The 115,343-nt window shown below is 73.1% G+C and carries 61 protein-coding genes and 2 pseudogenes (1 of these 63 running past the window's edge); 28 read left to right on the top strand and 35 right to left on the bottom strand.

All coding sequences use genetic code 11. From position 1 onward, the window contains the following. Positions 1 to 906, top strand: the 3' portion of a protein-coding gene (locus MRBLMG1_RS00325; RefSeq protein WP_367819527.1) for an ArsR/SmtB family transcription factor. Its footprint begins 81 nt before the window's first position; the window shows 906 of its 987 coding nt (coding positions 82-987); the start codon falls outside the window, past its left edge; its stop codon occupies positions 904 to 906. A gap of 111 nt (positions 907 to 1,017) precedes the next feature. On the opposite strand, the gene gcl is transcribed toward MRBLMG1_RS00325, so the two are convergent. Beyond that, entirely contained in the window at positions 1,018 to 2,796 is a 1,779-nt protein-coding gene (gene gcl, locus MRBLMG1_RS00320; RefSeq protein ID WP_367820271.1) for a glyoxylate carboligase, read from the bottom strand. Positions 2,797 to 3,996: 1,200 nt separating this feature from the next. On the opposite strand from gcl, the gene MRBLMG1_RS00310 reads away from it, so the two are divergent. From MRBLMG1_RS00310 to MRBLMG1_RS00300, 3 genes are all read left to right on the top strand, one after another. Further along, positions 3,997 to 4,359 (top strand): hypothetical protein, encoded by a 363-nt coding sequence (locus tag MRBLMG1_RS00310; RefSeq protein ID WP_414721448.1) that lies wholly within the window; start codon positions 3,997 to 3,999, stop codon positions 4,357 to 4,359. Positions 4,360 to 4,576: 217 nt separating this feature from the next. After that, on the top strand, positions 4,577 to 5,407 hold the full coding sequence (locus MRBLMG1_RS00305) for a TIGR04222 domain-containing membrane protein (protein WP_367819526.1): 831 nt from the start codon (positions 4,577 to 4,579) through the stop codon (positions 5,405 to 5,407). Positions 5,408 to 5,426: 19 nt separating this feature from the next. After that, a complete protein-coding gene (locus tag MRBLMG1_RS00300) occupies positions 5,427 to 5,942 on the top strand; it encodes a GNAT family N-acetyltransferase (protein ID WP_367819525.1) in 516 nt (171 codons plus the stop codon). A 16-nt stretch (positions 5,943 to 5,958) separates the two neighbouring features. On the opposite strand, the gene MRBLMG1_RS00295 is transcribed toward MRBLMG1_RS00300, so the two are convergent. Together MRBLMG1_RS00295 and MRBLMG1_RS00290 are read right to left on the bottom strand one after the other, a co-directional pair. Beyond that, positions 5,959 to 7,572, bottom strand: coding sequence for an AMP-binding protein (locus MRBLMG1_RS00295; protein WP_367819524.1), 1,614 nt, complete (start codon positions 7,570 to 7,572; stop codon positions 5,959 to 5,961). Continuing rightward, the gene (locus MRBLMG1_RS00290; protein ID WP_367819523.1) at positions 7,569 to 9,254 is read right to left on the bottom strand and encodes an AMP-binding protein; all 1,686 of its coding nucleotides are present in this window, start codon (positions 9,252 to 9,254) and stop codon (positions 7,569 to 7,571) included. The genes MRBLMG1_RS00295 and MRBLMG1_RS00290 overlap by 4 nt, the downstream gene beginning before the upstream one ends. Before the next feature lie 78 nt (positions 9,255 to 9,332). Here MRBLMG1_RS00290 and MRBLMG1_RS00285 point away from each other — a divergent pair, with 78 nt between their 5' ends. Continuing rightward, complete coding sequence (locus MRBLMG1_RS00285; RefSeq protein WP_414721478.1) at positions 9,333 to 10,178, top strand: helix-turn-helix transcriptional regulator; 846 nt, start codon at positions 9,333 to 9,335, stop codon at positions 10,176 to 10,178. 125 nt (positions 10,179 to 10,303) lie between these two features. Here the strand turns inward: MRBLMG1_RS00285 and MRBLMG1_RS00280 are convergent, their stop codons facing one another. Then, positions 10,304 to 11,416: a winged helix DNA-binding domain-containing protein gene (locus tag MRBLMG1_RS00280; protein WP_367819522.1), complete on the bottom strand. Its 1,113-nt coding sequence runs from the start codon at positions 11,414 to 11,416 to the stop codon at positions 10,304 to 10,306. Between the two features lie 178 nt (positions 11,417 to 11,594). On the opposite strand from MRBLMG1_RS00280, the gene MRBLMG1_RS00275 reads away from it, so the two are divergent. Beyond that, the gene (locus MRBLMG1_RS00275) at positions 11,595 to 12,701 is read left to right on the top strand and encodes a magnesium and cobalt transport protein CorA (protein ID WP_367819521.1); all 1,107 of its coding nucleotides are present in this window, start codon (positions 11,595 to 11,597) and stop codon (positions 12,699 to 12,701) included. An 85-nt stretch (positions 12,702 to 12,786) separates the two neighbouring features. Here the strand turns inward: MRBLMG1_RS00275 and MRBLMG1_RS00270 are convergent, their stop codons facing one another. The 4 genes from MRBLMG1_RS00270 to MRBLMG1_RS00255 form a co-directional block, all read right to left on the bottom strand. Further along, positions 12,787 to 13,743 carry a sigma-70 family RNA polymerase sigma factor gene (locus MRBLMG1_RS00270; protein ID WP_367819520.1) on the bottom strand — a complete coding sequence of 319 codons (957 nt, stop codon included), beginning with the start codon at positions 13,741 to 13,743 and terminating at the stop codon, positions 12,787 to 12,789. Between the two features lie 74 nt (positions 13,744 to 13,817). Next, positions 13,818 to 14,858: an ABC transporter permease gene (locus MRBLMG1_RS00265; RefSeq protein WP_367819519.1), complete on the bottom strand. Its 1,041-nt coding sequence runs from the start codon at positions 14,856 to 14,858 to the stop codon at positions 13,818 to 13,820. Between the two features lie 113 nt (positions 14,859 to 14,971). Beyond that, entirely contained in the window at positions 14,972 to 16,171 is a 1,200-nt protein-coding gene (locus MRBLMG1_RS00260) for an NAD(P)/FAD-dependent oxidoreductase (RefSeq protein WP_367819518.1), read from the bottom strand. Between the two features lie 85 nt (positions 16,172 to 16,256). Continuing rightward, positions 16,257 to 16,451: a hypothetical protein gene (locus MRBLMG1_RS00255; RefSeq protein WP_367819517.1), complete on the bottom strand. Its 195-nt coding sequence runs from the start codon at positions 16,449 to 16,451 to the stop codon at positions 16,257 to 16,259. A gap of 128 nt (positions 16,452 to 16,579) precedes the next feature. Here MRBLMG1_RS00255 and MRBLMG1_RS00250 point away from each other — a divergent pair, with 128 nt between their 5' ends. From MRBLMG1_RS00250 to MRBLMG1_RS00215, 8 genes are all read left to right on the top strand, one after another. Then, positions 16,580 to 17,599 (top strand): DUF389 domain-containing protein, encoded by a 1,020-nt coding sequence (locus MRBLMG1_RS00250; protein WP_367819516.1) that lies wholly within the window; start codon positions 16,580 to 16,582, stop codon positions 17,597 to 17,599. A 133-nt stretch (positions 17,600 to 17,732) separates the two neighbouring features. Then, positions 17,733 to 20,324 carry a S8 family serine peptidase gene (locus MRBLMG1_RS00245; protein ID WP_367819515.1) on the top strand — a complete coding sequence of 864 codons (2,592 nt, stop codon included), beginning with the start codon at positions 17,733 to 17,735 and terminating at the stop codon, positions 20,322 to 20,324. Next, positions 20,324 to 23,227 carry an FG-GAP repeat domain-containing protein gene (locus tag MRBLMG1_RS00240; protein ID WP_367819514.1) on the top strand — a complete coding sequence of 968 codons (2,904 nt, stop codon included), beginning with the start codon at positions 20,324 to 20,326 and terminating at the stop codon, positions 23,225 to 23,227. The genes MRBLMG1_RS00245 and MRBLMG1_RS00240 overlap by 1 nt, the downstream gene beginning before the upstream one ends. 145 nt (positions 23,228 to 23,372) lie before the next feature. After that, complete coding sequence (locus tag MRBLMG1_RS00235) at positions 23,373 to 26,849, top strand: AAA family ATPase (RefSeq protein WP_367819513.1); 3,477 nt, start codon at positions 23,373 to 23,375, stop codon at positions 26,847 to 26,849. A gap of 588 nt (positions 26,850 to 27,437) precedes the next feature. Beyond that, complete coding sequence (locus MRBLMG1_RS00230) at positions 27,438 to 30,188, top strand: AAA family ATPase (protein ID WP_367819512.1); 2,751 nt, start codon at positions 27,438 to 27,440, stop codon at positions 30,186 to 30,188. 34 nt (positions 30,189 to 30,222) lie between these two features. Then, a complete protein-coding gene (locus tag MRBLMG1_RS00225; RefSeq protein WP_367819511.1) occupies positions 30,223 to 31,071 on the top strand; it encodes a metallophosphoesterase family protein in 849 nt (282 codons plus the stop codon). Beyond that, a complete protein-coding gene (locus MRBLMG1_RS00220; RefSeq protein ID WP_367819510.1) occupies positions 31,068 to 31,742 on the top strand; it encodes a 4'-phosphopantetheinyl transferase family protein in 675 nt (224 codons plus the stop codon). Before MRBLMG1_RS00225 ends, MRBLMG1_RS00220 begins: the two co-directional genes overlap by 4 nt. 48 nt (positions 31,743 to 31,790) lie before the next feature. Next, on the top strand, positions 31,791 to 32,132 hold the full coding sequence (locus MRBLMG1_RS00215) for a type II toxin-antitoxin system PemK/MazF family toxin (RefSeq protein WP_367819509.1): 342 nt from the start codon (positions 31,791 to 31,793) through the stop codon (positions 32,130 to 32,132). A 110-nt stretch (positions 32,133 to 32,242) separates the two neighbouring features. On the opposite strand, the gene MRBLMG1_RS00210 is transcribed toward MRBLMG1_RS00215, so the two are convergent. The 16 genes from MRBLMG1_RS00210 to MRBLMG1_RS00135 form a co-directional block, all read right to left on the bottom strand. Continuing rightward, on the bottom strand, positions 32,243 to 33,349 hold the full coding sequence (locus tag MRBLMG1_RS00210) for a 3-deoxy-7-phosphoheptulonate synthase (protein WP_367819508.1): 1,107 nt from the start codon (positions 33,347 to 33,349) through the stop codon (positions 32,243 to 32,245). Positions 33,350 to 33,371: 22 nt separating this feature from the next. Next, positions 33,372 to 34,139: a thioesterase II family protein gene (locus MRBLMG1_RS00205; RefSeq protein WP_367819507.1), complete on the bottom strand. Its 768-nt coding sequence runs from the start codon at positions 34,137 to 34,139 to the stop codon at positions 33,372 to 33,374. A gap of 46 nt (positions 34,140 to 34,185) precedes the next feature. Continuing rightward, positions 34,186 to 35,061 carry a 3-hydroxybutyryl-CoA dehydrogenase gene (locus MRBLMG1_RS00200; RefSeq protein WP_367819506.1) on the bottom strand — a complete coding sequence of 292 codons (876 nt, stop codon included), beginning with the start codon at positions 35,059 to 35,061 and terminating at the stop codon, positions 34,186 to 34,188. After that, positions 35,058 to 36,101 carry a 3-oxoacyl-ACP synthase III family protein gene (locus MRBLMG1_RS00195; protein ID WP_367819505.1) on the bottom strand — a complete coding sequence of 348 codons (1,044 nt, stop codon included), beginning with the start codon at positions 36,099 to 36,101 and terminating at the stop codon, positions 35,058 to 35,060. The genes MRBLMG1_RS00200 and MRBLMG1_RS00195 overlap by 4 nt, the downstream gene beginning before the upstream one ends. Positions 36,102 to 36,108: 7 nt before the next feature. Next, positions 36,109 to 37,461: a crotonyl-CoA carboxylase/reductase gene (gene ccrA / locus MRBLMG1_RS00190; RefSeq protein WP_367819504.1), complete on the bottom strand. Its 1,353-nt coding sequence runs from the start codon at positions 37,459 to 37,461 to the stop codon at positions 36,109 to 36,111. 14 nt (positions 37,462 to 37,475) lie between these two features. Beyond that, positions 37,476 to 38,231, bottom strand: a complete 756-nt coding sequence (locus tag MRBLMG1_RS00185; RefSeq protein ID WP_367819503.1) for an arylamine N-acetyltransferase family protein — start codon at positions 38,229 to 38,231, stop codon at positions 37,476 to 37,478. 54 nt (positions 38,232 to 38,285) lie between these two features. Continuing rightward, entirely contained in the window at positions 38,286 to 43,571 is a 5,286-nt protein-coding gene (locus tag MRBLMG1_RS00180; RefSeq protein ID WP_414721447.1) for a type I polyketide synthase, read from the bottom strand. After that, positions 43,568 to 49,192, bottom strand: coding sequence for a type I polyketide synthase (locus MRBLMG1_RS00175; RefSeq protein ID WP_367819502.1), 5,625 nt, complete (start codon positions 49,190 to 49,192; stop codon positions 43,568 to 43,570). Before MRBLMG1_RS00175 ends, MRBLMG1_RS00180 begins: the two co-directional genes overlap by 4 nt. Positions 49,193 to 49,196: 4 nt before the next feature. Continuing rightward, positions 49,197 to 52,586 (bottom strand): type I polyketide synthase, encoded by a 3,390-nt coding sequence (locus MRBLMG1_RS00170; RefSeq protein WP_414721477.1) that lies wholly within the window; start codon positions 52,584 to 52,586, stop codon positions 49,197 to 49,199. A gap of 26 nt (positions 52,587 to 52,612) precedes the next feature. Then, entirely contained in the window at positions 52,613 to 59,260 is a 6,648-nt protein-coding gene (locus MRBLMG1_RS00165; RefSeq protein ID WP_414721446.1) for a type I polyketide synthase, read from the bottom strand. A 2-nt stretch (positions 59,261 to 59,262) separates the two neighbouring features. After that, positions 59,263 to 65,736: a type I polyketide synthase gene (locus tag MRBLMG1_RS00160; RefSeq protein ID WP_414721476.1), complete on the bottom strand. Its 6,474-nt coding sequence runs from the start codon at positions 65,734 to 65,736 to the stop codon at positions 59,263 to 59,265. A 50-nt stretch (positions 65,737 to 65,786) separates the two neighbouring features. Further along, a complete protein-coding gene (locus MRBLMG1_RS00155; protein WP_367819498.1) occupies positions 65,787 to 83,171 on the bottom strand; it encodes a type I polyketide synthase in 17,385 nt (5,794 codons plus the stop codon). Between the two features lie 117 nt (positions 83,172 to 83,288). Continuing rightward, positions 83,289 to 84,335 (bottom strand): 3-dehydroquinate synthase family protein, encoded by a 1,047-nt coding sequence (locus tag MRBLMG1_RS00150; RefSeq protein WP_367819497.1) that lies wholly within the window; start codon positions 84,333 to 84,335, stop codon positions 83,289 to 83,291. Next, positions 84,332 to 85,039 carry an HAD-IA family hydrolase gene (locus MRBLMG1_RS00145; RefSeq protein WP_414721445.1) on the bottom strand — a complete coding sequence of 236 codons (708 nt, stop codon included), beginning with the start codon at positions 85,037 to 85,039 and terminating at the stop codon, positions 84,332 to 84,334. Before MRBLMG1_RS00145 ends, MRBLMG1_RS00150 begins: the two co-directional genes overlap by 4 nt. Next, positions 85,036 to 86,151 (bottom strand): Gfo/Idh/MocA family protein, encoded by a 1,116-nt coding sequence (locus MRBLMG1_RS00140; protein WP_367819496.1) that lies wholly within the window; start codon positions 86,149 to 86,151, stop codon positions 85,036 to 85,038. The genes MRBLMG1_RS00145 and MRBLMG1_RS00140 overlap by 4 nt, the downstream gene beginning before the upstream one ends. After that, a complete protein-coding gene (locus MRBLMG1_RS00135; RefSeq protein WP_367819495.1) occupies positions 86,148 to 87,314 on the bottom strand; it encodes a DegT/DnrJ/EryC1/StrS family aminotransferase in 1,167 nt (388 codons plus the stop codon). The genes MRBLMG1_RS00140 and MRBLMG1_RS00135 overlap by 4 nt, the downstream gene beginning before the upstream one ends. Positions 87,315 to 87,665: 351 nt before the next feature. Here MRBLMG1_RS00135 and MRBLMG1_RS00130 point away from each other — a divergent pair, with 351 nt between their 5' ends. From MRBLMG1_RS00130 to MRBLMG1_RS00120, 3 genes are read left to right on the top strand one after another with little or no spacing between them, the layout of a single operon-like run. After that, positions 87,666 to 88,103 carry a type II 3-dehydroquinate dehydratase gene (locus MRBLMG1_RS00130; RefSeq protein WP_367819494.1) on the top strand — a complete coding sequence of 146 codons (438 nt, stop codon included), beginning with the start codon at positions 87,666 to 87,668 and terminating at the stop codon, positions 88,101 to 88,103. After that, positions 88,100 to 89,737 (top strand): bifunctional 3-(3-hydroxy-phenyl)propionate/3-hydroxycinnamic acid hydroxylase, encoded by a 1,638-nt coding sequence (locus MRBLMG1_RS00125; protein ID WP_367819493.1) that lies wholly within the window; start codon positions 88,100 to 88,102, stop codon positions 89,735 to 89,737. Before MRBLMG1_RS00130 ends, MRBLMG1_RS00125 begins: the two co-directional genes overlap by 4 nt. Beyond that, complete coding sequence (locus tag MRBLMG1_RS00120) at positions 89,721 to 90,620, top strand: ROK family protein (protein WP_367820263.1); 900 nt, start codon at positions 89,721 to 89,723, stop codon at positions 90,618 to 90,620. The genes MRBLMG1_RS00125 and MRBLMG1_RS00120 overlap by 17 nt, the downstream gene beginning before the upstream one ends. Before the next feature lie 70 nt (positions 90,621 to 90,690). Here MRBLMG1_RS00120 and MRBLMG1_RS00115 read toward each other — a convergent pair whose 3' ends face one another. Both MRBLMG1_RS00115 and MRBLMG1_RS00110 read right to left on the bottom strand, forming a co-directional pair. After that, a complete protein-coding gene (locus MRBLMG1_RS00115) occupies positions 90,691 to 91,320 on the bottom strand; it encodes a malonic semialdehyde reductase (protein ID WP_414721444.1) in 630 nt (209 codons plus the stop codon). Positions 91,321 to 91,367: 47 nt separating this feature from the next. Continuing rightward, a complete protein-coding gene (locus MRBLMG1_RS00110) occupies positions 91,368 to 92,219 on the bottom strand; it encodes a shikimate dehydrogenase family protein (protein WP_367819492.1) in 852 nt (283 codons plus the stop codon). 287 nt (positions 92,220 to 92,506) lie between these two features. Between MRBLMG1_RS00110 and MRBLMG1_RS00105 the strand changes: the two genes are divergently transcribed. From MRBLMG1_RS00105 to MRBLMG1_RS00080, 6 genes are all read left to right on the top strand, one after another. Continuing rightward, positions 92,507 to 93,184, top strand: a complete 678-nt coding sequence (locus tag MRBLMG1_RS00105; protein ID WP_367819491.1) for a 4'-phosphopantetheinyl transferase family protein — start codon at positions 92,507 to 92,509, stop codon at positions 93,182 to 93,184. Between the two features lie 227 nt (positions 93,185 to 93,411). After that, complete coding sequence (locus MRBLMG1_RS00100; protein ID WP_367819490.1) at positions 93,412 to 94,179, top strand: endonuclease/exonuclease/phosphatase family protein; 768 nt, start codon at positions 93,412 to 93,414, stop codon at positions 94,177 to 94,179. Positions 94,180 to 94,327: 148 nt separating this feature from the next. Next, complete coding sequence (locus tag MRBLMG1_RS00095; protein WP_367819489.1) at positions 94,328 to 94,576, top strand: acyl carrier protein; 249 nt, start codon at positions 94,328 to 94,330, stop codon at positions 94,574 to 94,576. Then, the gene (locus tag MRBLMG1_RS00090) at positions 94,573 to 95,871 is read left to right on the top strand and encodes a condensation domain-containing protein (RefSeq protein ID WP_367819488.1); all 1,299 of its coding nucleotides are present in this window, start codon (positions 94,573 to 94,575) and stop codon (positions 95,869 to 95,871) included. Before MRBLMG1_RS00095 ends, MRBLMG1_RS00090 begins: the two co-directional genes overlap by 4 nt. An 83-nt stretch (positions 95,872 to 95,954) precedes the next feature. Then, entirely contained in the window at positions 95,955 to 96,173 is a 219-nt protein-coding gene (locus tag MRBLMG1_RS00085) for an MbtH family protein (protein WP_367819487.1), read from the top strand. A 154-nt stretch (positions 96,174 to 96,327) separates the two neighbouring features. Further along, positions 96,328 to 97,662: an FAD-binding oxidoreductase gene (locus tag MRBLMG1_RS00080; protein WP_367819486.1), complete on the top strand. Its 1,335-nt coding sequence runs from the start codon at positions 96,328 to 96,330 to the stop codon at positions 97,660 to 97,662. A 75-nt stretch (positions 97,663 to 97,737) separates the two neighbouring features. Here MRBLMG1_RS00080 and MRBLMG1_RS00075 read toward each other — a convergent pair whose 3' ends face one another. The 6 genes and pseudogenes from MRBLMG1_RS00075 to MRBLMG1_RS00045 all read right to left on the bottom strand — a co-directional run bounded on the left by MRBLMG1_RS00075 (position 97,738) and on the right by MRBLMG1_RS00045 (position 104,460). Continuing rightward, entirely contained in the window at positions 97,738 to 98,100 is a 363-nt protein-coding gene (locus MRBLMG1_RS00075; RefSeq protein ID WP_367819485.1) for a hypothetical protein, read from the bottom strand. A 131-nt stretch (positions 98,101 to 98,231) separates the two neighbouring features. Beyond that, entirely contained in the window at positions 98,232 to 98,447 is a 216-nt protein-coding gene (locus tag MRBLMG1_RS00070; RefSeq protein ID WP_217171192.1) for a hypothetical protein, read from the bottom strand. A gap of 233 nt (positions 98,448 to 98,680) precedes the next feature. Beyond that, a pseudogene (locus tag MRBLMG1_RS37430) lies at positions 98,681 to 99,626 on the bottom strand (winged helix-turn-helix domain-containing protein). A gap of 141 nt (positions 99,627 to 99,767) precedes the next feature. Then, positions 99,768 to 102,374 carry a non-ribosomal peptide synthetase gene (locus tag MRBLMG1_RS00055; protein ID WP_367819483.1) on the bottom strand — a complete coding sequence of 869 codons (2,607 nt, stop codon included), beginning with the start codon at positions 102,372 to 102,374 and terminating at the stop codon, positions 99,768 to 99,770. Positions 102,375 to 102,415: 41 nt separating this feature from the next. Beyond that, positions 102,416 to 102,781: a hypothetical protein gene (locus tag MRBLMG1_RS00050; protein WP_367819482.1), complete on the bottom strand. Its 366-nt coding sequence runs from the start codon at positions 102,779 to 102,781 to the stop codon at positions 102,416 to 102,418. Further along, positions 102,781 to 104,460, bottom strand: a complete 1,680-nt coding sequence (locus MRBLMG1_RS00045) for a condensation domain-containing protein (protein WP_367819481.1) — start codon at positions 104,458 to 104,460, stop codon at positions 102,781 to 102,783. Before MRBLMG1_RS00045 ends, MRBLMG1_RS00050 begins: the two co-directional genes overlap by 1 nt. Before the next feature lie 264 nt (positions 104,461 to 104,724). Between MRBLMG1_RS00045 and MRBLMG1_RS00040 the strand changes: the two genes are divergently transcribed. From MRBLMG1_RS00040 to MRBLMG1_RS00020, 5 genes are read left to right on the top strand one after another with little or no spacing between them, the layout of a single operon-like run. Continuing rightward, on the top strand, positions 104,725 to 107,220 hold the full coding sequence (locus MRBLMG1_RS00040) for an amino acid adenylation domain-containing protein (protein WP_367819480.1): 2,496 nt from the start codon (positions 104,725 to 104,727) through the stop codon (positions 107,218 to 107,220). After that, positions 107,217 to 108,776 (top strand): argininosuccinate lyase, encoded by a 1,560-nt coding sequence (locus MRBLMG1_RS00035; protein ID WP_367819479.1) that lies wholly within the window; start codon positions 107,217 to 107,219, stop codon positions 108,774 to 108,776. Before MRBLMG1_RS00040 ends, MRBLMG1_RS00035 begins: the two co-directional genes overlap by 4 nt. Next, complete coding sequence (locus tag MRBLMG1_RS00030; RefSeq protein WP_367819478.1) at positions 108,773 to 109,696, top strand: kinase; 924 nt, start codon at positions 108,773 to 108,775, stop codon at positions 109,694 to 109,696. The genes MRBLMG1_RS00035 and MRBLMG1_RS00030 overlap by 4 nt, the downstream gene beginning before the upstream one ends. A gap of 18 nt (positions 109,697 to 109,714) precedes the next feature. Continuing rightward, a complete protein-coding gene (locus MRBLMG1_RS00025) occupies positions 109,715 to 111,979 on the top strand; it encodes a pyridoxal-phosphate dependent enzyme (RefSeq protein WP_367819477.1) in 2,265 nt (754 codons plus the stop codon). 16 nt (positions 111,980 to 111,995) lie between these two features. After that, positions 111,996 to 113,039, top strand: coding sequence for a GntG family PLP-dependent aldolase (locus MRBLMG1_RS00020; protein WP_367819476.1), 1,044 nt, complete (start codon positions 111,996 to 111,998; stop codon positions 113,037 to 113,039). A 320-nt stretch (positions 113,040 to 113,359) separates the two neighbouring features. Here MRBLMG1_RS00020 and MRBLMG1_RS00015 read toward each other — a convergent pair whose 3' ends face one another. The 3 genes and pseudogenes from MRBLMG1_RS00015 to MRBLMG1_RS00005 all read right to left on the bottom strand — a co-directional run. Then, positions 113,360 to 114,202, bottom strand: a complete 843-nt coding sequence (locus tag MRBLMG1_RS00015; protein WP_367819475.1) for a phenylalanine 4-monooxygenase — start codon at positions 114,200 to 114,202, stop codon at positions 113,360 to 113,362. 131 nt (positions 114,203 to 114,333) lie between these two features. Next, positions 114,334 to 114,747 (bottom strand): hypothetical protein, encoded by a 414-nt coding sequence (locus tag MRBLMG1_RS00010; RefSeq protein WP_367819474.1) that lies wholly within the window; start codon positions 114,745 to 114,747, stop codon positions 114,334 to 114,336. A 78-nt stretch (positions 114,748 to 114,825) separates the two neighbouring features. Continuing rightward, positions 114,826 to 115,343: pseudogene (locus tag MRBLMG1_RS00005) on the bottom strand (AMP-dependent synthetase); the annotation flags it as partial.

The following is a 115,343-nucleotide window of genomic DNA, read 5'->3' as shown; positions in this document are numbered from 1 at the left end:
CTCAAGACCCTGCACGCGGCCGTGGGCGCCCACCCGGGCGAGCGGGCCTGGCTGGCCGCCCACCTGCCCGCGTACCGCGGCCGCCTGGCCGCCGAGCCCCTCGACGCGCTGCTCGTACGGGCCGCGCTCGGGCCCACCTGGAACGCCGACTTCCTGACGCCGACGCCCACCGGCGAGCACGAGCGGTCCTTCGAGGAGGAGGTCGCGGCGGTCCGTGACGCCGAACCGGGTGACGCCTCGGCCCAGTTGGAGGTGGCGGTCGGTGGTCCCGTTCCGGAGCCGCTGAGGTCGGCGGGGGATCTTCCGCGCCGGATGGCGGAGGTCCTGACCTGGGTGTGGCGGGAGACGGTGCTGCCCGACTGGCCGCGCCGCCGCAGGATCCTGGAGGCCGACGTGGTGGCGCGGACCGCCCGGCTGGGCCGGGGCGGCTGGGCGGCTGCCCTCGACGAACTCCACCCGGGGAGGCTGCGGTGGCTCGGTGACGGCCGTCTGCAGGTCAACACCCGCGCCTATCCCCCGCGTTCGGTCGACGGCGGCCGGCTGTTCTTCGTGCCGGTGACCCCGGACACCGGCTGGGTGTCGTGGGAGGGCACAGAACGGTTCGCGGTCGTGTACGCGTGCGCGGGCGTACTGGCGGACAGCGCGGGCCCGGTCGTACCGGAGGCGCTCGGCGCACTGCTCGGGACGGCGCGGGCCGGGGTGCTCGTACGACTCGAAACCCCCCTGTCCACCAGCCAGTTGGTGGCGCTGACCGGGCAGGGCCTCGGATCGGTGGGCCGGCACCTGAAGGTGCTGCGGGACGCCGGGCTCGTACGGCGGGGGCGGGCCGGACGGTCGGTGCTGTACGCGTGGACGGAGGCGGGCGCGGTGCTCGTCCGGGCGGCGGACCCGGCGGGCCGGCGGTGAACGCGAAACCGTGGCGAACGCGGGCGGTCGGTGAACGCGGGCCGGCCGTGCACGCGGGCGGCCCCCGCCCCGGTGCTCATCGGGGCGGGGGCCGTGTCACGGCTCCGGGGATCAGACCTGGAGGGCCTTGATCGCGGTCGGCGCGTGGCCGGGCTCGGTCGCGAGCTCCTCGAACTCGGTGACGTCGCTCATGTCGACCGTCTTGCTCATCGCGATGTTGGTGATGCGCTCCAGGATGGCCTCGACGACGACCGGGACCTGGTGCTCGACGGCCAGCTTCTTGGCCTCCTCCAGGGCCTCGCCCAGCTTGTCCGGGTCGGTGACGCGGATGGCCTTGACGCCCAGGCCCTCGGCGACCTTGACGTGGTCGACGCCGTAGACGCCGATCTCCGGGGTGTTGATGTTCTCGAACTCGAGGTTGACCTCGAAGTTGATGCCGAGGCCGCCCTGCGCCTGGCGGATCAGGCCGAGGTAGGCGTTGTTCACGAGGACGTGGACGTAGGGGACCTTGTGCTGGGCGGCGACCGCCAGCTCCTCGATCATGAACTGGAAGTCGTAGTCGCCGGAGAGCGCGACGACCGGGGTCTCCGGGTCGGCGGTGGCGGCACCGATCGCGGCCGGGATGGTCCAGCCGAGCGGGCCGGCCTGGCCGCAGTTGATCCAGTGGCGCGGCTTGTAGACGTGCAGGAACTGCGCGGCCGCGATCTGGGAGAGGCCGATGGTGGTGACGTACCGGGTCTCCGGGCCGAAGGCCTTGTTCATCTCCTCGTAGACGCGCTGCGGCTTCAGGGGGATGTTGTCGAAGTGCGTGCGGCGCTGGAGGGTGGCCTTGCGCTCCTGCGCGGAGGCGGCCCAGGCCGAGAAGTCGGGCAGCTTGCCCTCGGCCTTCAGCTCCTTGGCGATCTCGATGAAGAGTTCGAGCGCGGCCTTGGCGTCGGAGGCGATGCCGTAGTCCGGGGCGAAGATCTTGCCGAGCTGGGTGGGCTCGACGTCGACGTGGACGAACTTGCGGCCCTTGGTGTACGCGTCCAGGTTGTAGCCCGTGTGGCGGTTGGCCCAGCGGTTGCCGATGCCGAGGACGAAGTCCGACTCCAGGAAGGTCGCGTTGCCGTAGCGGTGCGCGGTCTGGACGCCGACCATGCCGGCGGCGAGCTCGTGGTCGTCCGGGATGGTGCCCCAGCCCATCAGCGTGGAGATCACCGGGATGCCGGTCAGCTCGGCGAACTCGACGAGCAGGTCGGTGGCGTCGGCGTTGATGATGCCGCCGCCGGCGACGATCAGCGGGCGCTCGGACTCCAGCAGGAAACTCAGCGCCTTCGCGGCCTGCGCGCGGGTGGCCCGCGGCTTGTAGACCGGCAGCGGCTCGTAGGTCTCCGGGTCGAACTCGATCTCGGTCAGCTGGACGTCGATCGGGAGGTCGATGAGGACCGGGCCGGGACGGCCGGAGCGCATCAGGTGGAAGGCCTGCTGGAAGACGCCGGGGACCTGCGCGGCCTCCAGGACGGTCGTGGCGGCCTTGGTCACCGGCTTGGCGATGGTGGCGATGTCGACGGCCTGGAAGTCCTCCTTGTGGAGCTTCGAGACCGGAGCCTGGCCGGTGATGCAGAGGATCGGGATCGAGTCCGCGATGGCCGAGTACAGGCCGGTGATCATGTCGGTGCCGGCGGGGCCGGACGTCCCGATGCAGACGCCGATGTTGCCGGCCTTGGCCCGGGTGTAGCCCTCGGCCATGTGGGACGCGCCCTCGACGTGGCGGGCGAGCGTGTGGCCGACGCCGCCCACGTTCTTGAGCTCGCGGTAGAAGGGGTTGATCGCCGCGCCGGGGACGCCGAACGCCTGGGTGACGCCTTCGCGCTTGAGGATCTCAACGGCCGCTGCGGCGGCGGTCATACGAGGCATGGGAGTGCTCCTGCTTCGGCCGGTCGGATGCGGGCACGCGCTGCGACTCGGGGCGCTTCGCGGGCCGGTTTCCGTAATGCGGAAATACTGTTCTGCTATACGGAAGCAATGTAGGTGGGGTCACGGAGGGCCGTCAAGAGAAGTCCGCCCCGCGGGATCACCGAAGTGGCCGAACACCCTCCCCCGAGGTGGCGGATGGGTGGACGATGGGGCGGAACGACAGGGGGTTGGGTTGTGGGCGATTCCGTACCGGTGCGCTGCCCGGAGTGCCAGCGCACGCAGGCGTACGCGGCGCCGGTCTTCCCCTGCGCGTGCGGCAGCCCCGTGGCGCCGCCGGTGACGGCCGGCGCGACCGCGGAGCCCATCACGCACCGGAACTGGACCGACGAATGGGTCACCGTCCGCTGCGGTGCCTGCGGCCGCGAGGACGACTGGCCCCACCCCGAGCTCGGCTGTTCCTGCGGCACGGTCCTCCGCGTCCCCGTACGCCCGGTGACCGACCCCGCCCCGCCGACGCCCTCCGGCACCGGCGCCCCCGCCCCCGCGACCTCCCCGTCCCACCCCGGCCCCGCGCCGGGACCTGACCACACCGGGCCTTCCCTCACCGCCCCGGGCGCCTCCCCGCGGTACGGCGACGCGGCGCCCGGCGCCCCCGGCGGCCGGCCCCCCTCCGCCCCCGGACCCGCCGACGGACCCTCCGTGCCCTGGCCGGAAACGGCACACGGGCGGGGAGGCGCCGACGCGGGCGGTGGCGGGACCGCCCGGTCACGTGCCGCCGGGCCCGGCTCCGACTGGTTCGGCAGGGGGCCCGCGGCGCGGGCCGACGGCGCACGCACGGACGGGCAGCGGGGCGAAGGACCCCGGGGCGAAGGGCCCGGCGCCGACGGTCCGCGTCCCGATGGTTCTCGTACCGACGGATCACGTACCGACGGTTCACGTGCCGACGATTCCGGTGCCGACGATCCCCATGCTGACGATTCCCGTGCCGACGGTCCGCGTTCCGACGGTCCGCGCTCCGGCGGGCACGACCGGGGGCATGCGGCCGCCGGACCCGGGGCGGCCGCGCAGAGCGCGGCGGGGGTGCCGCCGCGGGTGGGTGCGCACCGTTCGTTCGCGGAGCGGTATCCGGCGCACATTCCGCTGCCGCCGACGGCTCCGCGGCCGGCTCCCGTACGCGGGGCCTTCCGGCCGGTGACCATCAGGACGGCGCGGGACGCGGTGGCCGCGGCGGCGGGGTATCTGCGGTGGCTCGGGTTCAGGGATGTCGTCCAGCCCGAGGAGCGGCCGGTCTCCGGGGTGGACCTGCGGGCGCCCGGGCTGGTCGCCCAGGTCGACCCGAGCACCCGGCAGACCGGGCTGCGGGCGGTCGAGTGCCTCTGGCTGAACGGGCTGAGCGCCTCCGCGGTGAGCGTCTTCTTCTCGCTCGCCGGCTACACCCCGGAGGCCCGTTCGCGCGCCGCCGAGATCGGTCTCCCGCTGTTCGTGCTCGACCTGACCGGCACCCCGCAGCCGGTGAACCACGCGGCGGACGAACTGGCGGCCGGCGGAGCCTGAGGGACGGGACCCCATCCCTCAGGCTCCGCGGAGCATGCGGGGCGGGACCCCAGCGCGGTCGGCGGAGCATGCGGGGCGGGACCCCGTCGTCGGCGCCGCGCTCGCGCCCCCGCACGTCCCTTCCCGTCCCGTCCACGACACCTCGGCATCCGAAACCGGCCATTCACGCGTGACGATCATGTTCCGCCGGGCACAACACCCTCTGGGGGTGGGTGTCATGACGACGGGGATGTGGTGGTTCATCGGTGCCGCGTGGGGGGAACTCCTTCTCGCCGCCGCGCTGTTGCGAACCCGCAGCCGGGAAAGCGGTGCGCCGTGCGGGGACGAGGTGCCGCCGCCGCAGGTGCTCGCGCTGCTGCGGGGCGGACGGCGGGCGGCGGTGACCGTCGCGCTCGTGGCCCTGCACCAGCGCGGGGCGGTCGCGGCGGGCCGCAAACATACGATTCGGGCCAACGGCGGTCCGGGGCGCACCAGCGACCCCGTCCAGCTCGGCGTGCACGGGGCGCTCCACCGGGCGTTCGGGCTGCGGGCCCTCGCCTCGCGGCCCGAGGCGCGGCGGGCCGTGGACGCGCTGCGGGCCGAACTCCGCGGGTCCGGCCTGCTGCGGCCGCTCGCGCGGTTGTGGGCGGCCCGGGTGCTCCTGGGCTGTGTGCCGCTGACGGTGGTGGCGGGCGCGGCGGCGGGGCTGTTCACACCGGAAGCCTCCGGCACCCACATCGCCGCGGCGGTCGCCGCCGGTGTGCCGCCGGTCCTGGCGGCGGTCGTGCTGCTGCGGCTGCCGCCCACCACGCGGGCGGCGGGGCGGCTGCTCGACGGCCTGCGGGAGCGGTATCCGCTGCCGGCCCACCGGAGCGAGGTCACCGACGGGCGGCTCGTCCAGCTGTACGTCGCCCTCTACGGCGATCCGGCGCTCGCGCTGTTCCTGCCGCGCTTCTCCCGGGAGGGCGGTCTCCTCGACCGGCCCGACGACGACGGGCCGATCGGCGGCGGGTACGGAAACAGGCCGCCTCCGGAGCCGGGTCCGAGCGCGGGCGGCCCTTCCCGGTGACGCCGCGCCATACTGTGCTATGCGCATCAGAGCGGCCGCTCCGGCCGAACTCCCGCTGCTCCAGGACATCGAACGGGCGGCGGGCGAGCCGTTCCGTTCCCTCGGCATGGCGGCGATCGCCGATGACGACCCGTTGCCCCTGGACGTCCTGGAGGCTTACCGCCGCGCGGGCCGGGCCTGGGTGGCGGTGGACGCCGCCGACCGCCCGGTCGCGTATCTGCTCGCCGACACGGTCGACGGCTCCGCCCACATCGAGCAGGTGTCGGTGCACCCGGACGCCGCCCGCCGTGGCGTCGGCCGGGCGCTGATCGAGCACCTGGCGGCGGCCGCCAGGGAGCAGGGCCTGGCAGCGCTGACCCTGACCACGTTCACCGAGGTCCCGTGGAACGCCCCGTACTACGCACGGCTCGGCTTCCGGCCGCTCGCCGAGTCCGACCCGGCCCTCACCGAGGGCCTGCTCGCCATCAGCCGCGCGGAGGCGGCCCACGGCCTGTCCGCCTGGCCCCGGATCTGCATGCGCAGGGAGGTCTGCTGACGCGGACCGGCCGGTCTCAGGCGGGGCCGTAGCGCTGCCGCAGTTCCACCTTCCTGACCTTGCCGCTGACCGTCATGGGGAACTCGGTGAGGATCTCCACCCGGCGCGGGATCTTGTAGTGGGCGAGCCGGTCGCGGCAGAAGCCCGTGACGTCCTCCAGGGTCGGGGGGTCGGCGGGGTCGCGCGGGATGACGCAGGCCAGGATCTCCTCGCCGTACCGCTCGTCGGGGACGCCGACGACCTGGACGTCGGCGATCTTGGGGTGCCCGTAGAGGAACTCCTCGATCTCGCGCGGGTACACGTTCTCGCCGCCGCGGATGATCATGTCCTTGATGCGGCCGACGATCTGGACGTAGCCGTCGGCGCGCATCACGGCCAGGTCGCCGGTGTGCATCCAGCGCCCGGCGTCGACGGCCTCGGCGGTCTTCCCCGGCTCGTCCCAGTAGCCGAGCATCACGCTGTAGCCGCGGGTGCACAGCTCCCCGGCCGTGCCCCGCTCGACGGTGAGGCCGGTGGCCGGGTCGACGACCTTCACCTCGACGTGGGGCATGACCCGGCCGACGGTGCCGGTGCGGCGCTCCAGGTCGTCGTCGCGGCGGGTCTGGGTGGAGACGGGCGAGGTCTCGGTCATGCCGTAGCAGATCGACACCTCGGCCATGTTCATCTCGGCGACGACCCGCTTCATCACCTCCACCGGGCACGGCGAGCCCGCCATGATCCCGGTGCGGAGGGTGGAGAGGTCGTACGCCGCGAAGTCCGGCAGGTTGAGCTCGGCGATGAACATCGTCGGTACCCCGTAGAGGGAGGTGCAGCGCTCCTCCTGCACCGCCCGGAGGGTGGCGGCGGGGTCGAAGGAGGGGGCCGGGATGACCATGCACGCGCCGTGCGAGGTGGCCGCCAGGTTCCCCATCACCATGCCGAAGCAGTGGTAGAAGGGCACCGGGATGCAGATCCGGTCCTGCTCGGTGTAGGCGATCATCTCGCCGACGAAGTAGCCGTTGTTGAGGATGTTGTGGTGGGAGAGCGTGGCGCCCTTGGGGAAGCCCGTGGTCCCCGAGGTGTACTGGATGTTGACGGGTTCGTCGCAGGAGAGCGGCTCCGGGCGCAGCTCGCCGGCCGTGCGGCCGAGGAGTTCGTCCCAGCTCGCGTCCCCGAAGTAGACGGCCTCGCGCAACCGCGGGCACTGCGGGCGCACCTGCTCGACCATGGCCCGGTAGTCGCTGGTCTTGTGGGCGAGCGAGGCGAACAGCAGGGTGATCCCGGCCTGGTCGAGGACGTACGCCAACTCGTGTGCGCGGTAAGCCGGGTTGATGTTGACCATCACGGCGCCGATGCGGGCGGTGGCGTACTGGACGAGGACCCATTCGGCGCAGTTCACCGCCCAGATGCCGACCCGGTCGCCCTTCCGCACCCCGCTGCCGAGCAGCGCCCCGGCCAACCGGTCGACGTCCGCGCCGAATTCGGCGTACGTCCAGCGCCGTCCGGTGGGCACGTCGACGAGTGCCTCCCGGTCCGGCCAGGCGGCGACGGCCCGGTCGAGGTTGGCGCCGATGGTGTCGCCGAGGAGCGCGGTGGTGGACACCCCGTGTGCGTACGAGAGTTCCGAGGTGCCGTCCGTCGTGCCGGTCATCCGAGGTCCCCTTCCACGTACTCCCTGCCGCCGCCCTCTGCGGTGAGGCGGCGCAGTTCCACCCGGCGGATCTTGCCGGAGACGGTCTTGGGGAGCTCGGCGAACTCGATGCGGCGGACGCGCTTGTACGGGGCGAGGACCGCGCGCGAGTGGGCGAAGAGCGCCTTCGCGGTCTCCTCGTCCGGCTGCCAGCCGGCGGCGAGGACGACGTACGCCTTCGGCACGGCGAGCCGCACCGGGTCGGGGGCGGGGACGACGGCCGCCTCCGCGACGGCCTCGTGCTCCAGGAGTGCGCTCTCCAGCTCGAAGGGGCTGATCTTGTAGTCGGAGGCCTTGAAGACGTCGTCCGAGCGGCCGACGTAGAAGACGTAGCCGTCCGCGTCGCGGGAGCCGATGTCACCGGTGCGGTAGTAGCCGTCCGCCATCGCCTCGGCCGTACGCTCCGGGTCTCCGTGGTAGCCGGTCATCAGGCCCACCGGGTGGGCGGACAGGTCGAGGCAGATCTCGCCCTCCTCGACGCCGGGCCGACCGGTCACCGGGTCGACGAGGGTGACGCGGAATCCGGGGCTCGGGCGGCCCATGGAGCCCTCCTTGAGCCGCTGACCGGGGCTGTTGGAGACCTGTACGGCCGTCTCGGTCTGGCCGAAGCCGTCCCGGATGGTGACCCCCCAGGCGCGCCGGACGGACTCGATGACCTCGGGGTTGAGAGGTTCGCCGGCGGCGACGACCTCGCGGGGCGGGGTCTTCAGCTGGCCGAGGTCGGCCTGGATGAGCATCCGCCAGACGGTCGGCGGGGCGCAGAAGCTGGTGACGCCGTTGCGGTCCATCTCGCTCATCAGCCGCGCCGGGTCGAAGCGCGTGTAGTTGTGGATGAAGACGGTCGCCTCCGCGTTCCACGGGGCGAACAGGTTGGACCAGGCGTGCTTGGCCCAGCCCGGCGAGGAGATGTTGAGGTGCACGTCGCCGGGCTTGAGGCCGATCCAGTACATCGTCGAGAGGTGCCCGACCGGGTACGAGGTGTGGGTGTGCTCGACGAGCTTGGGGCGGGCGGTGGTGCCGGAGGTGAAGTACAGCATGAGCGGGTCGCCGGCGAGGGTGGCGCCGTCGGGCTCGAAGTCGGCGGACTCGCGGGCCGCGTCCTCGTAACCGAGCCAGCTCACCCCGTCGCCGCCGACCGCGATCCGGGTGTAGTCGCCGGGCACCTCGTCGAACTTGGCCGTGTCCTCGGCGCGCACGATCACATGCCGGGCGCGGCCCCGGTCGACGCGGTCGCGCAGGTCGGCGGGGCCGAGGAGCGGGGTCGCGGGGATGACGACGGCGCGCAGCTTCATCGCGGCGAGCACGGTCTCCCACAGCTCGGCCTGGTTGCCGAGCATCACGATGATCCGGTCGCCGGCGCGCACGCCCTGGGCGCGCAGCCAGTTCGCGACCCGGTTCGAGCGGGCGGACATCCCGGCGAAGGACACCTTCGTCTCGGAGCCGTCCTCCTCGACGATGTGCAGGGCGGTCCGGTCGTTGCCCTCGGCGATGACGTCGAACCATTCGAGCGCCCAGTTGAAACGGTCGGGCCGGGGCCAGGCGAAGCCCTCGTAGGCCGTCTCGTAGTCGTCGCGATGCCGGAGCAGGAAGTCCCGGGCCGTCCGGAACGCCTCCGTCGCACTGGTCGCGCTCGCTGCCGTCATGTGTCCTCCTCGTTGCGGGACCGGTCCCGGACATCGTGTAATCAGTGACCCAGGTCTCACTACCCCCGTTCGGGGGTGATCCAGACCGACGACGACGGGGAGGGAACGGTGCGCGAGCACGTCGAATCGGTGGAGCTGCGCGGCGCGCTGCTGCGCCTGCGCCGCACCACCGGCCTTCCGGTGGTCTTCGGCGGGCTGCTCCACGAGACCCGCGGCATGCGGATCGCCGAGCTGAACGGGGCGGTGACCCCGGCGCTGCACGGGCTCGCCATCTCGGCCGGCTCCGGTCTCGGCGGGAAGTGCCTGGCCCTCTCCCGCCCCTGCGCCGTCACGGACTACCCCTCGGCCCAGCACATCACGCACGAGTACGACGGCCCCGTCTCCGCGGAAGGCCTCCGCTCGGTGATCGCGGTGCCCGTCGTCGTACGCCGCAAGGTGCGCGGCGTGCTGTACGGGGCGCTGCGCGACGCCCTCCCGATCGGCGAACGCGTCTTCGACGCGGCGGTCGCGGCGGCCCGTGACGTGGAGCAGGCCCTCGCCGTACGCGACGAGGTCCACCGGCTCCTCGCGCCGCCGTCCCCCGGGCCGTCCTGGGAGGAGGTGCGGCAGGCCTACGGCGAACTGCGCGAACTGGCACCCCGCGTGACCGACCCCGAGCTGCGGGACCGCCTCCTCGCCGTCTGCGGCCGCCTCCGGTCCGCCGCCGGCACCTCGGCCCCCGTCCCCGGCCTCACCCTCACCCCCCGCGAGACCGACGTCCTCGCCGCCGTCGCGTCCGGTGCCACGAACGCCACGGCCGCCCGCCGGCTCGGCCTCCGCCCGGAGACGGTCAAGGGCTACCTCCGCTCGGCCATGCGCAAGCTCGGCGCCCACACCCGGACGGAGGCGGTGGTGGCGGCCCGCAGGGCGGGGGCACTGCCGTGACGGGCCGGGGCGGGCCGCTGTCGTGACGGGCGCCGGGGTCGGGTCGCTGTCGCGGCGCCGGGGCCGGGCGGGCCCGGCGCCATGGCGGGCCTACCCCGATCGCGGGCCAGGCGGGCCTGCCCCGATCACGGGCCCTCGTGGACGATGTCGTACGGGGTGCCGGGCGGCGTCAGGAGCAGGAGGGTCCGCTCGGCCTCGGCGGTGAGGGCGGTGCGCGTGGCGCGCGTCAGGGGCGCGAAGGGTTCGATGGTGAGGGTCGTGCGGTCCTTCGCCTCGTCGAGGCGCCAGATGCCGGCGAGGAAGCCGTCGACGAGGAACGTGCGGTGCGCCTGGTTGCCGGTCCAGGTCCGGCCGTGGTGCTCGGCGGGGACGACGCGGGTGCGGTCGGCGTGCGAGAGGAGCAGGTTGTCGAACTCGGGGAGGAGGCGGGGCGGGGCAGGCGTGTCCTCGTCGGGGCGGGGCGCGTCGGGGAGGTCGAAGAGCTCCGTGCCGCGCTCGTCCCGGAACACGAGGAGCTCGGGCCGCAGCCGCTCGAAGGCGGGACGGAGGCGGGTGAGACCGCACCAGGTCTGCATGTCCTGCACGGAGGCGGGGCCGAAGGCGCCGAGGTAGCGCCGTACGGTCTCGTCGATCTCGGCGGCCTCGCCGTCGGGGTCGCCGAACCACACACGGGTGGTGGTGAGCGCGACCTGTCCGCTCCGCCTCCACAGGCCGCGCGGCGTGACCTGCACCATCAGGAGGAGGCAGCGGGCGGCGATGGTCAGCGCCAGCGGGTCGGCCTCCGGCCATTCCACGAGCAGCCGCTCCCGCAGGTCCTTGGGGGTGCGGGGCCGCTCCTCGACGTACTCGGTCGCCACGGCGGCGAGCCGGTCGAGGTCGGTGCCGTCGAGCCCCTTGCGGAACATCTTCAGCTCCCGGTCGATCGCCCCGGCCTGCACGAGCCGGCGCAGGCCGACGGCGTCGCGCGCGGTGTGCGTGTGGACGGTCGACCGGAGCGAGACGATGCGGGCGACCCGCCGCGACTCCATCAGGGCCGACAGGTCCTCGGGCCGGAACCCGTCCAGGCGTGCGGCGAGCGCGTAGTACGGGGGCTTGGTGTTCTGGGCCTGGAGGCCGACGAGGTGCGCCACGGCCTCCTCCGCCCCGAGCGCGGCGGGGCGCAGGAGCAGTTGCCGGTCGAGGGTGGCACGGTTCAGGGCGCGGGTGCCGAGCACGGGGTGCGACGTCTTGAGGGCCATGATCGGCACACTACCGAGGCTTGCGGACAGCTTCCGTCCTGAATGCCGACCCGACCGAGATCCGGACGGGAGTGATTCACCCCATATATCCTGCTCTCGGCCCCTAGGGCCCGCTCCAGTCCCGGAGAGTTCCGGCCTCCGGGCTCCCGCCCCGCAGACCGAGGAGGAGTGCGCGACGATGTCCGAACGCCGCCCCCGCGCGGCCTGGCGCCGCCACCCCGAACCACCGGCCGCGACCTCGTCGGCACAGCCGCCCCCGGCGGAGCCGAGCGTCGTGCAGTCGACGCTCTACCGCGACGGCCGCCGGGTCTCCTCCCCCGCCACCCTCGCGGACACCTTCCGCCAGCTGCGCGAGCACCCCGACGGCATGGCCTGGATCGGGCTCCAGCGCCCCACCGAGGAGGAACTCCACTCCCTGGCCGCGGAGTTCGACCTGCACGAACTGGCCGTCGAAGACGCCCTCGAAGCCCACCAGCGCCCCAAGCTGGAGCGGTACGGCGACACGCTCTTCGTCGTCCTGCGCGCCGCCCGCTACCTCGACGCCCCCGAAGAGGTCGACTTCGGCGAACTCCACCTCTTCGTCGGCCCCGACTTCCTCATCACCGTCCGCCACGGCGACGCCCCGGACCTCTCGGCCGTCCGCCTCCGCATGGAGCAGAACCCGGACCTCCTCGCCCTCGGCCCCGAAGCCGTTCTCTACGCCATCCTCGACGCGGTCGTCGACGGCTACGTCCCCGTCGTCGCCGGCGTCCAGAACGACATCGACGAGATCGAGACCGAAGTCTTCGGCGGCGACCCCGCCGTCTCCCGCCGCATCTACGAACTCTCCCGCGAAATGGTCGAGTTCCAACGCGCCACCCGCCCCCTCGTCGGCATGCTCCACGCCCTCATGGCCGGCTTCGCCAAATACGGCACCGACGACGAACTCCAGCGCTACCTCCGCGACGTCGCCGACCACGTCACCCACACCAGCGAACGCGTCGACGGCTTCCGCCAAGCCCTCGCCGACATCCTCACCGTCAACGCCACCCTCGTCACCCAGCAACAGAACGCCGAAATGCGCGCCCTCGCCGAAGCCGGCTTCCAACAGAACGAAGAGATCAAGAAGATCTCCGCCTGGGCCGCCATCCTCTTCGCGCCCACCCTCGTCGGAACGATCTACGGCATGAACTTCGACTCCATGCCGGAGCTGCACTGGGCGGGCGGATACCCGTTCGCGATCCTGCTGATGGCGGTCGTCTGCACGAGCCTGTACGTCATCTTCAAGAAGCGGGACTGGCTGTAGGAGGCGGACGGCGTCTCCGCGACCTGATGCTCGACGGCCTCGTCGCGGGGCGGACGGTGGCGGACCGTCAGCGGATGGTGGCGGGTCACCAATGGGCGATGAGGGGGGTGTCCGGGCCGTGGTGTCGCCAGGCTGCGGTGAGGCGGGCGAGGCGGGTGGGGGCGGAGATGCCGCGGACGGTGGCGATCCTGGTGCCGGCGACGTCGAAGGTCACGGCGCCGATGACCTGGTCGCCGAGGACGAAGAGGAGGGCGGGGGCGCCGTTGACGGTCGCGTAGTGGAGGGCGGGCGTGCCTCCGGCCAGGCGGCGCTTCGCGGGGGTGGGCTTGAAGCCGGCCCGTACGACGGCGGCGATGCGGTGCGGGGAGTCGTAGCGCAGCAGCTTGTCGGCGAGGCCGCCGGCGCCGTCGGAGATCGCGGTCGCGTCGTCGGTGAGCAGCGCGACGAGGCGTTCGGTGCGTCCCGAGGAGGCGGCGGCGAGGAATTCCTCGACGATCCTCCGGGCCGATGCCGGGTCGACTTCGCCGCCGCCTCGGCGGGCGGCGGTGACGCGGCGCCGGGCGCGGTGGAGGTGCTGCTGGCTCGCGGACTCGGTGATGTCGAGGATCTCGGCGATCTCGGCGTGGCTGTAGGAGAAGGCCTCGCGCAGGACGTAGACGGCCCGTTCGAGGGGTGACAGGCGCTCCATGAGCGTCAGTACGGCCAGGGAGACCGATTCGCGCTGCTCGAAGGTGTCGGCCGGGCCGAGCAACGCGTCGCCGTCGAGGAGCGGTTCGGGCAGCCAGGCGCCCGCGGTGCGTTCGCGGCGGGCCTGTGCCGAGCGGAGCCGGTCCAGGCACAGGTTGGTGACGACCTTGGTCAGCCATGCCTCCGGCACCTTGATCCGCTGCCGGTCCGCGGCCTGCCAGTGCAGGAACGCGTCCTGGACGGCGTCTTCGGCGTCGGTGGCGGAGCCGAGCAGCCGGTACGCCAACGAGGCGAGTCGGCTCCGGCCGGCCTCGAACCGGTCGGTGTCGAAGCGATCGGCTGTGGTGCTGTCCATGCGGGCCACCCTAGACGGTTCTGTTGAAGGCTCTTCTCGGGCCAAGTGGCCCGTACGAGGGGGCAATCGGCCTGTCATCGCCGGCCTGTGGCCACGGGGGCTCGTTGTGCGGCCGTGTCCGCGTCGGTGGCGGTAGGCCGGTGGCGCAGGTTGCCGGCCAGGCACAGCAGCGCGCCGAGCGTGAGCCACGCCGCCAGGACGGTGGCGGAGGGTGCGGCACCGCGGCCGTCGAAGAAGGCGGTGGAGCGCAGCAGTCGGCCGCCGGCCCCGGGCGGTAGCAGTCGGCCGAGGGCGCCGGACCGGCCGGGCAGCATCTCGGGGGCGGTCGCGGTGCCCGACAGGGGGTTGCCGATGAGCATCATGGTGGCAGCGCCGAGGCCGAAGCCCGCGTGTCCGAGCAGGGATTCGAGACCGAGGACGGTCAGGGAGGTGGCCGCGACGGTCAGGGCGACGGCGCCGCTGTTGGCCCCGTAGGAGCCGTCGAGGGAGCCGAACCAGAACTGCAGGATCGCCGCGACGGCGAGTCCGCCGGTGACGGCGAAGGCGAGCGCTCCGGTGACGCGACGGGCGTCGCCGCGGACGAGCCTGGTCAGGAGCAGGGAGGAGAGCAGCCCGCCCATGACCAGCGGCAGGGCCCCGGCGGCCAGTCCGGCGCCGCGCGGGTCGTCGGACGGCAGCGGGACGAGGTCGCGGGCCGCGGCCGCGGTGCCGGTGCCCGGTGCCTGGCCGAGGCCGGTCGCGATGCCGTTCAGGGTCTGTGCGACGGCGGTGCTTCCGGCGGACGCGGTGATGACCCGCGGGGTGCCGGAGCCGAGGTCGATGGCCCCGTACACCTCGCGGTCGCGGATCAGCCGCTCGGCGGCGGTGGTGTCGGCGACCTCGGTGACGTCGAAGCCGCCGGGAAACCGCTGGTCGAGTACGGCCGTGATCCGCTCGACGGCGGGGGCGGGCCCGGCGACGGCGATCGGCACGCCATGCACCGACGAGCGTACGGACGGCCAGGCGAACGCGATGAGCAGCAGGCTGACGGTCACCGTGAGCAAGGCGACCGCCCCGGCCACGGTCGGCCAGGGTGAGGGCGCCGTGGGGGCTTCGGGCGCGGGCGGAGTGGACATGCCTTCTCCTTGGGAGGACGTCTTCGCCGGGTGAGCGGGGCCCCGGACTCGACGCCGGTCGGCTGTGACCACGGCGTCGAGTGGTTCACGATCGGGGAACACGGGCCGGGCGGCTACGCGACCGCCTTCTCGGCGGGCGCGTTGCGCGTGGCCGTCAGGCGGTGCTTGCGCTTGGGCAGGCCGAAGGTCGGGTGCGAGGTGGCCCACAGCGACATCCTCACGATGCCGGACTTGATCCGTGCGGCCTTCCGGCCGCCGAGGTACTTCGGCTTAGCCCGTCCTTCGCCGTCGACCATCTGCAGGATTCCGTCCCGCCGGCCGAGGCTGATGTGGTTGCCCACGTACTCCAGCTTGGTGTTCGCGATCTCGCGGCCGGTCAGGTGTCCCACGATCGACTCGACGGCCCGGCGGCCGGTGTAGCCGGCCGAGGCGCAGGACATCGGCAGCGGACGGCCGTTGTCGCCGGTGGTGTAGGCGCTGTCGCCGACGGCGTAGACGTCCGGGTGCGAGACCGACCGCATCATGCCGTCGACGACGATCCGGCCGTGTTCGGTGACCTCCAGCCCGGCGGCGGCCGCGAGGGGGCCGACCGCGAATCCGGCCGTCCACACCGTCGCGTCGGCCGCCAGGACGGTGCCGTCGGCGCACAGCACCCGCGTCGCCTCGACGGCTTCGACGCTGGTGTGCTCCAGGACGGTGACGCCCAGCCGGTCGCAGGCCTGGCGCAGGTGGCCGCGGGCCACGGCGGAGAGCGGGGCGCCCAGCTCGCCGCGGGCAACCAGCGTCACGGACAGGCCGGGCCGGGACTCGGCGATCTCGGTGGCGGTCTCGATGCCGGTCAGCCCGTCGCCGACGACCAGCACGCTCCCGCCTTCGTCCCCCTTGCCGAGGTCGTCCAGGCGGTCGCGCAGGCGCAGTGCGGAGGGCCGGGCCGCGACGTCGAAGGCGTGCTCGGCCACGCCGGGGACGCCGTGGTCGTCGCCGTGGCTGCCGAGGGCGTAGAGCAGCGTGTCGTAGGCGAGCTCGCCGCCGCCGTCGGAATCGGCCACGGCGACGACCCGGCGCTCGGGGTCCACGGCGGTGACACGGCCCAGGCGCAGCCGAATCGCCGTGCCGGCGAAGACGTCGGCGAGCCGTGGTGCATCGATCTCCTGGCCGGCCGCGAGCTGGTGCAGTCGCAGCCGCTGGACGAAGTCGGGCTCGGCGTTGACCACGGTGATCTCGGCGTCCGCCGGGGACAGTCGGCGCGCCAGGGTCCCGGCCACGTGGGCCCCGGCGTAGCCGGCGCCGAGAACGACGATGCGGTGCTTCATGAGGTGCTCCCGTCGGTTCGCTTGCTTCCGGTGACTTGAGCGGGACAGCGAACCGATTCCTGACAGGAGCCGTGTGTGACGTGGGTCACAGCGAGAGGGGCGCTTGGTGGAGCCCCGCCGGGGACGGGCCCGCTGCCGCCGCGTCCTCGCCGAGCCGGCCGTCGTCCCTCGCCCACGTGACGTGGGGACGCTCCGGGGTCGGTGCGCGTCGCTGCGCGGGTGCCGGGCGGATCTGGGCCACGGTGACGGATATGACCATCTCGGCAGATATCTGGAGCATGCGGAGGAATCCGGCCCGGGGCGCGACGCGGGCAACGGGAGCGGCGGTGACTCGCGAGCGGTCCGAAGGGACGGGGTACGGGGACCGCCCGGTAGCCGTGAGCGCGGGGCGGGGGAAGGGTGTCGGACGTGGGTGACGTCGATGCGGCCGCCGCGCGGCGGATGGCCGACTCCCTGTTCATCGAGCGGGCGTGGCGGAGTCGGAGTGCCTCGCGTTTCTGGGTGCTGCTGGTCCTGGCCTCGGTGATCGCGAGCGCCGGTGTGGTGGGCGACTCCACGGCCACGGTGATCGGCGCGATGATCGTGGCGCCGCTGATGACGCCGATCCTCGGCAGCGCTCTGGCGCTCGTACTGGCCGACCGGACGCACGTGGTGCGCAGTGCGCTGCTCGTGCTGGGCGGGGCGGTGGCGGTGGTGTGCATCGGCATGCTGCTGGGCTGGATCGTCTCGCCGCCGGACGCCTTCGCGAACAACAGTCAGGTGTCGTCCCGGATCAGCCCGCGTCTGATCGATCTGTTCGCCGCCCTGGCCACCGGAACCGTCGGCGCGTTCGCCCTGGTCCGCACGGACATCTCGGACACGCTGCCCGGCGTCGCCATCGCGATCTCGCTCGTACCGCCGCTGGCCGTCACGGGGCTGCTGATCACGGTCCGGCGCTACCACGACGCCGGTGAGTCGGCGCTCCTCTTCACCACGAACGTCGCCGCGATCGTCGCCACGGGCACCCTCGTCTTCCTCCTGTACCGCGTCCGCGACGCCGCGCGATCGGCCGGACTCACCGTCGGGGAGTTCCACGGCCGGACCCTCGCCGCGGTCGCGGCCGTCGTCCTCCTCGTCGCCGTCCCTCTCACCACCGGCACGATCTCCGTCGCCCGCGACCGCTCCCTCGCCGCCGACGCCCGCCCCGTCGCCGACCGCTGGGCGTCGGCCGGCGCCTGGCAGATCGCCTCGGTCGAGGCCCGCAACGGCGTCATCCTCGTCGACGTCCTCGGCCTGCCTCCCCAGCCCGCCCCCACCGCGCTGCGCGCCGCCCTCGACCGGGCAGGCATGGGCGACGCCGACCTCCAGCTCCGCCTCGTCGGAGGCCGCTCCCACTGGTGCCCGGCCGGCGGGACCGGCTGCACGGTGGAGCACGCCCGGCAGACCTGACGCCCGGCCGGTGGGGCTGGGTCGCCGGCAGTTGCGACCGGGGTGCCGCACGCTTTCCGGTCGCAGTAATTGCTCGGTAACGGCGGCTTTCTAGGGTGCGGGCATTCCATAGCTTCCCCGCAAGGAGTGCCCCATGCCCCTGCCCCGACCGTCCAGGCGCAGATGTGCCGTCTGGGCGGCGGCTTCGCTGTCCGCGGCCGCCGCACTGATGACCAGTCCCCTCCCCGCGCTCGCCGATTCCGCGGGGCCGGCCGCGACGTCCGCGCAGGTCGACGCCGCGCTCGCGGAGGCCGTGGGGGACGGCGGCGACGCCTCCTTCTTCGTCGTCCTCAAGGAGCAGGCCGACCTGACCAGCGCCAGGAAGCAGACGTCGCACGCGAAGGCCACCGCGGCCGCGTACCAGGCGCTGAAGGCCACCGCGAGGGACGGCCAGCGGGCGCTCGGCTCCTTCCTCGACAAGGAGAAGGTCGGGCACCGGGACTACTGGATCGCCAACGCCGTCCAGGTCACGGGCGGCCGGGACCTCGTCGACGCGCTCGCCCGGCGCGCCGACGTGAAGCAGCTCGTCATGGCGCGGAAGTACCGGCTCGACGACGGCGAGACGGCCGGCAGCGCGATCACCACGTCGCGTACGGCCGCCTCCGGCACCGACTCCTCCCGCACCGACTCCTCCGCCACCGGCGACGACACCCCCGAGTGGGGCGTCAAGGACATCAAGGCCGACCAGGTCTGGTCGCAGTACGAGAACCGCGGCGAGGGCATCGTCATCGCCAACGTCGACTCGGGCGTGCAGTACGACCACCCCGACCTCGTCGCCGGCTACCGCGGCAACAACGGTGACGGCACCTTCACCCACGACTACAACTTCTACGACCCGTCCGGGACGTGCGCGACGAGCACCACCCCGTGCGACAACAACGGCCACGGCACCCACACCATGGGCACGATGGTCGGCAGGAACGGCATCGGTGTCGCGCCGAACGCGAAGTGGATCGCCGCCAAGGGCTGCGAGTCGTCGCAGTGCTCGGACGAGAACCTGCTCGCGGCCGGCCAGTGGATCCTCGCCCCGACCGACCGCAACGGGCAGAACCCGCGTCCGGACCTCGCCCCGAACATCGTCAACAACTCCTGGGGCGGCGGCGACACGACGTTCTACCAGGACATCGTCGAGGCCTGGAACGCGGCGGGCATCTTCGAGGCGTTCGCGGCGGGCAACGAAGGTGACGGCACGACCTGCTCCACGACGGCCGCGCCCGGCGCGCAAGCGCCCACCTACGGCGTCGGCGCGTACGACGCCAACGGCAGGATCGCCTCGTTCTCCGGCTTCGGTCCGTCGCCGGTCGACGGCTCGGCGAAGCCCAACATCTCGGCGCCGGGCGTCAACGTCACGTCCACGTGGCCGGGTTCGGCGTACAAGGTCAGCTCCGGTACGTCGATGGCGACGCCGCACGTCGCCGGCGCGGTCGCCCTCCTGTGGTCGGCCGCCCCGTCGCTGATCGGCGACATCGACGGGACGCGGGCGCTCCTCGACGGGGGTGCCGTCGACGTCGACGACACGCACTGCGGCGGCACCGCCGGCCGGAACAACGTGTGGGGCGAGGGCAAGCTCGACATCCTCGCGTCCGTCGACAAGGCCCCGCACACCGCGGTCACCGTCACCGGCAAGGTGACCGACCGGGCCACGGGCGCCCCGCTGCAGGGCATCGCCGTCAAGGCCGCCCATGCCGTCACCGGCGAGCGCATCGTCCACACCGGATCCGACGGCGGCTACCGCCTGTCGTTCGCCCCGGGCACGTACGACTTCACGCTCAGCGGCTACGGCTACGAGACGAAGACCCTCGGTGGCGTCGAGCTGACCGACGGCCTGCCCCTGACCCAGGACGTCGCGCTCGCCCCGCTGCCGGCCCACGCCGTCACCGGCACCGTCCTCGACGTCACCGGCAAGCCCCTCGCCGGTGCGACCGTCCAGGTCACCGGTACCCCGGTCGCCAAGGTCACCTCCGGCTCCGACGGCACGTTCACCCTGCCGCGGGTCGCCGAGGGCACGTACCCGCTGACGGTGACGCCCGCCGCGCCCGTCCTGTGCAACGGCGAGTCCACCACGAGCCTGACCGTCGACGGCGCCGAGACCCGCACCGTCCGCCTCCCTGCCCGCACCGACGCCTCCGGCAACAGCTGCGCCCCGGCCGCGTACTCCTGGATCCCCGGGTCCGGCAAGGTCGCGCTCAGCGGCGACGAGGACACGAAGACGATCGCCCTGCCGTTCCCGGTGAAGCTGTACGGCGTCTCGTACTCCAGCGCCGCCGTCACCACCAACGGCCTGGTCGACTTCCTCGAACCGCGCGTCGGCGACTACACCAACACCGCGCTGCCCGAGGCGGCCAAGCCGAACGGCATCGTCGCCCCGCTGTGGGACGACCTGGCGCTCGACAGGAAGTCGAGCGTGCAGACGGCCACCACCGGCACCACCGGCAGCCGCAGGTTCGCGGTGGTCTGGAACAACGTCCTGTTCGCGGACGGCAGCGGTGCCCGCACCACCTTCGAGGCGGTCTTCGACGAGGCCACCGGCGCGATCACCTTCCAGTACCAGTCCGTCCCGGGCAGCGGTTCCTCCGCCACCGTCGGCATCGAGAACCAGGCCGGCACCGACGCCCTCCAACACTCCTACGACCAGGCCGTCCTGAAGGCCGGGTCGGCGATCCGCTTCACGCAGGGAGCCAAGTGATGAGCGCCCACACCTCCCGGCGGGCCCTGGCGCTCGCCTCCGCCCTGATCGCGGCGGGACTCGCCCTGACCTCCGCGCCGCACGCGCTGGCGGCCGGCGACGCGGGCACCGCGGCGATCACCCTGACCGGCGAAGAGGCCCAGCAGCTCGCCGAGCACGTGAACGTCGACGTGTACGGGGACGCCGCCCCCGCCACGGAGGACACCGCGTCCGCCGACGGTCCGTCGACCGACCCGAGCTCGGGCACGTCCGCCGCCACCGGGCCCGTCACCTTCACCGGGAAGTCCACGCTGGAAGGCGTGCGCGGCATCGCCGCCACCGTCCCCGCCGGCTCCGACGGCGGCTACTTCACCGTGCACAGCCTGGGCAACGTCCAGCTGCACAGGGCCGACGGCTCCACCGGCTGGGCGCGCACCAACGCGTCGCTGTACGCGGACTGGCAGGTCAAGCCCCTCCGGGTGTACCAAACCGAGCCGTATCCGGCGCGCGTCCTGATGGGCTACAACGCCGTCTCCCCGTTCACGCCCACCTCCGACCAGGGCTACGACACCGCCGACCTGACCGGCGACGGCACACCCGACCTCGTCCTCTCGGCGAGCGTCGGCTCCAGCCCGTACCGGCCGTTCACCTCGCCCGGCTCGTCGCTGTCCACCGGCACCTTCGTGACGGTCCTCGACGGCAGGACCGGTCGGACGGTGTGGTCGAAGCTGTACTCGTACGCCTCGATGGTCAAGGTCGTCGACGGCACGCTGCTGATCGCCGACTCGCCGCGCCTGAACCAGAACGCGGCGAAGACCCAGACGGCCACGCTCACCGGTATCCGCTTCTCGTACGCCGACGGCGTGCTGACCCCGGCCACGACCTGGACGTACGACACCGGCACGACGGCCGCCGCCACCTGGGGCGCCCTGGAGGCCGTCGGCGACGGCAGGGTCGCGGCGGTCTGGGACCTGCGCAAGACCGCCACGACCGCCGCGCGCGGACGCACCCTCGTCCTGGACACCGCCGACGGGTCGGTCGCCTGGCAGACGGACAGCGCCCTGTACGGACGTCAGCTCCGCCTGGACGCCTCCCGCGGCCGGATCGTCGCCGTGGAGCAGGCGGACGGCAGTGACGCGGTGGCGTACGAGATCGCCGCCTACGACCTGGGCAGCGGCGAACGCACCACGCTCGACACCCGGGTCAACGTGCTGCCCACCGCCCTGACCGTGGGCGACGCGGCCACCGGCGGCGGTGCCGAGTACGTGGTCGGCGAGTCGGCGTTCACGCCCACGTTCGCGGTGAGCGCCAGTACGATCCGCGTCCTGGACGGCTCGGACGGTGCCACGACCCGGTGGACCCACACCACCAAGCGGAACGCCGACAACACCGGGGACGGCCCCAGCACCTGGAGCCTCGCCGCCAAGGGCGGTTCGCTGATCGCCGCGGCCCAGGACGACACGGGCCTGGGCACCGCGGACAACCCGGGCGGCCTGCGCTACGGCTCGCTGACGGCGTTCACCGGCAACGGCAAGGTCAAGTGGCGGCGCGACGGCGTGGACGCCTCGCCGATGTACCAGCAGGTGTACTCCACCGGCGGCGCCGACTACGTCCGCGTCGTCGACCAGCAGCAGAACATCCGCGACTACAGCCTGGGCAACGGCGGCCGGAAGCGCCTCACGCCGCTCCAGGGCGACCTGAACCACGGCCAGGCCGCGGACTTCGACGGCGACGGCAAGAAGGACGTCGTCGTCGGCGGCAGCTCGAACGGCGTGTGGGCGTACTCCGGCACCTCGCTGGTCAACGGCGAGCCGAAGAAGCTGTGGCAGGCCACCGTCCCCGGCGAGGTGCACGGCATCGCCACCGGAGACGTGAACGGCGACGGCACGCCCGATGTCGCCGTCGCCGCGGACGAGGCCACCGCCGTCCTCGACGGCCGCGACGGCAGGACGCTCGCGACCGTCGACGGCGCCGGCGCGTTCGTCCGCTCGGTCACCGTCGCCGACGTGAACGGCGACGGAAAGGCCGAGATCCTCGTCCCGACCGACGCCCTGCGCGTGTACGACGCGACCGGTGCGCAGCTGTGGTCGTACTCCCCGCCGGCCGGCACGGGCGACGCCGTCTTCTCCGACACGGTGGTCTCCGACGGCCGGGTGTACACGCAGTACAGCACCCTCGGCGCGTTCCAGGACCCCGACGCGGTCGTCAACGGCGTCGCCCTCGACGGCAGGGGCACCGTGCAGTGGACCGCCGATCCCCAGGCCCCGGCCCGCGCGGCCGACGGCAAGCTCCACGGCGCGGTCCTGGACCACGGCGTCTTCGCCTCGCCCGACATCCCGTACGCGGACGGGCACGCGGTCGTCCACACCTGGATCATCAAGGCCGACCCCACCACGGCCGGTGACGTCTCCACCGCCACGCCGCGCGTCGTGACGGAGATCCGGGACGGGCGCACCGGAGAGGTGCTGCACCAGTTCATCGGCGGCAGCCCGTTCTCGCACGGCAACTACTTCATCGACGGCGCGAACGACCCGCTGTACCAGCTCAGCTTCGGCGTCTTCAACGGCTTCGCCGCCGACGGCACCGAGACCCGCAGCTCGGTGTCCGCGCCCCTGCGGTCCGCGCAGTTCGTCAACGGCCCCGGCGGGCGCAGGCTGGTGGCCGGCGGGACCGAGGCCGGCCTGGCCGTGTACGACCCGTCGGTGCTGACCACCGGCTGGTCCTTCCAGTCCAGCATCGGCGGCGCCACCGTCATGGGCGGCCGCGGCTACATCGCCGCCGACCTCGACGGCGACGGCACGGACGAGATGGTCTCGCTGAACTTCGACCACTTCGGCGTCAACCGGGCGGCCGCTCAGCTCGGTGGCGGGGTGCTGTCCCCGGACAACGCCATCCACCAGATGACGGTGTTCACGCTGTCCTGACCCGCACCACACGTCGGTCGGACCCCCCGAGCCTCGGCCGGGGGGTCCTCGTGGTGCGCGCCGCCGCAGGGCCCGAGGGCCGCGGGTTTCCGCCTCGGAGGGGCCTCGGGAGTCCACAGACGGCCCGGCTAGAGTGGCGCCCCTCATGAACGTGGCACGACAGGACGACGACGTCCTGAAGAACGAGGACGGCACGCCCCCGCTGCTGCGCCTGCACCTCCTCGGAGGCTTCCGCGCGGAGCGGGACGGCGGCCCCGCGCTGCCCGGACGCTGGCCCCGCCCCAGTGCCCGGACCATCGTGAAACTGCTCGCCGTCGTGCCCGGCCACAGCCTCCACCGCGGGCAGGTGCAGGAGATCTGCTGGCCGGACGCGACACCGGAGGCCGCCGTCGGCAGCCTGCGGGTCGCCCTGCACGCCGCCCGGCGCGCCCTCGAACCGGAACTCGCGCCGCGCGCCGCGTCCTCCTACCTCGTATCCGACGGAACGATGCTCCGTCTGGACCCGCGGCGCGTGTGGATCGACGCCGACGAGGCCGAGGCACTCTCCGTCGAGGCCCTGTCGGAGAACGGCCCCGGCCCGCAGGCCCCGGACTCCGCGCCGGCCCGCGACGCGCTGACGTCGGCCCTCGCCGCGTACGGCGGCGAACTACTCCCCGAGGACCGCTACGCCCCCTGGGCCGAGCAGCGCCGCGCCGAACTCGCCACGCTGCGGCTGCGCCTCCTGCTCGCCCTCGCCGAGCGGAGACTGGCCGACGGGTCGTACGAGGAGGCCTCCGGCGCGGCCCGCCAGGTCCTCGCCGTCGCGCCGGCCGACGAACGCGCCCACCGCCTGCTCATGACGGTCTGCCTGGAGCAGGGGCTCCGCGACCGGGCGGTGCGCCAGTACGAGCTCTGCCGTGACGCCCTCGCCGAGGAACTCGGCATCGCCCCCGGCCCGGAGACCGAGCGCCTGCGCGGCCTCGCCGTCCGGACCTCTCCCGGCACCCTCGCCCTCCCGAAGGCGACCTCCGCGGGGACGGCCCTGCCCTCCGCCGTACGGGCCGCCGCGGGCGGCCCTCTGCACGGGCGCGAGGAGCTGCTGCACACGGTCGTCACCGCCGCGGACGGCCCGGTGGTCCTGCTCAGCGGGGAGGCCGGGATCGGCAAGACCCGGCTCGCGGCGCAGGCCGCCGCGCGCCTGGCCGAGTCGGGCGCGGCCGTGCTGTGGGGTGCGGCGCACGACGCCGAGGGGCACATGCCGTACGGCCCGTTCGTCGAGGCACTGGACGGCTGGCTGACCCGTCGTCCGCGGGCCGACCGGACGCGGATCGCGCACCTCTGCCCCGAGCTCGTCCCCCTCCTGCCCTCGCTCCACCAGATCGCGGCGGGCCCGTCCCCGACGCTCACCGGTGCGCCCGGCGCCGAGGCCTCCGACGAGCGGGCCCGCCTCTTCCACGGGGTGGAGCGGCTGCTCAGGGAGATCGGCGGGACCGGCGGCGTGGTCGTCGTCCTGGACGACCTGCACGCCGCCGACGTCGGTACGCACCACCTCCTCGCCCGGCTGGCGCGACGGTTCTCGGAGGCGGGCGACGGGTTCCGCTGCCGGTTCCTCGTGACCTTCCGCGACGACGAACCCCTTCCCGATGCGGACCTGTTGCGGGTGGACGAGCTGGTCCGGGCGGGTCTCGCGAGCCGCGTCGCCGTACCCCGCCTGAGCAGGCAGGACGCCCTCGCCCTGGTCCGTGAGGTGCGGGCACCCCAGGGGCCGGAGGTCGACGAGCGGGAACTCGACCGGGTGTGGCGGCTCTCGCTGGGCAACCCCCTCTTCACCGTCGAACTGGCCCGCGCGGGCACCGCGGACCGGGGCCGTGACCAGGACCGGGACACCGCTCAGGGCGGCGCTCCCGAAGGCGTCCGCCAGCTGGTCGCCCGGCGGCTGCTGCGACTCGACCCCCGGGCCCGGCGCATGGCCGAGGTCGTCGCCGCCGCCGGAGGGACCGCCCCGCTCGCCGAGGTCCTCGACATCGCCCGCGACGGGCTCCACCCGCCGATGGCGACGGCGGAGGCCGTCGCCGCCCTCGAAGAGGCCGTGTCCGCCTCCCTGCTCACCGAGCAGCAGGTCGGCGTCGGCGGCCGCAGCGTCGCCGGACTGGCCTTCCGGCACCCCCTGCTCCGGCTCACCTGCTACGGACTCCTCACCCGGCTGCGCTCCCTCAGCCTGCACGCGGCCTGGAGCGAGACCCTCCTGCGCCACCGGCCCGACGACGTGGACGCGCTGGCCTGGCACCTGCTGCGGGCCGAGGACCACCGGGCGGCGGACCACCTGCGCAGGGCGGCGGAACGCGCGGCGGGCCTCTACGCCAACGAGGAGGCGGACGAGTACTACCGCCGGCTGACGCCGCTGGTCGCGGCCGACCCGGCCCGGGCGGCCGGCGTGGGCATGGACCACGGCGCCCTGCTGCACCGGATGTCCCGCTACGGGGACGCCGTCGACGTCCTGCGTGCGGCCCTCGCCTCCGCGGACCGGGCGGGGGACGCGCACACCGCCATCGCGGTCACGGCCCGGCTCGCCGAGGCCCTGATCCGGACGGGCCGGCCGGAGAGGGCCCGGCGGGCCCTCGACGCCCGGCGTCCCGGACCGACGACGCCCCCGGAGGCGGTGGCCGCGCACCGGCTGGCCTCGTCCATCATCGCGTTCGTCGAGGGCCGGCACACCGAGGCCGTGGAATCGGCCACCGCGTCCGCGGCCGCCGCCGCGGACCTGCCCGGCCGCGCGGGCGCGCGGGCACTCGCCCGTGCGCTGGCCCAGCGGGCCGTCTCGCTGGGACTGGCGGAGCGCCTGGGCGAGGCCCAGGCCGCCGCCGAGGAGGCCCTGCCGCACGCCGTCGCGGCCGGGGACGCCTCGGTGGAGGCGCTGGTGCTGTCGATCCTGCGCGAGAACGCCCGCCGGACGGGCCGGCTGACCGAAGCGGTCGCGTACGGGGAGCGCGCCGCCGCCCTCGCCGACCGGGTCGGCAGCCCGGAGGCGAGCTCCTTCGAGCGCACCAACCTGGCGGAGCTGCAGCTGCTCCTCGGCCGGGACGCCGAGGCGGAGAGACTGGCCGTGGCGGCGGAGCGGACCGCCCGCACACAGGCGCCGCGGACCCTCCCGTACGCCCTCACCGCCCTGGCCCGGACCCGGATGACCTGGAACGCGCCGATGGCGCGGGCGCTCCTCTCCCGTGCGGAGAACTGTGCCGAGCAGTCCGCCGAGTGGCAGGCCCTCGCCGAGGTGCGGCTCGCGACCGCCGAACTCGTGCTGCGCACCGGCCGCCCGGAGGAGGCACTCGCCCTGCTCGGCGACGACGCGAGCACTCCCCGCGCCGCGTGCCTGCGCGGCTGGGCCCTGGTCCGTACGGGCCGCCTCGCGGAGGCCGTCACCCTCCTGGAACGGGAGGCCGGGCGCGCCGAGCGGACGGGGCAGCACCTCCTCGTCGTGGAGACGACCACGGTGCTCGCGCTCGCCCTCGGCCTCTCCGGCAGGAGCGAGCGGGCCGACTCGCTCCTCGCCGAGGCCCGGGGGCGGGCGGAGTCCCTCCCGTACCCCGCGGGCCTCGCCCGGGTCCGGACGGCCGAGGCGGACCTGCTCGCCGTACGTCCCTGAACGCGCGGGCGGCGGGCGCCGCCGAGGGTCCCACCAGGCCTCTTCACAAGCCGGTCCTCGATCGTGCGGCGTACGCCGGCCCTCGGTCCGGGTGGGGGGCGTGACACGGACATCCAGGACGCCAGCCACCCGAACACGTCCATCCCCGACGCCGTTCCCGACTCGGTAAAGATCAGCAATATCCGACGTGTTGGGGTATCACCGCCGACGCGGAGCCCGTCCCTCGGGAGCTCCCCGATCAGGTCCGCGACACGCACCGCCCGTGCCCCCGAACGACGTTGACAGTCACGGGCAGACTCGAAATGATCCCGAACATCGAGCAGTTCCCCCGTGCCCGGCACGGGGCCTGGACCGGCACAGGGGGATACAGCGTGGACACCGTCGTGCGTCGCCCTCCGGTCGTCGGAGCCCTCCGGAACGAGGGGAACACGGCGGCCCTGCCGCGGCCTTGGGACACCCTCCGCATCGCACCCTCGCGAAGACCGGGACGGCCAACTCCGTCCCGTTCGGCTGTCATCGGTTCCGGAACCCCAGAGGCATGCAATGCGCGCAGCACCGGAGAACCCCGCATCCCACACATCCGATCTGGTGGAGCGTGACGAGGCCCTCGCGGACCTCGACCTCCTGTTCGACAAGTCCGCCTCCGGCAGGGGGCGCATCGCCCTCGTCCACGCCCCGCTGGGCGGCGGCAAGAGCAAGCTCCTGCACGACTTCCTCGAGACCGTCGACCCCGCCCGGGCCCTCGTGCTCAGCGCGACCGCGTCGGGACCCGAGCGCGCGCTCCCCTTCGGGGTCCTGTCGCAGCTCTTCCAGACCTCCCAGGTTCCGCAGCGCGTACGCGACGAGATGGACGCCCTGTTCACCGCGCTGCCGACCCGCGAGGAGACCGCCGGCCCCGTGACCACCGGCCTGCCCGCCGCGACCATGGCCGACCTCCGCAAGATCGTCCTGGCCCTGGTCGACCTCGCCGAGAACCGCCGGCTCGTGATCGGGATCGACAACCTCCACGAAGTCGACGCCCCCTCGCTGCGCTACCTGGCCTCGATCCTCCCCCGCCTCCGGAACGTGAGTTCGCTGGTCGTCATGACCGACGACACCGGACGGCGCGCCACCGACGACCGGCTGCGGGTCGACCTGCTCCGGCAGCCCAACCTCCACCGGATCGACCTGAGCCTCCTGACGCGGGCGGGCGTCCGCCGGCTGCTCGCCCAGCACCTCGGCGCGGAGGAGGCGGCCCGGCTCGCCCCCGGATTCGCCGACGTCAGCGGCGGCAACCCGCTCGTCCTCCAGAACCTCCTGAGCGACCACCGCGCCGGGCTCGGAGACGATCCGCGCGCCTACGGCCGCGCCCTGCTGAACTGCCTCTACCACGGCGAACCCGCCCTGCTCGTCGTGCTGCGCGCCCTCGCGGTCCTCGGGGACGGCGCTCCGTCGCAGCGGCTCGCCCTGCTCACCGGACTCGACGCGGCCGAGGTCGAAGGCGCTCTGCACGCCCTGAACAGTGCCGGGTTGCTGCACGCGACCGCGTTCCGACATCCCACGGCGGCCGCCGACGTGCTGGACGACATGCCCGCCGCCGACCACGCCGCGCTGCGTCGGCGCGCCGCCGAACTCCTGCACACCGAGAGCGCGCCGGCCGTCGCGGTCGCCGAACAGCTCGTGGCCGTCGGACACACCGGCCCGTCCTGGGCCGGGGACGTCCTCCTGGAGGCGGCCCGCGATTCCCTCGCCGCCCACCGGCCCCAGAGGGCGGCCGACTATCTGGAGCTCGCCGAACGCACCCGCGGCGACGACCCGTCCCGAGCGGCCGTACGGGCCCGAATCGGCCGCCTCAAGTGGCAGCTCCAACCGCCGACCGCCGTGCACTCCCTGGCCCCCCTGGTCGAGGACGTCTCGGCCGGACACACCGACACACACGATCTGCTCGACCTGCTGTGGACCCTGTCCTGGCACGGCGAACTCGACACGGTCCAGGGCCTGCTGCAGCAGGCCGAGGCCGGACGGCACCGGCTCGACCCCGGGGACTCGGCCGCCCTGCACAACGTGCGCACCTGGCTGACCTGCGCGTACCCCGCGTACCCGGGCGGTGGACCCCGGCCGCTGGTTCCCCCCGTCCCGCACGAGGCGCCGGGCCGGCAGCTCGACCCCTGGTCGACGGCGGCGGCCCTCGCCGAGGACCTCATCCGCGGCGACGCGACCCGGCTAGCCGCCCGGGCCGACGCCGTCCTGCACACGGCGCGGCCCGATCACCACTCGCTGTGGAGCGGCGAGGTCGCCCTGCTCGCCCTCCTGTGCCTGGTGTACACCGACAGCTTCGAGACCGCGACCGGATGGTGCGACCATCTGATGGCCGAGGCCAGTACCCGCAACACCCCCACGTGGTCGGCGCTGTTCACCGCCGTACGGGCCGAAACGGCGCTGCGGGCAGGCGACTTGAACGCCGCTTCGGCTTCCGCGCGCCAAGCCCTCGACCTGCTCCCGGCCGACGCGTGGGGCGTGGCGCTCGGCCTGCCGCTGGGCACGCTCGTGCTGTCCGAGGTCCGCATGGGCAAGCTCGACCGGGCCGCGGCCCTGCTCGCCGAGCCGTTCCCGGAGGCGATGCTCCAGAGCCGCTACGGACTGCACTACCTGTACGCCCGTGGCCACTACCGCCTCGCCACCGGGCAGGCGCGGTCCGCGCTCGCCGACTTCCTGCAGTGCGGCAAGCTCACCCGGAGATGGGCCGTGCGCGGCACCGGGCCCGTACCCTGGCGCACCAGCGCGGCCGAGGCCTGGCTCATGCTCGGCAAGCAGGACCAGGCCGGGGTGCTCGCGCGGGACGAACTGAGCAGGCTCGCGCCCGACAGCCACCGGGCCCGCGGCCTCGCGCTGCGGGTCCTCGCCGCGGCGGCGGGCACCGCGGACCGGCCGCGGCTGCTCGAAGAGGCCGTCGACGTCATCAAGGAGTGCGACGACAAGTTCGAGCTGGCCCGCACCCTCAGCGACCTGTCCCGGGCCCACAAGGCGGCCGGTGACCACGGCAGTGCCCGGCGCGCGGCGCGCAGGGCCTGGCCGATAGCGCGGGCCTCCGGCGCGGAGACCCTCTGCCGCGAAGTCGCGCCCGGCGCTCCGGCCCCCGCCGAGCCCGTCGAACGGGCGGTCAGGAAGGCCCCGAAGGGCGGCGCCCTCGGCACCGCCGCCCTGACCACCCGCGAGAGGCACGTCGCCACGCTCGCCGGCCGCGGCTACACCAACCAGGAGATCGCGGCCCAGCTGCTGATCACCCACAGCACCGTGGAGCAGCACCTCACCCGGGTGTTCCGCAAGCTCAACGTGAAACGCCGTCAGGATCTGCCGTGACGGCCCCAGTTCGCCCCGCCGGAAGGACATCCGCGTGACCCACGGAAAGCTGTTCGCGCTCAGCGACCAGCACGTCACCCATCAGGAGAACCGGCGGATCACGGAGTCGCTGCGGCCGGAGTCCGACGACGACTGGCTGATCGTCGCCGGGGACGTGGGCGAGAAGTTCGAGGACATCGCCTGGGCCCTGCAGCTCCTCGCCGGCCGCTTCTCCCGGGTCGTCTGGGCGCCCGGGAACCACGAGCTGTGGACCCATCCCGCCGACCCGGTCACGCTGCGCGGTGTCGCCCGCTACGAGGCCCTGGTCGAGCTGTGCCGCGCCCTGGGCGTACTGACCCCCGAAGACCCGTACGCGGTCTGGCAGGGCGAGGACTCTCCGGTGACGATCGCCCCGCTGTTCGTCCTGTACGACTACTCGTTCCTGGCGCCCGGGGCGCGCACCAAGGAGGAATCCCTGCGCGTGGCCCACGAGTCGGGGGTGGTGTGCACGGACGAGTACCTGCTGCACCCCGACCCGTATCCCTCGCGGGACGCCTGGTGCCGGGCCCGGGTCGCCCTCACCGAGGAGCGGCTCGCGGCCGTCGACCCCGGGCACGGCACCGTCCTCGTCAACCACTATCCGCTGGTGCGGGAACCCACCCGCGTTCTGCGCCATCCCGAGTTCGCGCAGTGGTGCGGCACGGAGCTGACCGCCGACTGGCACCTGCGCTTCCGGGCCGTCGCCGCCGTCTACGGGCACCTCCACATCCCCCGGGTCACCTGGCACGACGGGGTGCGCTTCGAGGAGGTGTCGATCGGGTACCCGCGGGAGTGGCGGCAGCGGCCGCCCCGCTCACCGCTGCGCCGGATCCTGCCCCGTCCGGCGGCGGAGCGCACGGCGTGATCGCGGCGGTCCTGCCCGAGGGGGTGGTCGGCGTCACCTCGTTCGAGGAACTGGCGCCCGCGACGAGCGGACCCGACCGGCTCTTTCCCGACGAGTCGGCGGCGATCGTCCACGCCTCGGCGGGCCGGCGGGCGGAGTTCACCACCGTGCGCCTGTGCGCACGGCGCGCCCTGGCCGCGCTCGGCCTGCCGCCGGCCCCCCTGGTGCCCGGGAAGCGGGGCCTGGTCACCTGGCCGGGCGGGGTCAGCGGCAGCATGACCCACTGCGCCGGCTTCCGTGCGGCGGCCGTCGCGCGCACCGAGGTCACGGCGTCCCTGGGGATCGACGCCGAACCGAACCTGCCGTTGCCCCCGGGGGTCCTGGCGTCCGTCTCCCGGCCGCGCGAGGCGGTCGCGCTCTCCGGGCTGGCCCGGCGCCGTCCCGACGTGCACGGGGACCGGCTGCTGTTCAGCGCCAAGGAGTCGGTGTTCAAGGCCTGGTATCCGCTGACCGGGCGCGAGCTCGAATTCGAGGAGGCGGAGGTCGAGTTCGATCCGGCGGGGACCTTCTCGGCGCGGCTGCTCGTGCCCGGGCCCGAGGTGGCCGGCCGGCGCCACGACACGTTCTCCGGTCGCTGGACGGTGGGGCGTGGTTTCGTACTGACCTCGGTCACCCTGCCGGGAGTAAGGTGATGATCGGTCCGCCTCGGAGCGGGCCTCTCGTCCTGTCTGGAGGTACCGGTGCGGCGTGGTGAGGTCTGGTGGGCCGATTTCGGCGAGCGGCGGGCCGTGGTGCTGCTGTCGGAGGGGGCGAACGCCCAGTTCGTCGGGATGCAGATCGTCGAGCCGGTCACCGTCGACATCACGGGACTCGGCCTCGAAGTGCCGGTGGGCGCCGCCGACGGCCTGTCGCTCCACGGCGTGGTGCGCGTCGCCTTCCCCCAGCCGGGCATGACCCCCTGCACCTGGCTCGCGACGCTGACGGAGCGGGACGTGATCGAGCGGGCCGGGGTGCTGTCCGAGGCCAAACTCGCCGAGATCGAAGAGGCGCTCCGGCTCGGCGGCATCACCACGCAGGCCTGATCGGAGCCGAGGGGCCCGGGCCCTGACCGACCGGACGCGAGGAGGCCCCGGCCCCGGCCGACCGGACGCGAGGAGGCCCGGCCCCGGCCGACCGGACGGCCCCTACGCTCCTACGTCCCGCCGAAGGCCTCGGCGAAGTGGAAGGCCGCGTCGAGGGCCGGCCCGCGGTCAGGGCCGCCGTCGGCCGCGGTGGCCGGATCCACGTGGATGCCGCCCGGATGGCTCCCCAGGGACCGGTGGACCTCGACGAAACCCCGCACCTCGTCGCGTACCCCTTCGCGCGTGGTGTTGGCGTGCACCGGGTCGCTCACCCAGCAGACCGAGGCGCCCTCCGCCCGTACCTTCTCGACCAATTCGGGCAGCAGGTCGCGGACGCGGTCCGCGCCCATCGCCGCCACGAGCGTCAGCCGTCCCGGCGCGCGGTGCGGATCGAGCCGGTCCACGTGGGCGAGCACCGTGTCCGGGCGGGTACCGGGCCCGAGCCTGACGGCTACGGCGTTGTGGACCGAGGCGAGGTGGCGGGCGTGGTCCGCGCCCGGCTCGTGGGACTCCCCCAGCCACAGCAGGTGCCCGGTCGTGGCGTACGGGACGTCGTGGGCCGCTTCCGGGTGCGGCCCGGTGACGGTGAGGGCGCGCTCGTAGGCGGGCAGCAGGCTCTCGTGCCCGACGAAGAACTCCGGCGGGGCGCCGGCGCCGCTGCGGTCGAGGCCGTAGGACCGCAGGAGGGCGAGACTCCGGCCGATCGCGGCCAGCAGCCCTTCGTGCGGAGCCCTGGTGTCCGGGCCGGTGGCGTGCTCCTCGTTCCAGGCGTGGAGCCGGTGCAGATCGGGGGCGGGAGCGGCGGTGAGGGCCCTCAGCAGGTTGAGGACCGTGACGGAGCTCTCGTACTCCCGGCGCAGCGCCTCGGCGCCCGGGCCCGGGGGCGGCGGGCACGATCCCACGGTCCAGCCGACCTTGACGACCGGCAGTGCCGTCGCGTGCGCGAGGACCAGCTCCATCTGGAGCAGGGTCCGCCGCCGCTGCCGCATCCCGTCCTCGGTGAGGGCGTGCAGCGGCTCGGCGCGGCTGCCGCCGTGCAGCAGGACGGCCTCGCTCCGGGCGACCGCGGCCGTGCGGCGGCGCAGTCGCGCGCACCCGGCCGCGAGGACCGGCGGTGGCATCGTCGCCAGTCGCCGTGCCTCGGAGCCGACGGGGTCACTGCCGGTGGTGTGGGTCACGGGAGGTCCTCGCCGCCGCGGGTCAACGGAGCGTGGGGGCCAGTGCCGCCAGCCGGTCCGCGATCAGGTCCGTCACCTTCTCGTGCTGGTCCACGAGGTAGAAGTGGCCACCGGGCAGCGTGACCACCTCGAACGCGCCGGAGGTGTGGGCCCGCCAGGCGGCCGCGTCCGCCGCCGAGACCTTCGGGTCGTCCCCGCCGGTCAGCACGGTCACGGGGCAGTCGAGCCGCGGCCCGGCCTCGTAACGGTAGGTCTCCACGGCCCGGTAGTCGGCGCGGATCACGGGCAGTGCCATGCGCATCAGTTCCTCGTCCGCGAGGACGCGCGGATCGGTGCCGCCGAGCTCCCCCATCGCGCGCAACAGGCCCTGGTCGTCCAGCCGGTAGTCGAACTCGGCGCGCTGGATGTCCGGTGCGCGGCGGCCGGAGGCGAAGAGCCGGACGGGCGGGTGGCCCTGCTCGGTCAGCAGGCGGGCCACCTCGAAGCCGAGCAGGGAGCCGAGGCTGTGTCCGAACAGCGCGAGCGGTCGGTCCGTCCACGGGGCCAGTTCGTCCACGACGCGTGCGGCGAGTTCGGTGAGGGATTCGATCAGGGGCTCGTTCCGGCGTTCCAGGCGTCCCGGGTACTGCACGGCGAGCACGTCGACGTCCGGGCTGAGGGCCTTGGCCACCGGCACGAAGAAGGGGGCCGAACCGCCCGCGTGCGGCAGGCAGACGAGCCGGACGCGGGCGTCGGGCGCCGGACGGTACCGGTATATCCAGGGCGAGTTGCGGTCGTCGGCGGTGGTCATGCTGCTCCTCGAAGGTCGTGCGGGTCTGGTGCGGACGGCATCGGGGTCACGATGCCGTCCCGTCGTAGCGGAAGAAGCCCCGGCCCGCCTTCCGGCCGAGGTGGCCGTCCTCGACCATCCGGCTCAGCAACGGCGGCACCTCATCGATCAGGTCGTCGGAGTTCTCCCGCATGCTCCGCGCCACGGCGGTGATGGTGTCGATGCCGATCATGTCGAGGAGCGCCAGCGGTCCCATCGGGTGGCCGCAGCCGAGGGTCATGCCGCGGTCGATGTCCTCGGCGCTGGCCACGCCCCGCTCGTACATGCGGACGGCCGCCATCAGGTAGGGCACCAGCAGCGCGTTGACGACGAAGCCGCAGCGGTCCTGGGTCCGGACGACCTCCTTGCCGAGCAGGTCGACCACGTACGACTCGGCCCGGTCGACGGTCGCGTCGCCGGTGCGGTCGGATCTGACCACCTCCACCAGCGGCATGACGGGGACCGGGTTGAAGAAGTGCATGCCGACCACGGCCTCGGGGCGGCCCGTCACCTCGGCGAGGTCCGCCACGAGCAGGCTGGACGTCGTGGAGGCCAGGACGGCGTCCGGGTCGGTCACGACCGCGTCGAGCGTCTTGAACACCCGGCGCTTGGACTCCAGGTCCTCGGCCACGGCCTCCACCACGAGCTGCCTGTCCGCCAGTTCGGCGGGATCCACCGTGATCCGCAGGCGGTCGGCGGCCGCGTCGCGCTCCTCGGGAGTCATCCGCCCCTTGGCGACGGCCCGGTCGAGCGCGCGGAGGAGCCGGTCCGAGGCGGACGCGACCCGGCCCGGCGACGAGACCACGACGCGTACGTCGAGTCCGGCCCGCAGGGACACCTCGGCGATCCCGGCGCCCATGGCGCCGCAGCCGACGACGCCCACTCTGCGCAGTGCGTCCGTCATCGGTTTCCTCCTTGTACGGCCGACCAGCGCAGCAGGCCGGCGCCGACCGCCATGCCCGCGCCGAAGCCGGCGAGCAGGACGAGATCTCCGTCGCGCAGCGCGCCCGAGCGGTTCGCCTCGTCCAGGGCCACGGGGACCGAGGCCGAGCCGATGTTGCCCGAGTGGCGCAGCGGCAGGTGGGTGTGGGCGCCGTCGAGGCCACTGGCCGCGGCGAGTTCCGTCACCAGCCTGCCGTTGGCCTGGTGCGGCACGAAGTGGTGTACGTCGGTGGCTTCGTGACCGCAGCGCTTGAGGAGGTCAGCGAGGATGCCGGGCACGTTGTCGAGGACGAAGTCCTTCACCCCGCGGCCCTGCATGCGCAGCAGATGTCCGCCGTCGGCGACGGTCTCGGCGGAGGCCGGCCGGCGACTACCGCCCGCCTCCATGCCGATCAGCTCGTGGGCGTCGCCCCGGCCGACCAGCTCGATGTCGAGGAAGCCGCGCTCCGCGCCGGTCCGCGCGCCGGGCAGCGCGCCGACGACGGCGGCGCCCGCGCCGTCGCCGAAGAGGACGCTGGTGGCCCGGTCCTCGAAGTCCACGAACCGGGTGTACACGTCGGTGCCGATCACCAGTGCCTTCGTCTCCGGCCTGAGCGCGACGAAGGCGCGCGCGACGGCCAGGGCGGTGACGAACCCGGTGCAGGCGATGTTGATGTCGAAGCAGGCGGCCCGGTGGGCGCCGAGCGCCCGCTGCACCAGGGAGGACGTCGCCGGGATCGGGGCGTCGCCGGTGGTGGTGGAGACGATGACGAAGTCGATCCTGTCGGAGGCGAGTCCGGCCTGGTCCAGCGCGGCGCGGGCCGCGCGCACGGCGAGGTCGGAGGCGGCCTCGTCGGGTGCGGCGTAGCGGCGCTGGACGATCCCGGTCCTGCTCTCGATCCACTCGGCGGAGGTGTTCGGCACCCGGGCGACGATGTCCTCGTTGGTGACCACCCGCTCGGGCAGGTAGGAGCCGGTGCCGAGGACGGTGACGGGCACGGCGTTCGTACGGTCCGTGTTCACGAGGGCCTCACCGGGCCGACTGGGCGTCGGGGGCGAAGGCGCGGAGCGCGGTCAGCCGGTCCTCGCCGATGCGCGCGCGCAGCTCGGGGTCGGTGACGCCGAGGCCGGGCCGGTCGGCCAGGCACAGCACACCGACCTTGCCGATGTGCTCGTTGAGCTGGACGAGCCGGGTCGCCTCGCCGATCTCCTCCAAGGGGTACAGCGCGGTCAGCGCCGGCATGATGCTGCCCTGGGTGAACAGGCGGGCGCAGTCGACCTGTTCCTGGAGGTTGGCGACGTGGCTGCCGATGATCCGCTTGAGCCGCATCCACAGGTAGCGGTTGTCGAACTGGTGCTGGTACCCGGTGCTCGACCCGCAGGTCACGACCGAGCCGCCGCGTCGCACGACGAACACCGAGATGCCGAACGTGGACCGGCCGACGTGGTCGAAGACGATGTGCGGGTCCTCGCCCACGCCCTGCCGGATCAGCCGGCCGAGGGCCTTGCCCTGGGCCACGACGCGTTGGGGGTCGTCCCCCAGGTCGTCGCCGATGCCGATCTCCGCACGGTTGATGACGAGGTCGCAGCCGAGCGCGCGGGCCGCCTCGGCCTTCTCCTCGGAGCCCACGACGCCGACGGCGACGCCGCCGCCGTTCTTCACGAGCTGGACGGCGTACGCGCCGAGGCCGCCCGAGGCGCCCCAGATCAGGACCACGTCGCCCTGCTTCATCCGGGCGCCCCGGTCGCTCACGAGCATCCGGTACGCGGTTCCGGCGCAGGCCGGTGCGGTGGCGGCCTCCTCCCACGTGAGGTGGGCCGGCTTGGGGATGAGCTGGCTGGCGCGCGCCACGCAGTAGTGGGCCAGGCCGCCGTAGTTCGTCTCGAAGCCCCAGGCGAGCTGGTGGTCGCTGAGCATGCCGTCGGCCTGGACCGACGCCTCCTGGTCGTCGACGCAGGCGGCGTTGACCATCACGTGGTCGCCGGTCTTCCAGCGGCGCACGCCGTTGCCGGCCCGCACGATCACACCGGCCGCGTCCGAGCCGAGGACGTGGAAGGGCTGGTCGTGCCGCGACGCCCAACCGCCTTCCTTCCCGTACGACTTGAGGAAGCGGAAGGTGGAGAGCGGCTCGAAGGTCGCCGACCAGACGGTGTTGTAGTTGATCGAGCTGGCCATGACGGCGATCAGCACCTCGTCGGGTGCCAGTTCGGGCATCGGGACGGGGCCGACGCGCAGGGTCTTGCGTACGTCCCGGTCTTCCACGCCCTGGAAGGTGTTCTCGTCCTCCACCCGCAGGTGGGCGGCGGTGAACTCGGTCGGCAGCGGGGTGTTCGCCAGTACCTCCGGCGAGGCACCCGCCCGGACCGCTTCGGACAGTGACATGTCTGGTGTCCTTTTCAGTGGGCCGCGACGGGCTGGAAGTAGGTGGCGTCGATCGTGCGGAGTTCCTCGTCGTTGCGGATGGGCCTGGGGCGCTCCACGCCGTCCTCGACGGACAGGAAGATGTTGGCGATCTGGACGACCTGGCCGTTCTCGGTGCCGCGCCTGCGCCGCCGTACGAAGCGGTCCTCCTGGGCGCCGATCAGCTCGGCGAGCACCCGCCAGTCGCCGGGGTCGCGGGGCCGGGTCGTGAACCGGTACGCGTTCCGCCAGCTCTTGTTCCGGGTCTTGTACTCCAGGAGGTGGAACTCGCCCTGGCGCACCAGCCGGAAGTCGATCCCCTGCTGGGTCCGGGTCTCGCCCGAGAGGGGCAGCGGGTCCACGATCGATATGCCGCCGTTGCCGACGTCCACCAGCCAGTCCTCGCCGTCGACGGTGACGACCATGACCATGTGCTCGACCTCGGGACCCCAGGCGCCGCCGAGGAGCTGCATGCTCGCCGACAGCAGCTTGACCTCGTAGCCCAGCTCTCCGAGGAGCCGGTGGAAGAGCAGGTTCAGGTCGGTGCAGATGCCGCCGCGGCCCTTCAGCACGATCGTCTCGAAGACGGCGTCCGCGTCGAACTCGACGAAGTCGGTGCTGTGGATGAAGCCGTTGTCGTAGTGGAACCGGATCTGGTGCCTGCGGTGGATGTCCTGCAGGGTCGCCAGATCGGCGGCGGGGGCGGGACCGGAGTACCCGATGTACTCCAGGTAGGTGTCCTTGTCGAACAAGGCCGTTCTCCTTTTGTGCCGTGTGCTGAGGGGAAGTCGAGGGGGGCGTGCGGGTCAGTCCGAGGTGACCGCGTCGATCCGTTCGAGCAGCTGCTCGGCGAGCATCTCCACCGTCGGGTACTCGAAGGCGAAGGCGGCGGGGAGCCGCAGCCCGGTCAGGCCGGCCAGCCGGTTGCGCAGTTCGACCGAGGTGAGCGAGTCGAAGCCGACCTCGAACAGGACCGTCTCCGGCCCGAAGTCGTCCGCCGAGAGATGGCCGAGGACCGCCGCCGCTTCCTGGACGACCACGTCGAGCAGAATCGCTCCACGCTGTTCCTGGGGTGCCTTGGCGAGCGCCTCCGCGAGCCGGCTCGCCCCGGCCGCCGTCCCGTCGCCGACCGCACGGCGGCCCACCCTGAGCAGGCCGCGCAGCAGCGGGGGTACGTGGTCGGCGCTCGTCGTGGCGCGCATGGCGGCGAAGTCGAACTTCGCCGGGGCGAGTACGGCGTCCGGGGCGCGCAGCGCGGCGTCGAAGAGCTCCATGCCCTCCTCCTCGGTGAAGGCGAGGATGCCGAGCCGGTCGATGCGCTGGAGGTCGATGTCGCCGAGGTGCTCCACGATCTCGGAGTTCTGTCCCCACCAGCCCCAGGCGAGGGAGGTCGCGGGCAGGCCGGTGGCCTGGCGGTGCTGTGCGAGGGCGTCGAGGAACGCGTTCGCGGCCGCGTAGCTGCCCTGGCCGGGGTTGCCGAGGGTGGCGGCGGCCGAGGAGAAGAGCACGAACGCGGCCAGGTCCAGGTCGGACGTCAGCTCGTGGAGGTGGACGGCCGCGTCGATCTTCGGTCGGAAGACCGTGTCGAGCCGCTCGGGGGTGAGGGCCGTGATGACACCGTCGTCCAGCACGCCCGCCGTGTGGATCACGCCGGTCAGCGGGGCCTCGGCGGGTATCTCCGCGAGGAGTCCCGCCAGGGCCTCGCGGTCGGCGACGTCGCAGGCCGCGATCCGCACCCGGGCGCCCAGGCCGGTCAGTTCGGCCTCCAGCGCGTCGGCTCCGGGCGCCTGCGGTCCGCGGCGGGACACCAGCAGCAGGTTTCCGACCTGGTGTTCGCGCACCAGGTGGCGTGCGACGAGGCCGCCGAGCGCGCCGGTGCCGCCGGTGATGAGCACCGTGCCGGCCGGGTCGAGGGTCCGCTGCCGTCCTCGCGCGGGCACGGCCCGCGCCAGTCGCGGCACGTGGACCACTCCCTTGCGGACGGCCGCTTGCGCGTCCCAGGAAGCCAGCACGCCCGGCAGGGCGCGCAGCGACTCCTCCGTGTCGTCGGTGTCGATCAGGACGACACGGCCGGGGTTCTCGGCCTGTGCGGAACGCAGCAGCCCCCACACCGCGGCGGCCGACAGGTCCGTCAGCTCGCCCTCGGCCGCGACGGCCCCGTGCGTGACGGCGAGCAGCCGGGTGTCCTGCAGGGTGGGTTCGGCCAGCCATGCCTGGACCAGCTCCAGGACCTGGGCGGCCACGTCGCGCACCTCGCCGGCGTCGGCGCGGTCGCCGCCGAAGACGTCGAGGAGCAGGAGCGCGGTGTCGGTTCCGGCGAGGGCGCGGACGTCCTCGGCGGTGGCGACGGAGACCGCGGCCGGCTCGGCGTCCTGGGACTTGACCGTGGTCGGCTCCCACATCACGCGGAACATCTGCTCGGCCGCCGCTCCGGAGGCGGCGCGCAGGGCCGCCGCCTCCACCGGCCTGGCCACCAGCGACTCGACGGAGGCGACGGGCGCTCCGGTGGAGTCGGCGAGGTGCAGGGTGATCGTGTCCTCGCCGCTCGGCACCAGGCGCAGCCGCAGGGCGTCGGCCCCGGCCGCGTGCAGCCGTACGTCGCTCCACGCGAAGGGCAGCACCAGTTCCCGCTCTTCGCCGCCCGGCCGGAAGACCCCGGCGTGCAGGCAGGCGTCGAGCAGCGCCGGATGCAGCCCGAAGCCCTCGGCCTTGCCGGCCTCCTCGGGCAGGGCGACCTCGGCGAAGATCTCCTCGCCGCGGGTCCACACCGCCCGCAGGCCCTGGAAGGCGGGCCCGTAGCCGTACCCGCTGCCGGCCAGTCCCTCGTACGCGGTGACGGCCGCGTCCTCGACGGGCTCGGCGCCGCGCGGCGGCCACTGGGTCAGCTCGAAGTCGGGCTTGCCGTTCTCGGGCGCCAGCTGTCCCGACGCGAGCCGGGTCCAGGCCGTGGCCGGGCCGGCGTCCTCGCGGCGGGAGTGGATGGTGAACCGGCGCTGTCCCGAACCGTCCGCGTCGGCGACCTCCACCCGCAGCTGCACGCCGCCCTGTGCGGGCATGACGAGCGGGGCCTCGATGACCAGCTCGGCGAGCAGTTCGCAGCCGGCCTCGTCACCGGCCCGCAGGGCCAGCTCGACCAGGGCCGCGCCGGGTACGAGGACCGTCCCCGCGGCCGCGTGGTCCGCCAGCCAGGGGTGCGTGAACAGCGACAGGCGGGAGGTGAACAGGAGGGCCCCAGAGCCGGGGATCTCCGTCATCGCGCCCAGCAGGGGGTGCGCGACGGCGGCCAGCCCCAGGCCGGCCGGGTCGCCGGCGCCGGAGGCGGTGTCCAGCCAGTAGCTCTGCCGCTGGAAGGCGTACGTGGGCAGCTCGGCCGCCGGGCCGCCGCTCTCGCCCAGCACCGCGTTCCAGTCGACGGGCACCCCCCGCACGTGGAGGGCGGCCAGCGCCTCCAGGAAGCGGCGGGGGCCGCTCTCCTCGCGGCGCAGCGTCCCGATCACCAGTGGGGACGCCACCGCGGCGGCTTCGAGGCTCTGCTCGATCGCGGGGACCAGCACGGGGTGGGCGCCGGCCTCCACGAAGACGTCGTGGCCCTCGGCGGCGAGGGCACGCACCACCGGTTCGAGGCGGACCGTACGGCGCAGGTTCCGGTACCAGTACCCGGCGTCGAGTCCCGCGGTGTCGAAGAGCCCGCCCGTCACCGTGGAGTAGAACGGCACCTTCGAGGAGCGGGGGGCGAGGCCTGTCAGGGCTTCGCCGAGTTCCCGTTCGACGGACTCGACCTGGGCGGAGTGCGAGGCGTAGTCGACGGGGATGGGGCGGACCCGGACACCGGCGTCCTCGCAGGTGCGGATCAGCTCGGCCAGCGCCTCGGGGTCACCGGCGACGACGAACGCCTCCGGGCCGTTGACCGCGGCGACGTCGAGCCTGCCTGGCCAGGACGCGAGGAGTTCGGTCACCCGCTCGGCGTCCGCCGCGACCGAGGCCATGGCGCCCCGGCCGGACAGCGAGGTCGCCACGACGCGGCTGCGGATCATGACGACCTTCGCCGCGTCCGCCAGGGTCAGTCCGCCGGCCACGCAGGCCGCCGCGATCTCCCCCTGGGAGTGGCCGACCACCGCGTCCGGGACGTAGCCCGCGGCCTGCCACAGCGCGCCAAGGGAGACCATGACGGCGAACGACACCGGCTGCACGACGTCGACCGCGTCCAGCGAGGGCGCTCCCTCGGCCTGCCTGACCACGTCGAGCAGCGACCAGCCGGTCAGCGGGTCCAGCGCGTCGGCGCACTCCCGCATGCGGGCCGCGAACACCGGTGAGGAGTCGAGCAGATCGGCTCCCATGCCGGGCCACTGGCCACCCTGGCCGGGGAAGACGAGCACCTTGCGCCCGTTGAGGGGGCCGCCCTGGGAGGTGACGAGACCCGGCGCGGACTCGTCCCCGGCCAGCGCCGCCAGACCCGCCAGCGCCTCCTCGCGGCCACCCGCGACGAGGACGGCACGCTCGGGCAGCCGGCTCCTGGTGCGGACGAGGGAACGTGCCGCGTCGGCCGCGCTCACGTCCGGGTGTGCCGCGAGGTGCGCGGCCAGACGCCGGGCCTGTCCGGCGAGAGCCCCTCTGCCGCGCGCCGAGAGGACGAGCGGAACCGGCCCGCGTACGACCGGGTCGGACCCGCCGTCGCTTCCGGCGGACACCGGCTCGGGGGCCTGCTCCAGGATGACGTGGGCGTTGGTGCCGCTGACGCCGAAGGAGGAGACACCGGCACGGCGGGGGCGGTCCGCCTCCGGCCAGGGCCGGGACTCCGTCAGCAGTTCCACCGCGCCCGCGGACCAGTCGACCTGCGGCGTCGGCTCGTCGACGTGGAGGGTCCGCGGCAGCACGCCGTGCCGCATCGCCATCACCATCTTGATCACCCCGGCCACACCGGCGGCCGCCTGCGTGTGCCCGATGTTCGACTTCACCGACCCCAACCACAGCGGGCGGCCGGCTTCGTGCTCCTGCCCGTAGGTGGCGAGCAGCGCCTGCGCCTCGATGGGGTCGCCCAGCGCGGTTCCGGTGCCGTGCGCCTCCACCGCGTCGACGTCGGCGGGACGCAGGCCCGCGTTCGCCAGCGCCCGGCGGATCACCCGCTGCTGGGAGGGACCGTTGGGCGCGGTGAGACCGTTCGACGCACCGTCCTGGTTCACCGCCGATCCTCGTACGACACCCAGGATCCGACGACCGTTGCGCACCGCGTCCGAGAGCCGCTCAAGGAGCAGGACACCCGCGCCCTCGGCCCAGCCCGTGCCGTCCGCCGCGGCCGCGAAGGACTTGCACCGGCCGTTCAGCGCGAGCCCGCGCTGCCGCGAGAAGCCGACGAAGGCGGCGGCCTTGGCCATGACGGTGACACCGCCGGCCAGGGCCAGCGAGGACTCGCCGGAGCGCAGTGACTGCGTCGCCAGGTGCAGGGCCACCAGGGACGAGGAGCAGGCCGTGTCCAGCGTCACCGCCGGGCCTTCCAGACCGAGGAAGTACGACACCCGGCCCGACACGATGCTTCCCGCGCCGCCGGTCATCAGATGGCCTTCGACGCTGTCGGGGTCCGAGGCCGCACCGTCCATGTACCCGACCGCGTAGTCCTGGTACATGTCTCCCGCGAAGACACCGACGGGCTCGCCGCGCAGCGACGCCGGGTCGATGCCCGCCCGCTCCAGCGCCTCCCAGGAGGTCTCCAGCATCAGCCGCTGCTGCGGGTCCATCGCCAGTGCCTCGCGCGGCGAGATGCCGAAGAAGCCGGCGTCGAAGGCGTCCGCGTCGTGCAGGAACCCGCCCTCGCGCACATAGCTCGTACCCGGGTGGTCCGGGTCCGGGTGGAAGAGGTTCTCCAGGTCCCAGCCGCGGTTGACCGGGAACTCGGTGATGCCGTCGCCGTCGGAGGCGACCAGATCCCACAGCTCCTCCGGAGAGGACACCCCGCCCGGGAAGCGGCATGCCATTCCCACGATCGCGACGGGTTCGTTCTGCCGCTCCCTGATCCTGCTGTTCTCGTTCTCCAGCCGCTCGTTCTCGATGAGTGACGCGCGCAGTGCCTCGACGACCCTGCTGTCCGAACCGGTCACGCTGTTGCTCCTTCTCCGAGGCCCTGCTGGTTCCTTGCACTTCTCATCGCCCGTTCGACGAGGTCGTCGAGGTCCATCTCCGCGATCAGCGGCGTCGCGTCCTCTCGGGGTTCCGCCGCGGCGGCCGGCCGCGCGTGCGGACCGTCGGCCAGTTCGAGGAGCTTGTCGAGGATCCCGAGCTCCTCGAAGCGGGCCAGCGGTGTCGTCGTCAGCACGCGGCGGATCTCGTCCTCACGGCCGACTGCCGCTCCGGCGGCGGGGGCGTCGGGGAACAGCTCCTGGAGCAGGGCACGGGCCAGGGCCTTGGGCGTCGGATGATCGAAGATCGTCGTGGCCGGGAGGCGCAGACCGCTCAGGGCGGACAGCCGGTTCCGCAGCTCGACCGAGGTGAGCGAGTCGAACCCGACGTCGCTCAGGGCCCGTTCGGGCTCCACCTGCGCCCCCGAGGCATGCCCCAGGATCGTGGCGATCTCCCCGCGTACGACGTCGAGCAGGGTGTCCGCCCGCTGGGCCGTCGACAGCGCCGCCAGCCGCCCGGGCAGGTCGGGGACCGCCGCGTCGCCGCTCCGTGCGGCGCGCCGACCGGCCCGTACGAGGCCGCGCAGCAGCGCGTGCACGGATTCGGCCGTGGTGGCCTGTTCGCGCAGGACGGCGAAGTTCATCTTGACCGGGACGAGGACCGGGTCGGACGCCACCAGGCCCAGGTCGAACAGTTCCAGGCCTTCCCGTGCGGTCACTCCGGTCCCACCGCCGCGCGACACGCGACGCAGATCGGCCTCGGTGAGGTGCGCCGTCATGTCGCTGCTCTCCGCCCAGCCACCCCACGCCAGGGACACGGCCGGCAGCCCCGCCGCGTGCCGACGCCTGGCCAGCGCGTCGAGGAACGCGTTCGCGGCCGCGTAATTGGCCTGCCCCGGGTTCCCCAGCGTTCCGGCAGCCGACGAGAACAGCACGAAGGCCGCCAGATCGAGATCCCGCGTGAGGTCGTCCAGGACCAGCGCCGCATCCGCCTTGGGACGGAACACCGCGTCGAGACGCTCCGGGGTCAACGCCGTGAGCACCCCGTCGTCCAGCACACCGGCCGTGTGCACGACACCGGTCAGCGGGGCCTCTGCCGGAACGCGCGCCAGCACCCCGGCCACCGCTTCGCGGTCGGACACATCACAGGCCACGACCCTTACCCGGGCGCCCAGTCCGGTCAGCTCCGCCTCCAGGTCGGCCGCGCCCGGCGCGCCCGGCCCCCGACGGGACACCAGCACCAGGCTCCGGATCCCGTGCTCCCGCACCAGATGCCGGGCCACCAACCTGCCCAGCCCACCCGTACCGCCCGTGACCAGTACCGTCCCCGCCGGATCCAGCGCCCGGCCACGGTCGGCCACGGGCACGGCCCGCGCCAGCCGGGGCACGGAGACGACCCCACCGGACCCGATCGACACCTGCGGCTCGCCCGAGCTCAGGACGGCCGCGAGCACGGCTTGCTCGACCGGGGCGACCGAAGCGAAGGGAGTGACGGGAGCGACGGGAGCGACGGGAGCGACGGAAGCAACCGGATTGACCTGATCGGCGTGACCGGCGTCATCGGCCCGGTCGGCCCGGTCGGCCCGGTCGGCCCGGGGATCGCCCGCGGCCACGAGCACGAACCGGCCCGGGTGTTCGCCCTGCGCCGAGCGCAGCAGACCCCACACCGATGCGGCCGCCAGGTCCTCGACGGGCCCCGTCAGCACGACGAGCCGACCGCCCTCCAGCGCCGGCTCGGCCAGCCACGCCTGGGCGAGTTCCAGGACCCGACCGGTCACCTCACGTACGTCACCGGCGGCGGCGCGGAGATCGACGACAGCCGAGGCGCCACCGTCCGCGGCCAGGGCGGCCACCTCCTGGACGGTGGTCACCGTCGGCAGCCCGCCGCCCGTGACCGGTGTCCCGGGCAGGGCGAGCGGCGTCCATTCGAGACGGAACAGCGCGTCGCGCGTCCAGTCCGGCCCCGCCCCGGAACCGAGGCTCTCCGGCGCCACCGGACGGGCCACCACGGACTCCACCGACGCCACCGGGGTGCCGGAGGCGTCGGCCAGCCGCACGCTGACCGTGTCCGGACCGCCAGGCACGAGGTGTACCCGCAGCGCGGACGCTCCGGCCGCGTACACGCGCACCTCGTTCCACGCGAACGGCAGCGCGAGCCGCCGCTCCGGTCGGTCCTGGCGGAGGACCGCGGCGTGGAAGCAGGCGTCGAGGAGGGCCGGGTGCAGCGCGTATCCGTCGGAGCCGCCCGCCTCCTCGGGAAGGACGATCTCGGCGAAGATCTCCTCCCCCCGCGTCCAGGCCGCCCGCAACCCCTGGAACGCGGCCCCGTACCCGTATCCGCTCTCCTCCAGCTCCCCGTACGCCGCTCCGGCCGCGTCCTCCACCCTGACCGCGCCCTGGGGCGGCCACTGCGCCAGCTCGAAGTCGGGAGCACCGGTCCTGGCGGCCAGCTGCCCCGACGCATGCCGGGTCCAGGCGGATCCGGGCTCCGCGTCCTCGGCGCGGGAGTGGACCCGTACGGTCCGCTGCCCGTCCTCGTCGGCCGCGCCGACCTCCACCCGCAGCTGCACGGCACCCTGCTCGGGCACCACCAGCGGAGCCTCGATCAGCAGCTCCGACAGCGCCTCACAGCCCACCTCGTCCCCGGCCCGAACCACCAGCTCGACGAACGCCGTGCCCGGAGCGATCACCACCCCGCCGACGGCATGGCCGACGAGCCACGGATGCGTACGCAGCGACCACCGCGAGGTGAACAGCAGCGCTCCCGATCCGGGCACCTCCGTCACCGCGCCCAGCAACGGGTGATCGACACCGAGCAGACCCAGACCCGCGGGATCTCCCGAGCCCCCGCCGCCCTCCAACCAGTAGCGCTGTCGCTGGAAGGCGTACGTCGGCAACTCCACCGGCCACCCCGCGCCCTCACCGAGCAGCGCCCGCCAATCCACCGCCGCACCCCGCACATGCAGACCACCCAGCGCGGACACCAACGCACGCACCTCGTCACCCTCACGACGCAACGACGGCACGAAGACCGCAGCATCACCCGTCAGACAATCCGCACCCATCGCCGACAGCACCGCATCCGGACCCAACTCCAGGAACGTCACCACATCCGCGCGCTCCAACGCCCGCACACCCTCAGCGAATCGCACCGCGGCCCGGATGTGCTCCACCCAATACTCAGGACGTGCCACCAACTCCGGATCCGCGATCTCCCCGGTCACATTCGAGACCAGCCCAACCCGCGGCGACCGGAACTCCAACCCCTTCACGACCGCACGGAACTCCTCCAACATCGGCTCCATCAACGCCGAATGGAAAGCATGCGAAACATTCAAACGCCGGGCCTTCACACCCCGCGCCGCCAACGTCTCGGACAGGGCGAGGACTTCGCCCTCAACACCGGAGATCACGACAGAGGCCGGACCATTCACGGCAGCGATATCGACACCCGAGGTCAGGAGCGGACGTACGACCTCTTCAGAGGCGGCCACCGACACCATCGCCCCACCCGAAGGCAGAGCCTGCATCAACCGGCCACGCGCCGCGACCAGCGTCGCCGCGTCGTCCAGGGACAGCACCCCCGCCACATGCGCGGCCGTCAGCTCACCCACCGAGTGGCCGCCGACGAAGTCGGGGCGGACACCCCACGACTCCACCAACCGGAACAACGCCGTCTCCACCGCGAACAACCCGGCCTGCGTGAACACCGTCCGATCCAGCAGAGCACCCTCCGCACCGAACACGACCTCCGCGACGGGCTGCTCCACATGCCCGGCCAACCGCACATCCAGCGCCGCACACGCCGCGTCGAACGCCTCCCGGAACACCGGGAACCGCTCGTACAGCCCCCGAGCCATCCCGACCCGCTGACTCCCCTGCCCCGTGAACAGGATCGCCAGCCGGCCACCGTCCACAGCCGTACTCGTGACGAGCGCCGGGTCCGGCTCGCCCTTGCCCAGTGCCTCAAGGCTCTTCAAGGCCTCGGCGCGGTCGTCGGCCACGATCACGGCACGCTCCGAGAGGGCGCTCCGCGTCCCGGCCAGCGCGCGCCCGGCGTCGGCAAGGCGCACGTCCGCGCGTTCCGACAGGAACGACGCCAACTCCCGGGCCTGTGCGGCGAGTCCTGCCTTGCCACGGGCCGACACGACGAGGGGGACCGGTCCGGGGATCTCGGTCTCGGGCGCCTCTACCGGCGCCGGTTCAGGCTCCGGAGCCTGTTCCAGGATCACGTGGGCGTTGGTTCCGCTGGCGCCGAAGGAGGAGACGCCCGCACGGCGGGGCCGGTCGAGCTCGGGCCAGGGGCGGGACTCCGTCAACAGCTCGACGGCGCCGGCGGTCCAGTCCACCTGGGGGGTGGGCTCGTCCACGTGGAGCGTGCGCGGCAGCACACCGTGCCGCATCGCCATCACCATCTTGATGACACCGGCCACGCCGGCGGCTGCCTGCGTGTGGCCGAGGTTGGACTTCAACGAGCCGAGCCACAGAGGCCGTTCCTCGTCACGCCCCTGCCCGTAGGTGGCGAGCAGTGCCTGCGCTTCGATCGGGTCGCCCAGCGAGGTGCCCGTGCCGTGCGCCTCCACGGCGTCGACCTCCGTCGCGGCGAGCCCCGCGCTGGCGAGGGCCGCGCGGATCACTCGCTGCTGGGAGGGGCCGTTGGGTGCGGTGAGGCCGTTCGAGGCGCCGTCCTGGTTGAGGGCCGTGCCGCGGACGACGGCCCAGATGCGGCGGCCGTTGCGCACCGCGTCGGAGAGCCGCTCAAGGAGCAGGACGCCGGCGCCCTCGGACCAGCCGGTGCCGTCCGCTGTGGCCGCGAAGGCCTTGCAGCGGCCGTCGGGGGCGAGGCCGCGCTGCCGGGAGAAGCCGACGAACGCGCCTGGTGAGGTCATGACCGTCACGCCGCCGGCCAGGGCGAGCGAGGACTCGCCCGACCGGAGCGACTGCACCGCCAGGTGCAGGGCGACGAGGGAGGAGGAGCAGGTGGTGTCGACGGTCACCGCGGGGCCTTCGAGGCCGAGGACGTACGAGACGCGGCCCGAGAGCACGCCGCCGAGGGCGCCGGTGAGGAGGTAGCCCTCGACGTCGTCGGGGACGTTGCCGGGTTCGGCCCGGTAGTCGCTGCCGACCGCGCCGGTGAAGACGCCGACCGGCTTGCCCCGCAACCCGGCCGGATCGACACCCGCCCGCTCCAGCACCTCCCACGACGCCTCCAACATCAACCGCTGCTGAGGATCCATCCCCAACGCCTCACGCGGCGAAATACCGAAGAACCCCGCGTCGAACCCCGCCGCGTCATCCAGGAACCCACCCTCACGGGCATAACTCGTCCCCACACGATCCGGATCCTCATCGAACAACGACCCCAGATCCCACCCCCGATCCCCGGGGAACCCACCGATGACATCCACCTCACCGGCAACCAACCGCCACAGATCCTCCGGCGACGACACCCCACCCGGAAAACGGCACGCCACCCCCACGATCGCCACCGGCTCGGTGCTCGTGGCGCTCAACTCGGCTATGCGCTGCCGGGCTTGGTGCAGGTCCGCGGTGACCTTCTTGAGGTACTTGAGGAGCTTCTCTTCGTTCCCGACCTGGCTCATCTCTTTATCCCTCTCCGAATTCCACGTCGATGAAGGCGAAGACGTCGTCCACCGAGGCCGATTCGAGCCTGGCCGCGACGTCGGCCCCGTCCGTGCGGGCGACGCCGCCCGCTGCCTCCAACTTCGCGGTCAGTGCCTGGAGCCGGGTGATGAGGCCGGTGGCCTCGATCCGGTCGGGGGCGAGCGAGCCGGCCGCGTCCTCGAGTCGGCGCAGTTCGGCGAGGACCGGTTCCTCGGCCGTGCCCGTGCTGAAGAGCTCGTCCCTGAGGAAGTGCATGAGTGCGACGGGTGTCGGGTGGTCGAAGATCAGCGTGCTGGGCAGGCGCAGGCCGGTCACCCGGGAGAGCCGGTTGCGCAGGTCGACGGCGGCGAGGGAGGTGAAGCCGGCCTCGCCGAAAGCGCGGCCGGGCGGCAGTTCGGCCTCGGAGGTGTGGCCGAGTACGGCGGCCGCCGAGGTGCGGACCAGGGTGAGCAGGGTGTGGTCCCGTTCCTCCGCGGGCATGGCGGCGAGCCGCTGGACGAGGCTGCGGGCGTCGGCCGCCGCGTCCTCCCGTGACGTCTCGTCGCCCTGGCCCGGCAGCGCCGCGCCTCCTGCCCGGTCTGCGGCACTCCAGGTGGTGTCGAGCCAGTACCGCCGGTGCTGGAAGGCGTAGGTCGGCAGCTCCACCGGCCGGCCGGGAGTCCGTCCCAGGACGGCGTTCCAGTCGACCGCCACCCCGCGCACGTGCAGGGCGGCCAGGGATTCCAGGAAGCGGCGCGGGCCGTTCTCGTCCCGGCGCAGGGTCCCGGTCACCGCCTTCGGGGCGGCGGTGGCGGTGTCCTCCAGGGTCTGTTCGATCGCGGGGACCAGCACCGGGTGCGTACTGACTTCCACGAACGCTCCGTGGCCGGCGGCCACGAGGGCGCGCACGGCGGGGTCGAAGCGGACGGTCTGGCGTACGTTCCGGTACCAGTAGCCCGCGTCGAGCCCGGCGGTGTCGAACAGGCCGCCGGTCACCGTCGAGTAGAACGGCACCGTGGCCGGCCGGGGCGAGAGACCGGCCAGGGTGCGGCGCAGTTCGCCCTCGATGGCCTCCATCTGGACGGAGTGGCCGGCGCTGTTGTTGAGGAGGAGCTGCCGGGCCCGGATTCCCGCGGCCTCGCAGGCGGCGAGGAGTTCGCCGAGCGCCTCCAGGTCACCGCTGACGACCGTCGAGGCGGGGCCGTTGACGGCCGCGACGTCGAGCTTGCCCGGCCATTCCTCGATCAGGTCGGCCACGCGGTCCACGGGCTCGGCGATCGAGGCCATGCCGCCCTTGCCCGGCAGGCCGACGATCGCGCGGCTGCGCATGACGACCAGGGTCGCCGCGTCCTCCAGCGTGAGGCCGCCGGCCACGCAGGCGGCGGCGATCTCTCCCTGCGAGTGCCCCACGACCGCGTCGGGCACGACACCGGCGGCCTGCCAGAGCGCCGCGAGCGACACCATGACGGCGAACGACACCGGCTGTACGACGTCGATGGTGTCCAGCGAAGGAGCGTCCTCGGCCTGCCGGATGACGTCGAGCAGCGACCAGCCGGTCAGCGGGTCGAGGGCCTTCGCGCACTCCTCCATCCGGGCCGTGAACACGGGCGCGGTGTCGAGGAGGTCGGCTCCCATGCCGGCCCATTGGGCGCCCTGTCCGGGGAAGACGAAGACCTTCCGTCCCTTGACGGCCCCGCCTTCGCCGACGACGAGGCCGGGGGCGTCCTCCGTACCCGCGACGCCCTGCGTCCCTCCGGGGTCGGCGGGGCCCGCGAGGGCTTCGAGTCCGGCCAGCGCCTCGGCGCGGTCGCCCGCGACGACGACGGCCCGCTCGGGCAGCACGCTCCGGGTGCGGACCAGCGAGCGTGCCACGTCCTCCGCGCTCGCCTCGGGATGGTCGGCGAGGTAGCCGGCCAGCTCCCGTGCCTGCCCGGCGAGTCCTGCCGCGGAGCCGCGGGCCGACACGAGCAGCGGGACCGCCTCGGCACCCAGCAGACCGGGCGTCTCCTCCTCGGCGTCGGCGGTGACCGGCGTCGGTTCCGGGGCCTGTTCGAGGATCACGTGGGCATTGGTGCCGCTGACGCCGAAGCTGGACACTCCGGACCGGCGCGGCCGGTCCAGGTCCGGCCAGGAGCGGGCCCGGGTCAGTACCTCGACGCGGCCGGCCGTCCAGTCGACGTGCGGGGTCGGCTCGTCCACGTGCAGGGTGCGGGGCAGCACGCCGTGCCGCATGGCCATCACCATCTTGATGACCCCGGCGACGCCGGCGGCGGCCTGGGCGTGCCCGATGTTCGACTTCAGCGAGCCGAGCCACAGGGGCCGCTCGGCGTCACGGTGCTGCCCGTAGGTGGCCAGGACCGCCTGTGCCTCGATGGGGTCGCCCAGGGCCGTGCCCGTGCCGTGGGCCTCCACCGCGTCGACGTCGGCGGGCACCAGGCCGGCGTCGGCGAGGGCCGTGCGGATCACGCGCTGCTGCGAGGGCCCGTTGGGTGCGGTCAGACCGTTGGACGCGCCGTCCTGGTTCACGGCGGAGCCGCGGACCACGCCCCAGATCCGCCGCCCGTTGCGCACCGCGTCCGACAGCCGCTCCAGGAGCAGCACGCCCGCGCCCTCGGCGAGTCCGGTGCCGTCGGCCGTCTCCGCGAACGCCTTGCAGCGGGCGTCGGCGGACAGGCCGCGCTGGCGCGAGGAGCCGATGAGCGTGAACGGCGTGGCCATCACGGTCACGCCCCCGGCCAGCGCGAGCGAGGACTCCCCCGACCGCAGTGACCGCACCGCCAGGTGCAGGGCCACCAGCGAGGACGAGCACGCGGTGTCGACGGTCACCGCGGGCCCTTCGAGGCCCAGGACGTACGACACCCGGCCCGCGAGCACGCTGAGCGAGGCGCCCGTCATCAGATGGCCTTCGAGGCCCTCCGGGACGGCGTGCGTGTCGGCGCGGTAGTCGCCACCCGCCGTGCCGGTGAAGACGCCCACGTCCGAGCCGCGCACGCCGACCGGATCGATCCCGGCCCTCTCCAGGACCTCCCACGAGGTCTCCAGCATCAACCGCTGCTGCGGGTCCATCGCCAGCGCCTCGCGCGGCGAGATGCCGAAGAACCCGGCGTCGAACCCGGCGACGTCGTCCATGAAGCCGCCCTCGCGGGCGTAGCTCGTGCCCGCGTGATCCGGATCGGGGTCGTACAGCGCCTCGCGGTCCCAACCCCGGTCCTCGGGGAACTCCGTGATGACGTCGGACTCGTCGGCGACCAGCCGCCACAGGTCCTCCGGGGTGGTCACCCCGCCGGGGAGGCGGCAGGCCATGCCGATGACGGCGATCGGCTCGGTGTTCGCGGCTTCCAGTTCACGCACCCGGCTCTGGTAGCGGCGGGCGTCCGCGAGAACGCGCTTCAGATAGTCGCGGAGCTGCTGCTCGTTGCTCATGCCGTGTGCCCTTCCTCAAGGCCGAACTCGCTGTCGATCAGCTGGAACATCTCGTCGTCGGTGGCCGAGTCGAGGTCGATTTCCTCCTCCGTGCCCTCCGGCCCGCCCGGACCGCCCGCTCCGGTGCCGTGCTGCCAGCGGGCGGTCAGCGACCGGAGCCGGGCGAGGACCCGTCGGCGGGCCGTGTCGTCGGGTTCGATGCCGGCGAACGAGGCTTCGAGGCCGTCGAGTTCCGCCATCAGGAGTTCGACCGCGTCCGCTTCCTGGCCGAGTTCCCCCTCCAGGTAGGTCATCAGCCTCGTCGGGGTGGGGTGGTCGAAGATCAGCGTGGCGGGGAGGCGCAGTCCGGTCAGGGCGGAGAGCCGGTTGCGGAGTTCGACGGAGGTGAGGGAGTCGAACCCGATCTCGTTCAGCGCCCGGTCCGGCTCGGCCTGGTCTGCGGAGGCGAACCCCAGGATGGCCGCGGCCTCGTGCTGGACCATCTCCAGGAGGATCCGTTCCCGCTCGTTGCGCGACACCCGGGCCAGCCGCTTCGCGAGGGTGTCCGGGTTCGCGTCGGCGCCCTGGGCGGAGCGCCGGCCCGCCGACACGAGCCCGCGCAGCACGGCGGGGACCGCACCGTTCCCGGCCCGGGTCCGCAGGGCCGCGAAGTCCAACTTCACCGGCAGCAGGGCGGCTTCGGGCGCCCGGAACGAGGCGTCGAACAGCTCCATGCCCTCGTCCGCGGTGAACGCGACCATGCCGCCGCGGGCGATGCGCTGGTGGTCGGCGTCGCTGAGGTGCGCGCTCATGTCGGTCGCCTGGGCCCACAGGCCCCAGCCGAGCGAGGTCGCGGCCAGGCCACGCGCCCGGCGATGCTGGGCGAGCGCGTCCAGGAACGCGTTGGCCGCCGCGTAGTTCGCCTGCCCCGGCGACTCGAACGAACCCGCCGCGGACGAGAACAACACGAACGCCGCCAGATCAAGCCCCCGCGTCAGCTCGTGCAGATTCAGCACCGCGTCCACCTTGGGCCGGAACACCGACTCCAACCGCTCCGGAGTCAACGCCGACACCACACCGTCGTCCAACACACCCGCCGTGTGCACGACCCCCGTCAACGGAGCCTCGGCCGGCACCGAAGCCAGCAGATCCGCCAACGCCCCACGATCCGCCACATCACAGGACGCGACACGCACCCGCGCCCCCAGTCCCGAGAGCTCCGCCTCCAGCTCCGGCACACCCTCCGCGCACCGCCCGCGGCGACCCACCAGAAGCAGGTTCCGCACCCCGTGCTCGGACACCAGCCGCCGAGCCACCAGACGACCCAACGTGCCCGTACCACCGGTCACCAACACCGTGCCGTCCCGGTCGAGCACCCGCGGCAACACCAGCACGTTCTTGCCCGTGTGCTTGCCCTGACTCATGTACCGAAACGCCGCCGGAGCCTGCCGCACATCCCACGTCGTCAACGGCAGAGGCGTCAGCACACCCCGCTCGAACAACCCCACCAGCTCGCCCAGCATCCGCTGGATCCGCTCGCTGTCGACGTCGGCCAGGACGAAGGCCTCGTAGGCGACCCCGGCGTGCTCGCGGGCGACCTCGTCGGCTTCCCTGACGTCGGTGCGGCCCATCTCGACGAAACGCCCGCCGCGCGGGAGCAGGCGGAGCGACGCGTCGACGAACTCCCCGGCCAGGGAGTTCAGTACGACATCCACGCCCCGGCCGCCCGTCACGTCCAGGAACCGCTGCTCGAACTCCAGGGTCCGGGAACTCGCGAGCCGGTCCCCCGCGACCCCGTCGGCCTTCACCGCGTCCCACTTCGCGGGGCTCGCGGTCGCGTACACCTCCGCGCCCCAGTGACGGGCGAGCTGGATCGCGGCCATGCCGACGCCACCGGCGGCGGCGTGCACGAGCAGGGATTCGCCGGACTTGAGGTCGGCGAGGTCGCGCAGCGCGTAGTACGCGGTCAGGAACACCGTCGGGATCGAGGCGGCCTGCTCGAACGACCAGCCGCAGGGGATGGGGACCACGGTGCGGTGGTCGGAGACGGCCAGCGGACCGGCGGCGCCCGGGAAGATGCCGAGGACCCGGTCGCCGACGGCCAGTCCCGCCACGTCCGGGGCCACTTCGGTGACGACGCCCGCCCCTTCGGTGCCGAGCTCCGCCGCCGGGTCGGGGTACAGCCCCAGGCCGATCATCACGTCCCGGAAGTTGAGGCCCGCCGCCCGCATCTCGATGCGGACCTCGCCGGGCGCGAGCGCGCGCAGCGCCTCGGGGGCCGGAACGAGCGGAAGGTTCTCCAACGTGCCGTCCGGACTCGCCGCCAGCCGCCACGCGGGCTCGTCGGCAGGCAGGGCCAGCGCCCCGGCCGATGCCGTACGGGCCAGCCGACGGACGTAGGCGACACCGTCGCGGACGGCGAACTGGGGCTCGTCGCCACCGAGGAGCGCGGGGAGCAGCGCCGCCGACTCCGGCGTGCCGTCGGTGTCGACGAGCACGATCCGGCCGGGGTTCTCGGCCTGCGCGGACCGCAGCAGACCCAGCACGGCCGCACCGGCCAGGTCGGTCGGCCCGCCCGGGTGCTCCGCCGCGACGGCCCCGTGTGTCAGGGCGACGAGGCGGGTGTCCTGGAGGTCGGGTTGGGCCAGCCAGGCCTGGACCAGCTCCAGGACCCGGGTGGTGAGGTGCCGTATCCCGGCGGCGTCCGAGCGTTCGCCGTCGCCGTCGAGGCCGCCGCCGAGGCCGCCGCCGAGGCCGCCGTCGATGTCGCCCGCCATGTCGCCGTCGATGTCGAGAAGGAGTACCCCAGGGCCCGTGCCAGTGCCGGTTCCGTCTCCGTCTCCGTCTCCGTTTCCGGCGAGGGCGCGGACGTCTTCGGCCGTGCCGACCGGCGTCGTTTCCAGGGCCGAGCCGGAGGGGTTGAGCGGGAGCCGTTCCCACACCACGTGGAAGAGCCGGTCCCGGACGGCGGACGCGGTCGCGTCGAGCAGCTCGGGGGCGAGGGGGCGGGCCACGAGGGACTCGACGAAGGCGACGGGGGCACCCGTGGCATCGGCCAGGCGCAGGGTGACGGTGTCGGGTCCGGACGGGACGGCGTGGACGCGCAGGGTGGTGGCCCTGGCCGCGTACACCCGTACGCCGGTCCATGCGAAGGGCAGTACGAGCCGCCGGTCCTGGCCGGCCCGCACGCTGCCGGAGTGGAGGCAGGCGTCGAGCAGGGCGGGGTGCAGGGCGTATCCGTCGACGGCGCCGGCGTCCTCCGGGAGGGTGACCTCGGCGAAGGTCTCCTCCCCGCGCGTCCACAGGGCCCGCAGGCCCTGGAAGGCGGGTCCGTAGCCGTATCCGGCGGCGGCGAGCCCGTCGTACGCGGTGGTGGTGACGTCGTCCACGGCGACCGCGCCCTGGGGCGGCCACTGGGTCAGTTCGAAGTCGGGGGCGGTGGTGTCGGGGGCGAGCCGTCCGGCGGCGTGCCGGGTCCAGGCCGTTCCCGGGTCCGCGCTCTCGTCGCGAGCATGGATCCGGATGGGCCGCTGCCCGGACTCCTCGGCCTCGCCGACTTCCACCCGGAGCTGGACGCCGCCCTGTTCGGGCAGGAGGAGCGGGGCCTCGATCACCAGCTCCGTCAGCAGTCCGCAGCCGGCCTCGTCGCCGGCCCGGACGGCGAGTTCGACGAACGCCGTCCCCGGCAGCACGACGGTGCCGGCCGCGGCGTGATCGGCCAGCCACGGGTGCGTGCGGAGCGAGAGCCGGGAGGTGAAGAGCAGGCCGCCCCAGCCGGGCACGTCGGCCACCGCGCCGAGCAGCGGGTGGTCGACGGCGGCCAGGCCCAGCCCGGCCGGGTCGCCGGAACCTCCCTTGTTCTCCAGCCAGTAGCGCTGCCGCTGGAAGGCGTACGTGGGCAACTCCGCGTTCCGTCCCGCGACTTCGCCTAGGACGGCGTTCCAGTCGACGGCCGTGCCGCGGGTGTGGAGAGCGGCCAGGGATTCCAGGAAGCGGCGCGAGCCGTTCTCGTCCCGGCGCAGGGTCCCGGTCACCACCTTCGGGGTGGTCGTACCGCCGTCGTCCAGGGTCTGCTCGATCGCGGGGACCAGCACGGGATGGGAGCTGACCTCCACGAACACGCCGTGTCCGGCGGCCGCGAGGGCGCGGACGGTCGGGTCGAAGCGGACGGTCCGGCGCAGATTCCGGTACCAGTAGCCCGCGTCGAGCTCTGCGGTGTCGAGGAGTCCGCCGGTCACCGTCGAGTAGAACGGGACGGCACCCGGCCGGGGCGCGATGTTCGCCAGGGTCGTGTGCAGCTCGCTCTCGACGGCTTCGACGTGGGCCGAGTGCGAGGCGTAGTCGACGGGGATCTCGCGGACGCGTACGCCCGACTGCTCGCAGGCCAGGACCAGTTCGCGCAGGGACTCGCGGCGGCCGGCGACGACGATCGACGCGGGTCCGTTGACGGCCGCGATCTCGATCTCGCCGGGCCACCGCTTGATCAGTTCGGCCACCCGGTCGGCGTCCGCGGCGATCGACGCCATGCCGCCCCGCCCGGACAGAGTGGTCGCGATGGCCCGGCTCCGCAGGGCCACGACCGTCGCCGCGTCCTCCAGCGTCAGACCGCCCGCGACGCAGGCCGCGGCGATCTCGCCCTGGGAATGGCCGACCACCGCGTCGGGCACGACACCGCACGCCTGCCAGAGCGCCGCCAGCGACACCATCACCGCGAACGAGACGGGCTGCACGACGTCGACGGCGTCCAGCGACGGCGCGCCCTCGGCCTGCCGGATGACGTCGAGCAGCGACCAGCCGGTCAGCGGGTCGAGGGCCTTCGCGCACTCCTCCATCCGGGCGGTGAACACCGGTGAGGCGTCGAGGAGATCAGCCGCCATTCCGGCCCACTGCGCTCCCTGGCCGGGAAAGACGAACACCTTGCGGGCGTTGACGGATCCGCCCACGCCGGTGACGACACCGGGAGCGGACTCGCCCTTGCCCAGCGCCTCCAGGCCCGCAAGGGCCTCGGCGCGGTCACTCGCGACCACCACGGCCCGCTCGGGCAGCAGACCGCGGGTCCGGATCAGCGCACGCGCCGCGTCGAGGGCGCTCACGTCCGGCTGTCCGCCGAGGAACGACGCCAGGTTCCTGGCTTGGCCGGCGAGTCCGGCCCTGCCGCGTGCCGACAGCGCCAGCGGGACGACGTCGCCGCCCAGCACGCCGGGGGTGGCGTGCTCGCCGCCGGGTGCCGTCTCGGGGGCCTGCTCCAGGATGACGTGGGCGTTGGTGCCGCTGACCCCGAAGGAGGAGACGCCCGCTCGGCGGGGGCGGTCGAGCTCGGGCCAGGGGCGGGCCTCCGTCAGGAGCTCCACGGCGCCGGCCGTCCAGTCCACCTGCGGGTTCGGCTCGTCGACGCGCAGGGTGCGGGGCAGCACGCCGTGCCGCATGGCCATCACCATCTTGATGACGCCGGCGACGCCGGCGGCGGCCTGCGTGTGCCCGATGTTCGACTTCACCGACCCCAGCCACAGCGGCTCGCCGGTCGTCCGTTCCTGCCCGTACGTGGCGAGCAGCGCCTCGGCCTCGATCGGGTCGCCCAGCGGCGTCCCGGTGCCGTGCGCCTCCACGACGTCGACGTCCGACACGCCGAGACCGGCGTTGGCGAGGGCGCGGCGGATGACCCGCTGCTGGGAGGGGCCGTTGGGCGCGGTGAGGCCGTTCGAGGCGCCGTCCTGGTTCACGGCGGAGCCCCGTACGACACCCAGGATCCGGCGCCCGTTGCGCACCGCGTCCGACAGCCGTTCGAGCAGCAGCATGCCGACGCCCTCGGCCCAGCCCGTACCGTCGGCGGCCGCCGCGAACGGCTTGCAGCGGCCGTCCACGGACAGGCCGCGCTGCCGGGAGAAGTCCACGAAGACGTCCGAGGCGCTCATCACGGTGACACCACCGGCGAGGGCCAGCGAGGACTCGCCGGAGCGCAGTGACTGGGCGGCCAGGTGCAGGGTCACGAGGGAGGACGAGCAGGCCGTGTCGACGGTGACCGCCGGGCCTTCGAGGCCGAGGAAGTACGACACCCGGCCGGACAGCACACTGGCGGCGCCACCGGTCATCAGGTAGCCCTCGACGCTGTCGGGGTCCGATCCCATGCCCTCGGAGTGTCCGGCGGAGTAGTCGTGGTACATGTCGCCGGCGAAGACTCCGACGGGCTTGCCCCGCAGGGCGGCCGGGTCGATGCCCGCCCGCTCCAGGACCTCCCAGGAGGTCTCCAGCACCAGCCGCTGCTGCGGGTCCATCGCCAGCGCCTCGCGGGGCGAGATGCCGAAGAAGGACGCGTCGAACTCGTCGGCGTCGTGCAGGAACCCTCCCTCGCGGACGTACGTCGTCCCGGAGTGGTCCGGGTCCGGGTGGTAGAGGTTCTCCAGGTCCCAGCCACGGTTCACCGGGAACTCGGAGATCCCGTCACCGCCGGAGGCCACCAGGTCCCACAGCTCCTCGGGCGAGGTCACCCCGCCGGGGAAGCGACAGGCCATCCCCACGATCGCGATCGGCTCGGAGTTGGCGGCGACCACCCGGTCGTACTGCTCCTTCAGGCGCGCGTTCTCCTTCAGAGACGCACGCAGGGCGTCGACGAGCTGCCCGCTCTGAGCGTCCATGGCTTCCTCTTTCTTCCTTCGGGTGTCGATCACGATCAGGACTGCGGGGTGCCCAGGGCCCGGCGTACGAGGTCGCCGACGCTCATCGAGTCGATGAGGTCGAGCTGCTCGCCGACGCTCGTCCCCTGACCGGCTCCGGCGGCCGCGTCGGCAGCCTCGGACCGGGCGAGGGAGAGCAGGACGTCGAGCACCCCGGCCTCGCGGAACCGGTCGAGCGGGACGGAGGACAGCACGCGGCGCAGTTCCTCCTCCTGTCCGTCGAGGTCGGCGTCCGTCGTGTCCCCGGCCAGCTCCTCGCTCAGGTACTCCATGAGCGCGACGGGGGTGGGGTGGTTGAAGATCAGCGTGGCGGGGAGCCGCAGTCCGGTCAGGGCGGAGAGCCGGTTGCGCAGTTCGACGGAGGTGAGGGAGTCGAACCCGATCTCGTTCAGCGCCCGGTCCGGCTCGCTCTGGTCCTGGGAGGCGAAGCCCAGGATGGTGGCCACCTCCTGCTGGACCATCTCGAGGAGGATCCGCTTCCGCTCGCTGTCCCCGACGCCGGAGAGCCGCTTGAGCAGGCTGTCCGCCCCGGCGCCGGCCCCCTGCGCGGACCTTCTGCCCACGGACACGAGCCCGCGGAGGAGCGCGGGAACGGAGCCCGTCCTCGCCTGGTCCTTGAGCCCGGCGAGATCCAGCTTGAACGGCACCACGGCGGCCTCGGGCGCCTGGAGGGCGTCGTCGAACAGCTCCATGCCCTCGTCCACGGAGAGCCCGATCATGCCGCCGCGGGCCATGCGCTTCTGGTCCGCCTCGCTGAGGTGCCCGCTGAGGCTCGTCGCCTGGGCCCACAGGCCCCAGCCGAGCGAGGTCGCGGCCAGGCCGCGCGCCCGGCGATGCTGGGCGAGCGCGTCCAGGAACGCGTTGGCCGCCGCGTAGTTCGCCTGCCCCGGCGACTCGAACGAACCCGCCGCGGACGAGAACAACACGAACACCGCCAGATCAAGCCCCCGCGTCAGCTCGTGCAGATTCAGCACCGCGTCCACCTTGGGCCGGAACACCGACTCCAACCGCTCCGGAGTCAACGCCGACACCACACCGTCGTCCAGCACACCCGCCGTGTGCACGACCCCCGTCAACGGAGCCTCGGCCGGCACCGAAGCCAGCAGATCCGCCAACGCCCCACGATCCGCCACATCACAGGACGCGACACGCACCCGAGCCCCCAGCCCCGAGAGCTCCGCCTCCAACTCCGGCACACCCTCCGCGCACCGCCCGCGGCGACCCACCAGAAGCAGGTTCCGCACCCCGTGCTCGGACACCAGCCGCCGAGCCACCAGACGACCCAACGTGCCCGTACCACCGGTCACCAACACCGTGCCGTCCCGGTCAAGAACCCGCGGCAACACCAGCACGTTCTTGCCCGTGTGCCTGCCCTGACTCATGTACCGAAACGCCGCCGGAGCCTGCCGCACATCCCACGTCGTCAACGGCAGAGGCGTCAGCACACCCCGCTCGAACAACCCCACCAGCTCGCCCAGCATCCGCTGGACGCGGTCGGCGGTGGCGTCGCTCAGGTCGAAGGCCTCGTAGGCGACCCCCGGGTGCAGGCGGGCGAGTTCCTCCGTGTCACGCACGTCGGTGCGGCCCATCTCGACGAACCTCCCGCCGCGCGGGAGCAGGCGGAGCGACGCGTCGACGAACTCCCCGGCCAGGGAGTTCAGTACGACATCCACGCCCCGGCCGCCCGTCACGTCCAGGAACCGCTGCTCGAACTCCAGGGTCCGGGAACTCGCGAGCCGGTCCCCGGCGACCCCGTTGGCCTTGACCGCGTCCCACTTCGCGGGGCTCGCGGTGGCGAGGACCTCGGCGCCGAGGTGGCGGGCCACTTGCACGGCGGCCATGCCGACGCCACCGGCGGCGGCGTGCACGAGGACGGACTGGCCCGCCCGCAGACCGGCGAGGTCGTGCAGCGCGTAGTACGCGGTGATGAACGCGACCGGGACCGACGCCGACTGCTCGAAGGACCAGCCGCACGGGATCCGGACGACGGTCCGCTGGTCGGAGACCGCGTACGGCCCGACGGCGGAAGGGAAGAGTCCCATCACGCGGTCGCCGACGGCGAAGCCCTCGACACCGGGGCCCACCTCGGCGACGGTGCCCGCACCTTCCATGCCGACGGTGGCCGCCGGGTTGGGATACATGCCGAGGCCGATCATCACGTCACGGAAGTTGAGGCCCGCCGCCCGCATCTCGATGCGGACCTCGCCGGGCGCGAGCGCGCGCAGCGCCTCGGGGGCCGGAACGAGCGGAAGGTTCTCCAACGTGCCGTCCGGACTCGCCGCCAGCCGCCACGCGGGCTCGTCGGCAGGCAGGGCCAGCGCCCCGGCCGATGCCGTACGGGCCAGCCGACGGACGTAGGCGACACCGTCGCGGACGGCGAACTGGGGCTCTCCCGTGGCCAGCAGGGCGGGGAGCAGGGCGTGTGAGGCGGGGGTGCCGTCGGTGTCGACGAGGACGATCCGGCCGGGGTTCTCGGCCTGCGCGGACCGCAGCAGACCCAGCACGGCCGCACCGGCCAGGTCGGCCAGTTCGCCGTCCTGCTCGACCGCGACCGCCGCGCGGGTCGAGACGAGGAGGCGCGAGTCCTCCAGGCCCGGGTCGGCCAGCCAGGCCTGGACCAGTTCCAGGACGCGGGTGCTCAGCTCCCGTACCGCGTCGGCGTCGGCGCGTCCGCGGGCGAGGTCGAGGAGGAGTACGCCGGCGTCACGGGCGGCCGGTGCGGTCAGGTCCTCGGCACGGGCGACGGGGACCGGGTGGAGGGCCGGGCCCGAGGGCTTCAGCGGGAGCCGCTCCCACACCACCCGGAACATCCGGTCGGCGGCCGGGGTCTCCGGCGTGCCCCGGTCCAGGAGTCCGGCGGCCACGGGGCGGGTGACCAGTGACTCCACCGCCGCCACCGGGACGCCGTCGGCATCGGCGAGGTGGACGCGGAAGGCGTCCGGTCCCTGAGGCGTCACGTGCACGCGCAGGGCGGAGGCACCGGCCGCGTACACCCGTACGCCCGTCCACGCGAAGGGGAGCACGAGTCGCTGGTCGGCGCCGTCCTTGAAGATGCTGGTGTGCAGGGCGGCGTCGAGCAGGGCCGGGTGGAGCGCGTAACCGTCGGTGGCACCGGCCTCCTCGGGCAGGGCGACTTCGGCGAAGAGCTCCTCGCCCCGGGTCCACACGGTCCGCAGGCCCTGGAAGGCGGGTCCGTAGCCGTAGCCGGTGGCGGCCAGCTCCTCGTACGCCCCGGCTGCGGCGTTCTCGACCGGGACCGCACCCACGGGCGGCCACTGGGTGAGGTCGAAGCCGGCGGCCGTGGCGTCGGGGGCGAGACTGCCGGAGACATGGCGCGTCCACGACGAGCCCTGTCCGGCGTCCTCGCGGCGGGAGTGAACCCGGACGGTCCGCTGCCCGGACTCGTCGGCCTCGCCGACCTCCACCCTGAGCTGGACACCGCCCTGCTCCGGAAGCGTCAGCGGGGCCTCGATCACCAGCTCGGCCAGCAACGCGCAGCCGACCTCGTCACCCGCTCGTACGACCAGCTCGACGAAGGCCGTGCCCGGCACGAGCACGGTCCCGGCCGCCGCGTGATCGGCGAGCCACGGGTGCGTGCGCAGGGAGAGGCGGGAGCTGAACAGCATGCCGTCCGACCCCGGGACCTCGACGAGGGCTCCGAGCAGCGGATGGCCGACGGCTCCGAGTCCGAGTCCCGCGGCGTCCGCGGAGGCACCGGTCCCTTCGAGCCAGTAGCGCTGACGCTGGAAGGCGTACGTCGGCAGCTCCACCGGCCAGGTCTTGCCTTCACCGAGCAGGGCGTTCCAGTCGAGGACGCCACCGCGCACGTGCAGTCCGGCCATGGCTTCCAGCAGGGCCCGTACGTCGCCCCCGGCGGCACGCAGGGAGGGGACGAAGGCCGCGGTCCTGCCGGAGAGGCAGTCGGGTCCCATGGCCGACAGGACCGCGTCGGGTCCGAGCTCCAGGAAGGTGGCGACCTCGGCGGCCTCCAACGCCCTTACGCCATCGGCGAATCGCACGGTGGCCCGGACGTGCTCCACCCAGTACTCGGGACGGCACACCAGCTCCGGATCCGCGATGTCCCCGGTGACGTGGGAGACCATCTCGACGGTCGGGGGATGGAAGGTCAACGTCTCGGCGACGGCCCGGAACTCTTCGAGCATCGGTTCCATGAGGGCCGAGTGGAAGGCGTGCGAGACCGAAAGGCGGCGGGTCTTCACGCCCTGCGCCGCCAGCTTCTCCGCCACGGTGAGGACTTCGCGCTCGTCACCGGAGACGACGACGGACACCGGGCCGTTCACGGCGGCGATGTCGACGCCCGAGGTGAGGAGTGGACGCACGACCTCCTCGGGGGCGGCCACCGACACCATCGCCCCGCCGGAAGGCAGAGCCTGCATCAGCCGGCCACGCGCCGCGACCAGCGTCGCCGCGTCGTCCAGGGACAGCACTCCCGCCACATGCGCGGCCGTCAGCTCGCCCACCGAGTGGCCGCCGACGAAGTCGGGGCGGACACCCCACGACTCCACCAGCCGGAACAGCGCCGTCTCCACCGCGAACAGCCCGGCCTGCGTGAACACCGTCTCATCCAGCGGAGCGTCCTCCGCACCGAAGACGACCTCCGCGACCGCGCACTCCACGTCGCCGGCCAACCGCGCGTCCAGCGCCGCGCACGCGGCGTCGAACGCCTGCCGGAACACCGGGAAACGCTCGTACAGGCCCCGGGCCATCCCGACCCGCTGGCTCCCCTGCCCCGTGAACAGGACCGCGAGCAGTCCGTCCTCCACGGCGGTGGCGGTGACCAGGCCGGAGGCGGACTCGCCCCGCGCCAGGGCCTCAAGACCGGCCAGCGCCTCGGCACGGTCGCCCGCCACGACGGCCGCGCGCTCCGACAGGGCGCTCCGCGTCCGTACGAGCGAGCGCGCCGCGTCCCGCAGGTCCACCTCCGCGTTCCGCTCCAGGAAGCGCGCCAACTCCTCGGCCTGACCGGCGAGTCCCGCCTTTCCGCGCGCGGAGAGCACCAGCGGGAACGGTCCGCCCGCGAGCGCGCCCGCGGCACCGCTGGGCGGCTGCTGCTCGGGGGCCTGTTCCAGGATCACGTGGGCGTTGGTGCCGCTGACGCCGAAGCCGGAGACGCCCGCACGGCGGGGTCGGTCCAGTTCGGGCCAGGGCTGGGCCTCCGTCAGGAGCTCCACGGCGCCGGCCGTCCAGTCGACCTGCGGGGTGGGCTCGTCCACGTGCAGGGTGCGCGGCAGCACACCGTGCCGCATGGCCATCACCATCTTGATGACCCCGCCCACGCCGGCGGCCGCCTGCGCGTGACCGATGTTCGACTTCAACGAGCCGAGCCACAGGGGCTGTTCCGCGTCGCGGCCCTGCCCGTAGGTGGCCAGCAGGGCCTGCGCTTCGATCGGGTCGCCCAGGGACGTCCCGGTGCCGTGCGCCTCCACCGCGTCGACCTCCGTCGCCGCGAGCCCCGCGTTGGCCAGAGCCGCACGGATGACCCGCTGCTGGGAGGGGCCGTTGGGCGCGGTGAGGCCGTTCGACGCGCCGTCCTGGTTCACCGCCGATCCTCGTACGACACCCAGGATCCGGCGCCCGTTGCGCACCGCGTCCGAGAGCCGCTCAAGGAGCAGGACACCCGCGCCCTCGGCCCACCCCGTACCGTCGGCCCCCGCCGCGAACGACTTGCAACGACCGTCGAGTGCCAGACCGCGCTGGCGCGAGAACCAGACGAACGCGTCCGAGGCGGCCATGACGGTGACGCCGCCGGCCAGCGCCAGGGAGGACTCGCCGGACCGGAGCGACTGGGTCGCCAGGTGCAGGGTCACGAGCGAGGAGGAGCAGGCGGTGTCGACGGTGACGGCGGGGCCTTCGAGGCCGAGGAGGTAGGAGACGCGGCCGGAGAGCACGCTGCCCGCGCCACCGGTGAGGATGAACCCTTCGAGTCCGTCGGGGAGGTCGTGCAGATCGGCGCCGTAGTCGTGGAACGCGATGCCGGTGAAGACGCCGACGGGCTTGCCGCGCAGGACGGCGGGGTCGATGCCCGCCCGCTCCAGTGCCTCCCAGGAGGTCTCCAGCATCAACCGCTGCTGCGGATCCATCGCCAACGCCTCACGCGGCGAGATCCCGAAGAACGACGCGTCGAACTCGTCCGCGTCATGCAGGAACCCACCCTCACGGGCGTAACTCGTCCCCGCGTGATCCGGATCCGGGTGATACAGGTTCTCCAGATCCCAACCACGGTTCACCGGGAACCCCGAGATCCCGTCACCACCGGACACCACCAGATCCCACAACTCCTCCGGCGACGTCACCCCACCCGGGAAACGACACGCCATCCCCACGATCGCGATCGGCTCGGAGTTGGCGGCGACCACCCGGTCGTACTGCTGCTGCAGGCGTGCGTTCTCCTTCACCGAAGCACGCAGGGCATCGATGATCTGCCCGTTCTGAGCATCCATGGCGTCCACTTCTTTCCGCTTCTTTCCGTTTTCGATCACGAGCCGGTTTCCGCTTTCGCTCACGACTGGGTATTGCCGAGGACCCGCTGCACCAGGTCCGTCACGCTCATCTCGTCGATCAGCTCCAGTTCCTGTTCGTCGGCCGCCGGATCGGAGACCACGAGCCGGCGGGTCACCTCGGGGCCGGCGTCCTCGGAGCCGTCGGCCGCCCCTCCCCCGGCCAGTTCCTCGCGCAGATAGGCGACGAGCGCCGTCGGTGTCGGATAGTCGAAGATCAGCGTGGCCGGGAGGGTGCCACCGGTGGCCGCCGACAGGGCGTTGCGCAGGGTGATCGCCGCCAGCGAGTCGAAGCCCATCTCCTGGAAGGCCCGGCGCGGCTTGACCTCCTCCAGACCCGAGTGGCCCAGCGCCTCCGCCGACCGCTCACGGACCAGCTTCATGAGGATGCGGGTCTGCTCGGCCTCGGTGGCGCCCGCCAGGCTCCGCACCAGCCGCGAACCGGCCTCCGCCTCCTCCTCGGCGAGCGCGGCCGCCGACTCGGCCACCTTCCGCACCTCGGGCAGATCGCCCAACAGCGGGCTGGGACGGGAGGAGGTGAAGGCGGGCACGAACGCCGGCCAGTCGATGTCGGCCACCGCGACGACCCCGTCGTCGTACCTGATCGACGCCTCCAGCGCCCCCATCGCCTGGCCCGGCGTGAGCGCCAGTACGCCACGGCGGCGCAGTTGCTCCTGGATCGCGGGATCGGCCGCCACGCCGATCTCCTCGATCACGCCCCAGGCCAACGAGGTCGCCTTCAGACCACGGGCCCGCCGACGCTCGACCAGCGCGTCGAGGTAGGCGCTGACCGCACCGGCCGCGCCCTGCCCGCCGCCGCCCCAGACACCGGCGACGGACGAGAAGGTGACGAACAGGTCGAGCGGCCGGTCACCGAGCAGCTCGTCCAGGTGGACGGCGGCATGGGCCTTCGCCCTCACCACCTCGGCCAGATCGGCGGGCCCGGTCGCCGCGACCGGCAGCGTCCCGGCGAGATCCGCCGTGTGCACCACCCCGGTCAGCTCGGGCAGCGCATCCGTCACGGCGAGCAGCTCGGCGACCCCTTCACGGCGGGAGATGTCCGCCGTGGACACCGTCACCCCGGTTCCCGCCGCCGCGAGCTCCGCCACGAACTCCCGCACCTGCGGCGCCCCCTCGCGACCCGCGTCCACGGTCAGCACGAGGTGCTCTGCGCCGGCCTCGGCCAGCCACTTCGCCGTGTGCCGGCCCAGTCCCTCCGTACCGTTGGTGACGAGCACGGTCCCGCGCGGGCGCCAGTCCCGGTACGGCGGCTCGCCGCGCAGCGGACTGTTCCGCAGACGCCGGGCCAGCAGCCCCGCCGACCGCACGGCCACCTGATCCTGACCGCCCGCCCCGGTCAGCACCCCGATCAGCTGCTGAGCCGTCCGGTCGTCGAGCGCCTCCGGAAGATCGAGCAGACCACCCCACCGGTCCGGATGCTCCAGCGCCACGGCGTGACCGAGACCCCAGACGACAGCCTGCTCCGGCGCCCGCAGACGGTCGGACGGACCCACGCGCACCGCGCCACTGGTCGCGCACCAGACCGGGATCCCGGAAGGAACCGCCCCGAGCGTCCGCAGCAACGCCAGCGTGGCTACGGTCCCTTCGGTGACCACCTCGGACCCCGCTCCGGTACGGGAGTCCAGGGCCAGCAGCGACAGGACCCCGGCCAGCCCCCCTTCCTCCGCCCGGACGGCGCGCAGTGCGGCGGCGAAACCGTCGGCCTCGGCCGCGTCGAACGTCATCTGCCGGATGCGCAGCCCCTGACCTTCCAGGGCACGCACCGTCTGCGCGGCGACGCCGCCGTCGACACCGGATGCGGCTTCGGATGCGGCTCCGGACGCAGCCTCGGATGCGGCTCCGGCTGCGGCTGCGGTTCCGGAAGGCATGACGACGAGCCACGTCCCCGCCGGAGCGGTCGAGGGAGACTGCGAGACCGGGGACCATGAGACGCGGTAGCGGAGCTGGTCGAACCGGGATGTCCGGTCGCGCCCGCGCCGCCAGGACGCCAGGACGCCGAGAGCGGCGCCCACCGCGTCGCGTTCGTGCTCACCGCCGGTGGACTCGATACCCAAGGTCTTGACCAGGGCATCCAGGTCCTCGTTCTCGACGGCCTCCCAGAAGCTCACCTCGTCGGAGTCCCGCTGAGGAGTCTCGGACTCGGCGTCCTCGATCCAGTAGCGCTGTCGCTGGAAGGCGTACGTCGGCAACTCCACCGGCCACCCCGCGCCCTCACCGAGCAGCGCCCGCCAATCCACCGCCGCACCCCGCACATGCAGACCACCCAGCGCGGACACCAACGCACGCACCTCGTCACCCTCACGACGCAACGACGGCACGAAGACCGCAGCATCACCCGTCAGACAATCCGCACCCATCGCCGACAGCACCGCATCGGGACCCAGCTCAAGGAACGTCACCACGTCCGCGCGCTCCAACGCCCGCACACCATCAGCGAATCGCACCGCGGCACGAATGTGCTCCACCCAATACTCAGGACGTACCACCAGCTCCGGATCCGCGATCTCCCCGGTCACATTCGAGACCAGACCAACCCGCGGCGACCGGAACTCCAACCCCTTCACGACCGCACGGAACTCCTCCAACATCGGCTCCATCAACGCCGAATGGAAAGCATGCGAAACATTCAAACGCCGGGCCTTCACACCCTGCGCCGCCAACGTCTCGGACAGGGCGAGGACTTCGCCCTCAACACCGGAGATCACGACAGAGGCCGGACCATTCACGGCAGCGATATCGACACCCGAGGTCAGGAGCGGACGTACGACCTCCTCGGGGGCGGCCACCGACACCATCGCCCCACCCGAAGGCAGAGCCTGCATCAACCGGCCACGCGCCGCGACCAACATCGCCGCATCCTCCAGCGACAACACCCCCGCCACATGCGCCGCCGTCACCTCACCCACCGAATGACCACCGACGAAGTCGGGCCGGACACCCCACGACTCCACCAACCGGAACAACGCCGTCTCCACCGCGAACAACCCGGCCTGCGTGAACACCGTCCGATCCAGCAGAGCACCCTCCGCACCGAACACGACCTCCGCCACCGGCCGCTCCACATGCCCGGCCAACCGCGCGTCCAGCGCCGCACACGCCGCGTCGAACGCCTCCCGGAACACCGGGAAACGCTCGTACAGGCCCCGAGCCATCCCGACCCGCTGACTCCCCTGCCCCGTGAACAACACCGCCAGCCGGCCACCGTCCGCGACCTCTCCGGTGACCACACCTGCTGCGGACCCGCCCCGCGCCAAGGCGTCAAGCCCGGCCAGCGCCTCGGCACGGTCGCCCGCCACGATCACCGCGCGCTCCGCCAGGGCGCTCCGCGTCCGTGCGAGCGAGCGGGCCGCGTCCCGCAGGTCCACATCGACGTTCCGCTTCAGGAAGCGCGCCAGCTCCTCGGCCTGACCGGCGAGTCCTGTGGCGCCCCGGGCGGCGATGAGCAGTGGAACGGGTCCCTCGTCCAGCGCGCCGGTGGCGCCGGTGGGGGGCTGCTGTGTGGGGGCCTGTTCCAGGATCACGTGGGCGTTGGTTCCGCTGACGCCGAAGGAGGAGACACCCGCACGGCGCGGACGGTCCGACTCGGGCCAGGGGCGGGACTCCGTCAACAGCTCGACGGCTCCGGCGGACCAGTCCACCTGGGGGGTCCGTTCGTCCACGTGGAGCGTGCGGGGCAGCACACCGTGCCGCATCGCCATCACCATCTTGATGACGCCGCCCACGCCGGCGGCTGCCTGCGTGTGGCCGATGTTCGACTTCAACGAGCCGAGCCACAAAGGCCGTTCCTCGTCACGCCCCTGCCCGTAGGTGGCGAGCAGTGCCTGCGCTTCGATCGGGTCGCCCAGCGAGGTACCCGTGCCGTGCGCCTCCACCGCGTCCACCTCGGCGGCGGTCAGCCCCGCGTTGCTCAGGGCGCGGCGGATGACCCGCTGCTGGGAGGGGCCGTTGGGCGCGGTGAGGCCGTTCGAGGCACCGTCCTGGTTCACGGCGGAGCCTCGTACGACTCCCAGGATCCGGCGCCCGTTGCGGACCGCGTCCGAGAGTCGCTCAAGGAGCAGGACGCCCGCGCCCTCGGCCCAGCCCGTACCGTCGGCGGCCGCGGCGAACGGCTTGCAGCGGCCGTCCGCGGACAGGCCGCGCTGTCGGGAGAAGGCGACGAACGCGTCCGGGGTCGCCATCACCGTCACGCCGCCGGCCAGGGCCAGGGAGGATTCGCCCGACCTGAGCGACTGGGCCGCCAGGTGCAGGCCGACGAGGGCCGACGAGCAGGCGGTGTCGACGGTGACGGCGGGGCCTTCGAGGCCGAGGAGGTAGGAGACGCGGCCCGAGACGATGCTGCCGATGCCGCCGGTCATCAGATAGCCCTCGACGCCGTCGGGGGCCGTGTTCAGGCGCGTGGTGTACTCGTGGTTGACCAGCCCGGTGAAGACGCCGACGGACTTGCCGCGCAGCGCGGCCGCATCGATGCCCGCCCGCTCCAGCGCCTCCCAGGAGGTCTCCAGCATCAACCGCTGCTGCGGATCCATCGCCAGCGCCTCACGCGGCGAGATCCCGAAGAACGACGCGTCGAACTCGTCCGCGTCATGCAGGAACCCACCCTCACGGGCGTAACTCGTCCCCGCGTGATCCGGATCCGGGTGATACAGGTTCTCCAGATCCCACCCACGGTTCACCGGGAACCCCGAGATCCCGTCACCACCAGAGACCACCAGATCCCACAACTCCTCCGGCGACGTCACCCCACCCGGGAAACGACACGCCATCCCCACGATCGCGATCGGCTCGCCCGCGTCGTGCACGCCGGGGTCCGTCCCCGCGTCGGCGGTCGTGTCCGGGTGCTCCCCGAGCAGTTCCGCGCGGAGGAAGTCCGCGAGCGCCGTGGGAGTCGGGTGGTCGAAGACGAGGGTGGCCGCCAGGTCGATGCCGACGGCGGTCTGCAGCCGCGCACGGAACCGAAGTCCGGCGAGGGAGTCGAAGCCGAGGCTGCGGAAGTCCTTCGTGGTCTCGATGGTCCGGGCCTGGCCCAGTACGGCGGCGGCGTGGGCACGGACCAGTTCGAGGACGACCCGGTGCTGTTCGGGGTCAGGAAGGGCGGCGAGCCGGGTGGCGTAGTCGCCGTCGGAGGGTTCGTCCGTCCGCGCGATCGGCCGGACCGGCCTGACCGGCCGGACCGGGCCCCTCGTCTCCGTCGTCCCGGTCGTCTCGGTCGTCTCGGTCGTCTCGGTCGTCTCGGTCAGACCGGTCGTCCCGGCCGTCTCCGTCGTCTCCGTCGTCTCCGTCGTCTCCGTCGTCGTCAGGAGCGTCGGCGCGGGCTCTGCCGGGAGCGCGGTGCGGAGCAGGAGGGATCCGATGGATGCCACCGGATGGCCTGCGGTGTCGGCCAGTTCCACCTGGAACCGGCCCTCGCCGACGTGTGCTGCGCGCACGCGCAGCCGGGTGGCGGCTGTGGCGTGGAGCGCCAGGTCGTCGTAGGCGGCGGGCGTGCGGGGCGCGGACGCCCCGTCGAGCGCGCTCAGGAGCGTGGGCCGGATGGCGGCGGCCAGCAGGGCGGGGTGGAGGCCGTACCAGTCCGCCTCCGCGCGGAGGTCCTCGTCCAGGGTGGCCTCGGTGAAGATCTCGTCGCCGTGCCGCCATGCGGGAGCGGTTCCGTCCGCGTCGAGGGGTTCGGCGCCGGCCGGCGGCCACTGCGCGAGGCCGAACGCCGGTTCCTGGATCCGCGCGACGAGGGTTCCGAGGGCGTGTCGGGTCCACGGGGTGTCGTCGGCGGCGACCACCGGGCGGGTGTGGACGGCGATCGAACGGGCGCCGTCCCCGCTGGTGGCGGGAGCGCCGATGGTGACCCGAAGGAGGACGTCGTCGTCCTGGGGCAGCGGCCGCTCGACCCGCAGGGTGCCGACCGTGCCGCAGCCGGCCTCGTCCGCCGCCCGCAGGACGGTTTCGAGGAGGACGGCGTCCGGGCGGGACGGCATGGTGCGCAGGCGTCCGGTGAGGACCAGGCCGTCGGTGTCGGGCAGTTCGACGGCGGCGTTCAGGAGGGGGTGCGGGACGGGCCGCTGGCCGAGGCCGGCCGCGTCGGTGGTGCGTGCGTCGGCGTCCAGCCAGAAGCGCTCGTGCTGGAAGGCGTACGTCGGGAGGTCGTCGACCGGGCCGGGCGAGGTGCCTTCGAACAGGGCGGGCCAGTGCACCGGGACGCCCCGGGTGTGCAGCCGGGCGAGTGCCGTCACGACGGCGACGGCCTCGTCCTCCGCCCGGTGGAGCGAGGGGAGGAAGGACAGGTCCGTGGCGGACCGGTCGGCGAGGGCCTGCTGGGCGAGCGTGGTGAGGACACCGCCCGGTCCCAGTTCGAGGAACGTGGTGACGTGCCGCTCGTGCAGCGCCCGGACGCCGTCGAGGAACCGGACGGTTCCCCGGACGTGGTCGACCCAGTAGTCGGGCGAGCGGAGCTGCTCGGGTGTGGCCAGGGTTCCGGTGAGGTTGGAGACGACCGGGACGGTCGGCGGGAGGAGGGTCAGTCCGGCCACGACCTCGCGGAACCGGTCGAGCATCCCGCCCATGTGCGGGGAGTGGAAGGCGTGGCTGACCCGCAGCCGCCGGGTCCGGTGTCCCCGGGCGGCGAGTTCCCCGGCGGCGGCCGTGACCGCGTCGGCGTCGCCGGAGAGGACGACGGAGGAGGTGCCGTTGACCGCCGCGACGGCCACGGCGCCGGGCCGGGCGGTCACGTACGGAAGCACGTCGCTCTCGGCCGCGTCGACGGCGATCATCACGCCGTCGCCGGGCATGGCCTGCATGAGCCTGCCGCGCGCGGCCACCAGGGCCGCGGCGTCGTCGAGCGAGAGCACCCCCGCCGCGTGGGCGGCGGTCAGCTCGCCGACGGAGTGGCCGGCGAGCACGTCGGGGCGGACGCCCCAGGACTCGTACAGGCGGTAGAGCGCCGTCTCGACCGCGAACAGGGCGGACTGCGCGTACACCGTGGCGTCGAGGAGTCCGGCCGCCGGCGACCCCGGAGTCGCGAAGACCACGTCCCGGAGCGGGAGGTCCACGTGTCCGGCGAGGTGGCGGTCGAGGGCGGCGCAGAGCGCGTCGAAGGCGTTCCGGAACACCGGGTGCCGCTCGTACAGCTCACGGCCCATGCCGACCCGCTGGCTGCCCTGCCCGGTGAACAGGAAGGCGAGCCCGCCGCCGCTCCGGTCGCTCCTGGCGACGTTCTCGGGGAGCGGCTCGCCCGCGGCCAGGGCGTCGAGGCCGGTGAGGAAGCCCTCACGGTCGTCGCCGGCGGCGACGACCACGGCGCGGTGCTCGAAGGTCGTGCGGGTGGTGACGAGGGCGTGCGCGAGGTCGAGTCCGCTCGTCTCCGGGCGTCCGCGCACGAAGGCGGCCAGCCGGGCGGCCTGGTCCCGCAGCGCGTCGGCGCTCTTCGCCGAGACCGGCCAGGGAAGGGCGGGAGGTGGGGGGTCGGTGACGGCGGCGGGGGCGGTGGCGGTCCCTGACGTCTCGGACGGATCCTGGGGGCCTGCCTGCGAGGCCGCCGGGGCGATCCGGAGGTCTTGCGGAGCCTGTTCCAGGATGACGTGGGCGTTGGTGCCGCTGACGCCGAAGCCCGAGACACCCGCCCGGCGGGGGCGGTCGAGCCGGGGCCAGGGGCGGGCCCGCGTCAGGAGTTCCACGGCGCCGGCCGTCCAGTCCACCTGGGGCGTCGGCTCGTCGACGTGGAGGGTCTGGGGCAGCACGCCGTGCCGCATCGCCATCACCATCTTGATGACGCCGGCGACGCCGGCGGCGGCCTGCGTGTGCCCGATGTTCGACTTCACCGACCCGAGCCACAGGGGCTCGCCGGTCGTCCGTCCCTGTCCGTAGGTGGCGAGCAGCGCCTGCGCTTCGATCGGGTCGCCCAGCTGGGTTCCCGTGCCGTGCGCCTCCACCGCGTCCACTTCGGCGGCGGTCAGCCCCGCGTTGCTCAGGGCGCGGCGGATGACCCGCTGCTGGGAGGGGCCGTTGGGCGCGGTCAGGCCGTTCGAGGCACCGTCCTGGTTCACGGCGGAGCCTCGTACGACACCCAGGATCCGGCGCCCGTTGCGCTCCGCGTCGGAGAGCCGTTCGAGGAGCAGCATGCCGACGCCCTCGGCCCAGCCCGTACCGTCGGCGGCCGCAGCGAACGGCTTGCAGCGGCCGTCCGCGGACAGGCCGCGCTGCCGGGAGAAGTCGACGAACGCGTCCGTCCCGGTCATGACGGTCACACCGCCGGCCAGGGCCATGGAGCACTCGCCCGAGCGCAGCGACTGCGCGGCCAGGTGCAGGGCGACCAGGGACGAGGAGCAGGCCGTGTCCAGCGTCACCGCCGGGCCTTCGAGGCCGAGGAAGTACGAGATGCGGCCGGAGACGACGGCGTTGGACGCACCGGTGATGCGGTGTCCCTCGACCGGTTCGGGGGCCAGGTGCAGGCGGAGTGCGTAGTCCTGGGTGTTGACTCCGGCGAAGACGCCGATGTCGCTGCCCCGGAGCGTCGTCGGGTCGATCCCCGCCCGCTCGAACGTCTCCCAGGACGTCTCCAGCAGCAGCCGCTGCTGCGGGTCCATCGCCAGCGCCTCGCGCGGCGAGATGCCGAAGAAGTCGGCGTCGAAGCCGGCCGCGTCGTCGAGGAAGGCGCCGCGACGGGTGTAGGTCGTGCCCGGGTGGTCGGGGTCGGGGTCGTGGAGGGCGTCGAGGTCCCAGCCGCGGTCGGCGGGGAAGTCGGTGATCGCGTCGGTGCCCGCGGCGAGGAGCTCCCACAGGTCCTCGGGGCTGTTCACCCCGGCCGGGAAGCGGCAGCCCATGGCGACGATCGCGAGGGGCTCGTCCGGGGCGGACCGCGTCCCGTCCGGGGTGCCGGAGGCGTCGGACCGCGCGCCCAGGAGCTCGGACCGCAGGTGCCCGGCGAGGTCCTGCGGGTTCGGGTGGTCGTAGAGGAGCGTCGCGGGCAGGCAGAGGCCGGTCGCGGCGCTCAGCCGGTTGCGGAACTCCACCGAGGTGAGGGAGTCGAAACCGATGTCGCGGAAGGGGCGGGACGCGTCGGCCTGGTTCCGGGCGGAGTGGCCGAGGACCTGCGAGGCGTGGCCGCCGATCAGGTCGAGCAGGGACTTCTCCTGCTCGGCGGGACCGAGGGCGGCCAGCCGCTGGGCCCAGTCGCCGCCGCGCGCGGTGGCACCGCTCGCGACCCGCCGCCGGCTGGGGACGAGTGCGCGCAGGAGGGCGGGAACGGGGCTCGTTCGGGACTGGGCGCGCAGGCCGGCGAGGTCCAGCTCGGCCGGCACGAGGACGGAATCGGCGGCCCGGAGCGCGCGGTCGAGCAGTTCCATGCCCAGGTCGGGCGTGATGTCGGACATGCCGATACGGCGGTTGCGCCGCACGTCGGCCTCGCCGAGACCGGCCGTCATCTCGCTGTCCCCGGCCCAGCCTCCCCAGGCGAGCGAGGTCGCGGGCAGCCCGGCCGCCCGACGGCGCCTGGCCAGCGCGTCGAGGAAGGCGTTCGCGGCCGCGTAGTTGCCCTGCCCGGGGTTCCCGAGCGTTCCCGCGGCCGACGAGAACAGGACGAACACCGCCGGATCGAGGTCACGCGTGAGCTCGTCGAGCACCAGGGCCGCGTCGGCCTTCGGGCGGAGGACCGTGTCGAGACGCTCGGCGGTCAGTGCGGTGACCACACCGTCGTCGAGCACACCGGCCGTGTGGATCACCCCGGTCAGCGGGGCGTCCGCAGGCACGTCGGCGAGCACACCGGCGACCGCCTCGCGGTCGGCCACGTCGCAGGCCGTGATCCGTACCCGGGCGCCCAGAGCGGTCAGCTCCTCCTCCAGCGCGTCCGCGCCCGGTGCCCGCGGCCCCCGGCGGCTCACCAGCACCAGGGATCCGACCCCGTGCTCGCGCACCAGGTGCCGGGCCACCAGACGCCCGAGTCCGCCGGTTCCGCCCGTGATCAGCACGGTCCCCGCCGGGTCGAGCACCCGGTCCCGCTCCGCCGTCGCGGCGGCCCGCTCCAGACGGGGCACCCACACGCCGCCCGCGCGCACCGCCGCCTGCGGCTCCCCGGACTCCAGGACGCCCGCGAGCACCTCCCGTACGGCCCGTGTCACCGGTGCCGGCTCGGCGGCGATGTCCGGCTCCGCGTCGGATCCGGTGTCGAGGAGGACGATCCGGCCGGGATGCTCGGCCTGCGCCGAGCGCACCAGACCCCACACCGCCGCGGCGGCGAGGTCCGTCAGTTCGTGGTCGTCGCCGACCGCGACCGCCCCGTGCGTCAGCACGGCCAGCCGCGTCTCCTCCAGGGCCGGTTCGGCCAGCCATGCCTGGATCAGCTCCAGGATCCGGCCGGTGGCCTCCCGTACGGCGTCGGGGCGGACGCCGCCGTCGACGTCGCGGGGGTCGCCGCCGTCGGGGTGGGCTCCACCGTCGGGGCAGGCGCCGGCTTCGGGGTGGGCGCCGGCTTCGGGGTGGGCGCCGGCTTCGGGGTGGGCGCCGCCGTCGACGTCGACCAGGACGATCCCGGACGGGGTGCCGGTCCCGGCCAGCGCGCGCACGTCCTCGACGGTGTCCGCCGCGGTGACGTCCGGCAGTTCCGTGCTCGCCGCCTCCAGGGGCAGGCGCTCCCAGCCCACGCGGAACATCCGGTCGGCGGCCGCGCCCGGTACGGACGGCATGGGGTCCAGCGGCCGGAAGCGCAGCGACTCCACCGAGGCCACCGGGGCGCCCGAGGCATCGGCCAGCCGCACGCCGACGGTGTCCGGGCCCTGCGGAGTCAGGTGAACGCGCAGAAGCGTCGCGCCCTCCGCCCACAGCCGTACGCCGGTCCAGTGGGAGGGCAGTGCCGGGAGCTGTTCCGGCCGGGCGTCGAGACACGCGTCCAGCAGGGCGGGGTGGAGCCCGAACCCGTCGACGCGGCCGACCCCGTCGGGCAGCACGACCTCGGCGAAGACCTCCTCGCCCCGGGTCCACACGCCTTCGGCCTCGGCGACCGCGCCGAGCGGCGGCCACTGCGTCAGTTCGAAACCGGGGGCCGCGGCGTCGGGTGCGAGCCGCCCGGAGGCGTGCCGGGTCCACGGCGAGCCCGGCTCGGCGTCCGCGCGGCGCGCGTGCACCCGCACGATCCGCTCCCCGGACGCGTCGCTCTCGCCGACCTCCACCCGCAGCTGTACGCCGCCCTGTTCGGGCAGGACGAGCGGGGCCTCGATCGCCAGCTCGGCCAGCAGACCACAGCCGGCCTCGTCCCCGGCGCGCACCGCGAGCTCGACGAACACCGAGCCGGGCACGAGCACGCTTCCGGCCGTCGCGTGAGCGGCCAGCCACGGGTGCGTACGGAGCGAGAGCCGTGAACTGAACAGCAGTCCGCCCGAGTCGGGGACCTCGACCCTCGCGCCGAGCATCGGATGGTCGACGGCCCCGAGGCCCAGGCCTTCCGCGTCGACCACGCTTTCGGCGTTCTCCAGCCAGTACCGCTGCCGCTGGAAGGCGTACGTCGGCAACTCCACCGGCCACCCCGTGCCCTCACCGAGCAGCGGGTTCCAGTCGACCGACGTACCCCGTACGTGCAGGGTGGCCAGGGCGGCCAGGGCCGAGCGCGCGTCGTCGTGCCCACGGCGCAGCGACGGTACGAAGACGGAGTCGTCGCCCGTCACGCAGTCCGGGCCCATCGCCGACAGGACGGCGTCCGGCCCCAGCTCCAGGAAGACGGAGACACCGGCGCGCTCCAGCGCCCGTACACCGTCGGCGAACCGCACGGTCGCCCGGACGTGGTCCACCCAGTACTCGGGGCGCGTGAGGAGATCCGGGTCGGCGACCTCACCGGTCACGTTGGACACGAGGGGGATCTCGGGCCGCCGGAACGTCAGTTCCTCCAGTACGGCCCGGAACTCGTCCAGCATCGGCTCCATCAGCACCGAGTGGAAGGCGTGCGACACCGTCAGCCGACGCGTCTTGACCCCGGCCGCGGTCAACTGCGCCGCCAGGTCGGCGACTTCCGCCTCCCCACCCGAGATCACGACGGAGGACGGCCCGTTCACGGCAGCGACATCCACCCCCGCCGGGAGCAGTCGACGCACGGTCTCCTCCGGCGCGGCCACCGACACCATCGCCCCACCGGAAGGCAGGGCCTGCATCAGGCGGCCACGGGCGGCGACCATCACCGCCGCGTCCTCCAGGGACAGAACGCCCGCCACGTGGGCGGCGCTGAGTTCTCCGACCGAATGGCCGCCGAGGCAGTCCGGCGTGACGCCCCACGACGCGTAGAGGCGGTAGAGCGCGGTCTCCACCGCGAACAGCGCGGCCTGCGTGAACACCGTCCGATCCAGCGGAGCGCTCTCCGCACCGAAGACGACCTCCGCGACGGACTGCTCCACGTGCCCGGCCAGCCGTGCGTCCAGGGCCGCACACGCGGCGTCGAACGCCTCCCGGAACACCGGATAGCGGTCGTACAGGCCTCGGGCCATCCCGACCCGCTGACTCCCCTGCCCCGTGAACAGGACCGCGAGCCGGCCCCCGTCCGCGCCCTCTCCGGTGACCACACCGGGCACGGACTCGCCCCGCGCCAGCGCGTCGAGCCCTGCCAACGCCTCGGCGCGGTCGTCCGCCACGATCACGGCACGCTCCGACAGCACGCCCCGCGTCCCGACCAGCGCCCGCCCGGCCTCCGCCAGGCTCACCTCGGCCCGCTCCGACAGGAACGACGCCAACTCCCGTGCCTGTGCGGCCAGTCCCGCGCGGCCGCGCGCCGAAAGGACCACTGGAACCGGTCCGGGGAAGGGGGCCTCGGGCTCGGCCGCTTCCACAGCCGCCGGCTCCGGAGCCTGCTCCAGGATCACGTGCGCGTTGGTGCCGCTGATGCCGAAGGAGGAGACGCCCGCACGGCGGGGCCGGTCGAGCTCGGGCCAGGGGCGGGACTCCGTCAACAGCTCGACGGCACCCGCGGTCCAGTCCACCTGCGGGGTCGGTTCGTCCACGTGGAGCGTGCGCGGCAGCACACCGTGCCGCATCGCCATCACCATCTTGATGACACCGGCCACACCGGCGGCCGCCTGCGTATGCCCGATGTTCGACTTCAACGAGCCGAGCCACAAAGGCCGTTGCTCGTCACGGCCCTGCCCGTAGGTGGCGAGCAGTGCCTGCGCTTCGATCGGGTCGCCCAGCGAGGTGCCCGTGCCGTGCGCCTCCACGGCGTCGACATCGGTGGTCCCGAGACCCGCGCTCGCCAGTGCCGTGCGGACGACCGCCTGCTGGGAGGGGCCGTTCGGAGCCGTCAGTCCGTTCGACGTGCCGTCCTGGTTGACGGCCGTACCGCGCACCACGGCCCAGATGCGGCGGCCGTTGCGCACCGCGTCGGAGAGCCGCTCAAGAAGCAGGACGCCTGCGCCCTCGGACCAGCCCGTTCCATCGGCGGCCGCCGCGAAGGACTTGCAGCGGCCGTCGGGGGCGAGGCCCCGCTGCCGGGAGAAGCCGACGAAGGAGCTCGGCGAGGTCATGACCGTCACGCCGCCCGCCAGGGCGAGCGACGACTCGCCCGACCGCAGCGACTGCGCCGCCAGGTGCAGGGCGACCAGGGACGAGGAGCAGGCCGTGTCGACGGTCACGGCCGGGCCTTCGAGGCCCAGGAAGTACGAGACGCGCCCGGAGAGCACGCTGCCGGCGCCGCCGGTCAGCAGGTAGCCCTCGACGCCGTCGGCGTCTTCACCCGGGTTCTGCCCGTGCCCGGCGGCGTAGTCCTGGTGCATGGCGCCGGTGAAGACGCCGACCGGCTTGCCCCGCAACCCGGCCGGATCGACACCCGCCCGCTCCAGCACCTCCCACGACGCCTCCAACATCAACCGCTGCTGAGGATCCATCCCCAACGCCTCACGCGGCGAAATACCGAAGAACCCCGCGTCGAACCCCGCCGCGTCATCCAGGAACCCACCCTCACGGGCATAACTCGTCCCCACACGATCCGGATCCTCATCGAACAACGACCCCAGATCCCACCCCCGATCCCTGGGGAACCCACCGATGACATCCACCTCACCGGCAACCAACCGCCACAGATCCTCCGGCGACGACACCCCACCCGGAAAACGGCACGCCACCCCCACGATCGCCACCGGCTCGTCGGGAGCGGGCACCGGTGCGGCGGCGACGGGCGCGGCCGTCTCCTCGTCGGCTCCGAAGAGTCCGCGGTGCAGTCGGCGGGCGAGGGCTTCCGGCGTGGGGTGGTCGAAGGCCGAGGTGGGCGGCAGGCGCAGCCCGGTCGCCTCGCCGAGCCGGTTGCGGAGCTCGACGGCGTTGGCGGAGGTGAATCCGAGGTCCTTGAAGGCGCGCCCGGTCGGGACGGACTGGATGCCGGGAAGGGCCAGGAGGTCGGCGACGTGGCCCCGGACCAGGTCCACCAGCCGTCGCATCCGGTCGCCCTCCGCGAAGTCCTCCCGCCGGACGGAACGGGAGCTACGCGCGGCGGGCGTCGTCCCGCCGTCCCGCTCGGCCTCCGGCCGGTCGCCACCGACACCCCCGACGCCACCGACGGCCCCGACGCCACCGATGGCCCCGACGGCCCGCCGACCGGTGCCCGCAACCGCACCTGCACCTGCACCTGCACCTCCGCCCGCGCCCGCGCCCGCGCCCGCGCCCGCGACGAAGAGGTGAGGAAGGCCGGTGGTGAGGGCCGCGTCGAAGGCGGCGACGTCGTCCTTCGGTCCCCATCCCAGGGACAGGGCCGCTATGCCCTCCTCGGCGTGCAACCGCCGTGCGTAGGCGTCGAGATACGCGGCCCGGGCCGCCGTACGGGCGTCGTCTCGATCGCCCGTGACCCCGACGACGGACGAGCACAGGACGAAGGCGGACAGGTCGGCCTCGCGGGTGAGGCGGTGCAGGTTGCGCAGCTCCGCGGCCGTGTCGGCGAGCGGGTTGGCAGCCATGTCGGTCAAGGAGCCGGCGGGCGGGCCGGCGGGAGCGGAGGCGTACACGAAGGCCCGTACCGGTGCTTCGGCCTGCGCGAGGGCGGCGGCCAGTTCGTCCTCGGCCGCGAGGTCGCACTCGACGAGCCGGACCTCGGCGCCCGCCGCGACGAGCCGGTCGTACGTCGCGGTGGCCGCGGTGCCCGTGCCGGGCCGGGCGATGAGCAGCAGGCGCCGGGCGCCGTGGGCACCGACGAGGTGGTCGGCGAGGGCGGCGCCGCGCGCGGTGTCCGCGCCGGTGAGGACCACGGTTCCGGGGCCGTCGAACGTCCCTCGCGCGCCGCGGGCGCTGTCCATGGCGACCCGCACCGGCCGCGGCAGCAGCGTGACCCCGGCACGCACCGCGAACTCCGGTTCCCCGGAGGCCACGCCGGCCGCCAGGGCCCGGACCGACGCCTCGCCGAGAGCGGGGGCGCGATCGGCGTCGAGGTCGAGGTCGACGAGGGTGACGCGGCCGGGGTGCGCGAGCCGTGCGGACCGTACGAGACCCCACACCGCGGCCTGTTCCGGATTCCCCGCGCCGTCCTCGGGGCCGGTCGTCATGGCCCCCCGGGTGACGACCACCAGACGGGAGTCCGCCGTTCGGGCGTCGGCCGTCCAGGAATCAATCCACGACTCCGCCGAGGACTCCGGCGACGAGCCCTCCCCCGTCGCCTTCGGCGCCACCCACAGCGTCACGTCCGGCACTTCGCCGTCCGCCGCCATGTCCGCGCGGGGGCGCACCCGTACGCCGGCGGACCGCAGTGCGGCGAGGACGTTCGGGTCCTGATCGCCTTCGACCGCCCACAGCTGTGCCTCGGTCGGCGCGTCGGTGCCGCCCGGGGTCCACTCCAGGCGGAAGAGGCCCTCCTCGTCGTCGTTGCCCCTCGCGCGCAGCAGCGCGGGGAGTTCGAGCAGGCGTCCCCGGGTGACCTTGCCGGAGGCGGTCCTCGGGATCTCGCGGATCTCGTACAGCTCTTCGGGCACCTTGAAGTACGAGAGCCGCTCCCGGCACGCGGCGAGGGCCGCGGCCGGGTCGAAGCCGTCGGGGCCGGGCACCACGAAGGCGACCGGCACCTCGCCCAGGACGGCGTGCGGCTTTCCGGCGACGGCGACGTCCTCGATGCCGGGGACGGTCCGCAGGACGCTCTCGACCTCGAGCGGATGGATGTTCTCGCCGGCCCGGATGACGAGTTCCCTGATGCGTCCGGTGACCGTGAAGTAGCCGGCCTCGTCGCGCCGGGCGAGGTCGCCGGTGCGGTACCAGCCGTCCTTCAGCGCCTCGGCCGTGGCCTCGGGCTGGTTGTGGTAGCCGGCCATCACGTTGGGGCCGCGGACCCAGACCTCGCCCTCCGTGCCGTCGGCGACGTCGAGGCCGGTGCGGTGGTCGACCAGCCGGACGCCGAGGCCGACGACGGGCAGTCCGCAGGAGCCCTCCACGCGGGCTCCGCTGGGCCAGTTGATGGTGATCGAGCCGCACGTCTCGGTGCTGCCGTAGGCGTCCACGAGCGGTGCGCCGAACGTCGTCTCCACCGCGTCGCGCAGTTCGGCGGTCGTGATGGCTCCGCCGACGAGTCCCACCCGCAGGCCGGGGGCGGTGAAGTCGCGGGCCCGTGCCTCGCGCACGAGGTGGTGGTACATCGTCGGGACTCCGGCGACGACGGTGAAGTCCTCGCCGCCCCAGATGTCGAGCACGTCCGCGGCGGACAGTCCGTCCACGATCCGCGCGGTGGCGCCGACCGACGCGACCGACAGCACGCAGGCGATGTGGGAGAGGCTGTGGAAGAGCGGCAGGGGCCACAGGACCCGGTCCCGCTCGGACAGGTCGAGTACGGGTGCGTAGCCGGCCGCGACCGACCAGAGGCAGTTGCGCGTGGTGGACAGGACGCCCTTGGGCTTGCCCGTGGTGCCCGAGGTGTAGAGCATCCAGGCGATGTCGTCGAGGCCGAGGCCGTCGTACGCGGGTCGCGTCGGCTCGGAGGTCGCGAGGTGCTCGTACGCGTGGTGGCCCTCGGGCAGCGGCGCCTCGTCCGTGTCGCCGTCGACCACCAGCACGGTCGGCGGGGTGCCGGCGGCGGTGACGCGGTCGAGCTGGTCGAGGTGGTAGGCGTCGGTGACGATCGCCTCGGCACCGCTGTCCTGGAGGAGGTGGGCCAGTTCGGCGTCCGAGGAGCGCGGGTTGAGGGGGACGCCGATGGCGCCGGACCGGGCGACGGCGTAGTAGCTCTCGACGGTCTCCACCCGGTTGCCGAGCAGCAGGGCCACCCGGTCGCCGGGGCGGATCCCCAGGTCCGCGAGGTGGCCGGCGAGCCGTCGGGTGCGGGTCTCCAGGTCGGCGTAGCCGAGCGCGCGGCGGTCGTCGCGGTATGCCGTCTTCCGACCGAACCGCTCACTCTGCTGCCGGAGCAGCTCGTGCAGTGGCCGCAGCAGTTCGGTGCGCAGCATGGATGGGACTCCCAGCGGTTCCGGTTCGGTCGGTGGCTCTTCGGGGACGGGCGGTTCGCCCGGGGGAACGCCGCCCACGGCGCGTGCCCCCCGGGCGCGGTGTGGTCGGCTCGGCCGTCAGGCCGGCGGTGCTTCTCTCGGCATGTCCGTGAGGACCGTGTCGATCGCGGCCTGCGGGACTCCGCTCACGAGTTCCGCACCGTCGGGTCCGTCGAGGACGAAGGTGAGTCCTGTCGTGGCCTTCTTGTCGAGGCGCATCAGGCTGACGAGTTCGCCGGTGTCCACGTCGTGCGGCAGCTTCGTCGGCAGCCCGTAGTGGGCGACCACCTCGTGGTGTTCGGCGACCCGCTCGGGCGGGATGCGTCCCAGGTGGCCGGCGAGGCGGCCCGCGAAGACGGTGCCGATGGCGACGGCCTCGCCGTGCCGGAGGGAGTAGCCGGTGGCGCGTTCCAGGGCGTGGCCGAGGGTGTGGCCGTAGTTGAGCAGGTGGCGCAGGCCGGAGTCCCGCTCGTCGGCGGAGACGACCTCGGCCTTGCGCCGGACGCTGGCGGCGATCTGCTCGGTCAGGGACAGCCCGCGCAGGTCGCCGGCGCCGATGAAGTGGCAGCGGGCGATCTCCCCGTAGCCACTGGTCATCTCCCCGGCCGGGAGGGTGGTCAGGTAGTCGGTGTCGCACAGGACAGCGCTGGGCTGCCAGAAGGCGCCCACGAGGTTCTTCCCCTCGGGGAGGTTCACCGCGGTCTTGCCGCCGACGCTGGCATCGACCTGGGCGAGGAGCGTGGTCGGCAGGTGGATGACGGCGACGCCCCGGTGGTACAGCGCGGCGGCGAGACCGGCGGTGTCGGTCGTGGACCCGCCGCCGACGGAGACGACGACGTCGGCCCTCGTGAGGCCGAACGCGGCGAACCGACGGCAGTAGCCTTCGACCGCCGACAGCGTTTTGCCGTGCTCTCCGTCCTCCGCCCGCAGGTGGAGGGCGGGCACGCCCGGGTCGGGGGTCCACTCCGCGGGCCGGGCCGAGACCACCGCGGCCCGGCGGGCGCCGAGTCCGGCGACGAGCTCGGGCAGGGTGTGCCGTACGCCGGGACCGATGCGGACCTCGTACGACCGGCTGCCGAGCTCCACGCCGACGGTCCGCGCCGTGGCGGCGGTCGGGCCGGTCACGTGCCGGCCTCCAGGCACCAGGCGAGGAAGTCAGCGGGGCTCTCCATGGCCGCGTCGGGTGCGGCTTCGAGGAGCGGTTCCCGGTCGCTCTCGCCCCAGAGCGCGGCGACGGCCGCGACCCCGGCGGCGCGGGCGCTGGCGAGATCGGTGACCGCGTCGCCGATCATGACGGCCCCCTCCTTGTCCGCGCCGAGCAGTTCCAGGGCGCGCAGCACGATGTCCGGTGCGGGCTTGGGGTGTTCGACCTCGTCGGAGCCGATGACGTGCTCGAACAGCGGGAGTACGCCGAGGCCTTCGAGGAGGGAGCGGGCGCGCGGGCCGCTCTTGCCGGTGGCGATGGCGAACCGGATGCCGCGTGCGTTGAGCGCTTCGAGCATCTCGATGACGCCGTCGAAGAGGCGGACGCGGTGGGCGAGCCGGTAGCTCTCGCGGACGAAGGGCTCCTCCATCTCCAGGGGGAGGCCCATGATGTTCATGATGTCCGGGAAGTAGCGGCCGAGATGGCGGCTGTACTCCTCGAAGGGCGGTTCGCCGTCCCCGACGGCTTCGCGGTAGGCGAGGGCGAACGCCTCGCGCATCACGCCGAAGCTGTCCACGAGCACGCCGTCGAGGTCGAAGACGACGGTCCGCAGCGGGGTCCGCGGCACGGCGGGGGTGCCCGCCGCCGCGGTGTCGCCGCCCTCGGTGATCAGTTCGATGCTCACGCCGGCTGCCTTTCCGAGTTCCGCTCGCTGGTGGGGGTGCCGGCGCCGAGTGCGGACGCGTAGGCCCTCTCGATGACACCGATGGTCGTACGGGTGGCCGCGATGGACCTGCCGCGGCGGCCGGGGTCGGCCAGGAGGGCGGGGAGCGCGTCGACCTGCCGGTCGTACTCGACTCCCACGGGCTCCTGGTCGAGCGGGACGGCGACGGTCTCGCCGTGCCGGGTGACGGTGAGCGTGGAGCCGCCCCGCCGGTTGGGGCTGAAGCCGAACGTGCACGAGAGCACGGCGGTGCCGGCGGTGCCGTGCACCTCCACGAGGGTGGTGTCGTACGCGGCGTGGGACGCCCAGCTGGCGTGGACGGAGACGGAGACGCCGCCGTCGGTGACCAGGAACGCGCGGGCCGTGTCCTCCACGTCGCCGCTGCCGCCCGCGGCCGGTTCGTCCTCTTCCCGCCAGGCGGCCTGGGCCACGTCGCGGTTCACGAAGTCGTGTCCGGTCGTCGCCGCCACCTGCTCGAACGCCACGTCGCCGCCCAGCAGGGGCAGGGCGGTGTCGAGGAGGTGCCAGCCGAGGTCCACCAGGGCTCCGCCGCCGGCGGTGTCCCGGCGGGTGAACCATTGGGTGCCGGGCACGCCGCGGGCCCGCTCCCAGGCCACCCGGACGTGGCGGATCCGTCCCAGGGACGGGGCGAGGTCCTCAAGGCTCCGGATGTCGCCCCGGTAGCGGGCGGCGCTGCCCGCGACGAGCACCGCACCCGCCCGTTCCGCGTCGGCCAGTTCGTCCGCCTCGGCCGTGCTGAGGCAGACGGGTTTCTCCAGGAAGACCGGGATGCCGCGGCGGAGGAGGCCCGCGGCGACCGAGCAGTGGGCGTGGTTGGGGACGGCGACGATCGCGAGGTCGGCCAGGTCCGGCGTCAGTGCGTCGGCGGAAGCCAGGACGCGCGGCGCGGGGCCGCCCGCCGCGGCGGGCGGCTCTTCGGCGAAGGCCGACCGGGCCGTCGGGGAGGGGTCCACGACGGCGGTGACGGCCATGTCCGGGTGGGCGGCCACGCGGGGCAGCCAGATGGTGCGGGCCGCCCAGCCCAGGCCGACCACGGCGACGCGCAGGGTCATGAAGTGGCCAGGACGTCGGCGACCACGTCCGCGATGGCCTGCATCTGCTCCTCGGTCCCGAGCAGGGTCCGGTGGTGCAGCCAGATGCAGTCGCGGGTGAGCGCCTCGCTGTGGGGGCACCGGCGGGCGATCTCGTCGGCACTCTCGTCGGGCGCGGCCATCTCCCAGAAGGCGGCGGTGCGGTAGACGGCGCGGAAGGCCGCGAACGCCGGGAGGCCGCGCGCGATCAGCGCGTCGACCAGGGCGTTGCGCCGCTCCTCGGTGATTCCGGGGACGCGGAACATGGCCATGTAGTGCGGGTTGCGGGTGCAGCGGTCGTCGGTGCCCTGCGGCAGGACGCCGGGGATCTGCGCCAGCAGGCTCGACAGCAGCGGCCAGCGCTCCTGGCGGGTGGCGATCTGCCCGTCGAGGCGGGTGAGCTGGGCGCGCAGCACGCTCGCCGAGAACTCGTTCATGCGGAAGTTGGAGCCCGACGTCTCGTGCAGGTACGAGCGGTCGGTCCGCGGGCGGCCGCAGCTGTGCCGCAGGAAGGCGAGTTCGTACTGCTCGGCTTCGGGGAACGTCACCGCGCCGCCCTCGCCCGCGGTCATCAGCTTGCCGTTCTGGAAGCTGAAGGCCGCGACGGAGCCGAGGTCGCCGACCCGCTTGCCGCGCCATTCGGCGCCGTGCGCGTGCGCCGCGTCCTGGAGCAGCGGGACGCCGGAGTCGGCGGACAGCTTGGCGAGCGCGTCCATGTCGGCGAGGAGGCCGGCCATGTGGACGGGCATGATCGCCTTCGTCCTCGGGGTGATCGCGGCTTCCGCCGCCCGCACGTCGATGTTGTACGTGTCGAGGTCGACGTCCACGGGCACGGCCACGGCGCCCAGCCGCTGGGCGGCCTGCGAGGAGGAGATGAAGGTGAAGGCGGGAACGATGACCTCGTCGCCCGGCCCCACTCCCATCACCTGAAGGGCGAGTTCGAGTGCGTGGGTGCCGCTGGTCACCGCGAGGGCGTGCTCGGTGCCGTGGTATTCGGCGAATTCGCGCTCGAATTCGTCGACCTCACTTCCACCGATACGCCACCACTGCCCCTGCTCAAGGGCGCGCATCAGAGCGACTCTTTCCTGGTCACCGTACTGGGGCCATTCCGGAAATTCCAGGCTCCGCTGCGAAATCCCAAACATAGTCCATCCATCTAGCTAGATACCGGCCACCGGGAAAGGACAGCCGGGCCATGGCTGCTGGTCGATCTGTTGTCAACCCGCAAGGAACGACTCGGTTTTCACATCGTCCAGGCGACGGAAAGCCTTCACAATCCCCTAAGAGACCCCCTTAGATCCCCCTAGCCGCACCCCCCTACCCGCCCCACCCCCTGGAGCAGCGCATTCCGGCCAGGGGACCCGCCTGAGCGTTTCCGGCGGAACCCCCACCACGTGACCGTAAACGGGCATGTGGACAGGGAAACATTGCACCGGCAAGCCGCCTCTGGTTAGCATCGGCGGCCCACCGCCGCGCGAGAAGCACCGAGGCCTGTCTTGAGTGAACTTCTGTTGTTGAACGGACCAAATCTTGGAATCCTCGGCCGACGGGAGCCGGAGATTTACGGCACCGAAACCCTGGAGGACATCGAGCGGATCGTCGCCCGGGAAGTCGCGGAATCCGGATGGAAAGTGGTGTCCCGTCAGTACGACTGCGAAGGCGAGATGGTCCGCGCCGTCCAGGACAGCTACGACGCCGTCGGCGCGATCATCAACCCGGGCGCGCTGATGATCGCCGGCTGGAGCTTCCGGGACGCGCTCGCCAACTACCCCCGGCCGTGGATCGAGGTCCACCTGTCGAACGTGTGGGCGCGCGAGAGCTTCCGGCACCAGTCGATCCTCGGCGAACTGGCCAGCGGAGTGATCTTCGGCCTGGGTGCCGAGGGGTACCGGCTCGCTGCCCAGGCCCTGCTCCGGCGAGGCGTCACGGGATGAGCGGGACGACGAGCGGGACGAGCTCCCCTCCTTCGGTCGACCGCCCTGACCACGACGCCGCCGACGTCCTGATCGTCGGGTACGGTCCCGTCGGCCAGGTCCTGTCGATCCTGCTGGCCCGGCAGGGCCGGCGGGTCACGGTCGTCGAGCGGTGGGAGACCCCGTATCCGATGCCGCGCGCCACCGTCTTCGACGGCGAGACCGCGCGCACCCTCGCCTCCCTCGGGATCGCCCCCGCGTTCGAGGAGATCGGCGAACCCGTCGACGCGTACGACTGGCGGAACGCGGCCGGACAGACGCTGCTCCGCATGGAGTTCGCCGCCCCCGGGGCGCACGGCTGGCCGGACGCCACCACCTTCCACCAGCCGGCGCTCGAAGCGGCACTCGCCGAACGCGCCGCCGAGTTCGAGGAGCTGGGTCTGCTGCGCGTCCTGCGCGGGCACACCGCGACGGCCGTCACGGACCACGGCGACGACGGCGTCACCCTCACCGCGGAAACCGCCGCGGGCGAGGTCACGACCCTCGAAGGGGCCTGGCTGGTCGGCTGCGACGGGGCGAACAGCCGGATACGGGAACTCCTCGACGTCGGCGTCACCGACCTCGACTTCTCCTTCGACTGGCTGCTCTGCGACGTCCTCCTCGACGTCCCCCGGGAGTTCACGCCGTCCAACGCGCAGATCTGCGATCCGGCGAGGCCGACGACGGTCGTCGGCAGCGGCCCGGGGCGCAGGCGCTGGGAGTTCATGCGGCTGCCGGACGAGTCGGCGCAGGAGCTGAACACGCCCGAGACGGCTTGGCGCCTGCTCAAGGCCTTCGACGTGACGCCGGAGAACGCGGTCCTCGCCCGGCACACCGTCTACACCTTCCGGGCCGCCCTGGCCGACACGTGGAAGAAGGGCCGGGTGCTGCTGGCGGGTGACGCCGCGCACTCGATGCCGCCGTTCGCGGGCGCCGGGATGTGCTCGGGCATCCGGGACGTGCTCAACCTGTCCTGGAAGCTGGACCGCGTCCTGCGGGGTACCTCGGACGCGGTGCTCCTCGACACGTACGGACCCGAGCGCCGCGGCCACGTGCTCCGCACGATCGAACTGTCCGTACAGCTCGGGAAGATCGTCTGCGTCTCCGACGCGGAGGAGGCCGCCCGCAGGGACGCCACCCTGCTGGCGGGCCAGACGCCGGACCGCCCGGTCACGCAGCCGCTGCGCGAGGGCGTGCTGCACCGCACGGTCGGCACGGTCGCCGCGCCGCCCACCGGTTCGCCCGTCCCGCAGGGGCGGGTGGCGCGGGACGGCGTCACCGGGCTCTTCGACCAGGTGGTGGGCACGGGCTTCGTGCTCCTCACCACGGAGGACCCGGGCGCCGTGCTGAGCGCGGAACAGCGCGCCTTCCTCGCGGAGATCGACGCCCACACGGTCAGGCTCGCCTCCGCCGGTGCGCCGGCGGCGGGTGCGGTCACCGACCTCGACGACGTGTACCTTCCGTTCCTTGCCTCGGTCCGGGCGCGCTTCGTCCTCGTCCGGCCGGACTTCCACGTCTTCGGAGTCGGCCGCAGCACCCGGGAACTCGGCATGGTCCTCGACCAGTTGAGGACGCAGCTGATGGTGACGGGAGCGGGCCATCCACCTCGGCATTGACATCGGCGGTACGAAGGTCGCCTTCCGCACCGAGGGCGCCGGGTCCCGCGGCGCGGCATCGCGGGACTCCGTGGTCCGCTGGCGGCCGTCCGCCACTCCCGCGGAGGACCTCGACGTCCTGCGGGCCCACGTGAAGGACCTCTTCGCCGGTGCCGCGCGGCCGCTGACGGGGGTCGGTGTCGCCGTGCCGGCCACGCTGGACACCGAGGGACGGGTGACGGCCTGGCCCACCCGGCCGTCCTGGGTGGGTCTCGACCTCGCGGAGGCCCTACGGGACCTCTTCCCCGGCACCGAGGTGTGCTGGGCCGATGACGGAGACCTGGCCGCCGTGGCGGAAGCCCACGCCGCCGGGCACTCCGACCTGGTCTACGTGGGCGTGGGTACCGGCATCGGCGGCGGCATCGTCCTCGGCGGCCGACCCGTGCCCGGTACGCGCCGGGGCTCGTGCGAGCTGGGGCACCTGATCGTGGACCGGGACGGCGAGCGCTGCGACTGCGGTCGGCGCGGCTGCGTCCAGGCCGAGGCGTCGGGCCCGGCGACTCTCCGCCGCGCCGCGGCCGCGCGCGGGACGGACGTCACCTTCGAGGAGCTCCGCTCCGGGTACACCGACGGCGCGGACTGGGCGGTCACCGCGGTCGAGCACAGCTGCGCGGCCCTCGCGGCCGCCCTGGTCGGGGTGGGCGAGCTGGTACGCCCCTCGGCGACGGTCGTGGGCGGCGGGTTCGCCGCGGGGATCGAGGGCTTCGTGGCGGAGGTCGCCCGTCAGGCGTCCCTGCTCGCCCGGCCCGGACACCCGGTGGCCCCCGTCCTTCCGGCCCGGCTCGGCGGGGGTTCGTCCCTGCACGGGGCGGTCCTCGCCGCCAAGGGACTGCCGACCCCCTGACGTCGCGGGTCCCGTGCGGCCCGGCCGGTGCCCCGTCGCACGGGGCCCCGGCCGGCACGCGGCGGCTCCGTCAGACGAGCTGCACGGCCTGCTCGTAGTCGAGGCGCGGCATCCGCTCGCCCCAGGCGTCCTCGGCGGGCTCTCCGATGTTGACCAGCAGGATCGACTTCCAGCGTCCGTCGGGGAAGAACTCGGCGTTCACCGCCTCGGGGTCGAAGCCCTTCATCGGCCCGGCGGCCAGACCCGCGGCACGCACCGCGAGGACGAAGTACCCGGCCTGCAGAGCGGCGTTGAAGTCGCCGGAGGCGTCACGCAGGACGGGGTTGGAGTCGAGGACGTCCTTGAGCCCGGGGATGCTGGGGCACAACTCGGCTCCGTACTCGCCGTATTCACGGTCCACCGCGAGGACGGCGATGACGGGAGCGGATTCGCTCTTGGGCCGGTTCGGCGGGGTCAGCAGCGGGACCAGCCGCTTCTTCCCCTCGTCCGTGCGCACGAAGAGGATCCGCAGCGGGTTGAGGTTGCTTCCGGTGGGTGCCCACTTGAAGAGCTCCCAGATCGCCTGCAGTCGATCGTCGTCGACCGGCGCGTCGGTGAACTTGAGGGCCGTGCGGGCCTCGGTGAACAGCAGCCGCTGCCCCTCGGGGGACAGCGCGTAAAGGTCCTGGTGCTCGGCAAGGGCGGTTATGTCGTTCGGCACGTCTCATCCGTTCCGTCGTAAGAAGGTTGATCTACCGTGGTTCCAGATCATGACAGCTCCGCCCGCTCGGGCGCGTTCAGCCGGAAGAACTCGCGGTACAGGTCGAGTTGGTGGATGAGCATGTGCGAACCGTGATGGATCCGGTGGCCGCGCGCCTCGGCCGCCCGCAGCAGCGCGGTCTCGCGCGGTTCCATGATGATGTCGGCCACCTCCGCGCCAGGTGGGAGGCCGGCCACGTCGAACGGCAGCGGGTCCTCGGGGCGCAGGCCGAGCGGGGTGGCGTTCACCGCGAGGTCGGCGCCGTCGAGCCGTGGGACCACGGATCCGGTCAACCGGCCCGGCCAGTAAGGACCGAGACGGTTCGTCACCTCGCTCACCCGGGATTCGTCGCGGTCGCACACGTCGAGGTGCGCGGCTCCGGCGGCGAGCACGGCGGCGGCCAGGGCGCCTCCGGCACCACCCGCGCCGATCAGGGACACGCGCTTCCCCGAGAGGTCGAAGCCGGATGCCCGCAGCCCCCGGACGAACCCGATGCCGTCGAAGTTCTCGGCGCTCCACCGGCCGTCGGGCTCCCGGCGCAGCGCGTTGGCGCTCCCCGACTGGGTGACGGCGCTGCTGACGGTGTCCGCGTAGCGGCGGACCTCCGCCTTGTGCGGCACGGTGACGAGCAGCCCGTCGAGGTTGCCGATCCGCTGGAGCCCGCGCACGATCTCACCGAGGTGCGCGGGCTCGGCGAGCACCGGCACGAGGACGGCGTCGAGGCCGAGCCGGGCGAAGACGGGGTTGAGCAGCGCGGGCGCCTTCACCTGGGCGACCGGGCAGCCGAGGACGGCGTAGAGCCGGGTCGAGCCGCCGATCTCCGGCCGCTCGGGCATCGGAGGTATCGCTGGAGTGGTCACGCGGCTTCCTTCCACTGACGTCGGTCGACCTTCCGTCCGCCATCCTGGCAGCCCGGACTAGGGCCTGCCGTCACACTCCCGTCGTCGCCCGAAGGGCGGCCCTGCGGCGTCAGGTGCGTGCTCTCGGCGTGCCGGGCGCGAGTCCTCGTACTGGGCGTACTCGGGCTTGTGCCCGGGGCGGCGAGAGCGCGTGCATGGCGTCGCGGGGCAGACGGGAGTGTGACGACAGGCCCTAGGGTCGGGCGGGTGCGCATGTCGTCGTCGGCGGGCGGAAGGTGAGGTGTCCCGTGATCGAGGAGTTGCTTCCGGGCAGCGTGGTCGCCGTGGAGAGCCATGACCCCACGGGCATGGACGCGGAGCTGTACCCCGAGGAGGCGGCGCTCGTGAGCCGCGCGGTCGCGAAGCGGCGCGGGGAGTTCGCGGCGGTACGGGTCTGTGCCCGTCGCGCCATGGCGACGCTGGGCCTGCCGCCGCAGCCGGTGCTGCCCGGCGAGCGGGGCGCTCCGGACTGGCAGGCGGGCCTGGTCGGGAGTCTGACGCACTGTGAGGGCTACTACGCCGCCGCGCTGGCGCTCAGCGGCGATCTGGCCTCGCTGGGCATCGACGCCGAGCCCGAGGCCCCGCTGCCCGACGGCGTACTTCCGCTCGTGTCGCTGCCCGCCGAGCGCGACCGGCTGAGCCGACTGGAGGCGGAAGACCCCGCCGTCCCCTGGGACCGGCTCCTGTTCAGCGCGAAGGAGGCCGTCTACAAGGCGTGGTCGCCCCTGACGGGCAAGTGGCTCGACTTCACGGAGGCCGACATCGAGTTCTCCGTGCGTCCCGGCGGGCCGCCACGCGGCGGGTTCACGGCCAGGCTGCTCGTACCGGGCCCGCGGGTGGGTGGGCGCCGCCTCGACGGGTTCGAGGGCCGGTGGACGGTCCGGGACGGCTTCGTGGCGACGGCGGTCACCGTGCCGCACGCCTGACGGCACGGCGCGGCACGGCGCGGCAGCCACTCACGGTCCGGGCGGAGAACCGCGCGGAGGAGCCTCTCGGGGAGGAAGCCTCTCGGGGGGGGAGAGCGCCCCGCCGTCCCTGACCGCTGTCAGTACGGGCGCGATGCGCCGCCTCGTAATCTGGCGCGCCACGACGGAGGGACGGTCGTCGCCACGCTTGAGCCGTAGAGGACGTATCAGCCGTAGAGGACGTATCGATGAGGCCTGCGCTTCTGAAACTCGCGACCTGGAACGTGGGGGGCGGGATCCTCGGGGAGTCCCACCAGCGAGACGGAATCCCGTCGCTCGACCACCACGCCTCGGTGCTGGAGGAACACGCGCCCGACGTGGTCTGCCTGCAGGAGACCCACGATTACCACGGGCGCCGGGAAGGGCAGTCGGAGGAACTGGCGAGGCGGGCCGGGTATCCGTACGCCGCGTCGTTTCCCGTGAGCCCGTCGCACATGGCGGAGGACGCCTCCCTGGCGCTCGGGGTACTGTCCCGGTTCCCCCTCGCGGACATGGCGTACAAGCGGTTCCCCCATCCGCCGCTCCGGACCTCCGGTCCGCGGGGCGAGCGCTGGACCCTTCACGACAAGGGCTATGTGGTCGGGTCGGTGGACCTGGGCGGGCGGAGGCTCGGCCTCCTCAATGGGCACCTCTTTCCGCTGCGCCGCTTCGGGGTGAGCCCCATGGATCCGGAGTTCGCGCGGATGCGGGAGATGCTCACCGAGGATCTGCTGGGGATGGGCGGCGCGGGAACGGCTTTCGCCGGTCTCGACGCGAACTACGGACGCATCGGGGAACTCCTCGCGGACGTGGTGGGCGCCGGGGGTTATCGGAGTGCCTTCGAGGGGACTCCGACGACGCCCAAGGGCGTCCAGCAGGACCACATTCTCTACGGTCACGGGATGCGGCTGCTGAGCACGACGGTCGCGGCGACGGAGTCCGACCACGCCTACTGCCAGGTGAGCGTCCTGGTGTAGATCGGGTGCGCTGTCCATGGGGGGCCGGCGTGATCCTGACCGGTGTCAGTACAGGGGCGTCGGGGCCGGTCGGTAGCTTGTGGCTCCGCCGCGACCCGCACGTGGTGGGCATCAGGAAATCGCGCAGTCGTCGTGAGGAGCTCCCGACATGAGTCCACAGAACCAGATGGCGCCGGATCGCGTCGCGGCCCTGACCCAGATCTGGCGGGAGGTGCTCGGGAATCCCGAACTCGACGAGAGCTCGGACCTCTTCGAGAACGACGGGTCGTCGCTGCACGTCCTGCAGATCACCGGCAGGATCCACGACGCCCTCGGTGTCGACGTGAAACTGCGCCACGTGTTCTCGCACGCGTCGCCGCGCAGCCTCTCGGACTTCCTGGAAGGCGAACGGGGATGACGGTGTCCCCGGCCAAGTCGACCCCCGGCCCGACGTCGCTGGCGGAAATGGCCCGGCTGACCGGTGAGTTCGCCGACTGGCACAACCTGCACTACATGGCGATGTGGCTCACCGGGGATGTGGACATCGCCGCGCTGCGCGACGCGTGGCGGCGGGTGTGTCTGCGACACGACGTGCTGCGCCGCACCTATGCGTCGCCGGAGGAGGCGCGTACGTACGACGACGCGCTGAGCGAGGTGGAACTCCTCACCGCCGAGACCGACGCGGAAGCGATCGAGGTGATGGGCCGCTTCATCGGCACGCCCTTCGCCCTCGACGGTCCGGGTTTCTCGCGCATCGCCGTCGTGCGGCGTGACGAGCGGCGGCATCTGTTCGGGATCGCGATCGACCACATCATCAACGACCTGGCGTCGTGGGCCCGTATCAGGTCGGATTTCACCGAATTCTACAATCGGGCACGAGCCGGCGACACAGGCGATGACGCCGGTTCCGGCGGTTCCGGCGATGCCTCGGGGGCGATCAGCTACCAGAGTTTCGCCTCGGAGGAGCGCCGCCTCTTCTCCGGCGCGTGGGGGAAGGAGCGCAGGTCGTTCTGGGGCTCCTACGTCGAGGAGTTCGGGACGGTGCCGCCGCCGTTCCCCGTCGGTGCCGAGCACACGGGCGAGTACCGGCCCAAGAGGGTCGCGCGGGCGCTCCCGGCCGATGCGAAGGCGCGGCTGCACGGCCTCGCGCTGCGGGCCCGGGCGACGCCGTTCGCCGTGGCCACGGCCAGTGTGCTCGCGGCCGCGCGGGAGGTCACCGGCGATCCGGCGCCGGGCATCTCCGTCAACCAGCACGGGCGCATGCTGCCGGGCACGTCGCAGACCGCCGGGCTGTTCGTCCAGACGGTGCCGCTGCACCTCGGACGGGAGCTCCGGAGCCCGGTCGACACGGTGCGGGAGGTCTTCCACCGGACCCATGACGTCTTCGAGTACAGCCTCCCGCTGCTCGTCGCCGGACGGTACTGGAACGAGACGCTGATGGTGCCGGACCGGCAGGCCGGGCTGTACGTCAGCCTGAACGACCAGCCGCCGTCCTCGTACGACCTGCCGCCGTTCGCCGGGACCGAGGCGGAGTACGTGGAGCTGGAGTTCCCCGGCGGGAAGCGGTTCCTGGAGACCGTGGTCGTCGGGTGGAACCTGTACGAGACGGGCCCGGAGCTCGTCGCGTCCTACAACGAGAACTACTTCCCCGACGCGGCCGTGGAACGGCTCCTCGACGCGGCCGAGGCGTTCGCGCTGCGCTCGGACGGTTAGGTACACCTCCGCGGCGCCGTCCGGACCACGGATCCGGACGGTGCCGGAGGCCGTGAATCAGGCTCTGTTTCCCAAGGAGTGGCATGTTCGACGACGACACGGGCGAGTTCCGCGTGGTGCGGAACGACGAGGAGCAGTACTCGATCTGGCCGGTCGGGCGGGAGCTTCCCGCCGGCTGGTCCGAGGCCGGGACGCGGGGCACGAAGGCCGAGTGCCTCGCCCGTCTGGAGCGTACCTGGACGGACATGAGGCCCGCGAGTCTGCGCCGGAGCCTGTCCCCCGCCGAGGGCTCCGCCGCCTGAGGCGGTGGAGCCCTCGACTCGGGCCCGGCCGCCTGACGGCGGAGGGCCCGCCGATGGCGGCGAGCCGTGCGCGGCTCGCCGCCTTCTTCCATGTGCCGACCGATGCCGACCGATCCGCGCGGTGTGTGCGGAGCGACGTGGGGACCGTGTACTGATGACTGCTTTCACCGGGGCCTTCTGGCGGAGCGGCGACACCGGGTTCGCCGACGCCGCGCTGTCACGCCTCTTCAACCACCGGCGGCCGGAGCGGCGGCCGGCCGCGGTGCTCCGCGCCGCCGACGCCGCCGATGTGGCGGCGGGGGTGCGGCTGGCGGCGGCGGAGGGCTGGAAGGTGGCGGTCCGCTCCGGCGGACACAGCTGGGCCGCGTGGTCGCTGCGCGAGGACACCCTCCTCATCGACCTGGCCCTGTTCACCCGCATGGCGTACGACCCCGCCGACGCGACCGTCGCGGTCGGTCCCGCGGTGCGCGGCGGTCTGGACCTGGACCCGTATCTCGCCGGGTACGGCAGGTTCTTCCCGGTGGGCCACGCCCCGACCGTGGGCATGGGCGGCTTCCTGCTACAGGGCGGCATCGGCTGGAACTGCCGGGGCTGGGGGTGGGCCGCGGAGTTCGTCGAGTCCATGGACGTGGTGACGGCCGACGGGGAGCGGGTGCGGTGCTCCGAGACGGAGAACGCCGACCTGTTCTGGGCCGCGCGCGGCTCGGGTCCCGGATTCTTCGGCGTGGTCACCGAGTTCCGGCTGCGCACCCGCCCCCGGTTCCGGCAGCTGACCCGGTCGACGTACGTCTATCCCGGCGAGCTCGCTTCCGAGGTCCTGGCCTGGTACCACGCGGCGCGCCACGAGGTGCCGCCGTCCGTCGAGCTCGCCGCCGTCGGCTGCACGCCGCCCGGCTCCGACGCTCCGGCGCTGGTCGTCGACGCGGTCTCCTTCGACGGCGGACCGGCCTCCCTCGCCGCGCTCGACACCTGCCCGGTGGCCGGCAAGGCCCTGGCGGCCACCGTCGGCCGACCGGTGGAGTTCGCCGCGCTCCAGGCGGCCCAGCTGCGGTCCAACCCCGACTACCACCGCTACTTCGCGGACAACGCCTTCCTGGCCGGTACCGCCGCCGAGCTGGTCCCTGCGCTGGCGCCGGCCTTCACCGACCTGCCCACCGCCAGGACGTTCACGGTCCTGGGCGACTTCACCCCCCTGCTGTCCCGGCCCTCGCCGGACATGGCCGTGTCGGTGCCGACGGACCTCTACTTCGCCGCGTACGTCATCGGCGAGACCCCGGAGGACGACGCGCGGTGCCGCGCGTGGCTGGACGGCACCATGGCCCGTGCGGCCCCCCTGTCCGCCGGCTGCTATCTAGGGGACAGCGACTTCACGGTCCGGCCCGACCGGATCATGACCGACGCGGCCTGGTCGAGGTTCGAGGAGGTACGGGCCGCCCGTGACCCCGAAGGACGCTTCGCCGGCTATCTCGGCGATCCGGCGCACTACTGAACTTGAACTCGTGATGTCGGTCGACTCGTGGTGGCGGCGTCAGAGTCCGAGACGTCGGCTGTTACCGGCTCGGGTTCAGGACGACGGCTGTAGCCAGCGCCGCGCCGCGGAGAGGTTCACCTCGACGTCATCGCTCCAAGAACAGACCTCCAGCCATGAGAGGTAGCCGCCTTGCGCGAAGACCAAGACCTCACCAGGGCACTCGCCGGTTTCGGTGAACAGCTGTACGTCGGCAGCCACGACGGTGCCGGGGCCCGTTGGCGCGGGCTCCAACGCGTCGGCGTCAAGGTCGAAGTAGGCAGTGCCGCACCCACACTTGCACCGGGATTGGACCCTGTGTTGGGGCACCTGCCGTCGGAGGGCGACGTGAATCGGCTCGTCGGGGTTCAGGACGAGGCCAAGCACGTCGGCTACATCCTCGGGCAGACTTTCAGGCATGCCGCCACCGTAGCTGACCAGCAGCTTCGGGCTTCGACCGATTTCGGGTCCGTCGACCCGACGCTCACAGGGCCAGGTCGGTGCCGCCGGCCAGCTGTCAGGCGAACGGCACCGACATCACTCAATCGAGTTCAGTAGCGGGCGAGGGTCCAGTTCGTGAGGCGGTCCACGATGTCGAGAACCGACCTGCGTGCCCCGGCGGAGATGAACGCGAAGACGACGAACGAGGGGATGAGCGCCACGATCACGACCAACGCGGGCAGCAGACGGACCACGATGGTGCAGAAGTCCAGCAGGGCGCGGAGGGTCCGGGTCTGAGACAGGAGGTCGATCAAACGGTCCAGCAAGGTGTACTCCTCGGATACGCGAGCGGGGTCACCTGGTGTCCGACTGAGGGCATACGTCTCCCTCGGACGGTGCCTTGTCAGGGCAACCAAGCTAATGAAGAACCCCGCTGGCCCGCGTTTCACGAGTCAGCGGCAGGTTCGAAACCTGCTGCGCATCCCTGTCTCCCTGCATATCGACCTACGGCGCCGGACAACAGTCCGGCGGGCAGCTGAATTTACTGACCGCCACACCGTCATTCAAGGGCGAATTTTAGTCCCTGTCTAGAAACGCTCGAAGCTACTGCCTGAGCTTGAATGCGTGATGCCGGCCAGTCGTCCGTGATCAGGCCGCTGCTGGTCAGGCAGCCGTCGACCAGGTCCGGACGGTACTGGATCTGCTTGAGCCTGCGCTTGACGGCGCGAGTGATCTGGCCGAGGTCGGCTGCGGCGAGGTTGCCGATGTCGCGTTTGACCAGTGACCAGATGCCCTCTTGCAGGTTCAAGTCCGGTGCGTAACTCGGAAGTTGGAAGACGGTGAGCCAGTCCGCGTGGTCGGCGATGAATCGGCGCATCGCCTCGACCAGGTGCATGCGCAGGTTGTCCCAGACCAGCACGATCGCGTTGAGCCCTTGCGTCCCCAGCTTCTCGCTCGCGGCGGCGTCATCGACTGCCCGGCTTCGTCCTCGAAGACGATCCAGCCGTCACATGCCGCCGCGGTGCTCTTACCCGCGGCCAGGTCTCCTTCTTCCAGACCTCGACCGCCGCGTCGTCACGCTCGATCGCCCGCCGAGCCGGCTGCTGCCAGGACCAGCCGTCCCGCTTCAGCAGCAGCCACGTGCCCTCCACGGTGTAGCTCACGTGGAACAGCCGGCCGATCAGCGTCTAGATCCGGGCCAGTGTCCACCGGTGGTCGGCCCAGCCGTGGACCAGCGGCCCACGCTCCAGTTCCCGTTCCAGCCTCGCGATCTGTGCTTCGCCGAGCCTCGGCCGCCCCGGCGATCCCGTCGACAGGACCCCCGCTTCACCGCGCTCGCGCCACTGACGGCGCCACCGTTCCACAGACCGCTCACTGACCCGCAGCGTCGCAGCGATGTCCCTGTTCTTCTGCCCGCCTTGGAAGCGTGTCACGGCCTGCAGCCGGACCCGCTCCCTCGCGGCCCTTCCGATGTCGGTCAACCCGCCGCCCTGTGCGTATCTCACAGTTCAGGGCTACCGGGACGGACCGACCACCATCAGGCGAACGGTCCGACATCACCCAATCAAGTTCAGTAGCAGCAGCGTCGTACGGACGAAGGCGCCGCCCCGGTGGGGGCGGCGCCTTCGTCTCGGGTGGGGCCGGTGTCAGAGGAGCTTCGCGAGCTCGGCGACGGTCGGGTTCCGGACCAGGGTCTGGGCTTTGAGTTCGACACCGAGATCGGTGCGGATCCTGGTCCTCAGCCGGGTCGCCAGGAGCGAGTCGCCGCCCAGGCTGAAGAATCCTTCGTCGACGCCGACCCGTTCGAGGCCGAGGATGTCGCGGAAGATGGCGCAGAGCCGTTCCTCGTCGGGCGTGCCGGGGGCGCGGCCCGCACCGCCGCCGTACTCCGGGGCCGGCAGGGCGGCGCGGTCCAGCTTGCCGTTCGGCGTGAGCGGCAGCTCGGGCAGCGTGACGAACGCGGAGGGCACCATGTACGCGGGCAGGGTCCTGCGGACCTGGTCGGCCAGGGCCGCCGGGTCCGGGGCCGGGCCCTCGCCCGGCACCACGTACGCCACCAGGCGCTCGTCCCCGGGCTGGTCCTGCCGGACGATCACCCTGACCCGGGCGACCCCTTCCTGGCGGGCCAAGGCGGTCTCGATCTCGCCGAGTTCGATGCGGTAGCCGCGTACCTTCACCTGGTCGTCGGTGCGGCCGGCGAACATCAGGACGCCGTCGCGGGTCCAGCGGGCCAGGTCTCCCGACCGGTACATCCGCGCGCCCACGCCGTGGAACGGGTCGGGGACGAACCGCTCCGCGGTCAGGGCCGGGTTGCCGACGTAGCCGCGGGCCAGGCCCGCGCCGCCGAGGTACAGCTCGCCGACCGTGCCGGGGGGCACCGGGTTCAGGTGGTCGTCCAGGACGTACACGCGCCTGTTGGCCATGGGCTTGCCGATGGGGACGTCGCCGGTCAGGCGGTCGGCCCGCGCCACGGTGTGGTGGGTGACGCACAGCGTGGCCTCGGTGGGGCCGTACTGCGGGTGCACGACGAGACCGGGAGCCGCGTCGAGCACCGTGCGCACCGCGACCGGCGAGATGACCTCGCCGCCCGTGTGCAGGGCGACCATGCCGGTGAACGCGGCGGCCGAGTCGTCGGCGATGCTGCGGAAGAGTCCACCGGAGATCAGGGCGCCGGTCACGCCGTGGCGTCCGACGAGGTCCTTCAGGCCCCGTGCGTCCAGGTCCCCGGGCGGCGCGATGACCAGGTGCCCGTTCCTGAGCAGCGGCGCCCAGATCTCGCCCGTCGACACGTCGAACGCCAGCGGCGAATGCACCAGCATCCGCTCCAGTGCCGCGTCGTTCCAGGCGTGGTCGAGTGCCAGGGAGACCACGTTCCGGTGGGTCACCAGGATGCCCTTGGGGACGCCGGTCGAGCCGGAGGTGTACATGAGGTACGCGGCCTGGTCGGGCAGCGGCTTGCGGTCGAGGTCGCGGGTGGCGGCGGCCGCCTCGGCGTCGTTCTCGGTCACGAGGAGCACCGTCGTCGCGCCCCGCGCCGCCGCGTGGCCGGCGTGGCTCGTGTCGGTGAGCAGGATCCGGGCGTCGGCTGCGGCCATCACGCCGCGCATGCGTTCCGCCGGGTGGGCCAGGTGCAGGGGGAGGTAGCAGCCGCCGGCCTTGAGCGTCGCGAGGACCGCGACGACCTGCTCGGCGGACCGGTCCATCAGGACGGCCACCGGCTCCTCGGGCCGGACGCCGGCGCCGATCAGCCGGTGGGCGAGCGCGTTGGCGCGGGCGTTCAGGTCGGCGAAGGTCAGCGACACCTCGCCGCTCACCAGGGCCACCGCGTCCGGGGTCTCCCTGACGCGCGCCTCGAACCGCGAGACCAGCGTGTGGTCGACGGCCTCGCGCTCCGGGCCGCTCGACGTCTCGAGCCAGGCGGTGCGTTCCCGGTCGGAGAGCAGCTGGACGCGGGACAGGGCGGTGTCCGGCCCGGCGGAGAACGCCGCCAGGAGCAGGAGCAGACGCTCCGCCAGGGACGCGATCGTCTCGGGGTCGAACAGATGGGTGTCGTAGGTGATCTCGCCGACGATCCCCGCCGGGTCCCCGTCGCCGTACGGGCGCTCGGTCAGGACGAAGGAGAGGTCGAAGGAGGAGTCGAAGGAGAGGTCTGCTGAGGAGTCGACTGAGGGGTCGGCTGAGGAGTCGGACGGGGCCGCGCCCGTCGAACCGGGCTCCGACATGGCCTCGTCGTTCACGGCGACGCGGACCTGGACCAGCGGGCTCCGTCCGGCGTACGGCGTCAAGTCGACCAACTCCGCGAGCCGTTCGGCGGTGACGTCGTGCAGCGCGCGGGCCGCGCGGTCGGCCTCGCCTGTGCGCTCGACGAGCGTGCGGGGGGTGGGGTCCCCGGAGGCGTCGATCCGGAGGACGTGGTGGTGGGCGAGGAACGCCGCCGCGTCGCCCTGTCGCAGACCGGGGCGCGCCGCGGCCGGAACCGCGATCGGCAGGTCGGTGCCGGCCCCGAGCCGGGCGAGCAGGCCGGCGACCGCGGCCCGGACCACCGTCCCCACCGTCGTACCGGTTTCCCCGGCCGTCGCGAGAAGGGCGCGGTGGGTCTCGGGGGTGACGTCGAACCGGTGCGGCTCCCTCACCGACGTGGGGTGAGCCGGCCGCGGACGATCCGTCGGCAGCGTCAGTTCGTTCGGCAGCGAGGCCAGCGTGCGCGCGCGGCGCTCGATGAGCGGTGCGGCGTCGGCCGTGGTCGTCGACATGCCATCCTCCATCCAACTGGTAGTGGTTCCCGGCAGCGGCATCAGTCGGGGCACTCGCTTTCGCTGATGAACCTGACGTGCCGTTCGTCCCGTTCGTCGAATGCGGGCGCCACGGTGAGAACCATCTCCATCGCGCCGAAATAGAAAATGCGGGTGTTCGGCGGGGCGGTGATCAGATCGGTGGGTCCGGCGGTCACCGCCTCACCGTCCAGATGGAACACTCCGTGGCCGCTGACGATGTAATACGTGTAGGAACTCCGGGTGTTGTAGAACTCCTGGAAGTGCCCCCGCTCGACGTTCACCCGCACGACCGTCGCCGCCGGGTCGCGCACGCCGTACACCGTCAGGTCGATGCCGTGTTTGGTGAATCTCCCGGCTTCCTCGACCGTGTGCCTGTACGTGGTCATCACGGGGCTCCGGCGGGCTGCCGCAGGTGCTCGGCGGACGCCGCTTCGAGTTCGAGCGGCGACGAGAACTCGAAGACGAGGCTCGTCGGGGGCCGCCAGCCCGCGAGCGACTCGTAGTGCGACAGCAGCATGGGGACGAGCAGCGAGTAGCCGCCGACCTGGAAGAAGTCGTCGTCCTCGTCGATGTCGTCGCGTTCCAGGATGTGCCGGAACGCCTGGAGCCAGAGCGAGCCGGCGGGGTCGCCACCCCCGGCGGCGGGCTCCTTCCCTGCGGCGGGCCGTGCTTCGGCGGCCGCCCGGGGGCTCTCGTCCGCGTCGTGGCCGTCCGGGGCCGACGGCGCGACCACGCTCGGCGCCAGGGTGCCGATCGGCGCGGCCGGCTGCTCGGCGTAGGCGCGGAGCAGGGCTTCGAATCCCGTGGCGAGCCGCTCCACGTCCTCGGGCCGGAAGACCTGCGTGGAGTACTCCCAGACCAGTTCGTACTCGTGGCCGCGGCTGCTTCCGTGGAGGACCTTGCCGGGCATGACCACGACGCTGAGGTCGAACTTGGTGCTGGCGGCGCCCACGGCGATCTGCATGTCGACCGAGAGGCCGGGGACGTCGATCGGCGGGCAGGGGGCGTCGTGCATGGCGAACATGATGTTGAAGAGGGGGTTGCCCAGTCCCTTGCTGCTGCGCTTGAGCGCCTTCACGAGGTCCTGGATCGGCGCCGACTCGTGGTCGATGGCGTCGAAGATCGCCTCCATGGCGTCCAGGGCGACGTCGCCGCCCGGGGCCAGGGGATCGATCGCGAGGCGGAGGGGGACGGCGCCGACCATCATGCCGACCGTGCGCTCGAAGCCGGGGGGACGGTTGGCGAAGGGCATCCCGATGACCAGGTCGTTCCGGCCGGAGTAGCGGCGGCAGAGCTCCCCGTAGACGGCGAGGAGGGTGGCGAAGACGGTGTGGCCGCCCTCCTGGGCGACCGCGGACACCCGGCCCATGAGGTCGGCGGGTACCGCCTGCCGGAACTGCCCGCCGCGGTGGTCGAACAACGCGTCGCGCCGGGAACCGAGACCGGGGAACTCGACGCCGAAGCGCGCCCCGTCGAGCTTGTCCGCCCACCAGGCGACGTCGGCGGCGACGCGGGCGCGGTACTCGTCGGAGCCGGCGTACGCCACGTAGTCCTCGTACGAGGGGGCGACGACCGCGGTGAAGCGGCCGCCGGTCACCTCCGCCTCGTACTGCCGGAAGACGCCCGCGAGGAACTCGACGGTGGACCGGCCGTCGTGCACCAGGTGGTGCTCGGTCATGAAGAGCTGCCAGTGGCGGTCGGCGAGGCGCACCAGCGTCCAGCGGACCAGCGGGGCGCTGCGCAGGTCGAACTCGGCGCGCACCTGGTGGCGGAGGAGTTCCGCCCGCCGCTCCTCGGAATCCCCGGCATTCCGCAGGTCGTGCTCGGGAATCTCCACCTGGAGGTTCTCGACGACTTCCTGGAAGGCGATGGCGGAGCCCTCGTCGCATATCCGGATGCGCATCGCGTCATGGCGTCCGACCGCGTCGCCGATGCACCGGCGGAGTATCTCGGGCCGGATTTCGCCGTGGAAGTCGATCACCGCGGTGGCGTGATAGGCGCGGCTGTCGGGAACTACCTTCTGCTGCAGCCAGACGATTTGCTGTGAGGCGCTGAGCGGGAACACACCAGGTCTCCTTTTGATGCGACTGGTGGCGAGTATGCAGGCTCGCGGGTGGCATTCCGGTACTGGCACCTGTCAGTACGAGCGCCCTCCGCGGCTCTCTAGCCTGCTCGTCAGCGGCCGCCATGGCGCTCCACAACACGTTTGATTTTCTGGTCAGTTGAATGCAATGGAATCCAGGCCGCCCCTCGTTCGGCCGGAAAGGCTGGCACTGTGACGGAGAAGGTCGAGGCAGTAAGCGGTCAGCAGTCGCGTGGAGTCGGGCCGGTGCGGCCCCTCCCTGATCGCCGTGCCCACGAGCTCTTCGAGGAGTGCGCGCGCAACACGCCGTCAGCCACGGCCGCCGTGCACCGCGGCACCCGCTGGACCTACGCCGAGCTCGACGCCGCCGCGGACCGCGTCGCCGGGGCGCTCCTGGCGGCCGGTCTCCGGCCCGAGGGCGTCGTGGCGGTCGTCAGCCGGCGCTCGCTCGACTGGCTGGCCGCGATCCTCGGCATCTTCAAGGCGGGCGGGGTCTACCTGCCGATCGACCCGGCCTACCCCGACGAGCGGATCGCCGACCTGCTGCGCCGCAGCGGGAGCCGGCTGGCCCTGGTCGAGGAGGAGGTGTCGGCGCGTCCGCTGGAGGACGCGGCCGTCACGGCGCTCCCGCTGGCGCCGCCGGCGGCGGCCGACGCGGCGCGGCCGGGCCGCGTCGGGGACCGGGCGCTCGCCTACATCTACTTCACGTCCGGCTCCACGGGCGCGCCGAAGGGGGCGGCCTGCGAGCACGCCGGCATGCTCAACCACCTCCTCGCGAAGGTCGAGACGTTCGAGCTCGAAGCGGGCACGGTCGTCGCGCAGACCGCGTCCCAGTGCTTCGACATCTCGCTGTGGCAGGCGGTCGCGCCGCTGATCGTGGGCGGCAGCACCGTGATCGTCGATCCCGAGCAGATGCTGGACGTCCCCGGCCTGCTGCGGCTCCTCGCCGCGGAGGACGTCGGCGTCCTCCAGCTCGTCCCCAGCTACCTGGACGTGATCGTCACCAGGCTGGAGGCCGGGGACCTGGCGCCCGGCTCGCTGCGGATGCTCGGCGTCACCGGCGAGGCCGTGAGCCCGCAGGTGCTGACCCGCTGGTTCAAGCAGTGCCCCGAGGTGCCCGTGGTCAACGCGTACGGCGCAACCGAGGCGTCGGACGACACCACGCACGAGGTCATCCGCGGCATGGCGGACGGCGAACAGGTCACCGTCGGCGTGCCCATCCGCAACGTCCTCGTCGACGTGATCGGGCCCGACGGACTGCCGGTGCCGGACGACACGATCGGCGAGGTCACGTTCTCCGGCGTCTGCGTCGGCCGGGGCTACATCAACGACCCCGAGCGCACCGCCGAGGCCTTCGGCGACGACCCCGTCCGGCCCGGGCTGCGCCGGTACCGCACCGGTGACTACGGGCACTGGCTGCCCGACGGCCGGCTCCGGTTCGTCGGCCGGCGCGACGAGCAGGTGAAGATCAGCGGCGTCCGGGTCGAGGTCGGCGAGGTCGAGTCCCAGCTGCTCCGGGTGCCGGGGGTCCAGACGGCGTGCGTGATCGTCATGCCGGACGGCGCGAGCAAGCGCCTGGCGGGCTTCTACACCGCCGAGCAGGCGATCCCGACCGTCCGCGAGCTGCTGGCCGAGCGGCTGCCGGTCCAGCTGGTCCCGCGGACGCTGCGCTGGCTGCCCGAGCTGCCGCTCACCGACAACGGCAAGGTCGACAAGCGGGCTCTCACGGACCTGGAGACGAACAGCGCGAGCGGCAACAGCCTGACGCCGCCGCGGACCGCCACCGAACGGCGGATCGCCACCGTGTGGGCGGAGGTCCTCGGCCTGCCGCTCGACGAGGTCGGCCGCAACGACGACTTCTTCGCGCACGGCGGCGGATCGCTGGCCGCGGTCCGGCTCGTCGTGCAGCTCGGCGGGATCGTCTCGCTCGTGGACCTCATGGCGCACCCGGTCCTCGCCGATCTGGCGGCGGCGGCCGACGGCGCCGGCTCGGACGAGTCCCCGCTCCTGCAGCCGCTCTCGGTGCCTTCGAGCGCGACCACGGCCCTGGTCTGCGTACCGTACGAGGCGGGCAACGCGCTCAACTTCGAGGCCATGGCGCGGGCACTGGCCGCCTCCGACGTGGCGGTGTACGCCGTGGAGCTGCCCGGCCACGACATCGCCCGGCCCGACGACGAGCTGGTCGGGCTCGACCGGGTCGCCGGCCGGCTGAGCGAGGAGATCCTCGACCGGATCGAGCTCCCCGTGGCGCTGTGGGGCCACGGCGCGGGCGTGGCGCTCGCACTGGAGACCGCGCGTGCGCTGCGGACCGCCGGGGCGGCCCCCCGGCACCTGTTCCTGGCCGCGGCCACCCGGCCAGAGGACGGCGGCGGCGCACCGGCCGCCGCCGGGTCGGCGGACATCGGCGCCTGGCTGCGCGACGCCGGTGCGCTCACCGACGTCGACCAGTCGCGGTCGAGCCGCACCGAGCTGATCGAGCGCGCCTACCTGCACGACCTCGGGGAGGCAGAACGCTCTCTCGTCGCCTTCGCCGAGCCACTCGACGTGCCCGCGACCCTCGTCGTGATCCCCCGCGCGCCCGGCGAGAGCAATGCCGCGGCACGCTGCGCGGAGCTGCTCCCCGGGGCGCGGACCGCCCGCATCGAGGGCGCCGGCCGCTATCTCGTGCGCAGCCACCCGGGCGCGGCCGCCGATCTCGTCGCGGCGACGCTCGCGGACGCGGAGAAGGGCGGCACCCGTTGAGGCTGACCGGCCGGCTCGCGGCGGCACCGGACGACTTCGTCAGGCGGGAGTTCCTCGAACCGCAGTTCCGGCACGAGGTCGCCCACCTGCTGCCCTGGTACGTGCTGATCGAGAAGGCGCTGCTGCGCGAGTACCACCGCCTCGGCGTGCTGTCGGCACGCCAGGTGGAGCATCTCGCTTACGCACTCGGCGAGTTGACCGAGGAGAGGGTCACGGCGGGTGCCGGTGCCGCGCTCACCGACATCGCGCTGGCCATGGAGACCCGGGTGACCGAGGCACTGCCCGAGCCGGTGCCGGCCTGGCACGTCGACCGGAGCCGCAACGACCTCCAGGCCTGCGCCCAACTCCTCTACGGCCGCGACCAGGTGAGCGGGATCGCCGCGATGCTCGGGGAGCTGGCCGAGGCCACGCTCGAACAGGCCTCCCGCGACGTCACCTCGCCGATGCCCGGGTACACCCACCTCCAGTCGGCGCAGATCATCACGCCGGGGTTCTATCTCAGCGCGGTGGCGGAGCACGTGCTGCGCGTGTCGTCGCGGCTGCTCGCCACGTACGACCGGATCAACTTCTCGCCGCTCGGCGCCGGCCCCATGGCCGGCCAGGAGCTGGCCTGGGACCGGGACTGGCTGGCGGAGGCGATCGGCTGCGCGGGCCCGGTCCCGCACGCCCTGTCCGCGGTCGCCTCGCGGGAGTGGCTGCTCGACGTCGCCGCGGACATCGCGTCCGCGGGCGTGGGCTTCAGCCGCGTCCTGACCGACCTGATGGCCTGGTCGTCGAGCGCCTACGGGCTGGTCGAGCTGCCGGACGAGCTGGCCGGCATCTCGGCGGCCATGCCCCAGAAGAAGAACTACCCGATCCTCGAACGGCTGCGCGGCCGCACGGCCCATCTGACCGCCTTCTACGTCGACTTCGCGACGGGCCAGCGGAACACCCCGTACAGCAACATGGTGGAGGTCTCCAAGGAGGCGGGCCTCCACGCGAGCACCATGTTCGGAGCGATCCGCGCGGTGCTCGCCGGGTTCACCCTGGTCGTCGACCGGCTGGAGTGGCGCACCGACCGGATGCGCGCCGTCTGCGAGGAGGACCACTTCGGCGGCTTCGGCCTGGCCAACGAACTGACCCTGCGGGCCGGCGTACCGTGGCGGACCGCCCAGGTCATCGCGGGCCGGTACGTCACCGCGGTGCTGGCCCGGGGCGACGGCGGGGCCGGGCACGGCGACCCGGCGGCGCTCGCCGCGGCGGCCCGGGAGGCGGGGCATCCGCTGGACGACCCGGCCTCGTACCTGACGGGCTCCGCGGACGTGGACGCGCAGCTGCGCGCGAAGGTGTCCGCGGGTTCGACCAGCCCCGATTCCGTGGCGGCGCTGCTCGCCGAGCAGCGCAAGCGGCTCGACGCGCTGACGGCGGAGTGGGACGCGCGCCGGGCCGCGGTGCGGGAGGCCGTCGCCGCGACCGACGCCGCCGTGGCGCCGGGCGGCGAGGGCGAGGGCCGGCGCGGTGGGCACGCCGAAGGCCGGGCGCCGGTCGGCGAAGCGGCCGCCGGGGAGGCCGTATGACGAGCCGCCAGCTCGTCCCGCGGGCGGGCGGGCACCACGCGTCTCCCGCCCGGGCCGTCGCGGTCAGTTCCGCCTTCGGCACCTTCGGGGAGCTGCTCCAGGGCGCGCTGCCCGACGACGGGCCGGACTTCCTGGTGACGCTGCCCATCGCCAGGTGGGCCACCGCGACGTTCGCGTACACCAGCGCGGACAGCGGTGTCGAGGTGGTCCCGGCCTCGAAGACGAAGGCCCGCAGGGTCGCCGAGGCCGTGCTCGCCCGCTACGGCGGGGGCGGCGGGTCGCTGCGGCTCGACGGCTCCCTCCCGGAGGGCAAGGGCCTGGCGAGTTCCTCGGCCGATCTCGTGGCGACGGCACGGGCGGTGGCGAGCGCCGTCGGCGTCGACCTGCCGCCGGGGGTCATCGAGGACGTCCTGCGGCGGATCGAGCCGACGGACGGCGTCATGTACCCGGAGGTCGTCGCGTTCCGGCACCGCGACGTCGCGCTCCTCGACCGGCTCGGCGGCCTGCCGCCGATGACCATCGTGGGCATCGACGAGGGCGGCACCGTCGACACCGTCGCGTTCAACAGGATCCCCAAGAACTTCACGGCGGCGGAGCGGGACGAGTACGCCCGGCTCCTCGACGACGTACGGACCGCGGTGCGGGCCGGCGACGCGGCCGCCATCGGCCGGGTCGCGACCCGCAGCGCCCACCTCAACCAGCGCCTCTGCCGCAAGCGGACGCTCAGCGCGATGACCGAGCTCAGTGCCGAGGTCGGCGGGGTCGGCGTCGTCACCGCGCACAGCGGGTCGACGATCGGGCTGCTGCTCCCCCATGACGTCCCCGGCTTTCGGAGCCGGCTTGCCGAGGCCATCAACCGGTGCGGGCAGCTCGCGCACCGCGAACGGGTGCTCTGCTACCAGACCTTGGCTTCGAGCTGACAGGAAGCGGAACAAGCGATGATCTTCAATGACGTTGTCGACGCCATCGGGCACACGCCCCTCGTGCGGCTGCGGGCGCCCGCGGACGTGACGGTGGCCGCCAAGCTCGAACTGCAGAACCTGTTCGCGATGAAGGACCGGGTCGCCCGCCAGGTCGTTCTCGAGGCACGCGCGAACGGGGTACTCGCCCCCGGCGCGCCGATCATCGAGAGCTCCTCGGGCACGATGGCGCTGGGGCTCGCCCTGGTGGGCCAGGCCCTCGGCCACCCGGTGCACATCGTGACCGACCCCCGCATCGACGCGATCACCCTGGCGAAGCTGACGGCACTCGGCTGCTCGGTGCACGTGGTCGAGGCGATGACGGCCAACGGCTGGCAGAGCGCGCGGCTTGAGCGGCTGGCCGCCCTCCGGGAGGAGTACCCCGGCGCGTTCTGGCCCCGGCAGTACACCAACCCGCAGAACCCGCTCGCCTACGCCGCGCTCGCGAAGGAACTGGTGACGGACCTCGGCGGGGTCGACGTCCTCGTCGGCGCCGTCGGCAGCGGCGGGTCGCTGTGCGGCACCGCCCGCGCCCTGCGCCGGGCGCTGAAGGCCGCCGGGAGGTCCGGGCCGCTGCGGGTGATCGGCGTCGACGCCGTCGGCAGCGTCCTGTTCGGCCAGCCGGACCAGCCGGGGCGCAAGCAGAGCGGCATCGGCAACAGCCTCGTCCCGGGCAACCTGGACCACGCCGAGATCGACGAGATCCACTGGCTCAACGACCACGAGGCGTTCGCCGCCACCCGCGAACTCGCCCGCGAGGAAGGCATCTTCGCCGGGAACTCCTCCGGTTCGGTCTACCGGGTGCTGACGCACCTGGCCGCCACCGTCGCCCCCGGTACGCGCGTCGTCGGCATCTTCCCCGACCGCGGCGACCGCTACGTCGACTCGATCTACGACGACGGATACTGGGAGCGCGCCGGGCTGCGTGAACTCCCCCTGACCAGCGCGCCGTTGCAGGTGCCGTACGGCACCGAGGTCGGCAGCTGGGCGCGGGCCGACGTACCGTCCACGCCACGCCGCCGGATGGTCTTCGTCGAGTCGAACACCACCGGCACCGGCATGCTCGCGCTCTCCCGCGCCAGGGACCTCGGCTTCACCCCCGTGCTGCTCACCAACCGCCCCGGCAGGTACCCGGGCATCGGCGAGGCCGACTGCCAGGTCATCCGCTGCGACACCAACGCCGCGGACACGCTGGCGGCGACGCTGCGCGCCCACTTCTCCCCCGACGAGGTGGCCGGGGTGACGACCACCAGCGAGTTCTACCTGGAGGCCGCCGCGTCGCTGGCCGCCGCGCTCGGCGTGCCCGGCAATCCGCCCGAGGCGGTGGCGGCGTGCCGCCGCAAGTCGGCGACCCGCCGGATCCTGACGGACGCGGGACTGCCCCAGCCGGTGTCGGTGCCCGTGACGCGGGCCGCCGACGTCGCCGACGCGGTCGCGGCGACGGGCCTGCCGTGCGTGGTCAAGCCGGCCTCGGACTCGGCGTCGACGGGCGTGCTCCTGTGCGCCTCCGTCGAGCAGGCCCGTGACCACGCCGCGAAGCTGCTCGCGATCACGCACAACGTGCGCGAGCAGGCGGTCCCGCCGGAGGTGCTGGTCGAACAGCTCGTCCAGGGAACCGAGTTCAGCGTGGAGACGATCTTCGCCGACGGCGGGCTCCGGCTGGTGGGCGTCACCCGGAAGTCGGTGTCGCCCCCGCCCTCGTTCGTCGAACTGCGGCACGTCTTCCCCGCGCCGCTCGACGAGACCGCGTCCGGCGCGATCGAGCGCGTGGTACGGGCGGCCATCGAGGCGATGGGACTGCGCCACGGCGCCTGCCACACCGAGCTGCGCCTGACCCCGGAAGGGCCGACGATCATCGAGATCAACGCCCGCCTCGCGGGGGGCATGATCCCCGAGCTGATCAGGCTCGCGGGCGGCCCCGACCTGCTGACCCAGCAGCTGCGCGCGGCCACCGGGCTGCCCGTCGAGCTCCCGTCCGGAGAGCTGACCCCGACGGGCGTCTCCTTCCTCACGAGCTCCGCGGAGGGACGACTGGCGAGCCTGGAGGGCCACGAGGAGGCCCGGCGCCTGGCCGGTGTGGCGGAGGTCCACATCGCGCGCCGACCGGGCGACCCCATCCGGCCGGCCACCGACGCCTACGACCGCATCGGTCACGTCATCGCCTCGGCCGGCTCGGTCGCGGAGCTCGACCGGTCGCTCGACGCGGCGCTCGACCACATCACTGTCCGTTTGACGAACGATTGAGGCAGGGCGAGTCGACATGATCGAAATGCGAAGCGACACCTTCACGCTGCCCACCGAGCAGATGCTGTCGGCCATGACACAGGCCGCACTCGGCGACGACGTGTACGGCGAGGACCCCACGGTCAACCGGCTGGAGGAACTCGCCGCGAAGAGCGTCGGCAAGCCCGCCGCCTGCCTGATGCCCAGCGGGACCATGGCGAACCTCGCCGCCCTCCTCGTCCACGTACCGCGCGGAGGGAAGGTGCTCGTCGGCAACGAGAGCGACATCTACCTGTACGAGGCCGGCGGCGCCAGCGTCTGCGGCGGCATCGTCTACGAGCCGATACCCACCCGGCCCGACGGCACCCTCGCCCTCTCCGACCTGGCCGCGGCCTTCCCGCCCGACCCGGAGGACTCCCAGTTCGCGCTGCCCAGCCTCATCTGCGTGGAGAACACCCACAACCGGATGGGCGGCCGGCCGCTGAGCCTGACCTACCTGGCCGAGCTCCGGAGCTTCGCCGACGAGCACGGCCTCCCCGTGCACATGGACGGCGCCCGGATCTTCAACGCCGCCGTGGCGACGGGTGTGCCGGCGGCGGAGATCGCCGCCCACGCGGACTCGCTCCAGTTCTGCCTCTCCAAGGGCCTGTCGGCGCCCATCGGCTCGATCCTCGCGGGCGACACCGCGTTCGTCGAGAAGGCCCGGCGGGTCCGCAAGATGCTCGGCGGCGGCATGCGGCAGGCCGGCGTCTTCGCCGCGGCCGGCGTGGTCTCCCTGACCTCCATGATCGACCGGCTCGCCGACGACCACCGCCTCGCGGCCCTGTTCGCGGCTGGCCTGGCCGAGGTCGACGGCATCGACGTCGACCCGGGCTCGATCACCACGAACATCATCCTATTCCGCGTCACGGCCGAGGGCCTGGACGACACCGCCTTCCTGCACGCCGCCCAGCAGCGCGGCCTGGCGATGGGCGAGTTCGGCCACGGGCGCATCAGGGCCGTCACGCATCGCGGTCTCACCCCGGAGGACGTCTCCGCCGCCGTCGCGATCGTGGCGGACATCGTGCGCGAGGTGCGGTGAACCGGGGGCGGGGTCCCCGGTCGACCGGCGGCTGACGACGCATAGCGACCGAACGACGGAGAGCGGCGGCGGGTGAGGCACCCGCCGCCGCTCTCCGTATGCCCGGAGGTGAGGCCGGCCGGGCGGGGGACCCTCACGGACCAGAGCCGCCTGGACCGGGCCTGAACCGGGTCGGCCTGAACCGGCCTGGACCGGCCTGAACCCGGACTCTGCGGACGCCGCCCGCGCATGTGCCGGACTCGCACAGCCCCGCCCGCACATACGGACACGGCCGACGGCGTCGTCGCCGTCGGCCGTGTCGCCGCGTGGAGCCGGCCGGCTCAGTGCCGGCTGCCGACCGAGCGGGAAGCCCCCCTGAACAGGGCCGCGATGCTGTCGTCGTCGCACGTGTCCCAGAAGGAGCCGACCAGGTCCTCGACCTGGTTCATGGAGTCCGCCTCGAACAGGAGCGGCTGGTACGTGGTGATGTCGTACTTGATGTCGACGAGGCTCGCGATGTCCAGCTGTCGGAACTCGGCGCCGCGGAAGTGGTCGAGTTCTCCGTACGAGGAGACGAGCGTCGCCCCGTAGGCCTTGCGCTCGCCGCGCTCGCGGACGACACCGCATTCCAGGGTGAACCAGAAGACCTTGCCGATGAACTGGAGGGCCTCGTCGCTCTCCACCCGGTTCGCGGCCTCACCCGCCAGCCGGTACAGACGGACGAACCGGTCGTTCGCCAGGATGTTCCCGTGGCCGACGAGATCGTGCAGCATGTCGGGGTCCTCGCTGTAGAGGGGAGCCCGCGGATGCCGGATGTACTGGGTCGAGCGGAAGACCGAGTTCGCGAGACTCCCGCAGAACTCCCTCAGCGGTACGAGCGTGGCGGCCGACTGGAGCCGGAACCCCGATATCGATGTCAGGCGGTCGCTCACCTCGCGCAGCTGCGGTACGTGGTCCAGCGGGATGGCCAGCGCCTCGGCCGACTCCAGGTACTCGGTGGCCGCGTCCACACGGTGCCGGGCGTCCAGGGCGGCGCAGGCCAGCCGCCACACCTCGTGCTCCCAGTCGACGTAGTCGACCAGTGGTACGGGGCCGTCCGGCGTGCCGCCGGCCGACAGCGCCGCGATCTCGCCGCGGCGCATCTCATAGGCGGCATCGGTGACTTGGTCGCGCTGCCCTTGCATGAGAGATCACTCCAATTCGAAGAAGAACGCGTGAGAGAGCCCGCCGGCGCCCTGTGCGCGGGCACCGCCGGATCGACCGCACCGGTCACGCGCTCCTCCCGCCCTCTCGTCGCGGAGGGCGGCACGCGTGGTCAGGCGGAAGGCACGCCGAGGACGCTGTGCTCGGCAACTTCAGAGGTCATGTCGATGACGCCCGACAGCGATCGCATCAACCGCGTCATCGAGGAACGGAGCTCCCTGGCGGGCTCGTCGAGCAACACCGCGCTGATGACGAGCTCCAGCACGAGGCAGTCGTACTCCGCCGACGGCGACGCGTAGCGCGGGGCGTGCCCCTCGACGACCGCCCGGGAGATCCTCCACCCGACGGCCTCGGTCGGCCGGAAGACGGCTTCGTAGATTCCGTAGCCGGTCCCGCTTCGGTGAAGCGAGAGGGTGTCGTCGCGGCAGTCGGCCGCCCATTTCGATCCGCCGCCTCCGCGCGAGCCGGCCGACCGGATGCGCTCCCACTCGGCGCCTGACCAGATACGCCGAGGCAGTACGGGCATGATCCGGGGCGTCACGAGGGGATGCAGGTCGCCGGCGGGAAGGGACTGAGAACTGCTTCCACGAGAGGACATGCTCGCTCAGACGCTCATCTCCGCCGCCTGCTTGCGCAGGGCGAGCCGGTCGACCTTCCGGTTGGGATTGAGCGGAAGCTTGTCCAAGTGCACGTAACGACGCGGCAGGACACTGTGCGGCAGCACGGCACGCACACTGTCCGCGAGCACCGTCTCGGGGACTTCCTCGCCGGTGTAGAACACCACGAGCTCGTTGCCGTGGGCGGCCGGGCGGGGAACGGTCACCGCGTCCCGCACGCCCTCGCACTCCCGCACCACATGATCCACCTCCGCGAGCTCGACCCGCCAGGCATGGACCTTCACCTGCGAATCCATCCGCCCGACATACGCCAGATCACCCTCGGCGTGCGCGCGGACCCGGTCACCGGTGCGATACCAGCGCCGACCGTCCGCCACCACGAAACGGCCCTCGTCGTGCGCGGGGTCGAGATAGCCCGTCGAGATCTGCGGACCGGCAAGCCACAGCTCACCCTCCACATCCGACACCTCACCGTCCTCGTCCACCAGCCGGAACTCGTGCCCCG

The organism is Streptomyces sp. LMG1-1-1.1, assembly GCF_040815545.1.
Taxonomy (GTDB): domain Bacteria; phylum Actinomycetota; class Actinomycetes; order Streptomycetales; family Streptomycetaceae; genus Streptomyces.
This window is presented reverse-complemented; position numbering and strand designations above follow the sequence as displayed.

What these genes read in the sequence shown, in the direction of transcription:
- MRBLMG1_RS00080 (WP_367819486.1), top strand. Translation starts at nt 96,328, where the DNA reads ATGACTGCTTTCACCGGGGCCTTCTGGCGGAGCGGCGACACCGGGTTC.
- MRBLMG1_RS00300 (WP_367819525.1), top strand. Translation starts at nt 5,427, where the DNA reads ATGCGCATCAGAGCGGCCGCTCCGGCCGAACTCCCGCTGCTCCAGGAC.
- MRBLMG1_RS00200 (WP_367819506.1), bottom strand. Translation starts at nt 35,061, where the DNA reads ATGACGGACGCACTGCGCAGAGTGGGCGTCGTCGGCTGCGGCGCCATG.
- MRBLMG1_RS00095 (WP_367819489.1), top strand. Translation starts at nt 94,328, where the DNA reads ATGAGTCCACAGAACCAGATGGCGCCGGATCGCGTCGCGGCCCTGACC.
- MRBLMG1_RS00020 (WP_367819476.1), top strand. Translation starts at nt 111,996, where the DNA reads ATGATCGAAATGCGAAGCGACACCTTCACGCTGCCCACCGAGCAGATG.
- MRBLMG1_RS00205 (WP_367819507.1), bottom strand. Translation starts at nt 34,139, where the DNA reads ATGACCACCGCCGACGACCGCAACTCGCCCTGGATATACCGGTACCGT.
- MRBLMG1_RS00090 (WP_367819488.1), top strand. Translation starts at nt 94,573, where the DNA reads ATGACGGTGTCCCCGGCCAAGTCGACCCCCGGCCCGACGTCGCTGGCG.
- MRBLMG1_RS00255 (WP_367819517.1), bottom strand. Translation starts at nt 16,451, where the DNA reads ATGCTCCAGATATCTGCCGAGATGGTCATATCCGTCACCGTGGCCCAG.
- MRBLMG1_RS00015 (WP_367819475.1), bottom strand. Translation starts at nt 114,202, where the DNA reads ATGCAAGGGCAGCGCGACCAAGTCACCGATGCCGCCTATGAGATGCGC.
- MRBLMG1_RS00030 (WP_367819478.1), top strand. Translation starts at nt 108,773, where the DNA reads ATGACGAGCCGCCAGCTCGTCCCGCGGGCGGGCGGGCACCACGCGTCT.
- MRBLMG1_RS00235 (WP_367819513.1), top strand. Translation starts at nt 23,373, where the DNA reads ATGAACGTGGCACGACAGGACGACGACGTCCTGAAGAACGAGGACGGC.
- MRBLMG1_RS00295 (WP_367819524.1), bottom strand. Translation starts at nt 7,572, where the DNA reads ATGACCGGCACGACGGACGGCACCTCGGAACTCTCGTACGCACACGGG.
- MRBLMG1_RS00305 (WP_367819526.1), top strand. Translation starts at nt 4,577, where the DNA reads ATGACGACGGGGATGTGGTGGTTCATCGGTGCCGCGTGGGGGGAACTC.
- MRBLMG1_RS00155 (WP_367819498.1), bottom strand. Translation starts at nt 83,171, where the DNA reads ATGCTGCGCACCGAACTGCTGCGGCCACTGCACGAGCTGCTCCGGCAG.
- MRBLMG1_RS00025 (WP_367819477.1), top strand. Translation starts at nt 109,715, where the DNA reads ATGATCTTCAATGACGTTGTCGACGCCATCGGGCACACGCCCCTCGTG.
- MRBLMG1_RS00075 (WP_367819485.1), bottom strand. Translation starts at nt 98,100, where the DNA reads ATGCCTGAAAGTCTGCCCGAGGATGTAGCCGACGTGCTTGGCCTCGTC.
- MRBLMG1_RS00275 (WP_367819521.1), top strand. Translation starts at nt 11,595, where the DNA reads ATGTCCGAACGCCGCCCCCGCGCGGCCTGGCGCCGCCACCCCGAACCA.
- MRBLMG1_RS00270 (WP_367819520.1), bottom strand. Translation starts at nt 13,743, where the DNA reads ATGGACAGCACCACAGCCGATCGCTTCGACACCGACCGGTTCGAGGCC.
- MRBLMG1_RS00140 (WP_367819496.1), bottom strand. Translation starts at nt 86,151, where the DNA reads ATGACCCTGCGCGTCGCCGTGGTCGGCCTGGGCTGGGCGGCCCGCACC.
- MRBLMG1_RS00050 (WP_367819482.1), bottom strand. Translation starts at nt 102,781, where the DNA reads ATGACCACGTACAGGCACACGGTCGAGGAAGCCGGGAGATTCACCAAA.
- MRBLMG1_RS00290 (WP_367819523.1), bottom strand. Translation starts at nt 9,254, where the DNA reads ATGACGGCAGCGAGCGCGACCAGTGCGACGGAGGCGTTCCGGACGGCC.
- MRBLMG1_RS00265 (WP_367819519.1), bottom strand. Translation starts at nt 14,858, where the DNA reads ATGTCCACTCCGCCCGCGCCCGAAGCCCCCACGGCGCCCTCACCCTGG.
- MRBLMG1_RS00240 (WP_367819514.1), top strand. Translation starts at nt 20,324, where the DNA reads ATGAGCGCCCACACCTCCCGGCGGGCCCTGGCGCTCGCCTCCGCCCTG.
- MRBLMG1_RS00125 (WP_367819493.1), top strand. Translation starts at nt 88,100, where the DNA reads ATGAGCGGGACGACGAGCGGGACGAGCTCCCCTCCTTCGGTCGACCGC.
- MRBLMG1_RS00280 (WP_367819522.1), bottom strand. Translation starts at nt 11,416, where the DNA reads ATGGCCCTCAAGACGTCGCACCCCGTGCTCGGCACCCGCGCCCTGAAC.
- MRBLMG1_RS00010 (WP_367819474.1), bottom strand. Translation starts at nt 114,747, where the DNA reads ATGCCCGTACTGCCTCGGCGTATCTGGTCAGGCGCCGAGTGGGAGCGC.
- MRBLMG1_RS00245 (WP_367819515.1), top strand. Translation starts at nt 17,733, where the DNA reads ATGCCCCTGCCCCGACCGTCCAGGCGCAGATGTGCCGTCTGGGCGGCG.
- MRBLMG1_RS00175 (WP_367819502.1), bottom strand. Translation starts at nt 49,192, where the DNA reads ATGAGCCAGGTCGGGAACGAAGAGAAGCTCCTCAAGTACCTCAAGAAG.
- gcl (WP_367820271.1), bottom strand. Translation starts at nt 2,796, where the DNA reads ATGACCGCCGCCGCAGCGGCCGTTGAGATCCTCAAGCGCGAAGGCGTC.
- MRBLMG1_RS00135 (WP_367819495.1), bottom strand. Translation starts at nt 87,314, where the DNA reads ATGTTTGGGATTTCGCAGCGGAGCCTGGAATTTCCGGAATGGCCCCAG.
- ccrA (WP_367819504.1), bottom strand. Translation starts at nt 37,461, where the DNA reads ATGTCACTGTCCGAAGCGGTCCGGGCGGGTGCCTCGCCGGAGGTACTG.
- MRBLMG1_RS00055 (WP_367819483.1), bottom strand. Translation starts at nt 102,374, where the DNA reads ATGTCGACGACCACGGCCGACGCCGCACCGCTCATCGAGCGCCGCGCG.
- MRBLMG1_RS00100 (WP_367819490.1), top strand. Translation starts at nt 93,412, where the DNA reads ATGAGGCCTGCGCTTCTGAAACTCGCGACCTGGAACGTGGGGGGCGGG.
- MRBLMG1_RS00085 (WP_367819487.1), top strand. Translation starts at nt 95,955, where the DNA reads ATGTTCGACGACGACACGGGCGAGTTCCGCGTGGTGCGGAACGACGAG.
- MRBLMG1_RS00260 (WP_367819518.1), bottom strand. Translation starts at nt 16,171, where the DNA reads ATGAAGCACCGCATCGTCGTTCTCGGCGCCGGCTACGCCGGGGCCCAC.